This window comes from Arthrobacter sp. CAN_A214 (assembly GCF_015751955.1).
In the GTDB taxonomy this organism is placed as follows: Bacteria; Actinomycetota; Actinomycetes; order Actinomycetales; family Micrococcaceae; genus Arthrobacter_D.
Genome location: NZ_JADOUU010000002.1, coordinates 57,205 through 170,869, shown reverse-complemented (window position 1 = coordinate 170,869; position 113,665 = coordinate 57,205). Strand labels below are relative to the sequence as shown.

Annotated in this window: 106 protein-coding genes, 3 tRNA genes, 1 pseudogene and 1 riboswitch (2 of these 111 running past the window's edge); of the genes and pseudogenes, 45 read left to right on the top strand and 65 right to left on the bottom strand. The window is 66.0% G+C overall.

Annotated elements, in window-relative coordinates:
• A protein-coding gene (locus tag IWX65_RS02655) for a Nif3-like dinuclear metal center hexameric protein (protein WP_196880912.1) crosses the window boundary here: on the bottom strand, window positions 1–37 show its 5' end (the start). Its footprint begins 845 nt before the window's first position; only the first 37 of its 882 coding nucleotides appear in the window; its start codon is at window positions 35–37; the stop codon falls past the left edge of the window.
• A 65-nt stretch (window positions 38–102) separates the two neighbouring features.
• Here IWX65_RS02655 and msrA point away from each other — a divergent pair, with 65 nt between their 5' ends.
• From msrA to epsC, 3 genes are all read left to right on the top strand, one after another.
• Complete coding sequence (msrA, locus tag IWX65_RS02650) at window positions 103–627, top strand: peptide-methionine (S)-S-oxide reductase MsrA (RefSeq protein ID WP_196880911.1); 525 nt, start codon at window positions 103–105, stop codon at window positions 625–627.
• Window positions 628–709: 82 nt separating this feature from the next.
• Complete coding sequence (gene cysK, locus IWX65_RS02645; RefSeq protein WP_196880910.1) at window positions 710–1,645, top strand: cysteine synthase A; 936 nt, start codon at window positions 710–712, stop codon at window positions 1,643–1,645.
• A gap of 24 nt (window positions 1,646–1,669) precedes the next feature.
• On the top strand, window positions 1,670–2,257 hold the full coding sequence (epsC, locus tag IWX65_RS02640) for a serine O-acetyltransferase EpsC (RefSeq protein WP_196880909.1): 588 nt from the start codon (window positions 1,670–1,672) through the stop codon (window positions 2,255–2,257).
• A 59-nt stretch (window positions 2,258–2,316) separates the two neighbouring features.
• Here the strand turns inward: epsC and gndA are convergent, their stop codons facing one another.
• Window positions 2,317–3,756 (bottom strand): NADP-dependent phosphogluconate dehydrogenase, encoded by a 1,440-nt coding sequence (gene gndA, locus IWX65_RS02635; protein WP_196880908.1) that lies wholly within the window; start codon window positions 3,754–3,756, stop codon window positions 2,317–2,319.
• 200 nt (window positions 3,757–3,956) lie between these two features.
• Here gndA and IWX65_RS02630 point away from each other — a divergent pair, with 200 nt between their 5' ends.
• The 3 genes from IWX65_RS02630 to IWX65_RS02620 are packed head-to-tail and all read left to right on the top strand — an operon-like array spanning window position 3,957 to window position 7,104.
• Window positions 3,957–4,250: a hypothetical protein gene (locus IWX65_RS02630; RefSeq protein WP_196880907.1), complete on the top strand. Its 294-nt coding sequence runs from the start codon at window positions 3,957–3,959 to the stop codon at window positions 4,248–4,250.
• A 54-nt stretch (window positions 4,251–4,304) separates the two neighbouring features.
• Window positions 4,305–5,522, top strand: coding sequence for a 23S rRNA (adenine(2503)-C(2))-methyltransferase RlmN (gene rlmN, locus IWX65_RS02625; RefSeq protein WP_196822114.1), 1,218 nt, complete (start codon window positions 4,305–4,307; stop codon window positions 5,520–5,522).
• Between the two features lie 55 nt (window positions 5,523–5,577).
• Entirely contained in the window at window positions 5,578–7,104 is a 1,527-nt protein-coding gene (locus IWX65_RS02620) for a glycosyltransferase family 39 protein (RefSeq protein WP_196880906.1), read from the top strand.
• A 78-nt stretch (window positions 7,105–7,182) separates the two neighbouring features.
• Here the strand turns inward: IWX65_RS02620 and IWX65_RS02615 are convergent.
• A tRNA-Val gene (locus IWX65_RS02615) sits at window positions 7,183–7,255 on the bottom strand.
• A 216-nt stretch (window positions 7,256–7,471) separates the two neighbouring features.
• On the opposite strand from IWX65_RS02615, the gene IWX65_RS02610 reads away from it, so the two are divergent.
• A complete protein-coding gene (locus IWX65_RS02610; protein WP_196880905.1) occupies window positions 7,472–8,908 on the top strand; it encodes a glycosyltransferase family 39 protein in 1,437 nt (478 codons plus the stop codon).
• Window positions 8,909–8,912: 4 nt separating this feature from the next.
• Here IWX65_RS02610 and IWX65_RS02605 read toward each other — a convergent pair whose 3' ends face one another.
• From IWX65_RS02605 to IWX65_RS02590, 4 genes are all read right to left on the bottom strand, one after another.
• Window positions 8,913–9,359, bottom strand: a complete 447-nt coding sequence (locus IWX65_RS02605) for a hypothetical protein (protein ID WP_196880904.1) — start codon at window positions 9,357–9,359, stop codon at window positions 8,913–8,915.
• Between the two features lie 163 nt (window positions 9,360–9,522).
• Window positions 9,523–10,455 (bottom strand): NAD-dependent protein deacetylase, encoded by a 933-nt coding sequence (locus IWX65_RS02600; RefSeq protein ID WP_196880903.1) that lies wholly within the window; start codon window positions 10,453–10,455, stop codon window positions 9,523–9,525.
• Window positions 10,452–10,922 (bottom strand): redoxin domain-containing protein, encoded by a 471-nt coding sequence (locus IWX65_RS02595; protein WP_196880902.1) that lies wholly within the window; start codon window positions 10,920–10,922, stop codon window positions 10,452–10,454. Before IWX65_RS02595 ends, IWX65_RS02600 begins: the two co-directional genes overlap by 4 nt.
• A gap of 1 nt (window position 10,923) precedes the next feature.
• The gene (locus IWX65_RS02590; RefSeq protein ID WP_196880901.1) at window positions 10,924–11,343 is read right to left on the bottom strand and encodes a DUF3052 domain-containing protein; all 420 of its coding nucleotides are present in this window, start codon (window positions 11,341–11,343) and stop codon (window positions 10,924–10,926) included.
• Between the two features lie 376 nt (window positions 11,344–11,719).
• Between IWX65_RS02590 and aceE the strand changes: the two genes are divergently transcribed.
• The 6 genes from aceE (at window position 11,720) to IWX65_RS02560 (ending at window position 19,628) form a co-directional block, all read left to right on the top strand.
• Complete coding sequence (aceE, locus tag IWX65_RS02585) at window positions 11,720–14,455, top strand: pyruvate dehydrogenase (acetyl-transferring), homodimeric type (protein ID WP_196880900.1); 2,736 nt, start codon at window positions 11,720–11,722, stop codon at window positions 14,453–14,455.
• A 123-nt stretch (window positions 14,456–14,578) separates the two neighbouring features.
• Entirely contained in the window at window positions 14,579–15,841 is a 1,263-nt protein-coding gene (locus IWX65_RS02580) for a PucR family transcriptional regulator (RefSeq protein ID WP_196880899.1), read from the top strand.
• 78 nt (window positions 15,842–15,919) lie between these two features.
• Window positions 15,920–16,885, top strand: a complete 966-nt coding sequence (locus tag IWX65_RS02575) for an ACP S-malonyltransferase (protein ID WP_196880898.1) — start codon at window positions 15,920–15,922, stop codon at window positions 16,883–16,885.
• Window positions 16,882–17,943: a beta-ketoacyl-ACP synthase III gene (locus tag IWX65_RS02570; protein WP_196880897.1), complete on the top strand. Its 1,062-nt coding sequence runs from the start codon at window positions 16,882–16,884 to the stop codon at window positions 17,941–17,943. The genes IWX65_RS02575 and IWX65_RS02570 overlap by 4 nt, the downstream gene beginning before the upstream one ends.
• Window positions 17,944–18,021: 78 nt before the next feature.
• Window positions 18,022–18,267 (top strand): acyl carrier protein, encoded by a 246-nt coding sequence (locus IWX65_RS02565; RefSeq protein ID WP_026532858.1) that lies wholly within the window; start codon window positions 18,022–18,024, stop codon window positions 18,265–18,267.
• A 125-nt stretch (window positions 18,268–18,392) separates the two neighbouring features.
• A complete protein-coding gene (locus IWX65_RS02560) occupies window positions 18,393–19,628 on the top strand; it encodes a beta-ketoacyl-[acyl-carrier-protein] synthase family protein (protein WP_196880896.1) in 1,236 nt (411 codons plus the stop codon).
• Between the two features lie 201 nt (window positions 19,629–19,829).
• On the opposite strand, the gene IWX65_RS02555 is transcribed toward IWX65_RS02560, so the two are convergent.
• The 6 genes from IWX65_RS02555 to IWX65_RS02530 form a co-directional block, all read right to left on the bottom strand.
• Window positions 19,830–20,333 carry a DUF3145 domain-containing protein gene (locus tag IWX65_RS02555; RefSeq protein WP_196880895.1) on the bottom strand — a complete coding sequence of 168 codons (504 nt, stop codon included), beginning with the start codon at window positions 20,331–20,333 and terminating at the stop codon, window positions 19,830–19,832.
• Between the two features lie 209 nt (window positions 20,334–20,542).
• Window positions 20,543–21,448, bottom strand: a complete 906-nt coding sequence (locus tag IWX65_RS02550; protein ID WP_196881079.1) for a tyrosine recombinase XerC — start codon at window positions 21,446–21,448, stop codon at window positions 20,543–20,545.
• 163 nt (window positions 21,449–21,611) lie between these two features.
• The gene (locus tag IWX65_RS02545; RefSeq protein WP_196880894.1) at window positions 21,612–22,133 is read right to left on the bottom strand and encodes a methylated-DNA--[protein]-cysteine S-methyltransferase; all 522 of its coding nucleotides are present in this window, start codon (window positions 22,131–22,133) and stop codon (window positions 21,612–21,614) included.
• A 35-nt stretch (window positions 22,134–22,168) separates the two neighbouring features.
• Entirely contained in the window at window positions 22,169–23,359 is a 1,191-nt protein-coding gene (gene dprA / locus IWX65_RS02540; RefSeq protein WP_196880893.1) for a DNA-processing protein DprA, read from the bottom strand.
• A complete protein-coding gene (locus tag IWX65_RS02535; RefSeq protein ID WP_196880892.1) occupies window positions 23,356–24,897 on the bottom strand; it encodes a YifB family Mg chelatase-like AAA ATPase in 1,542 nt (513 codons plus the stop codon). The genes dprA and IWX65_RS02535 overlap by 4 nt, the downstream gene beginning before the upstream one ends.
• Entirely contained in the window at window positions 24,897–25,262 is a 366-nt protein-coding gene (locus tag IWX65_RS02530; protein ID WP_196880891.1) for a YraN family protein, read from the bottom strand. The genes IWX65_RS02535 and IWX65_RS02530 overlap by 1 nt, the downstream gene beginning before the upstream one ends.
• A 208-nt stretch (window positions 25,263–25,470) precedes the next feature.
• On the opposite strand from IWX65_RS02530, the gene IWX65_RS02525 reads away from it, so the two are divergent.
• Window positions 25,471–25,707 (top strand): hypothetical protein, encoded by a 237-nt coding sequence (locus tag IWX65_RS02525; RefSeq protein ID WP_196880890.1) that lies wholly within the window; start codon window positions 25,471–25,473, stop codon window positions 25,705–25,707.
• A 71-nt stretch (window positions 25,708–25,778) separates the two neighbouring features.
• On the opposite strand, the gene IWX65_RS02520 is transcribed toward IWX65_RS02525, so the two are convergent.
• From IWX65_RS02520 to ffh, 12 genes are all read right to left on the bottom strand, one after another.
• The gene (locus tag IWX65_RS02520; RefSeq protein WP_026532850.1) at window positions 25,779–26,105 is read right to left on the bottom strand and encodes a DUF2469 domain-containing protein; all 327 of its coding nucleotides are present in this window, start codon (window positions 26,103–26,105) and stop codon (window positions 25,779–25,781) included.
• Complete coding sequence (locus IWX65_RS02515) at window positions 26,086–26,856, bottom strand: ribonuclease HII (RefSeq protein ID WP_334683605.1); 771 nt, start codon at window positions 26,854–26,856, stop codon at window positions 26,086–26,088. The genes IWX65_RS02520 and IWX65_RS02515 overlap by 20 nt, the downstream gene beginning before the upstream one ends.
• The gene (lepB, locus tag IWX65_RS02510) at window positions 26,853–27,578 is read right to left on the bottom strand and encodes a signal peptidase I (RefSeq protein ID WP_334683604.1); all 726 of its coding nucleotides are present in this window, start codon (window positions 27,576–27,578) and stop codon (window positions 26,853–26,855) included. The genes IWX65_RS02515 and lepB (IWX65_RS02510) overlap by 4 nt, the downstream gene beginning before the upstream one ends.
• Window positions 27,579–27,835: 257 nt before the next feature.
• A complete protein-coding gene (gene lepB / locus IWX65_RS02505) occupies window positions 27,836–28,522 on the bottom strand; it encodes a signal peptidase I (protein WP_196880888.1) in 687 nt (228 codons plus the stop codon).
• A gap of 9 nt (window positions 28,523–28,531) precedes the next feature.
• Window positions 28,532–28,891, bottom strand: a complete 360-nt coding sequence (gene rplS, locus IWX65_RS02500) for a 50S ribosomal protein L19 (protein WP_026532848.1) — start codon at window positions 28,889–28,891, stop codon at window positions 28,532–28,534.
• A gap of 261 nt (window positions 28,892–29,152) precedes the next feature.
• On the bottom strand, window positions 29,153–29,944 hold the full coding sequence (trmD, locus tag IWX65_RS02495; protein ID WP_196880887.1) for a tRNA (guanosine(37)-N1)-methyltransferase TrmD: 792 nt from the start codon (window positions 29,942–29,944) through the stop codon (window positions 29,153–29,155).
• Window positions 29,944–30,594: a ribosome maturation factor RimM gene (gene rimM, locus IWX65_RS02490; protein ID WP_196880886.1), complete on the bottom strand. Its 651-nt coding sequence runs from the start codon at window positions 30,592–30,594 to the stop codon at window positions 29,944–29,946. The genes trmD and rimM overlap by 1 nt, the downstream gene beginning before the upstream one ends.
• Window positions 30,595–30,712: 118 nt before the next feature.
• Entirely contained in the window at window positions 30,713–30,958 is a 246-nt protein-coding gene (locus tag IWX65_RS02485; RefSeq protein WP_196880885.1) for an RNA-binding protein, read from the bottom strand.
• A 1-nt stretch (window position 30,959) separates the two neighbouring features.
• Window positions 30,960–31,364: a 30S ribosomal protein S16 gene (gene rpsP / locus IWX65_RS02480; protein WP_196822093.1), complete on the bottom strand. Its 405-nt coding sequence runs from the start codon at window positions 31,362–31,364 to the stop codon at window positions 30,960–30,962.
• Between the two features lie 145 nt (window positions 31,365–31,509).
• Window positions 31,510–32,418 (bottom strand): VOC family protein, encoded by a 909-nt coding sequence (locus IWX65_RS02475; RefSeq protein WP_196880884.1) that lies wholly within the window; start codon window positions 32,416–32,418, stop codon window positions 31,510–31,512.
• Between the two features lie 61 nt (window positions 32,419–32,479).
• Window positions 32,480–33,193 carry an alpha/beta fold hydrolase gene (locus IWX65_RS02470; RefSeq protein ID WP_196880883.1) on the bottom strand — a complete coding sequence of 238 codons (714 nt, stop codon included), beginning with the start codon at window positions 33,191–33,193 and terminating at the stop codon, window positions 32,480–32,482.
• A 25-nt stretch (window positions 33,194–33,218) separates the two neighbouring features.
• Complete coding sequence (gene ffh / locus IWX65_RS02465) at window positions 33,219–34,799, bottom strand: signal recognition particle protein (protein WP_196880882.1); 1,581 nt, start codon at window positions 34,797–34,799, stop codon at window positions 33,219–33,221.
• A 136-nt stretch (window positions 34,800–34,935) separates the two neighbouring features.
• On the opposite strand from ffh, the gene IWX65_RS02460 reads away from it, so the two are divergent.
• Entirely contained in the window at window positions 34,936–36,387 is a 1,452-nt protein-coding gene (locus tag IWX65_RS02460; RefSeq protein ID WP_334683603.1) for a glucose-6-phosphate dehydrogenase, read from the top strand.
• 56 nt (window positions 36,388–36,443) lie between these two features.
• Here IWX65_RS02460 and IWX65_RS02455 read toward each other — a convergent pair whose 3' ends face one another.
• The 3 genes from IWX65_RS02455 to ftsY all read right to left on the bottom strand — a co-directional run bounded on the left by IWX65_RS02455 (window position 36,444) and on the right by ftsY (window position 39,464).
• Complete coding sequence (locus tag IWX65_RS02455) at window positions 36,444–36,782, bottom strand: P-II family nitrogen regulator (RefSeq protein WP_196880880.1); 339 nt, start codon at window positions 36,780–36,782, stop codon at window positions 36,444–36,446.
• Entirely contained in the window at window positions 36,779–38,080 is a 1,302-nt protein-coding gene (locus tag IWX65_RS02450) for an ammonium transporter (RefSeq protein WP_196880879.1), read from the bottom strand. Before IWX65_RS02450 ends, IWX65_RS02455 begins: the two co-directional genes overlap by 4 nt.
• Window positions 38,081–38,252: 172 nt before the next feature.
• Complete coding sequence (ftsY, locus tag IWX65_RS02445; RefSeq protein WP_196881077.1) at window positions 38,253–39,464, bottom strand: signal recognition particle-docking protein FtsY; 1,212 nt, start codon at window positions 39,462–39,464, stop codon at window positions 38,253–38,255.
• Between the two features lie 64 nt (window positions 39,465–39,528).
• Between ftsY and IWX65_RS02440 the strand changes: the two genes are divergently transcribed.
• Window positions 39,529–40,782, top strand: coding sequence for an MFS transporter (locus IWX65_RS02440; RefSeq protein WP_196880878.1), 1,254 nt, complete (start codon window positions 39,529–39,531; stop codon window positions 40,780–40,782).
• Window positions 40,783–40,801: 19 nt separating this feature from the next.
• Here IWX65_RS02440 and smc read toward each other — a convergent pair whose 3' ends face one another.
• A complete protein-coding gene (smc, locus tag IWX65_RS02435) occupies window positions 40,802–44,461 on the bottom strand; it encodes a chromosome segregation protein SMC (RefSeq protein WP_196880877.1) in 3,660 nt (1,219 codons plus the stop codon).
• 223 nt (window positions 44,462–44,684) lie between these two features.
• On the opposite strand from smc, the gene IWX65_RS02430 reads away from it, so the two are divergent.
• Genes IWX65_RS02430 through IWX65_RS02420 form a run of 3 tightly spaced genes read left to right on the top strand, consistent with a single transcriptional unit; the run spans window position 44,685 to window position 49,311 of the window.
• On the top strand, window positions 44,685–45,710 hold the full coding sequence (locus IWX65_RS02430) for a 3-oxoacyl-ACP synthase III (protein WP_196822085.1): 1,026 nt from the start codon (window positions 44,685–44,687) through the stop codon (window positions 45,708–45,710).
• A complete protein-coding gene (locus tag IWX65_RS02425; protein ID WP_196880876.1) occupies window positions 45,704–48,346 on the top strand; it encodes an alpha/beta fold hydrolase in 2,643 nt (880 codons plus the stop codon). The genes IWX65_RS02430 and IWX65_RS02425 overlap by 7 nt, the downstream gene beginning before the upstream one ends.
• Complete coding sequence (locus tag IWX65_RS02420) at window positions 48,343–49,311, top strand: NAD-dependent epimerase/dehydratase family protein (protein ID WP_196880875.1); 969 nt, start codon at window positions 48,343–48,345, stop codon at window positions 49,309–49,311. Before IWX65_RS02425 ends, IWX65_RS02420 begins: the two co-directional genes overlap by 4 nt.
• Before the next feature lie 116 nt (window positions 49,312–49,427).
• Here the strand turns inward: IWX65_RS02420 and IWX65_RS02415 are convergent, their stop codons facing one another.
• From IWX65_RS02415 to coaD, 6 genes are all read right to left on the bottom strand, one after another.
• On the bottom strand, window positions 49,428–50,276 hold the full coding sequence (locus IWX65_RS02415; RefSeq protein ID WP_196880874.1) for a LysM peptidoglycan-binding domain-containing protein: 849 nt from the start codon (window positions 50,274–50,276) through the stop codon (window positions 49,428–49,430).
• Window positions 50,277–50,279: 3 nt separating this feature from the next.
• Window positions 50,280–50,489, bottom strand: a riboswitch (cyclic di-AMP (ydaO/yuaA leader).
• A gap of 163 nt (window positions 50,490–50,652) precedes the next feature.
• Window positions 50,653–51,624: a bifunctional DNA-formamidopyrimidine glycosylase/DNA-(apurinic or apyrimidinic site) lyase gene (mutM, locus tag IWX65_RS02410; RefSeq protein ID WP_196880873.1), complete on the bottom strand. Its 972-nt coding sequence runs from the start codon at window positions 51,622–51,624 to the stop codon at window positions 50,653–50,655.
• Between the two features lie 6 nt (window positions 51,625–51,630).
• Window positions 51,631–52,332, bottom strand: coding sequence for a ribonuclease III (gene rnc, locus IWX65_RS02405; protein ID WP_196880872.1), 702 nt, complete (start codon window positions 52,330–52,332; stop codon window positions 51,631–51,633).
• 73 nt (window positions 52,333–52,405) lie between these two features.
• Window positions 52,406–52,609: a 50S ribosomal protein L32 gene (gene rpmF / locus IWX65_RS02400; protein ID WP_026532986.1), complete on the bottom strand. Its 204-nt coding sequence runs from the start codon at window positions 52,607–52,609 to the stop codon at window positions 52,406–52,408.
• A 2-nt stretch (window positions 52,610–52,611) separates the two neighbouring features.
• On the bottom strand, window positions 52,612–53,136 hold the full coding sequence (locus tag IWX65_RS02395; RefSeq protein WP_442858965.1) for a YceD family protein: 525 nt from the start codon (window positions 53,134–53,136) through the stop codon (window positions 52,612–52,614).
• 585 nt (window positions 53,137–53,721) lie between these two features.
• On the bottom strand, window positions 53,722–54,204 hold the full coding sequence (gene coaD / locus IWX65_RS02390) for a pantetheine-phosphate adenylyltransferase (protein ID WP_196880871.1): 483 nt from the start codon (window positions 54,202–54,204) through the stop codon (window positions 53,722–53,724).
• Window positions 54,205–54,274: 70 nt separating this feature from the next.
• On the opposite strand from coaD, the gene IWX65_RS02385 reads away from it, so the two are divergent.
• The 5 genes from IWX65_RS02385 (at window position 54,275) to IWX65_RS02365 (ending at window position 58,411) form a co-directional block, all read left to right on the top strand.
• Window positions 54,275–55,513: an aminotransferase class I/II-fold pyridoxal phosphate-dependent enzyme gene (locus IWX65_RS02385; protein WP_196880870.1), complete on the top strand. Its 1,239-nt coding sequence runs from the start codon at window positions 54,275–54,277 to the stop codon at window positions 55,511–55,513.
• Window positions 55,510–56,313: a spermidine synthase gene (locus IWX65_RS02380; protein WP_196880869.1), complete on the top strand. Its 804-nt coding sequence runs from the start codon at window positions 55,510–55,512 to the stop codon at window positions 56,311–56,313. Before IWX65_RS02385 ends, IWX65_RS02380 begins: the two co-directional genes overlap by 4 nt.
• A gap of 124 nt (window positions 56,314–56,437) precedes the next feature.
• Window positions 56,438–56,695, top strand: coding sequence for a hypothetical protein (locus tag IWX65_RS02375; protein WP_196880868.1), 258 nt, complete (start codon window positions 56,438–56,440; stop codon window positions 56,693–56,695).
• Between the two features lie 211 nt (window positions 56,696–56,906).
• Entirely contained in the window at window positions 56,907–57,524 is a 618-nt protein-coding gene (locus IWX65_RS02370; protein WP_196880867.1) for a hypothetical protein, read from the top strand.
• Window positions 57,525–57,628: 104 nt separating this feature from the next.
• Window positions 57,629–58,411 (top strand): YcnI family copper-binding membrane protein, encoded by a 783-nt coding sequence (locus IWX65_RS02365; protein ID WP_196880866.1) that lies wholly within the window; start codon window positions 57,629–57,631, stop codon window positions 58,409–58,411.
• A 120-nt stretch (window positions 58,412–58,531) separates the two neighbouring features.
• On the opposite strand, the gene rsmD is transcribed toward IWX65_RS02365, so the two are convergent.
• From rsmD to IWX65_RS02335, 6 genes are all read right to left on the bottom strand, one after another.
• Window positions 58,532–59,104, bottom strand: a complete 573-nt coding sequence (rsmD, locus tag IWX65_RS02360) for a 16S rRNA (guanine(966)-N(2))-methyltransferase RsmD (RefSeq protein ID WP_196880865.1) — start codon at window positions 59,102–59,104, stop codon at window positions 58,532–58,534.
• A gap of 63 nt (window positions 59,105–59,167) precedes the next feature.
• Window positions 59,168–61,402: an ATP-dependent DNA helicase RecG gene (locus tag IWX65_RS02355; protein ID WP_334683602.1), complete on the bottom strand. Its 2,235-nt coding sequence runs from the start codon at window positions 61,400–61,402 to the stop codon at window positions 59,168–59,170.
• Window positions 61,395–62,378, bottom strand: coding sequence for a DAK2 domain-containing protein (locus IWX65_RS02350; RefSeq protein ID WP_196880864.1), 984 nt, complete (start codon window positions 62,376–62,378; stop codon window positions 61,395–61,397). Before IWX65_RS02350 ends, IWX65_RS02355 begins: the two co-directional genes overlap by 8 nt.
• 22 nt (window positions 62,379–62,400) lie before the next feature.
• Window positions 62,401–63,393 (bottom strand): thiamine-phosphate kinase, encoded by a 993-nt coding sequence (locus IWX65_RS02345; protein ID WP_196881075.1) that lies wholly within the window; start codon window positions 63,391–63,393, stop codon window positions 62,401–62,403.
• A 74-nt stretch (window positions 63,394–63,467) separates the two neighbouring features.
• On the bottom strand, window positions 63,468–64,361 hold the full coding sequence (locus tag IWX65_RS02340; RefSeq protein WP_196880863.1) for a hypothetical protein: 894 nt from the start codon (window positions 64,359–64,361) through the stop codon (window positions 63,468–63,470).
• A 439-nt stretch (window positions 64,362–64,800) separates the two neighbouring features.
• Window positions 64,801–65,517: a hypothetical protein gene (locus tag IWX65_RS02335; RefSeq protein WP_196880862.1), complete on the bottom strand. Its 717-nt coding sequence runs from the start codon at window positions 65,515–65,517 to the stop codon at window positions 64,801–64,803.
• 129 nt (window positions 65,518–65,646) lie between these two features.
• Between IWX65_RS02335 and IWX65_RS02330 the strand changes: the two genes are divergently transcribed.
• The 3 genes from IWX65_RS02330 to IWX65_RS17670 all read left to right on the top strand — a co-directional run bounded on the left by IWX65_RS02330 (window position 65,647) and on the right by IWX65_RS17670 (window position 68,622).
• A complete protein-coding gene (locus IWX65_RS02330) occupies window positions 65,647–66,135 on the top strand; it encodes a DUF3515 family protein (protein ID WP_196880861.1) in 489 nt (162 codons plus the stop codon).
• An 18-nt stretch (window positions 66,136–66,153) separates the two neighbouring features.
• The gene (locus tag IWX65_RS02325; protein ID WP_196880860.1) at window positions 66,154–67,002 is read left to right on the top strand and encodes an SMP-30/gluconolactonase/LRE family protein; all 849 of its coding nucleotides are present in this window, start codon (window positions 66,154–66,156) and stop codon (window positions 67,000–67,002) included.
• Between the two features lie 78 nt (window positions 67,003–67,080).
• Window positions 67,081–68,622, top strand: coding sequence for an HNH endonuclease signature motif containing protein (locus IWX65_RS17670; RefSeq protein ID WP_334683601.1), 1,542 nt, complete (start codon window positions 67,081–67,083; stop codon window positions 68,620–68,622).
• A gap of 70 nt (window positions 68,623–68,692) precedes the next feature.
• Here the strand turns inward: IWX65_RS17670 and IWX65_RS02315 are convergent, their stop codons facing one another.
• Window positions 68,693–69,322 carry a PKD domain-containing protein gene (locus IWX65_RS02315; RefSeq protein ID WP_196880859.1) on the bottom strand — a complete coding sequence of 210 codons (630 nt, stop codon included), beginning with the start codon at window positions 69,320–69,322 and terminating at the stop codon, window positions 68,693–68,695.
• A gap of 338 nt (window positions 69,323–69,660) precedes the next feature.
• On the bottom strand, window positions 69,661–70,368 hold the full coding sequence (locus tag IWX65_RS17665; protein ID WP_334683600.1) for a DUF6318 family protein: 708 nt from the start codon (window positions 70,366–70,368) through the stop codon (window positions 69,661–69,663).
• 186 nt (window positions 70,369–70,554) lie between these two features.
• On the opposite strand from IWX65_RS17665, the gene IWX65_RS02305 reads away from it, so the two are divergent.
• A complete protein-coding gene (locus IWX65_RS02305) occupies window positions 70,555–71,607 on the top strand; it encodes a glycosyltransferase family 2 protein (RefSeq protein ID WP_196880857.1) in 1,053 nt (350 codons plus the stop codon).
• Between the two features lie 136 nt (window positions 71,608–71,743).
• Entirely contained in the window at window positions 71,744–71,974 is a 231-nt protein-coding gene (locus IWX65_RS02300) for a DUF3072 domain-containing protein (protein WP_334683599.1), read from the top strand.
• Window positions 71,975–72,092: 118 nt separating this feature from the next.
• On the opposite strand, the gene ribA is transcribed toward IWX65_RS02300, so the two are convergent.
• Complete coding sequence (gene ribA, locus IWX65_RS02295; protein WP_196880855.1) at window positions 72,093–73,493, bottom strand: GTP cyclohydrolase II; 1,401 nt, start codon at window positions 73,491–73,493, stop codon at window positions 72,093–72,095.
• Between the two features lie 111 nt (window positions 73,494–73,604).
• Complete coding sequence (locus tag IWX65_RS02290; RefSeq protein ID WP_196880854.1) at window positions 73,605–74,507, bottom strand: LysR family transcriptional regulator; 903 nt, start codon at window positions 74,505–74,507, stop codon at window positions 73,605–73,607.
• A gap of 146 nt (window positions 74,508–74,653) precedes the next feature.
• On the opposite strand from IWX65_RS02290, the gene IWX65_RS02285 reads away from it, so the two are divergent.
• From IWX65_RS02285 to IWX65_RS02275, 3 genes are all read left to right on the top strand, one after another.
• On the top strand, window positions 74,654–78,169 hold the full coding sequence (locus tag IWX65_RS02285; protein ID WP_196880853.1) for a bifunctional proline dehydrogenase/L-glutamate gamma-semialdehyde dehydrogenase: 3,516 nt from the start codon (window positions 74,654–74,656) through the stop codon (window positions 78,167–78,169).
• A gap of 337 nt (window positions 78,170–78,506) precedes the next feature.
• Window positions 78,507–79,919: an 8-oxoguanine deaminase gene (locus tag IWX65_RS02280; RefSeq protein ID WP_196880852.1), complete on the top strand. Its 1,413-nt coding sequence runs from the start codon at window positions 78,507–78,509 to the stop codon at window positions 79,917–79,919.
• Between the two features lie 90 nt (window positions 79,920–80,009).
• Window positions 80,010–81,119, top strand: a complete 1,110-nt coding sequence (locus IWX65_RS02275) for a YeiH family protein (RefSeq protein ID WP_196880851.1) — start codon at window positions 80,010–80,012, stop codon at window positions 81,117–81,119.
• 144 nt (window positions 81,120–81,263) lie between these two features.
• Here IWX65_RS02275 and IWX65_RS02270 read toward each other — a convergent pair whose 3' ends face one another.
• From IWX65_RS02270 to leuC, 6 genes are all read right to left on the bottom strand, one after another.
• Complete coding sequence (locus IWX65_RS02270) at window positions 81,264–82,415, bottom strand: D-alanine--D-alanine ligase family protein (protein WP_196880850.1); 1,152 nt, start codon at window positions 82,413–82,415, stop codon at window positions 81,264–81,266.
• The gene (locus tag IWX65_RS02265) at window positions 82,412–83,497 is read right to left on the bottom strand and encodes an NAD(P)H-dependent glycerol-3-phosphate dehydrogenase (RefSeq protein ID WP_196880849.1); all 1,086 of its coding nucleotides are present in this window, start codon (window positions 83,495–83,497) and stop codon (window positions 82,412–82,414) included. Before IWX65_RS02265 ends, IWX65_RS02270 begins: the two co-directional genes overlap by 4 nt.
• 98 nt (window positions 83,498–83,595) lie before the next feature.
• Window positions 83,596–84,354, bottom strand: a complete 759-nt coding sequence (locus tag IWX65_RS02260) for a lysophospholipid acyltransferase family protein (protein WP_196880848.1) — start codon at window positions 84,352–84,354, stop codon at window positions 83,596–83,598.
• Window positions 84,355–84,369: 15 nt separating this feature from the next.
• Window positions 84,370–85,719 carry a UDP-N-acetylglucosamine 1-carboxyvinyltransferase gene (gene murA / locus IWX65_RS02255; RefSeq protein ID WP_196880847.1) on the bottom strand — a complete coding sequence of 450 codons (1,350 nt, stop codon included), beginning with the start codon at window positions 85,717–85,719 and terminating at the stop codon, window positions 84,370–84,372.
• A gap of 196 nt (window positions 85,720–85,915) precedes the next feature.
• A complete protein-coding gene (leuD, locus tag IWX65_RS02250) occupies window positions 85,916–86,521 on the bottom strand; it encodes a 3-isopropylmalate dehydratase small subunit (protein ID WP_196880846.1) in 606 nt (201 codons plus the stop codon).
• 9 nt (window positions 86,522–86,530) lie between these two features.
• Entirely contained in the window at window positions 86,531–88,000 is a 1,470-nt protein-coding gene (gene leuC, locus IWX65_RS02245) for a 3-isopropylmalate dehydratase large subunit (protein ID WP_196880845.1), read from the bottom strand.
• A 121-nt stretch (window positions 88,001–88,121) separates the two neighbouring features.
• Between leuC and IWX65_RS02240 the strand changes: the two genes are divergently transcribed.
• The 6 genes and pseudogenes from IWX65_RS02240 (at window position 88,122) to IWX65_RS17650 (ending at window position 91,329) form a co-directional block, all read left to right on the top strand.
• Window positions 88,122–88,853 carry an IclR family transcriptional regulator gene (locus IWX65_RS02240; protein ID WP_196880844.1) on the top strand — a complete coding sequence of 244 codons (732 nt, stop codon included), beginning with the start codon at window positions 88,122–88,124 and terminating at the stop codon, window positions 88,851–88,853.
• A gap of 1 nt (window position 88,854) precedes the next feature.
• Window positions 88,855–89,406, top strand: coding sequence for a DUF1697 domain-containing protein (locus tag IWX65_RS02235; protein ID WP_334683597.1), 552 nt, complete (start codon window positions 88,855–88,857; stop codon window positions 89,404–89,406).
• 184 nt (window positions 89,407–89,590) lie between these two features.
• The gene (locus tag IWX65_RS02230) at window positions 89,591–90,358 is read left to right on the top strand and encodes a GAF and ANTAR domain-containing protein (RefSeq protein WP_196880843.1); all 768 of its coding nucleotides are present in this window, start codon (window positions 89,591–89,593) and stop codon (window positions 90,356–90,358) included.
• A 194-nt stretch (window positions 90,359–90,552) separates the two neighbouring features.
• A complete protein-coding gene (locus IWX65_RS17660) occupies window positions 90,553–90,795 on the top strand; it encodes a hypothetical protein (RefSeq protein WP_334683596.1) in 243 nt (80 codons plus the stop codon).
• 24 nt (window positions 90,796–90,819) lie between these two features.
• Window positions 90,820–91,071: pseudogene (locus IWX65_RS17655) on the top strand (GAF domain-containing protein); the annotation flags it as partial.
• A 9-nt stretch (window positions 91,072–91,080) separates the two neighbouring features.
• Window positions 91,081–91,329 (top strand): ANTAR domain-containing protein, encoded by a 249-nt coding sequence (locus IWX65_RS17650; RefSeq protein WP_334683616.1) that lies wholly within the window; start codon window positions 91,081–91,083, stop codon window positions 91,327–91,329.
• A gap of 215 nt (window positions 91,330–91,544) precedes the next feature.
• Here IWX65_RS17650 and IWX65_RS02220 read toward each other — a convergent pair whose 3' ends face one another.
• Genes IWX65_RS02220 through IWX65_RS02210 form a run of 3 tightly spaced genes read right to left on the bottom strand, consistent with a single transcriptional unit; the run spans window position 91,545 to window position 94,728 of the window.
• Window positions 91,545–93,245, bottom strand: a complete 1,701-nt coding sequence (locus IWX65_RS02220) for an alpha-amylase family protein (RefSeq protein WP_196880842.1) — start codon at window positions 93,243–93,245, stop codon at window positions 91,545–91,547.
• Window positions 93,242–94,036 (bottom strand): erythromycin esterase family protein, encoded by a 795-nt coding sequence (locus IWX65_RS02215; protein WP_196880841.1) that lies wholly within the window; start codon window positions 94,034–94,036, stop codon window positions 93,242–93,244. The genes IWX65_RS02220 and IWX65_RS02215 overlap by 4 nt, the downstream gene beginning before the upstream one ends.
• Window positions 94,033–94,728: a phosphoribosyltransferase gene (locus IWX65_RS02210; RefSeq protein ID WP_196880840.1), complete on the bottom strand. Its 696-nt coding sequence runs from the start codon at window positions 94,726–94,728 to the stop codon at window positions 94,033–94,035. Before IWX65_RS02210 ends, IWX65_RS02215 begins: the two co-directional genes overlap by 4 nt.
• A gap of 196 nt (window positions 94,729–94,924) precedes the next feature.
• Here IWX65_RS02210 and IWX65_RS02205 point away from each other — a divergent pair, with 196 nt between their 5' ends.
• From IWX65_RS02205 to IWX65_RS02195, 3 genes are all read left to right on the top strand, one after another.
• Complete coding sequence (locus tag IWX65_RS02205) at window positions 94,925–95,071, top strand: hypothetical protein (protein WP_196880839.1); 147 nt, start codon at window positions 94,925–94,927, stop codon at window positions 95,069–95,071.
• Window positions 95,072–95,075: 4 nt separating this feature from the next.
• Window positions 95,076–95,690: a cation transporter gene (locus IWX65_RS02200; RefSeq protein WP_196880838.1), complete on the top strand. Its 615-nt coding sequence runs from the start codon at window positions 95,076–95,078 to the stop codon at window positions 95,688–95,690.
• Between the two features lie 73 nt (window positions 95,691–95,763).
• The gene (locus IWX65_RS02195; protein ID WP_196880837.1) at window positions 95,764–96,411 is read left to right on the top strand and encodes an MBL fold metallo-hydrolase; all 648 of its coding nucleotides are present in this window, start codon (window positions 95,764–95,766) and stop codon (window positions 96,409–96,411) included.
• Between the two features lie 50 nt (window positions 96,412–96,461).
• Here the strand turns inward: IWX65_RS02195 and IWX65_RS02190 are convergent, their stop codons facing one another.
• From IWX65_RS02190 to IWX65_RS02155, 8 genes are all read right to left on the bottom strand, one after another.
• Entirely contained in the window at window positions 96,462–98,081 is a 1,620-nt protein-coding gene (locus IWX65_RS02190; RefSeq protein ID WP_196880836.1) for a GTPase, read from the bottom strand.
• Complete coding sequence (locus IWX65_RS02185) at window positions 98,078–100,027, bottom strand: dynamin family protein (protein WP_196880835.1); 1,950 nt, start codon at window positions 100,025–100,027, stop codon at window positions 98,078–98,080. Before IWX65_RS02185 ends, IWX65_RS02190 begins: the two co-directional genes overlap by 4 nt.
• Window positions 100,028–100,148: 121 nt before the next feature.
• Window positions 100,149–100,224 (bottom strand) — tRNA-Glu (locus IWX65_RS02180).
• A 72-nt stretch (window positions 100,225–100,296) separates the two neighbouring features.
• Window positions 100,297–100,368 (bottom strand) — tRNA-Gln (locus IWX65_RS02175).
• A 69-nt stretch (window positions 100,369–100,437) separates the two neighbouring features.
• Entirely contained in the window at window positions 100,438–101,163 is a 726-nt protein-coding gene (locus IWX65_RS02170; RefSeq protein WP_196881072.1) for an HAD family hydrolase, read from the bottom strand.
• Window positions 101,164–101,181: 18 nt separating this feature from the next.
• Window positions 101,182–102,693: a glutamate--tRNA ligase gene (gene gltX / locus IWX65_RS02165; protein WP_196880834.1), complete on the bottom strand. Its 1,512-nt coding sequence runs from the start codon at window positions 102,691–102,693 to the stop codon at window positions 101,182–101,184.
• 56 nt (window positions 102,694–102,749) lie between these two features.
• Window positions 102,750–103,523: a fumarylacetoacetate hydrolase family protein gene (locus IWX65_RS02160; RefSeq protein WP_196880833.1), complete on the bottom strand. Its 774-nt coding sequence runs from the start codon at window positions 103,521–103,523 to the stop codon at window positions 102,750–102,752.
• Between the two features lie 328 nt (window positions 103,524–103,851).
• On the bottom strand, window positions 103,852–103,995 hold the full coding sequence (locus tag IWX65_RS02155; protein WP_196880832.1) for a hypothetical protein: 144 nt from the start codon (window positions 103,993–103,995) through the stop codon (window positions 103,852–103,854).
• A gap of 224 nt (window positions 103,996–104,219) precedes the next feature.
• On the opposite strand from IWX65_RS02155, the gene IWX65_RS02150 reads away from it, so the two are divergent.
• Window positions 104,220–105,263, top strand: coding sequence for a hypothetical protein (locus tag IWX65_RS02150; RefSeq protein WP_196880831.1), 1,044 nt, complete (start codon window positions 104,220–104,222; stop codon window positions 105,261–105,263).
• A gap of 157 nt (window positions 105,264–105,420) precedes the next feature.
• Here the strand turns inward: IWX65_RS02150 and IWX65_RS02145 are convergent, their stop codons facing one another.
• On the bottom strand, window positions 105,421–106,899 hold the full coding sequence (locus tag IWX65_RS02145; RefSeq protein WP_334683595.1) for a chitinase: 1,479 nt from the start codon (window positions 106,897–106,899) through the stop codon (window positions 105,421–105,423).
• Window positions 106,900–107,268: 369 nt separating this feature from the next.
• Between IWX65_RS02145 and IWX65_RS02140 the strand changes: the two genes are divergently transcribed.
• The 3 genes from IWX65_RS02140 to IWX65_RS02130 all read left to right on the top strand — a co-directional run bounded on the left by IWX65_RS02140 (window position 107,269) and on the right by IWX65_RS02130 (window position 111,681).
• Window positions 107,269–109,608, top strand: a complete 2,340-nt coding sequence (locus tag IWX65_RS02140; RefSeq protein ID WP_196880829.1) for a glycosyltransferase family 2 protein — start codon at window positions 107,269–107,271, stop codon at window positions 109,606–109,608.
• 110 nt (window positions 109,609–109,718) lie between these two features.
• Window positions 109,719–110,141: a DUF7793 family protein gene (locus tag IWX65_RS02135; RefSeq protein WP_196880828.1), complete on the top strand. Its 423-nt coding sequence runs from the start codon at window positions 109,719–109,721 to the stop codon at window positions 110,139–110,141.
• The gene (locus tag IWX65_RS02130; protein ID WP_196880827.1) at window positions 110,131–111,681 is read left to right on the top strand and encodes a putative bifunctional diguanylate cyclase/phosphodiesterase; all 1,551 of its coding nucleotides are present in this window, start codon (window positions 110,131–110,133) and stop codon (window positions 111,679–111,681) included. The genes IWX65_RS02135 and IWX65_RS02130 overlap by 11 nt, the downstream gene beginning before the upstream one ends.
• A 192-nt stretch (window positions 111,682–111,873) precedes the next feature.
• Here IWX65_RS02130 and IWX65_RS02125 read toward each other — a convergent pair whose 3' ends face one another.
• Window positions 111,874–112,980, bottom strand: a complete 1,107-nt coding sequence (locus IWX65_RS02125) for a branched-chain amino acid aminotransferase (protein ID WP_196880826.1) — start codon at window positions 112,978–112,980, stop codon at window positions 111,874–111,876.
• Between the two features lie 42 nt (window positions 112,981–113,022).
• Window positions 113,023–113,665, bottom strand: partial view of a 3-isopropylmalate dehydrogenase gene (locus IWX65_RS02120; RefSeq protein WP_196880825.1) — the 3' portion only. It continues 431 nt past the right edge of the window; only the last 643 of its 1,074 coding nucleotides appear in the window; its start codon lies off the right edge, out of view — the gene reads right to left on this strand; the stop codon is at window positions 113,023–113,025.

Here is a 113,665-nt window from a genome sequence, read left to right as displayed (position 1 = left end):
CGCCACCGCCGCCGGTGCTCTGCTGGTCAGTTTCCATGGCTCCAGTTCTACCACTCCAACCGGTCCGGGAATCTTCCGGCGTCCGCGCGCATTGTAAAGAGCATGAAGACTCTTGTACTTGGCGGTGGCTGTTTCTGGTGCCTCGACGCCCTCTACCAGCAGACCCGCGGCGTCACCGAGGTGATCTCCGGTTACACCGGTGGCCACACCCGGCACCCCGATTACGACTCGGTGTGTTCGGGCATGACGGGCCACGCGGAGGTCGTCGCAGTGACTTTCGACGAGTCGGTCATTCCCGAGGACGTCGTCCTCGATATGTTCTTCGTCTCGCACGACCCCACCACGCTCAATCGGCAGGGCTATGACGTCGGTACCCAGTACCGGTCCGTTCTGTACTACCAGGACGCTGAGCAGCAGGCCCTCTTCGAGGAGGCGGTGAAGCGCAACCAGGAGAACTGGTCCAACCCGATCGTCACCGAGATCAGCCGCCTGCCCGAGTTCCATGTGGCCGAGGAATACCACCAGGACTTCTACGGCAAGCAGCCGGAGCAGGGCTACTGCCAGGTGATCATCAATCCCAAGCTGGCCAAGGCACGGAAATATTACTCCGAGTGGCTCGCCGCGTAGTTCTCCGGGACTGCTGCAATTAGGATCAGTCCCGGCTCCGCCGGGGAGCTCCGCTGACCCACCCTCGACCAGGCAGGCTTTCATGGCAAAGATTTACGACGACGTCACCCAGTTGGTGGGGCGCACGCCCCTCGTGCGATTGAACCGACTGACCGAGGGCCTCGATGCCCAGGTTGCCGTCAAGCTCGAGTTCTACAATCCCGCGAACAGCGTCAAGGACAGGATCGGCGTCGCCATCATCGACGCCGCCGAGAAGGCCGGAGCGTTGAAGCCCGGTGGAACGATTGTGGAGGGAACCTCCGGGAACACCGGCATCGCACTGGCCATGGTGGGAGCGGCACGGGGTTATCGTGTCATCCTGACCATGCCCGAGACGATGTCCACCGAACGCCGCGTGATGCTGCGGGCCTACGGTGCCGAGATCGTGCTCACGCCCGGATCCGAGGGCATGCGGGGCGCGGTGGACCGGGCGAAGGACATTGTGGGGAGCACCGAGAACGCCATCTGGGCGCAGCAGTTCGCCAACGTGGCCAATCCCGAGATCCACCGGACGACCACCGCCGAGGAAGTCTGGGACGACACCGACGGTAAGGTCGACATCTTCGTGGCCGGCGTCGGTACCGGCGGCACGATCACCGGCGTCGGGCAAGTCCTGAAAAAGCGGAAGCCCGGTGTGCAGATTGTCGCCGTCGAACCTGCGGATTCGCCGATCCTCAACGGCGGCGCGCCCGGGCCCCACAAGATCCAGGGCCTCGGCGCCAACTTCGTTCCTGAGAACCTGGACCGGAACGCCTACGACGAGGTGCTTGATGCCACAGTGGAGGATTCGGTGCGGGTTGCCCGGGACCTCGGGACGCGTGAGGGGATCCTTGGGGGGATTTCATCGGGAGCGATCGTCTGGGCCGCTCTCGAGCTCGCGAAACGGCCCGAGAACGCGGGTAAACTCATCGTGGCCGTTGTTTGCGACTTCGGTGAGCGCTACATTTCGACCGTCCTTTTCGACGACATCCGCAACTAGTTCCACCCCATCAGAAAGTAGTCGGTGAGTTTTCTAGCGAGACTGCGCGAGGATCTTGAGACGGCGCGCACCCATGACCCAGCAGCACGAGGACCCTTCGAGAACACGGTGGTGTACTCGGGGCTCCATGCGATCTGGGCCCACCGGCTCACCTCCCGAATGTGGCGGAAACCGGGCCTGCGTTTCCCCGCCCGAGTTCTCGCGCAACTCGCCCGGACGCTGACCGGGATCGAGATCCATCCTGCCGCGACCATCGGCCGGCGTTTTTTCATCGATCACGGGATGGGCGTCGTGATCGGGGGAACCTCAGAGATCGGCGACGACGTCATGCTGTACCAGGGTGTGACGCTCGGCGGCCGCTCGCTCGAGAAGATCAAACGGCACCCCACGATCGGCGACCGGGTCACCATCGGTGCAGGTGCCAAGGTTCTCGGTCCCATCACCATCGGAGCCGGGAGCGCGGTGGGCGCCAACGCCGTCGTCGTGAAGGACACGCCCCCCGACTCCATCGTGACGGGCATCCCCGCAACCTTCCGGCACCGCGACTCGGCACGGGAGACCCAGCCCGCCGTGGATCCGGCGGAATACGTGGATCCGGCAATCTACATCTAGCTGCATCTGGGCGCGAGAACACGAAAAGCCCCGGACCTGGTCCGGGGCTTTTTCTGTGCCTAGTGGGTGTCGACTGCCTCGATCTCGGTCTTGTCCTCACCCCAGAGGGTGTGGAAGGTACCGTCGGTGTCGACGCGCTGGTAGGTGTGGGCACCGAAGAGGTCGCGCAGTCCCTGGGTCAGGGCCGCCGGCAGGCGTGGACGGCGCAGGCCGTCGTAGTAGGCCAGGGACGCGGAGAACACCGGCACGGGAATGCCGAGTCTGACGGCGGTCGCCACGACCCGGCGCCAGGCCGGCACGGCTCCGGCGATCGATTCCGCGAACGCGGGGGCCAGCAGCAGGTTCGCCGGGCGCGTATCGGCTTCAGCGTAGGCCTTCATGATGTCATCGAGCAGTTCGGCGCGGATGATGCACCCGGCACGCCACAGCGAGGCGATCTCATCGAGCTTGAGCTCCCACCCGTATTCCTTCGCCGCGGCCGTGAGCATATCGATGCCCTGGGCGTAGCTGACCAGCTTCGAGGCATAGAGGGCCAGACGCACATCCTCTACGAAGGAATCCGGCACCTCGACGGTCTCTTCATGGCCGGCCAGGATGCCCTGAGCCAGGATCCGCTGTTCCTTCTGGGAGGACAACCCGCGGGCGAACACGGACTCTGCGATGCCCGAGGTGGGGCTGCCCAGTTCCAGGGCCGAGACCACCGTCCAGCGCCCGGTGCCTTTCTGCCCGGCGGCATCCACCACCACGTCCACGAACGGCTTGCCGGTGCGCGCATCGGTGTGGGCCAGGACCTCGGCGGTGATCTCGATCAGGAAGGAGGAAAGGGTGCCGGTGTTCCAGTCGGTGAAGATCTTGGCCTGCTCGGCCGGTTCGATACCGGCCGCCGAGCGCAGCAGGTCATAGGCCTCCCCGATGACCTGCATGTCCGCGTACTCGATACCGTTGTGCACCATTTTCACGAAATGGCCGGCACCGTCGGTCCCGATCCAGGTGCAGCACGGCGTTCCGTCGTATTTCGCCGAGATCTTCTCCAGCATCGGGCCCAGTGACGCGTAGGACTCCTTGGAGCCGCCGGGCATGATCGAGGGCCCCAGCAGGGCACCTTCCTCACCTCCGGAAACCCCCACGCCGACGAAGTGCAGGTCTCTGGCCGTCAGGACTGCTTCCCGGCGGCGGGTGTCCTCGTAGTGGGAGTTCCCGGCATCGATGATGATGTCGCCGGCCTCCAGCAGCGGGGTGAGCTGATCGATCACCGAATCCACCGGGGCACCGGCCTTGACCATGATCAGCACCCGGCGGGGCTTCTCGAGGGAGTCCACCAACTCCTGCAGTGTTTCCGTGCGGATGAAATCCCCCTCCGTGCCGTGTTTGTCCAGCAGCGCGTCGGTCTTTTCCACCGACCGGTTGTGCAGGGCCACCGTGTACCCGTTCCGGGCCAGATTCCGTGCCAGATTCGCTCCCATGACCGCAAGACCCGTCACACCGATTTGTGCACTCAAGAAGTATCTCCATTCCTCATCAAGGCCGCCCAGGGGCGCCGTGGCTGGACCGGAACGCCGTGCGTGCCGTTCGGTTTGTTCCCTTCACACTATTACCGCGGGCACGCCGACGACCATACAGGCCCCTTCCGATGGGTAATATTTCGGCTCGTTCGCCCGGCTTCTCCGGAATGTCCGGGGCACGGCCTAACCTCCACTGCATGAGTACCGGTTGGCATGGCATTCCCCCCAGCGCAGACCGGTTCGTCGCGCCCGAGGGACTGCCGGAGCCCGCAGCCAGCCAGGTGACCGAACCACCGAAGGCCCTGCCGGTCTGGGCGGAGCTCGTCTATTCCGACGGCGCTGTTGCCACAGTGAAGGGCTTCGCGATGGCGTGGACCAGGTCGGCGGTGCTGCTGCAATGGGTCGAGTATTCACGCGCCAGGGAAACCTGGGTGCGAGCATCGGTGTGCCGAAGAAGGGTTCTGGAGAGCAGAAACACACCCGCTGCGTAGGCATGGGGGCATTATTCGTCGTCGGATGGCACCGGACATGAAAGAATGGTATGGATGTCTGACGTTATCCTCTCCCCCACGCCCGGTTCCAGCCGCCCACAGGTGCGCCCCGAAGTCGAAGGAGCGGAGCCGGTGGTCACAAGCGACGGCCGCCCCCTGCTCCAGTTCAAATCACCGCGGGTCAAGCAGCCGCCGGTGCACCTTGCCGACCTGACGCTCGCCGAGCGGCAGGAGCGGTTGAAGGAACTGGGCCACCCTGCGTTTCGGGCGAAGCAGCTGTCCACCCACTACTTCAGCCACTACACCACGGATCCCGACGCGATGAGCGACCTTCCGAAGGCCGGCCGCGAAGAGCTCGTAGCGGCGATGTTTCCTCCATTGCTGACCGAGATCAAGCGATTGAAGACCGACAACGGCGACACCATCAAATTCCTGTGGCGGCTTTTCGACGGTGCCCTCGTCGAGTCGGTCCTCATGCGGTACCCCGGCCGCATCACGTTGTGCGTCTCCTCACAGTGCGGCTGCGGGATGAACTGCCCATTCTGCGCCACGGGCCAGGCGGGCCTTACACGCAACATGTCCACGGCGGAGATCGTGGACCAGGTGGTCGCGGCCAACCGCGTGTTGGCCGAGGGTGACCTCGGCGGGATGCGGACCGACGGCGGCCACGATGCCGACCGCGTCACGAACATCGTGTTCATGGGCATGGGCGAGCCGCTTGCGAACTACAAGCGCGTCATGGCGGCCGTGCACCGGTTCGTCGACGACTCCCCGGAAGGCCTTGGCATGTCGGCCCGCCACATCACGGTCTCGACCGTGGGCCTGGTGCCCGCCATCAACAAGCTGGCCGCTGAAGAGGTTCCTGTGACCTTCGCGCTGTCGCTCCATGCGCCCGACGACGAACTCCGCGACGAACTGATTCCGGTCAACACCCAGTGGAAGGTCGATGAGGCCCTCGACGCCGCCTACAACTACTACCGCACCACCGGCCGACGCGTGAGCATCGAGTACGCACTCATCAAGGACATGAACGACCACGCGTGGCGCGCCGACCTCCTGGCGAAAAAACTCAACAAGCGGGGACGCGGCTGGGTGCACGTCAATCCGATTCCGCTGAACCCGACACCGGGGTCCATCTGGACTGCGTCGGAGAAGCACGTGGCAGCCGAGTTCATTCAACGGCTGAGGGACGCCGGCATTCCGACGACGCTGCGCGACACCCGCGGCAAGGAAATCGACGGCGCCTGCGGTCAACTCGCCGCCGAGGTGTAGGCGATCCCGGCATTCGTCGAGTGGTGCTCGTGATGCTCCCGGGTAATGTGGCGGGGTGACCCTCGAAACCGCTACTGCAGCACGGAAACGAAGCACCGGCGTCGAGGACGGGCGGGCCTCCATCCGGGCAATCGCCATCCTGCTCGGGATCCTTCAACTTCTGATAGGCGGGCTGTGGTCGGGGACGCCGTCCTACTGGGCAGATGAGGCCGCGACCCTGAGCGCCGCCGGACGAGCGTTTCCTGAGATGCTGAGACTGCTGTCAGGGACTGATGCGGTGCACGGTGCCTACTACGGGATACAGGGCGTTTGGTTGTCGCTGGTGGGCACTGGCGCTTTCCCTGCCCGCCTGACTTCGGTGGCGGCAGTAGCGATGACCGTGTCCGGGGTCGTGCTGCTGGGTGCTCGCCTTGCAGGTAGGCGGGCCGGCGCATACGCGGGTGTCGCCGCCCTCTTCCTGCCGGGTCTGGCATGGACCGGTCTCGAGCTCAGGTCGTACTCATTTTCCGCGATGCTTGCGGTGGCCACTCTCCTGATGCTCGAGGCGGCCCTTCGACGCGGCGGTACAGCCCGCTGGGTGGGGTACGCCATGGCGCTGACGATGTCGGTGTGGGTGTTCGTGTTTGCAGTACTCCTCGTCCTCCCCGCTGCAGCGCTGGCGCGATCCCGAAAGGCGGGTGCGGCGTGGTGGTGGTCCACAGGGGCCGCAGCCGTCGCATCCCTACCCATCGTGGCAGTGACTTCACAGCAGACCTCGCAAGTGACGTGGATCGGGAACGATCCCCGGCAACTGATGGAAAGCATGTTCGTCGGACAGTATTTCTTCGGTCAACGATCGAATGGGGCCTCCGAGAGCTGGTTCGCGCACGCTGCTGTAGCGCTGGCCCTCCTGACGCTCGCGGTGCTTTGCTGGTTCATCCACAGGGCGATACAGGACCGCCGTTCCGAGCAGGTACTGCTCGTCGCCGCCTGGGTCGCAGCCCCTACGCTGATCCTGGTGGGGGTGACACTGCTGGGCAAACCGCTGTACGTGGAACGGTACCTGACGTTCACAGCGCCGGGCTTGTGCCTGTGGGTCGGTTTGGCGTTGGCCGCCATGCCGAAGCGCGCAGGTCTCGCTGCGTTGACCGCTTTCTGCCTTCTCGCGACACCGGTACTCGTGCTGCAGAAGACTCAGGACGCGAAACGTGACAACTATGAGGCGATCGCACGTTTCGTCGACTTCGAGAAGGAACCGGGTGCGGCGGTCATCCACGCCACGATCCAATCCAAGGGCGTGGGTATCGCCTACCCGGATCAGTTCGCGGGCCTTGAGGATGTAGCCCAGGCAGAGGGACCCGTGGAAAGCGCGGAGTTCTGGGGCCGGAATATGCCACCGGACGTTCTCCCGGTGGACGAGCTGGCGGGCCGCCAGGTGTTCGTTCTGACACAGACCCTGTACCCGCACGATCACCCCTTGATGGCCGACCCGTACCGCTTGTTGAAGGCCGACCCGTACGCAGCGCAACTCCTGGATGCCGGGTGCCGACTGGACGGCGAACCGTTCGTGAACACCTACATCGTCTACGTGTTGGACTGCTAGGAGTAGCGCACGCCTCCCGGAACAGCAAAAACCCCGCCGTTCCGGACTGGAAATCTGGAAAGGCGGGGTTCTTCCGTGTGGGTCCTACCGGGATCGAAGCGATGACATCCACGGTGTAAACGTGGCGCTCTACCAGCTGAGCTAAAGACCCGCGGTGATGCCTGACGCTGCCGGTATACCCGACCAGCGGATCATCACGAGGATCGACTATACCTGACCCCTAACCTTTTTCGCCAATTCCTCCTGCCCTGTGCGGCCGTGCGGGGTTCCAGAAATACACTACTCAGGTAGTGTTACTGGTGTGACTTATGTTATAGCCGAGTCTAGGGCGACCCGCGAGGCGCCTGTTGTTGCGCAGAAGTCCCGGGTGCCCTCCATCGCGATCCTGCTCGGAGTCCTCCAGCTCATCATCGGCAGTGCCTCGTCGGCAAGGGCGACCTTCTGGGGCGACGAGGCTGCAACCCTGACCGCTACGAACCGGACACTTGGCGAACTCGCCGAGCTCGTCTGGCAGGTTGACGCCGTCCACAGTGCGTACTACGTCCTCCAGGGCGCCTACATGTCATTCGTCGGCACCTCGCCACTTCCTGCCCGGCTGACCTCCACCGTCGTCGTCGCGCTCTCTGTTGCAGGAATCGTGGTCCTTGGTTCACGGCTCGTCAGTGCAAGGGCGGGCACCTACGCAGGCGTCGTCGCGATCTTCCTGCCTGGCCTCGCCTGGACCAGTACCGAGTTGAGGTCGTTCTCCTTCACGGCGTTCCTTGCGGTGGCAACAATTCTCCTGCTGGAATCCGCCACACGGAACGGTGGTGCTGCTCGCTGGTTCGCCTACGCCGTCGCCCTGGCCGCATCCATCTGGATGTTCGTCTTCGCTGCCCTCCTCATCCTTCCGTGTGCCGTCCTGATCTGGTCGAGGAGGACCATGGGCCCCGGCCTTTGGGCAACGGCCGCAGCGGTAGCAGCATCGGCGCCGATCATCGCACTCACGGCGACCCAGACCGGGCAGGTTGCATGGATCAACCAGAGTCCTACCGAACTCACCGGCAGCGTCCTCGTCGGCCAGTACTTCTTCGGACAACGTTCCCATGAGGTGGATTCAAGCGGCCTGGTTGTCTTCGCCTGGGCGTTGGCCGCCCTGACGGCGTTCCTGCTTGCGGGGTTGGCCAACCGGTACCGGCGACGCGGATGGAAGCCCGAGATCGTCTTAGCTGCAGCATGGGTGATCCTCCCGACGGCGATCATCGTGGCGGTGACGGTCCTCGGTAAGCCCCTGTACCAGGAGCGGTACCTGACCTTCACCATCCCCGGTCTCTGCATCCTCATCGGCGCGGCACTCGCTGCCATGCCGATGAGGGCGGGCCTGGCTGCCGCCATCGCGTTCTGCCTCCTGGCGGCGCCCATCCTCGTCACCCAGAAGACCGAGGGTTTCAAACCTGACAACTACCTTGCGGTTGCCCGCTTCGTGGAATCGCAGAAGGGTCCTGCTTCCACAGCCGTCTACTCTGATATCCGAACCCGCGGAATCGCCCTGTCCTACCCTGAGCGCTTCGCAGGCGTGGAGGATGTGCTGCTCGACGAGACGGCGTCGGACAGTGCTACTTTCTGGGGCACGAATCACCCTCCGGAGAACCTGCGGCCCGATACCCTGTCCGGACGAACCGTGTTCGTCCTCACGTTGACCGAGTACCCGGAAAGCCCCGAATGGCGCGACGATCCCTACGCCGCCAGACTGCTGGGTGCCGGGTGCGACCCCGGCCTCAAGCTCGTTCTCGAGAGCGTCAACGCCTACGCTTTCGACTGCTGAGCGCTCATCCCCGGAACGACGCCATCATTGCCTGTATCTGCCGGTACTCTTTGGAGTCGGTGTAGTCGATCGCAGCCTGCATCGTGGCAACGTCGCGGGATGCAGTGAAGATGACGGACGGATGGTCGAACTCGAACGAGGCGTCGACGGCGGTTCCGGCGTAGGTGGTGAGGTCCGGAGCAGGCTCCTCGGTGACCGGAACAATCGGCGGCACGAGGGCCGGCGTCGTAGCCGGAGGTGACGGGACGCCTACCGGACCCGACGAGGTCGGCACCGGCGCTGTTGAAGCTGCGGCCGTCCGGGTCGGCTCCGGAGAGCGGGGTGTGACGGTCGCTCGGACCGAGGCCTCCGCTGTCGTTCGCTCGTCCGACACCTGCTGGACCGAACCCTGTCCACAGGCCGACACCCCCACCACGACGAACAGCGTAAGCAGTGCGCGCGTCTTTCCCACAGTTCTCCCCCAGTCCATCGATCTGCCCGGTTGCTCCATCGACACACCAGCCGCTTCACATGCTATGGCCACGCGGGGTAGTTCAACTGGACCGTGTCCGGTTTGCAACGCACCGTCCTCGGACACGGCCTGCCGGTATCCCGCATCAATGACGAGGCCCGCCTCAGAGGTCCGGCAGTTGCTCCTCGAGATAGGTCAGCCCTTCGGACACCCCGACGTCGATGAGCAGCGACGCGAACTCGTCGCCCCTCGTCCTACCCCGGTTGACGATGACCACGGGCTTCTGCGCCTTGAAGGCATGCCGAACGAAACGGAGGCCGCTCATCACGGTCAGCGATGAACCGGCCACGAGGAGCGCTTCGGCGTCGTCGACCATCCCGTAGGCCTCGGCAACCCGGTCCCTCGGCACGTTCTCCCCGAAATACACGAAGTCCGGCTTGAGCATCCCGCCGCAGGCGGGACATGGCGCCGGAACGAAATCGGCGGTGTCGTCGACGTCGGCGTCGGCGTCGGGGGCGATGTCCCCCGCATCCGACTCGCGCTCGAGATAGCCCGGATTCAGGGCCTCGAGGAGAACCGCGATGGCCTGGCGCGGGAAAGCGCTGGAACACTGGAGGCAGATGACGCGGTCGAAAGTGCCATGGAGGTCGATGACCTGCCGGCTTCCAGCGGACGAGTGGAGTCGGTCCACGTTCTGCGTGATCACCCCGGTGAGCAGTCCGCGGTGCTCCATGCGTGCGACGGCGGCGTGTCCGGCATTCGGGGCTGCGTGACGCAGATGGCGCCACCCGACGTGGTTGCGCGCCCAGTACCGGCGCCGGAGGCTCTCGTTCCCCACGAACTGCTGGTAGGTCATCGGGTTGCGGGGCACCGAGTCGGGCCCGCGATAGTCGGGAATCCCGGAATCGGTGCTCAGTCCCGCGCCGGTAAGCACGGCAATCCTCGAACCACCCAGGATTTCCACCGCCGCATCGAGCTGCGCGATCTCGGAGGCGCGGAGGGCGGCGAGCCCACTGGCAGGTTTCTTACTGACGAAGCCGGTGAGACCGAGGCGCGGATTGTGTTGCGGGTGCTGCGCCTCGGCGTCGCTGGTCACGCCGACGCCAAGGCTTGAAGGGACCGGGCGTAGTCGGCCATGCTCCGGCTTTCCCCCGGCGCGGATCGAACCACCGACGCAACGGTTCCGTCGGTGGAGATGAAGAACGTCAACCGCCCGGCATGCCCGGTCAGCTCGTCGAAGGCGCCGAATTCGCGGGCTGCGGCACCGTGGGGCCAGAAGTCGGACAACAGGTCGAACTGAAGTCCCAGGGAGTCCGCCCAGGCGCGCAACGCGTACCGATGATCGGCAGAGACGGCGAGCAGACGGACGCCGTTCGATGAAAAGAGCGAGGAGTTGGCCTGCAGCGCCGTCATTTCGTCAGAGCAGACACGCGAGAAGGCGAAAGGAAAGAAAATAAGGGCAGCCGCCTGCCCAGTCAGGCCCCCCGAGCTGACCGTTTCACCGTACTGGTTCGTCAGCGTGAAGCGAGGCGCCGGCTCACCTGGAAGAGGGAGCCCCGCCACGCTACTGTTTCCGGCGGCTGACGAGTCGTGTGGCCAGCCATTCACGGGACACACCCGCGGTCGACGTCGAGTGGAGGCCGGCCGTCGGAGCCGCCTCCTGCACGTCGGCCGGCGGTACGTAGCCGTCCCGTCCATGCTTGGGCGTCAGGAGCCACACCACCCCGCCCGGACCGAGCGAGGTCAGCGAGTCGACCAGAGCGTCGACAAGGTCACCATCGCCGCTCCGCCACCACATGATGACGCCGTCGACAACTTCCTGGTCGTCCTCAGTAAGGAGGTCCGATTCAAGGTCTGCCTCGAGGTGGTCGCGGAAATCGAAATCGACGTCCTCGTCGTAGCCGAGTTCCTGGACAAGATCCCCCGCCTTGAATCCCAACTTGCCCGCCACATTCACTGCAGTGGCGGCTTCGGCCTCACTCACTTGGTTCCTCCTGAGAACACCGGGGCGGTCAACTGACGCGCTCCCTGGGTAGTCGTGCATTATTACCAGCCAACACCTTTATACGCCACGCTTCAAGCCAGCACGACCAAACCGGCGCCTTCGGCGCCCGTAACCGGTAGTAATAGGAGTCAAGGCGACGCCCTCGGCGTAATCCCCGGCGCAATCCTCGCCGGCCTGCTTCTCGGCTACGCAGGATCGCCGCAGCGGAGATAGAGTGAATGGTTAGATGGCCGCGGCATAAGCACCGCACGGCCACGCATCAATTCTCGGAGATATCTCTCCGGAGCAAAAGTCATAAGCGTCGCAGACAGAATCTGTGTAAGTGGAGAGGTTTCGCGTGGCTGCAGAAGAAGGTATGGCGGATATTCTGAGTGGTTTGACCGCGGGCAAGCCCGATGGTGATCCTGAGGAGACGGCTGAGTGGATCGAATCCCTTGACGAGTTGATCCGGTCCCAGGGTACGGAGCGTGCGCAGTTCATCATGCGTTCCCTGCTGCAGCGGGCGGGTGCGCAGAGCGTCGGCGTGCCGATGGTGACCACTACGGATTACGTCAACACGATTCCGGCGGACCAAGAGCCCGAGTTTCCCGGAGATGAGGAGATCGAGCGGAAGTACCGTGCGTGGATGCGGTGGAACGCCGCGGTGATGGTGCACCGCGCCCAGCGTTCGGATATCGGGGTGGGCGGCCATATCTCCACGTATGCCGGTGCCGCGACCCTGTATGAGGTCGGCTACAACCACTTCTTCAAGGGCAAGGACCATCCGAGCGGTGGAGATCACGTTTTCTTCCAAGGCCACGCGTCGCCGGGAATGTATGCGCGGGCGTTCCTCGAGGGCCGGTTGAGCGAGGATGACCTCAACGGGTTCCGGCAGGAGAAGTCCAAGGAAGGCTCCGCACTCTCCTCGTATCCGCACCCACGGTTGATGCCGGGGTTCTGGGAGTTCCCCACCGTGTCGATGGGCATCGGCCCGATGAACGCGATCTACCAGGCGCAGTCGAACCGGTACCTCGCCAACCGCGGCCTGAAGGACACTTCCGGGCAGCAGGTGTGGGCATTCCTCGGTGATGGGGAGATGGACGAACCGGAATCGCGGGGTTTGTTGCAGCTCGCCGCGAACGAGGGCCTGGATAACCTGAACTTCGTGATCAACTGCAATCTGCAGCGCCTCGACGGACCGGTGCGCGGTAACGGCAAGATCATGCAGGAACTGGAGGCGTTCTTCCGCGGAGCGGGGTGGAACGTCATCAAGGTGGTCTGGGGCCGTGAGTGGGATGACCTGCTGGAGAAGGATCGCGAGGGCGCGCTGGTGGACATCATGAACCAGACTCCCGACGGCGACTACCAGACCTACAAGGCCGAGTCCGGCGGGTTCGTGCGGGATCACTTCTTCGGCAAGTCCCCGGAGACCAAGGCCATGGTGGAGGATCTCACCGACGCCGAGATCTGGAACCTCAAGCGCGGCGGGCATGACTATCGCAAGGTTTACGCGGCGTACAAGGCGGCCACCGAATTCAAGGGCAAACCCACGGTCATTCTGGCCAAGACGGTCAAGGGCTACGGACTGGGGCCGCACTTCGAGGGGCGCAACGCGACCCACCAGATGAAGAAACTGACCCTGGAGGATCTGAAGGCGTTCCGGGACCACCTGCGGATTCCGGTCACCGATGAGCAGATCGACGATGATCTGTACAACCCTCCGTACTACCACCCGGGCATGGACGCACCGGAAATCAAGTACCTGATGGAGCGCCGGCGCGAGTTGGGCGGGTTCGTGCCCGAACGGCGCACCAAGCACACCGAGGTGACCCTACCGGGCGACGCAGCCTACGAGGTTGCCAAGCGCGGCTCGGGTAAGCAGCAGGCCGCCACAACCATGGCGTTCGTCCGGGTCCTCAAGGAGCTGATGCGCGACAAGGGCTTCGGTACCCGGGTGGTGCCGATCGTCCCGGATGAGGCGCGGACGTTCGGCATGGACTCGTTCTTCCCGACCGCGAAAATCTACAATCCCAAGGGCCAGAACTACCTGTCCGTTGACCGGGACCTGGTCCTGGCGTACAAGGAATCCACCAGCGGGCAGATCCTGCACGCCGGAATCAACGAGGCCGGCTCGATGGCAGCGTTCACCGCCGCAGGCACCGCCTACGCCACGCACGGCGAGCCGCTGATCCCGATCTACGTGTTCTACTCGATGTTCGGATTCCAGCGCACCGGGGACTCGATCTGGGCCGCGGCGGATCAGATGACCCGCGGGTTCATCATCGGGGCCACCGCCGGGCGGACCACGCTCACCGGCGAGGGACTCCAGCATGCCGACGGGCACTCCCCGATCCTGGCCTCCACCAACCCGGCGGTCATCACCTACGATCCGGCTTTCGGCTACGAGATCGGGCATATCATGCGCGACGGCCTGAACCGGATGTATGGGGACATCGGGGACCAACCCGAGTCGTTCCGCAACGTCATGTACTACATCACCGTCTACAACGAGCCGTTCGTCCAGCCACCGGAACCGGAAGGGCTCGATATCGAGGGCCTGCTCAAGGGCATCTACCTGGCCGCTCCGGCGAAGATCGACGGGCCACGCACCCAACTGCTGGCCTCAGGTGTCGCCGTCCCGTGGGCGATCGATGCCCAACGGATCCTCGCCGAGGACTGGGGTGTCTCCGCCGACGTCTGGTCCGTCACCTCCTGGAACGAACTACGCCGCGACGGACTGGATGCGGAGGAGGAAGCGTTCCTGAACCCCGACGCCGAACCCCGCAAGCCCTTCATCACCCAGCAACTCGAGGGTGCAACCGGTCCTATCGTGGCAGTCAGTGACTTCATGAAAGCCGTCCCTGACCAGATCCGCCAGTTCCTGCCCAACGAGTTCGCGACCCTGGGCGCTGACGGCTTCGGTTTCTCCGATACCCGTGCCGCAGCCCGCCGCTACTTCAAGATCGACAGCCACTCCGTCGTGGTCCGCGCCCTGGAAATGCTCGCCCGACGCGGCGAAGTAGACGCCGACGCCCCCCGCGAGGCCATCGAGAAGTATTCACTGCACGACATCAACGCCGGTACCACCGGCAACACCGGAGGCGAAAGCTAGCACCCCCTCCACGCAACCGGATACGACGACGACGGGCAGGCCAACCAAGGCCCGCCCGTCGTCGTCGCTTTTGTAGTCATCCCACAAATGGAGGTTGGTCCTCGAAAAACGTATGCTCGGACCATGCCGTCGCCAGAAGTCCCCTCCAGCGTCCCGCGGAACGGTAGCCGGAACAACGGGCAGGTACCGCCCGATCCTGACACTGTGGAGAAGCTGCGGTCGAAGATCGGGTCGCTCTCGACGGCGACGCTCAAACAGCTCGACGCCGACCTGCCCTGGTACCGCGGGCTCCGACCCGACGAACGCTCGGCCCTGGGGCTCGTGGCGCAGAAGGGGATCGCATCATTCGTCAGCTGGTACCAGCGACCGGTCTCCCCTGCCTGGGTACTCAGTGACGTGTTCGGAACCGCGCCCACCGAGCTCACCCGTTCCATCAGTCTCCAGAAAGCGCTGCAGCTGATCCGGGTGGTGGTCCAGGTGGTCGAGGACCAGGTGCCCTTCCTTGCGCCGGCCGCCGATCAGGGGCCGCTGCGCGAAGCCGTCCTCCGCTACTCGCGCGAAGTGGCCTTCGCGGCGGCCGACGTCTACGCGCGCGCCGCCGAGACACGGGGTTCCTGGGACACCCGTCTCGAAGCGCTCGTCGTCGATGCGATCCTGCGCGGTGAGAGTTCGGACGCCCTGCGCTCCCGGATCGCCGCGGTCGGCTGGAAGTCGCAGGCGCGGATCACGGTCATGGTGGGCAGCTCTCCTCCGGAACCGAACGCAGCCTTCCTGGGGGAACTGCGTCGGGTGACGGGCAGGCTTGCCGAGGATACGCTCGTCGGCATCCAGGGAGAACGGCTCATCCTCGTGCTCGGCGGCGTGCGGGAACGCGATTCCTCCTACCGCCGGATCAGCGAGCTGTTCGGCGCAGGTCCTGTGGTGTACGGTCCGGAGGCGGAGTCACTGGTCGCTGCGAGCAGTTCAGCGCAGGCTGCATTCGCGGGACTGACCGCCGCTGCTGCCTGGCCCGGTGCGCCGCGCCCGGTCTCGGCCGAGGACCTCTGGCCCGAGCGTGTTTTCGCCGGCGACGACACCGCGCGGAAGTCACTCGTCCATTCCATCTACCGACCGTTGCAGAGCGCCTCGAACGGCTTGGAGGAAACCCTGTCCGCGTACCTCACGCTCGGACACTCCCTCGAAGCAACCTCGCGTGAACTCTTCGTCCATGCCAACACCGTCCGCTACCGGCTGCGACGGGTCTGCGATGTCACCGGTTGGGATCCGTTGCTCCCCCGTGAGGCCTACGTGCTCCACACCGCCCTGGTGGTGGGACGGCTCTACCAATCGGTCAAGCCCCCGGCGGAGCGGCTCTCCCAGCGGTCAGCGGACCTTCGTACCTTGTAGACTTCCTACAAAGCGGCTCGGACAGCTTCGTGCAGCCGAACACCCGGAAAAGTGACCGTCCTTTGGAAAGCTGGAAACGTGCTTGCAATCGCCTGCCCCGGCCAGGGGTCCCAGACGCCAGGATTCCTCAGCCCATGGCTCGAGTTGCCCGGAGTGGCCGACCACCTTGCTGCCCTGAGTGAGCAGGCCGGGGTCGACCTCATCCGGCATGGAACCGTGTCGGACGAGGACACCATCAAGGACACCGCGGTGGCGCAGCCGCTGATCGTCGCCGCAGGGCTCGTGGCGGGACGGGTACTCCTTGAGGAACGTCCCCTGACTGCCGGAACAGTGGTGGCCGGCCACTCGGTGGGCGAACTCACCGCATCAGCAATCGCCGGTGCCCTCAGCGAGGCCGACGCCGTCGCCTTCGTCCGGGTGCGTGCAAACGCCATGGCCTCCGCCGCCGCTGCCACGCCCACCGGGATGAGCGCGGTGCTGGGAGGCGATCCCGACGACGTCGCCCGGGTACTGGCCGGGGTGGGGCTCACTGCGGCGAATGCCAACGGAGGCGGGCAGGTAGTGGCAGCGGGGACCCTGGAGCAGTTGGCGGCGCTGGCCGCTGCACCTCCCGCCAAGGCGAGGGTCATCCCGCTCAAGGTCGCTGGTGCATTCCATACGGACCACATGTCCCCCGCCGTCATGGCGCTCGAGACACTCCGCCCGACACTCTTGCCGTCGGAACCGGTGGGCACGCTGCTTTCGAACTTCGACGGCCGCCCCGTGAGCACGGGTGAGGCGAACCTCGACAGCCTCATAGCGCAGGTTTCCCGGCCGGTCCGCTGGGACCTCTGCATGGAGTCGATGCAATCGATGGGTGTGACCGGCATGGTCGAACTGGCCCCAGCAGGAACGTTGACCGGGCTGGCCAAGCGCGGAATGCGCGGTACGGCGGCGTTGGCCGTAAAATCTCCTGAGGACCTCGAGGCGGCTCGCGCATTCATCGTCGAGCATTCCCGCACTCCTGACCTGGACCCAGCCCTTACCGCAGAAGGACTTTCGTGAGCACTCCCGTCATCAAGCAGGCAGCCCTCCGCGAGCACACGCGTATCCACGGGCTGGGCGTCTACCGTCCCAGTATCGTCGTCACCAACGACGATGTCTGCCAGTGGATCGATTCCTCCGATGAATGGATCCGCCAGCGCACCGGCATCGTGACGCGCCGTCGTGCACCCCGGGACGTCAGTGTGGTCGATATGGCCGAGGCGGCGGCGCGCGAGGCACTGGCCGACGCCGGTATCCAGGCCTCGCAGCTCGGTGCAGTCCTGGTCTCCACCGTCACCCACCCGCACGCGACGCCATCGGCCGCGGCGCAGTTGACCGACCGCCTCGGAGCCACCCCCGCACCCGCCTTCGACATCTCGGCGGCCTGCGCCGGATACTGCTACGGGATCGCGCAGGCGGATGCCCTGGTCCATGCGGGGACCGCCGAATATGTCCTCGTGGTGGGGGTCGAGAAACTGTCGGACTTCATCGACAACAGCGACCGCACGATCTCCTTCATCCTCGGTGACGGAGCAGGCGCTGTCGTCATCGGACCTTCCGACTCCCCGGGTGTCGGGCCCTCGGTGTGGGGTTCGGACGGCAGCAAGCACGGAGCGATCCGCATGAGCCATTCGCTTCTCGAGATCCGAGACTACTCACTCGCTGCCGCAGCAGGCGGGGAGGGCACGCCGGCGGAAGACGCCGAGGCACAGGCAGCTCTGTGGCCCACGATGCGCCAGGACGGCCAGACAGTCTTCCGCTGGGCGGTCTGGGAGATGGCGAAGGTTGCCCAGCAGGCACTCGACGCGGCAGGAATCACCTCGTCCGACCTCGTAGCTTTCGTGCCCCACCAGGCAAACATCCGTATCATCGATGAAATGGTGAAGCAGCTGAAATTGCCCGGACACGTGCAGGTGGCACGCGACATCGTCGACGCCGGAAACACGTCGGCTGCGTCCATCCCGCTGGCAATGCACCGTCTGCTGAAGGAACAGCCGGCCCTGAGCGGCGGGCTCGCCCTGCAGATCGGGTTCGGAGCCGGGCTCGTCTTCGGCGCGCAGGTAGTATTACTCCCCTAGTTTTCCAAACCCAAGCCGCGTTCACGCGGTTTGACCAACCATGCCGGGAATGCCGGCATCAACAGAAAAGGAGCCACCATGGCTAGCAACGAAGAGATCCTGGCCGGTCTGGCTGAAATCGTCAACGAGGAAACGGGACTTGCGCCCGAGTCCGTCGAAATGGACAAGTCCTTCACCGATGACCTCGACATCGACTCCATCTCGATGATGACCATCGTGGTCAACGCCGAGGAGAAGTTCGGCGTCCGTATCCCGGATGAGGAAGTCAAGAACCTCAAGACCGTGGGCGACGCCGTGAACTTCATCTCCGGCGCGCAGTCCTAGTTCCATTGGTTCTGCTCCCTCGGGAGTCCGGCGGCCGCCTTCGGCATTCTGTCCACGGGCGGCCGCCTTTTCACCACGTGCCCCGGGTCGCCCGGGCCGCAGCCTAGCTTTGAAAGAGTGACAGAATGCCACGCAAAGTAGTCATTACCGGCCTTGGAGCAACCACGCCGATCGGCGGGGACGTACCCACCATGTGGGCGAACTCCCTCAAGGGAGTCTCGGGCGCCCGCACCATCGAGGCCGACTGGGTGCAGAAGTACGAGCTTCCTGTCACGTTCGCCGCGCAGGCGACGACGCCGGCCAGCGAGGTCCTGTCCCGAGTCGAAGCCAAGCGGATGGACCCCTCAACCCAGTTCGCCGTCATCGCATCCCGCGAGGCGTGGCGCGATTCCGGCATCGAGGACGTGGATCATGACCGGCTCGCCGTGGCCTTCGCCACAGGGATCGGCGGCGTCTGGACGCTCCTCGACGCCTGGGACACCCTGCAGGCGAAGGGTCCCCGCCGTGTCCTCCCGATGACCGTTCCCATGCTCATGCCGAACGGCCCCGCGGCGGCGGTGAGCCTCGACCTCGGTGCACGTGCCGGTGCACACACTCCGGTCTCCGCGTGCGCGTCGGGGACCGAGGCACTGCACCTCGGCCTGGACCTCATCCGGTCAGGCAAGGCCGACGTCGTCATGTGCGGTGGCGCGGAGGCAGCCATCCACCCCATGCCCATCGCCGCTTTCGCGTCCATGCAGGCGCTGTCCCGGCGCAACGATGAGCCTGAACTGGCCTCACGCCCCTACGATATCGCCCGGAACGGCTTCGTCATGGGCGAGGGTGCCGGTGCCCTGGTCATCGAGGCCGAGGAACATGCCCTTGCCCGCGGTGCCCGTATCTACGGCGAACTGGCGGGCACCTCCGTCACTGCTGACGCCTATCACATCACCGCGCCCGATCCCGGCGGCCTCGGGGCCACGCGCGCGCTGAAGGCAGCACTGTTCGACGCACGTGTCCAGGCCTCCGACGTGGTGCACGTCAACGCCCACGCCACGTCCACCCCGGTGGGAGACAAGCCGGAGTACGTGGCACTGAGGGCCGCCCTCGGCTCACAGCTGGACAACGTTGCGGTATCTGCGACCAAATCCCAGACAGGGCACCTGCTCGGAGCATCCGGCGCGGTTGAAGCCGTCATGACGGTCCTTGCCGTCTACGAACGCACGGTGCCCGTGACGATCAACCTCGACAACCAGGACCCCGACATCCCCCTCGACGTGGTCACCTCGGAGCGGAAGCTGCCCTCCGGCGACATCGTGGCCATCAGCAACTCCTTCGGCTTCGGCGGTCACAACGCCGTCATCGCCGTGAAGAACGTCTAGGAGCAACACCCGACGCAACGCCCGGTCCGGCCCAATGCAGGATCGGGCCGAATCGGGGGTGCACCGACGTCGGATGATTCAGTGGACGCGGTTGCAGAACCCTGCGGAAAGGACGGGCGCGGCGGATACTGCCGCGGCGGATTCTGCGCATGCGGTCAGGCTTTCCACAGCGCTGGTCATCGACGCTTCGTGGCGGGCGGCTCAGCCGACCTGATGCAACCAGCGCACCGGCGCACCCTCGGCAGCATGCCGGAATGGTTCGAGTTCCTCGTCCCAGGATTCGCCCAGCGCGAGGGACAACTCGTGATAGACGGCAGCCGGGTTCCCCGCACCAGCTTCATAGGCGTAGCGGATGCGGTCCTCCGACACCATGATGTTGCCGTGGACGTCCGTGGTGGCGTGGAAGATCCCGAGCTCGGGGGTGTGGGACCAGCGCCCGCCGTCGGCGCCCGCACTCTGTTCCTCGGTGACTTCGTAGCGAAGATGGGCCCAGCCGCGCAGCGCGGACGCCAATTGCGCGCCCGATCCCTGCGGACCTACCCAGGAGAGTTCGGCACGGAACATTCCGGGCGCGGCAGGCTGAGGCGTCCACTCGAGGTCTGTGCGCTTGTCGAGGACCGAGCCGATCGCCCACTCGACATGAGGGCACAGCGCAGAAGGGGCCGAGTGCACGTACAAAACACCGCGCGCCATCACAACAGACATTCCATCCTCCATAGCTGTAGGTACGTCTTCCCCAACGACCTTCAAGGTGATGAAAACTGCTGATTTGCTGGTGCCTTCCTGCCACGACCCACGAGCGTTGCTGCAGGTTGTGAACTAGGGAACATTCTGCCGCACCAGGGCTGATTGCGCCACTGGTATTACTTGCTTTTTTTCCGTAGTCCAAGTAGGCCTACTTGATACGACGTGTTTCAGGCTCTGGGGTGGGCCTGCTCGTAACTGCGGCGAAGCCTGTCCACTGACACATGGGTGTACAGCTGAGTTGTGGCAAGGCTTGAGTGTCCGAGTATTTCCTGCACTGCCCGAAGGTCGGCGCCACCGTCCAGAAGATGCGTGGCAGCGCTGTGCCGGAGGGCGTGCGGCCCTGACGCTGCGGTATCGCCCAGCCCGGCGAGAATCTTCTGGACGCCGGCGCGGACGGTCCGCTGGTCGATTCTGCCCCCACGCCGTCCCAGGAACACCGCGGCTCCGCTGGCAGGCGTTCTGAATGTGGGCCTTCCACGGCGAAGCCAGTCGTCGAGCGCATGGGCTGCGGGCACGCCGAAGGGAACGGTTCTTTCCTTATTGCCTTTGCCCAGCACCCGTAGCGTTCGTCGTTCAGCGTCGAGGTCGTCGATGTCCAGGCCCACCAGCTCCCCCACCCGGACCCCGGTGCCATACAGGATCTCCACCATGGCTCTCAGCTGGAGGGCTCCGGCATCCCCTTCGGCGGCAGCTTCGGCCAGCGAGGCGAACAGCGTGTCCAACTGCCCGCCGCTCACCACCTGCGGCAGGGTCTTATCCCGTTTCGGAGCGCGTAAACGAAGGGAAGGATTTGCAACGACCATTTCTTCCCGAACGGCCCACTCCATGAAGGTGCGTGCCGTGGCCGCCCGCCGGGCGATGGTGGACCTGGCAAGGCCTGAAGCATCAAGCGCTCCGAGCCAGGCCCTGAAGTGCCGGAGCTCCAGCTTGTCGAGCCGGTGGATGCCCTGTCCCTGGACAAAAGCGAAGAGGAGTTCGAGGTCGGAGAGGTAGGCACGGACCGTATGGGTGGAACGGTTCCGCTCCGCTGTCAGGTAGAGACGGTAACGGTCCAACGCGCCGTCGAAGTCCATGGCATGGCGGACGGTGTAACGGGCGTCCCAGGGAACAGGTACCTCAGCTTCCTCTGCCATTCTGCTCCTTCGTGCCTTGGTCCTTATTCTCCTACTGTGCACTTCCGGGTGCGCAGGGCCAAGGCGGCACACCGGACGAGCCGGATCCGTCGTCGTTCGGATGCTATGACGGCGGCATGCCGGCTCCGCCTTCGAGGTCGAGCAGGAACTGCTTCACTTCCACACCCGCGGCGTACCCGGTCACGGCCCCGTTACCGGCCACCACCCGATGCCCGGGGATGAAGATCGAAAGCGGGTTCGCCCGGATCGCCGCACCGATCGCCCGGCCCATGGCCGGGTTGCCCAACTCGCTCGCGATGTCCCGGTAACTGCGCGTCTCCCCACAGGGAATCTCCATCACGGTTTTCCACACCCGCAACTGGAATGCAGTGCCGACGATTCCGAGGTGAACACTGAAAACTCCCCGGTCCCCGGCGAAGTATTGACCCAGCTGCACTTCCGCTTGTTTGGCTACTGATTGGCGGGGCGGCTCCCCTCCCCCGACAGCCAGGGCGGAAGGTGTGCCGAGCTTTGCCGGAGACGGATAGGGACTGTGGTCGGCATGGTAGACGCCCACGAGTTCCGCGTCCTCCTCGACGAGGATGAGGCCCCCGATGGGGCTGTTGATGGCGGAGCAATATCTCACGGTTTCGAACCTCCTTGGGTTGGATGAACGGTGCTTCAATGCTTCTTCGCCCGGCGCCAGCCGTCATTCGCTCGCGCGGCCAGCCCTTCGATCTCGAGACGGGACAATCCCGCCAGAACCTCACGAGCGCTCAATCCCGCGACGGACGCCAGTTTGTCCACTGTGGACGGTGCGCGGACGGGTAGCGCATCGAGGAGCAGGATGTCCTGCACGGGGAGCCCGTCATGATCCAGGACGGACACCGCCGGCTCCACTTCGGGTTCGGAGCCGATCGGCCCCGCTAGTTCCGCGATTTCCGCTACATCCGTGACGCAGATCGCGCTGCCATCCCGCAGCAGACGGTGGCAACCGGCCGAGTTGGCGGAATGTACCGACCCCGGTACGGCTCCGACCGGTCGGCCGAGGCCGGCTGCATGATGCGCCGTGTTGAGCGCTCCGGACCTCCAGCGCGCCTCCACGACCACCGTCACCGCGCTCAGGGCCGCAATGAGCCGGTTGCGCTGGAGGAACCTCCACCGGGTGGGCGAGGAGCCGGGAGGAACTTCGGAAACCAGGAACCCCTGCCCGGCTATTGCACGCAGCAGTTCCTCGTTCCCGGCGGGATAGTAACGGTCGACGCCGCATGCCATCACCGCTACCGTCGGGGTGCCCTCCCGGCCCCCGCCGACCGCGAGGGCGGCCCGGTGTGCCTGGGCGTCGATACCGTAAGCCCCTCCGGAGATGATGGTGAAGCCTCGTCCCACCAGTCCGGCTGCGAGGTCCGCAGTGACCGCGTTTCCATAGTTCGTGCTGTCCCTCGATCCGACGAGAGCCACCACCCGCCTCAGCGTCGGGAGTTCTCCGGGGCCGCGGACCCAGAGGCACAGCGGTGCAGCCAACTGTAGGTCACCGAGGGCCGCGGGCCAGTCCGGCGACTCCGGCACCACGAGCCTGCCGCCCAACCGGCCCATCGTTGCGAGGTCGCGTTCAGGGGCGAGGTCCGTCCGCCGCGGCGCCCACCGCTCAAGGGCCTCGGCCAGGACATCGTGCGGACCGGAGTCCATGTCGAGGCAGCCCGCCACCTCGTGTTGGAGCTGTGCACCGGCCTTGAGCGACCCAGTAGCGATCCGCAGCGCATCCACTGGTCCTGCGGCCACCGTGAGAGCCAGTCCCACCGCATCCGATGGCTCGAACAAGCGGGCCAAGGCCGCGCGGGACAGGAGTACATCCGCTGGGACGCCGCTCATGCCGCACGCTCCTGGAGTCGGAAGCCGAGAGCCAGAGCGACGTCGTCGGCCTCCGGTTGGTTGTGGCCCTGCAGGTCCGCGACGGTCCAGGCAACGCGAAGCGTACGGTCCCAGCCACGTGCGCTGATGAGGTTCCGGTCGAGCGCCCGGTCCAGGGCTCCGGTGACGGTACGGGGCAGTCGGAGTTCTTCCCGAAGGATTTTTCCCTGCACCTCGGAATTGGTGGAGTATCCCCAGGGGACGAGGCGGGCGGCCTGGGCCTGCCGTGCACGTGCGACCCGCCGCGCTACCGTGGCCGTGGTTTCAGCTGTCGCCCCGCCGACGTAGTCGTGCAGCGCCACCCGCTGCACGGTGAGTTGGAGGTCGACGCGGTCCAGGAGCGGCCCGGAGAGCCGGTTGAAGTAACGCCTCCGCTGCTGGGCCGTGCACATGCAGTCGATTCCCTTTCCGTTGGCGAGACCGCACGGGCACGGGTTGAGTGCGAGGACCAACTGGAAGCGGGCGGGGTAGGAGGCGGTACCGGCCGAACGGTGCAGGACAAGGGTTCCGCTTTCAAGCGGTTCGCGCAGGGCTTCGAGGACGCGTCTCTCGTATTCCGGCGCCTCATCGAGAAACAGGACGCCGCGGTGCGCCCGGGATGCGGCTCCGGGACGTGGTATGCCGCTGCCCCCGCCGATGATCGCCGCCGCGGTGGACGTGTGGTGGGGACTCTCGAATGGCGGCCTCCTCCGCAGCTCGGCGCAGGAGTGCTCGCTACCCAACGAATGGATCGCGGTCACCTCCATGGCGTGGTCATCGGTGAGGTCCGGGAGGATCCCGGGCAGCCGTTCCGCCAGCATCGTCTTGCCTGCCCCCGGTGGCCCGACCATCATCAGGTGATGGGCACCCGCCGCTGCCACCTCGACGGCGAAGCGCGCCTCCGCCTGACCGGCGATGTCGGCCATATCGCTGGAGGGACCACTCGACTGCTGGGTATTCGTCGGTTCCTGGCCGGCGGCGTCCGTCGCAAGTGGGAGCTGCACCTTCGAGGCGTCGGCACCGAAAGCCAGGGCCACCTCGGCAAGGGAGGCGAACCCGCAGACTTCAGCGTTCGGCACCAGGGCGGCTTCGGCGCGATTGCCTTCCGCCACGACCACGCGCATGTGGCCAGCCTGGACGGCGGCCATGACCGCCGGAAGGACCCCGCGGACCGGACGCAGCTGCCCGTCTAGGCCGAGCTCGGCGAGGAAGACGATCGCCTCACAATTGCGGACGTCCCCGGCGGCAGCAAGGGCAGCCATGACAATCGCGAGGTCGAACCCGGAGCCGCGTTTCGGGAGGGACGCCGGAATCAGGTTGACGGTGATCTTCCGCCGGCTGAGCGGGACGCCCGCATTACGCGCCGCAGCCCGAATGCGGTCTTTCGCCTCGTTCAGTGACGCATCCGGCAGCCCGAGCAGCACGAACGCGGGCAAGGTCTGACCGATGTCGGCTTCGACCTCGACGATGTGGCCGTTCAACCCCACCAGGGAGACCGAGTAGGTGCGTCCCAGAGCCATCAGACAACCGCCCGCAAATGCTCGATGCGCGGATTCCCGGTGCCGTCGTCGAGCACCGACACCGCATCTACCCGGAATCCGGAGAACCGACAGTTGTGAGCACGCGCCCACTTCGACGCCAGCAGGTACAACCGCTCCAGCTTGCCCGCCGTAATTGCCTCCAGCGGATGCCCGAAATCCTCCGACCTGCGGGTCTTCACCTCGACGATCACCAGCGTGGTCCCGTCCACCGCCACGAGGTCTATCTCGCCCGCACTGCACCGCCAGTTCCGGTCCACGATCCGCAACCCCGCCTGCTCCAGGAATTCCGCAGCGGTCGCCTCTCCGCGCCGCCCCAGCTGGTCCTTCGCCAACATGTCCACCACCTCCGTGCCCAGCCTGCGGGCATCAGGGATAACGACGACCGGAGGGCCGTGCTATGTGGGCAAGTCGGCCCTCGGGGCGCCCTGTGGAGGAGAAATCGGGGTCGCAGGGAACAGGGGCTGTCCCCTGTACCGGTTGAGGAACCGGGCAGCAACGGCGACAATAGGAGGGAAAGCCACCGCCGACTGCCCGACTACAGAAGGGGTTTCCATGGCTTCAAGTGACGATCTGATGCCCGGCGGAAGCGAGGCCGACCGTCTCGAACAGCTGACGCCGGCAATGCCGGATGATTCCACTGCCGGACCGGCGCTGAGTGAGGGTACAGGGGGATCCGAGGCCGACCGCCTGGAGCAGGCGGCCGAAGCAGCCGACGACGGCGAGGACGGATTCCCGCACGGCGCCGCGGACGCCGACGACGGGGACGTCCAGGACATGGACGACGACTGAATCAGGTCTTCCAGGGCTTTTTCTCTGGCGAACGGCGTCACCAGCCGGTAGCGCCAGCCCCTAGCTGGAAGCTAGTTCCCCAGCGCCCCATCCTTGGGCAGCGCGATGTCATCCGACTTGGAGAGCTCCTCGACGTTCACGTCCTTGAAAGTGATCACCCGGACGTTCTTCACGAAACGGGCCGAACGGTACACGTCCCAGACCCAGGCGTCCTGCAGCGTCAGATCGAAGTAGACCTCGCCGTCGGCCGACTTCGCCTGGAGGTCCACGTTGTTCGCAAGGTAGAACCGCCGTTCCGTCTCCACCACGTAGCTGAACAGCCCTACGACGTCGCGGTACTCCCGGTAGAGCTGGAGCTCCATGTCGGTTTCATAGTTCTCAAGATCTTCGGCGCTCATGATCCCATTCTGCCCCAATCTCGGGGCCGGTCATTCCGGGCTGCGCGGGAGTGCCCAGGCGCCAGGACCGCCGGTGGTAGTCACTGGATCCTTGAGCGTCGATGGCGGCCCGATGCAGTGCCGTTGCATAGCCCTTGTTCACGTCCCACCGGTAAGCCGGGTGGTCGGCGGCGAGCGACGTCATCAGTGCATCACGCTCAACCTTCGCAAGGACGCTTGCGGCCGCAACACTGAGACACTGCAGGTCGGCCTTGATCCTTGTATGCACGGGCGCATCGCAGCCGGAAAGCAGTGAGTCGCCGGGAACAGCCCTCGCATCGTCGAACAGGGAATCCTGCCGTCGGGAGGAGAGCCAGTCATGGTTCCCGTCCAGGATGACGACGTCGGGACGCACCGTCGCGACCACCTGTTCCCAGGCGCGGTTCCCCGCAGCCCGAAGCGCAGCCATCAGGCCGGCGTCGTCGATCTCCGCGGAACTCGCGTGGCCCACCCCGTAAGCGAGCGACCACCTCCGGATGCGCGGCACCAGCGCCTCACGCTCGGCGGGTGAGAGCAGCTTGCTGTCCCTCACCCCGCGCAGACCCTTTCCCGCCTCGAGGTCGACGACGACGATTCCCACCGAGACCGGGCCCGCCAGCGCTCCCCTGCCGACCTCGTCGCAACCCGCGATGTAGCGGTGACCGCCGGCGGAGAAGGACCGCTCGAGGATCAGGGTGGGCGCAGTGGAGCGCTTCCGGCGTGCTGCGGTCACCTGCCCTCCGGTGCACCCGCGGCCGCCGGTTCAGGAATCCCGTCGAAGACCTCGGGGTAGTTGCCCAGGAAGCCCAGGTGGTCGAGTGGCCAGGCGATCACCGCGGCCTTCCCCTCGATATCGTCGACGTCGATGAAACCCTGGCCGGGCCTGTCGATGTTCGCTCGGGAATCAGCCGAGGCATTGCGGTGATCCCCCATCACCCAGACCTTCCCTTCGGGCACTACGACATCGAAGGGCGTGTCCGACGGCGCCGCACCGGGAAACAGATAGGGCTCGACCAGCGATTCGCCGTTGACCGTGATGCGTCCCTCGGCGTCGCAGCAGATCACGCGGTCGCCTTCCATGCCGATGACCCGCTTGACGAGGTGCTGCTGCGAGTCGTCAGGCGCGAGTCCCACGAAAATCAGCGCATCCTTGACCCAGTTGTTGTCGACCTGCTGGCCGGGCGTGAGCCAGCCTTCGGTATCGCTGAACACCACGATGTCCCCGCGCTCGAGCGCGAACGGCTGGGGAACGAGTTGGTTCACGAAGATGCGGTCGTCGATCTGGAGGGTGGTCTCCATGGACCCGGAGGGAATGAAGAAGGCGCGGAACAGGAAGGTCTTGATCAGGAAGGACAGGACGAGCGCAATCACGACGATCGTCGCGATCTCCTTGAGCCAACCCGAGAAACTGCGGTCCTGCTCCTTCGGGGCGCTCCGGCGTCCGCGGCGTCCCACGGATAGGTCCGGCGCCTCCGGGTGCCGGGGATCCGCTCCGGAAGCGGATGTGTCCTGAGTGCCCGGGGCCCCATCGGGTCCGGGAGCATCCGTTCGCGAAGCATTCGAGGGCAGCGGACTGCCCGCGTGGTTACCGGGCTTCCGACGGAAGTTTCGTGGCATCTGCTGCATTCCTCAATGTCGTTCCGGTGCCGGTAGTACGGCCACCGCGTTTGTTCTCATTGACAACGTTGTTACAGGCTGTTCAGGACTCGGTGTCAATCCCGGGCGGACGGCCCGATCCGACCGGCGCGATCCAGCGGCCAGACGAGGTGCATCACCTCGCCGATCACGCGATCAGCGGATACCAATCCGCCACCCGGTGCCCCCAGCAGTGACCGCGAGTCCATCGAAACGGCCCGGTGATCGCCCAACAACCACAACCTACCCTCCGGGACCTCGACGTCGAACTCCGTTTCGCTGGGAGCGTCGGCCGGGAACAGATACGGCTCATCCAGCGCATCCCCGTTCACGGTAACCCGACCGTTGTCGGCGCAGCAGGCCACCCGGTCCCCCGGCACCCCGACCACCCGCTTCACATACACCGTCTCGCTGCCGTTCAGGCCAAGCCACTGCCCGACGGCGTTCACCACGCGCACGGGCACGCTGCGGTCGTCATGAATGGGGTCGAAGGATCCGCGACCGTTGAAAACGACGACGTCGCCCCGCTCGATCCCTTCCGCAGGGTTCCCGGTCTTGCTGACCACCACGCGGTCCCCCTCCTCGAGGAGGGGTTCCATGGAGCCCGATGGTATGTAGTAGACATCGACGAGCAGGGCCCGCACGACGCCGACCACCAGGACGGCGAAAAGCACGGCGAAGAACACAAAACGCCAGCCCGTAATCGCGGACCGGCGTTGAGTGAGCTTCCCAGCCGTAGGAGGGGAAGCGGATGTTTCGGGCACCCGTAAAGGTTACTTGACCGTCTTGGGGTCGCGCTTTTCCTTGATCTTGGCTGCCTTGCCGCGAAGTTCGCGCATGTAGTAGAGCTTCGCGCGGCGAACGTCGCCCTTCGAGACCAGTTCGATCTTCTCAAGGACCGGGGAGTGCACCGGGAAGGTGCGCTCCACGCCGACGCCGAAGCTGACCTTGCGGACCGTGAAGGTTTCGCGGATGCCGTCGCCCTGACGCCCAAGGACGAAGCCCTTGAAGATCTGGACACGGGTGTTCTTGCCTTCAATGATGTTCACGTGGACATTGACGGTGTCTCCGGCGCGGAACGCCGGGATGTCGGTGCGTGCCGAGGCCGCATCGACGGAGTCGAGAATATGCATGGAGCTTCTCCTGGTGAACGCCACAGGTCATTCACGTGGGTCACGGCGGTCAAGGCCGGCTCGCAGGGAGCGCGGCAATCATCGCCGAAAAAGGTGTACCGGCGGTTCGGATCTCCGGACGCCGGTGTGTAGAACTGTTGGCCGCACACCCCCTGTGGCAGGGTCCAGCCCAGCAGACACAAGCACCAAGTATTCCATACCTGCAGCACAGCGGCGAATCGCAGGTGATCACCGTGTTTCCACGGAAGGCCGAGGCGCCCTTCAGGAGCCGGCGGGGTCCCTGCGCACGAGAACGCCGTCGACGACGTCGAAGCCGGCCCCGCTGAGAGCCGCGAGGTCGGCTCCGGTCAGCGCCCCGGCCTCGACCGACGCGAGCAGGTCGGGGCGGCGGAGTGCGGTGCGCCGGTACTGCTCGGTGCGGCGGAACTGCGCGATTCTCGCGTGGTTCCCGCTGAGCAGAACCTCCGGGATGTCCCGGCCACGCCATGACGACGGCTTGGTGTACACGGGGTATTCGAGCAGTCCGTCAGCGTGGGATTCCTCCACCAGGGACTCCGGATTTCCCACGACACCCGGGATGAGCCGGCCTACGGCCTCGACCATGGCGAGTACGGCCACCTCGCCGCCGTTCAGCACGTAGTCCCCCAGGCTGACGGGACGCACCTCGAAGAATTCCTCTGCCCATCCGATCGCCCGCTCGTCGATACCCTCGTAACGGCCGCAGGCGAAAACGAGGTGGTCGAGCGTGGCGAATTCGGAGGCCGTGGCCTGGCGAAAGACCTCGCCGGCCGGGGACGGGACCACGAGGGTGGGCCGCACGGTCGATTCCGCCGCAATCGATTCAAGGGCAAGGGCCCACGGCTCGGGCTTCATCACCATTCCGGCCCCGCCGCCGTAGGGGGTGTCATCGACGGTCCGGTGCCGGTCCGTGGTGAACTCGCGGAGGTCGTGGACGCGAACGTCCAGGAGCCCGTCCTGACGCGCCTTGCCGATCAGCGAGAGTTCGAGGGCCGCCAAGTATCCCGGAAAGATGGTGACGACGTCGATCCGCACTAGGAGTCTGCCCGGCCCGCGGCGTCACTGTCAGTATCACTGTCAGCGTCCTTGTCACCGGCGCCCGGAAGGGCGCTCTGAAGCGTTCCGGGAAGCGTTCCGGAAACGTCGTCGCCGTCGTCGGGCGCCTGGTTGGAGCCAGGGGTGTTCAGGTCGAACAGCCCGGCGGGAGGAAGAATGGACACGTAGCCGCCCTCGGGGTTCACCTCGGGAACAATCTTCCCGACGAACGGCACCAGTGCTTCGTGCCCCCCGGTCAGCTCGACCACGAGGAGGTCCTGGACGGCCATGGTCCGCAGCGCCGTGACCTTGCCGACCGTCTCGCCGTCGACCCGGGCGTCGAGGCCCACGAGCTCGTGCTCGTACCAGGCGTCCTCCTCGTCGTCCTCGGTGGTGTCACTGTCGATGAACAGGCTGGCGCCCCGCAGCGTCTCCGCTTGGTTGCGGTCGGGGATCTGCTCGAACCCCACGATGAGGATGTCCTTGTTCCAGCGAGCCTTCGTCACGGTCAGCTCAGCGGTGGGCGCACCTTCGGCACGAAACACCACACCGGGTTCGAAGCGGTCCTCGGGAGCATCGGTGAAGAGCTGGACCGTGACCTCCCCCCGAATACCGTGCGGCTTGCCGATCCGGGCTACGAGTACTTCCATGGTGCTGCTCCTGCGGCGAGTGGCTGGCGAGTGGATGAGGATAGAGAAACGCGTTCGGCCCCACTCCAGAATCTGGTGCGGGGCCGAACGGAAAAACTAGAAGCGCCTGGCGCCCGGGCTAGGCCCGACGGCGGTCCGTGTCCACGACGTCGACGCGGACCGGCTCGCCGTTGGCGAGTGCCGAGACCACAGTGCGGAGAGCCCGTGCGGTCCGGCCCTGCCGGCCGATGACGCGGCCCAGGTCCTCCTGATGGACGCGCACCTCCAGGGTCTCGCCGCGGCGGTTGTTCTTCACCGCAACCCGGACGTCGTCCGGGTTGTCGACAATTCCGCGCACGAGGTGCTCCAGCGCTTCGGCAAGCAACTTACTCAGCCTCGGTTGCTTCCGCAGCGGCGTCGTCAGTCTTCTTGGACTTCTTGGTGATGGCCTCAGGAACGATGACCGAGCCCTTGTCGGGAGCAACGAATGCTTCCTTGGGTGCCTTGGTCCTCAGAGTGCCTTCCTGGCCCTCGATGTTCTTGTACTTCTGCCAGTCACCGGTGATCTTCAGCAACGCTGAGACCTGCTCGGTGGGCTGTGCGCCGACTCCGAGCCAGTACTGGGCGCGCTCGGAGTTGATCTCGATGAACGAGGGCTCCTCGGTGGGGTTGTACTTACCGATTTCCTCGAGGGCACGGCCATCACGCTTGGCGCGTGCGTCCATGACGACGACACGGTAGAAAGGTGCACGGATTTTTCCCATGCGCTTCAGGCGAATCTTTACGGCCACTTGTGTGGTCACTCCTTGATGATGAAGGGGGCGAACCCAGACCTTCTGCTCCCGTGGGGCGGGCCATGAGGAAGGGTTCAAAGGACACAATTCACGCGCAGAGAGAGGGGCTGCCCGGATCGAGTACGCCTCTATTGTGCCAGACCTAGGCCGGTTGCGCGATTCCACCGTCGGGCGAGCCCGCGCGGACCCGGATCCGGTTCTTCCAGGGGTCCTCGAAGCGCAGTTCCGCTCCGGTGGAGTGCCGGTCGATTCCCGCTGCTGCGAGCCGTGCCGCCAGCGCATCGACCTCTTGGGGTTCGGGCACGTGGATGAGGACTTCTCCGAGCCCGAGGGTGTCCTTGCGCGGACCGGCCCCCCTGCTGTTCCACACATTCATGGCCATGTGGTGGTGGTACCCGCCGGCCGAGACGAAGAGCGCCTGACCGTGCCATCCCGCAGTGCGCTCGAAACCGAGGATGCCGACGTAGAAGGCCTCCGCTGTCGGCACGTCGCCCACCTGAAGGTGCACGTGCCCTACGCCGGCGGCAGCCTGGGTCTGTCCGGTCACCGCGTCCTCGGTCAGGTAGTCCTCGAGGTAGGTCCGTGCCGGCAGTGCGACGTTGTCCATGACCACTGACTTCTGCGCCCCCGGCCCCGTCCACTGCCAGGTGTCCCGCGGCTTGTCGAAGTAGAGCTCGATCCCGTTGCCCTCCGGATCGGCGAAATAGAACGCTTCACTGACAAGGTGGTCCGCGCTGCCCACGAAAGTCCCGGCGGATGCCTGCGCCGCGCTCAGCACGGTGGCCGCGAGGTCGGCGCGGTTCTCGAAAAGCAGCGCCGCGTGGAAGAGCCCGGCCTCGCCCGGGGGCGGCAGCCGCAGGCCGGAGGCCGGCTGGAGACGGATCAGCGGCGTATTCTTCCGCCCGAGGTCAACCCCGTCTGCGGATTCCGCAAGCACCTCGAGCCCGAGGCCGGCCTGGTAGTACGCAGCCATCCTCGCGATGCTGTCGACTTTCAGTGTGACTGTTCCCATCCCCGTGGCGGATGGCAACAGATCGGTTTCCTGCTGCATGGCGAGCCCCTCGCGTAGTCGGTTTTCCCTGTCCACCGGGTCAACTACTTGAAGATTCAACTTATTCCCGTGGGGAGTTCCCGGACGGGGCGCCCCGGATGAAACGGCGGACGACGGCGTCGCCCTCCGCCGTGTCGTGCGGCCGGTGCCCGCCTGCGGTGATGCGGTGTTGTGCGCCCGTCGCGGCGAGGTACTCGGCAACCTCCTCGTACAGCGGCTCCCACCCGCCGGTGAGGACGAGTGTCGGCACTCCCGGCACGATGTGCAGCGGGGCTGTCCACGGCGGAGCCTGCAGGCGAAGACGCCGTGCGTTCCGCCGTGCGTCCGAGGTGGTCGGAGGCTCCGCCTCGGAAGAAGAAGTCAACCGGACGAACCGCTGCAGGAACTCTTCATCGGTGAGTGTGTCCTGCCGCGCGAACAGCGGGGCCACGAGATCGATGTGGGCTGCGGTAGCGGGCAGGTCCGCAGTGAGCGACAGGCATGCGGGCTCCACCAGCGTCAGCGAGCGGATCAGGTCGGGCCGTTCGACCGCCGTCAGCATCGCCGAGACAGCCCCCTGCGAATGCGCCACGAGGTGACCCCCACTGCCGAGCGCCTCGGTGATGATGCGCTGATCCTCGGCGTGGTCGGTGGGCAGCGGTTCAGCGTCGGCATCGAAGCCGTGCCTCCGGAGGAACAGACAGTCATGGTCGAGGGACAGTCCGTGCTGCCGGGGCCAGGCGGCAGCCCCGAACGAGCCGCCGCCGTGGACGAAGACGATGCGTTCCTGCGTCATGCCGCCGATTTTCCTGCCGTTTCCCCTACTTGCCGAGGAACTTGTCGAATCCCTTGGGCAGGTTGAGCGATGACGGATCGAAGTCGCTCTGCCCGCCGAAGGCGGCGCCCGTCGGGGCGGCGGAACGTGCGGCGATCCGCCGCGCCTCCGCCTCCTGGAGTTCCTGCGCGGCCTTTGCCGGGTTGCCCGAGCGGGGCTTCTTCTTTCCCTTGGCCGCAGCCTTCGTCTTCCGTGCGCCCTGGAATCCGTTGGGTCCGGCCATCCCCGGCATTCCGGGCATCCCGCCGCCCGCTGCCATCTTCCGCATCATCTTCTGGGCCTGGGTGAAACGCTCCAGCAGGCCGTTGACCTCGGAGACGTGCACGCCCGAGCCCTTCGCGATGCGGGCGCGCCTCGAGCCGTTGAGGATTTTCGGAGCCACGCGTTCGTGGGGGGTCATCGACCGCACGATCGCCTCGACGCGGTCGATCTCGCGCTCATCGAAGTTCTCGAGCTGCTCGCGCATGCCCGCGGCGCCGGGCATCATCATGAGCATCTTCTTCATGGATCCCATGTTGCGGATCTGCTGCATCTGGGCGAGGAAATCGTCGAGGGTGAAGTCTTCCTGGTCGGCGAACTTCTTCGCCATCCGGGCGGCCTCGTCCTGGTCCCACGACTTCTCGGCCTGCTCGATCAGGGTGAGGATGTCGCCCATGTCGAGGATGCGCGAGGCCATGCGGTCCGGGTGGAACAGTTCGAAATCGTTGAGGCCCTCACCCGTCGAGGCGAACATCACGGGCTTGCCGGTCACCGAGGCGACGGACAGCGCCGCGCCGCCACGGGCATCGCCGTCGAGCTTGGTCAGCACCACGCCCGTGAAGTTGACGCCCTCGTCGAAGGCCAGGGCCGTGTTGACGGCGTCCTGGCCGATCATGGCGTCGATCACGAACAGCACTTCGTCGGGGTTGATGGCCTCGCGGATGTCCGCGGCCTGCTGCATCAGCTCGGCGTCGACGCCGAGCCGGCCGGCGGTGTCGACGATGACGACGTCGTGGAGCCGCGCCCGTGCCTCGGCCACGCCCTGCCGGGCGACAGTGACGGGATCGCCCGTGGCTGATTCGAACTCGGAGCTGACACCGGGATGGGGTGCGAAGACCGGCACGCCGGCACGCTCGCCATTGACCTGGAGCTGCTTGACCGCGTTCGGCCGCTGGAGGTCACACGCGACGAGGAGCGGACTGTGTCCCTGCCCCTTGAGCCACTTCGAGAGCTTGCCGGCGAGCGTCGTCTTTCCCGCGCCCTGCAGTCCCGCGAGCATGATGACGGTCGGCGGGTTCTTGGCGAGGCGGATCCGGCGCGTCTCACCGCCGAGGATGCCGACGAGCTCCTCATTGACGATCTTGACGATCTGTTGGCCCGGGTTGAGGGCCTGTGACACCTCGAGCCCCAGTGCGCGTTCCTTGACCCGTGCGGTGAAGGCACGCACCACCGAAACAGCCACATCCGCATCGAGCAGGGCCCGGCGGATCTCGCGGACGGTGGCGTCGATGTCGGCTTCGGTCAGGCGGCCCTTGCCACGGAGGTTCTTGAAGGTTGCTGTCAGCCGGTCGGAGAGTGAATTGAACACGTGCCGGAAACCACTTTCATCGGAAGATTTGCGGACTCAACTCCCTAGGGTATCAACTCGCCTTCCCCAGGCACTCCAGCCTGCAGGACTGCCCGGGTTGAAAGACAGCGTCTCCGGAAAGTGGCAGTGTGGAGAAGTGGACACTTCTTCGCTTGCCGAATCCCTTGCCGAGCACACCACCATTCCGGCCGACGCCGACACCCGCGTTCAGACCCTGCTGATCCTTGGTGCTTCGGGGGACCTGACGGGCCGGCTCCTCCTGCCGGGACTTGCGCGCCTGATCCGCCTCGGCCGCGCGGACGGCCTGAAACTCGTCGGCGCCGGCTCCGACGACTGGTCGGATGAACAGTGGCAGGAAAGAATCGGCTCCTCCTTCGCTGCGGCCGGAGAGAGCACGGACGATGCCGGTCGGGCCGCCCTCGAGGACGTCCGGAAAGGCAGCACGTACCATTGCCTGGACGTGACGTGTCAAGGTGCCCTTGCAACCCTCGTCGCCAGTCTCGAGGGGCCGGTGGCCATCTACTTCGCCCTCCCTCCGGCGGTGAGCCAGAAGGCCTGCTCGGCGCTGTCCGCGGATGCGCTTCCGAAGAGCACGCGCCTGGTGATGGAGAAGCCCTTCGGCACCGACCAGGCCTCGGCCCACGCCCTCAACTCCAAGCTCGCCGCCCTGGTGCCGGAGCAGAACATCCACCGGGTGGACCACTTCCTCGGCAAGGCCACGGTCTTCAACATCCTCGGCCTTCGCTTCGCCAACCGCATCCTCGAACCGGTGTGGAACAGCCTGCACATCGAGAAGGTGGAAGTGATCTTCGACGAGGACCTCTCGCTGGAGAACCGTGCCCGGTATTACGACGGCGCCGGCGCCCTGCGCGACATGATCCAGAGCCATCTCCTCCATGTCATGGCGCTGCTCGCCCTCAATGCGCCGTCCACCCTCCATGAACGCGACCTGCGTGACCACATCGGTTCCGTCCTGAGGGCGAGCACTGTGGATCTCAGCAATCCGGCCAGCAGCCGGCGCGCCCGGTACACCGCGGGAGACATCGCGGGCCGGTCGGTGCCGGACTACACCGCGGAGCCGGGCGTGGACCCCTCGAAGGGAACGGAGACCCTCGCCGAGGTCGTGGTTTCGATCAACAACGAACGCTGGGCCGGTGTCCCCTTCATCCTTCGCTCGGGCAAGGCACTGGGTGCCAAGCGCAAGGAAGCCATCATCACCTTCAGACCGGTCAGCCATGTGCCCACCGGGTTCACCGGCCAGGATGCGCCGACCCGCCTGCGCATCGGATTCGGTCCGGATACCCTGCAGCTCGAGCTCGACGTCAACGGCCCGGGTGACATGTTCTCGCTCGACCGCGCAGTCCTGAGTGCCGACCTCAACGCCACCGACCTGCTGCCCTACGGTGAGGTGCTCGACGGCGTCCTGGCCGGGGATCCGACGCTGTCCGTCCGCGGTGACACCGCCGAGGACTGCTGGCGGATCGTGGAGCCGGTCCTCGCCGCCTGGGCCTCGAACGAGGTCCCCCTCGAGGAGTACGCGGCCGGCTCCCCAGGTCCCGCTACCTGGCGATCAGCGCCTACCAGCTGATTACTCGGGCGGCACGTCGGCTATCGGAACCCCGGTAACGGACGCGCCGCCTGCTGCTACAGCGCGGCGTCGCCACGCTCTCCGGTGCGGACGCGGACGGCGTCCTCGATCGCGGTGACCCACACCTTGCCGTCGCCTGCCCGGCCGGTATTCGCGGTGGACACGAGGACGTCCACGATGTCCACGACCCACGCATCGGCTACCAGGATTTCCACCCGGGCCTTCTGCAGCAGGTCCACCGTGTATTCAGCCCCGCGGTACACCTCGGTATGGCCCCGCTGGCGGCCGTAGCCGCTGGCCTGGCTCACGGTCAGTCCCTGGACCCCGTAGGTCTCAAGGGCGCCGCGTACACTGTCGAGCTTGTCCGGGCGGACGATTGCTGTAACGAGTTTCATGAATTCACGGCCTCCGGGACGTTCTTCTTGGTTTTAGCCTGCTCTGCAAAGGGGTGGAAGGAACCACCGACGCCCAGCCCGCCGAACTCATAGGCGGTTTCGGCGTGCTCGGAGAGATCGACGCCGGACACCTCGTCATCAGGGGTGATCCGGAAGCCGATGGTCTTGTGGATTCCCAGCCCGATGATCGCCGTCATGATCGCCGAGAGCGCGATCGCCACGACTGCCGCCACCGTCTGGGCGAGCAGCTGGCCCGCGCCTCCTCCGTAGAAGAGGCCGCCACCTGCGCCGTCGACGGGCAGGGCGATGAAGCCGAGGGCGAGGGTTCCGGTGATGCCGGCCACCAGGTGGACAGCGACGACGTCGAGCGAGTCGTCGAAGCCGAGGCGGTACTTGATGCCGACCGCGAGCGCACACACCACGCCGGACACGAGGCCGAGGCACACCGCGCCCACCGGGCTGACGTTGGCGCAGGCGGGGGTGATGGCCACCAGTCCTGCGACGATGCCCGAGGCCGCTCCGAGCGAGGTGGGGCGGCCGTCACGGAAGCGTTCGGTGAGGATCCAGCCGACCATGGCCGCCGCCGGGGCCGCCATGGTGTTGACCCAGATGAGTCCTGCCTCTTCCGCGGTGCCTGCTGCGCCGCCGTTGAAACCGAACCAGCCGAACCACAGGAGGGCGGCGCCCAGCATGACCAGGGGGATGTTGTGGGGGCGCTGCGCGGGGTCCTTGCCGAAACCCTGGCGCTTGCCGAGGATGAGGGCGAGGACCAGTGCGGCGACGCCTGCGCTGATGTGGACGACGGTGCCGCCCGCGAAGTCGATGGCCTCGCCCACGGCGCTGCCCACGGCGCCGTCGGCGCTGAGGAGTCCACCGCCCCAGACCATGAAGGCCAGCGGGCAGTAGACCAGGGTGACCCAGATGGGAACGAAGAGCGTCCAGGCACCGAACTTGGCCCGGTCCGCGATGGCCCCGCTGATGAGCGCGACGGTGATGATGGCGAAGGTCGCCCCGTAGCCGGCCCCGATCATGTCCTCGGTACCGATCAGGCCCGTAAGGCCGAAGGAAGCGAACGGATTGCCGAACAGCTGGGCGACCCCCTCGCCGCCGGTCATGGAGTAGCCCCAGAGAACCCAGACGATTCCGACGAGCCCTACAGCGACGAAACTCATCATCATCATGTTCAGTGCGGCTTTGGCGCGGGTCATGCCGCCATAGAAAAATGCCAGGCCCGGAGTCATAAGGAGCACCATGGCCGCCGAAATCATTACCCAGACGTGACCTGCTGTCAAATCCATCAGCACGATCCTCTCGAAGAAGGCGGGCGTTTCCCGCGCTTCCCAGAATGCCGGGCCGGTGTTTCGCTACCTACGGCAGTTCGTTACCGGGAGGTTACAGAACCCTCACCGGTGTAAAAGGATCGTGACAGTCGTGTTTCAGCCGTGTTTCGGGGCAGCCGGCCGGGTCTGCTCAGGTCAGGAGCGCGTCGACGAAGCTTTCGGCGTCGAACGGCGCCAAATCATCGGCGCCTTCTCCAATACCCACGAGCTTGACGGGGACGCCGAGGCTCCGCTGGATGGCGACGACGATGCCGCCCTTCGCTGTCCCGTCGAGCTTGGTCAGGACGATGCCCGTGATGTTGACGACCTCGGAGAAGACTTTCGCCTGGTTCAGTCCGTTCTGGCCGGTGGTGGCGTCGAGGACCAGGAGCACTTCGTCGACGGTGCCCTGCTTCTCGATGACGCGCTTGAGTTTGCCGAGCTGGTCCATCAGGCCCACCTTGTTCTGCAGGCGGCCCGCGGTGTCGATCAGGACGACGTCGACCTCCTGATCGATTCCGGCCTTCACCGCCTCGTACGCGACGGAGGCGGGATCGGCGCCGTCGACGTCGGACCTCACCGTGGCGACGCCCACACGCTCACCCCAGGTGGCGAGCTGCTCGGCTGCGGCGGCACGGAACGTGTCCGCCGCCCCAAGGAGGACGTCCTTATCCTCGGCCACCAGGACGCGCGCGAGCTTTCCCACCGTCGTTGTCTTGCCGACGCCGTTGACTCCGACCACCAGCACGATCGCGGGCCGGTCGGCGTGGCGCAGGGTGGCCAGGGAGCGGTCCATGGTGGGGTCCACCAGTTTGATGAGCTCCTCGCGGAGCATTGCCGTGACCTCGGCGGGATCCCGGCTGCCGGCGACCTTCACGCGCTCGCGCAGCGCGTCGACAAGTTCCATCGAGGGTTCGGTGCCGAGATCGGCCATCAGGAGGGTCTCCTCGACCTCGTCCCACACGTCCTCGTCGATCCTGTCCCTCGACAGCAGGGCCAGCAGTCCCTTGCCCAGCGCGTTGTTGGAGCGCACGAGCCGCGCCCGCAGCCGGGCGAGCCGGCCCTGGACCGTGTCCGGGGTGTCGAGCGGCACCGTGGCGGTGGATTGGTCGAGCCCGCTGAGGTCATCGGGCACGACGACGTCGGGCACGCTATCGGTCCCTGCGTCAGTCCCCGAGGGACGGTCGAGCAGGTCGGTGGACGTGGACCCGTGCGCCCGCAAGCCGGGGGTGTCGTCGTCGTCGCGCTGCGAGGTGTACAGCCCCGGAGGAGTGCGGCGCCCCTTGAGGAGGACTACTGCGAGGGAGCCAAGGACAGCGATGGCAAGGACGACGAAAATTACGATCTGGAGGGTCTCGTTCACCATTCCACCTTCTCACACCGCCCGATTAAGGAACCCCTGCCGGTAGTGAAAGACTTTGCTCACTATGATTCGAATCCCCCGCCTGCAAAAGCGCCGCCGCACGACGGATTCGAGCGCCGTCCAGTGCATTCCCCGGGAGATTCGGGTCCTGATCGCCGCCGCCTTCGTGATCGCCATCGGCTTCGGCCTCGTGGCGCCCGTGCTGCCCCAGTTCGCCCAGAGTTTCGACGTCGGCGTGACCGCTTCCTCGGTGATCGTGAGCGCCTTCGCCTTCACACGGCTGGTCTTCGCGCCGGCCGGCGGGCACCTGATCGAGCGGCTCGGGGAACGGCCGGTGTACATCCTGGGGTTGCTGATCGTCGCGCTGTCCACCGCGGCGTGCGCGTTCGCGGGAAACTACTGGCAGCTGCTGGTCTTCCGCGGCCTCGGCGGGATCGGATCCACGATGTTCACCGTTTCGGCGATGGGCCTGATCGTGCGCCTCGCACCGCCGGGGATCCGGGGACGGGTCTCGAGTGCCTATGCGTCGGCGTTCCTCCTCGGCAGTATCGGCGGCCCCCTGATGGGAGGCCTGCTCGCGGGGTACGGCCTTCGCGTGCCGTTCCTGGTCTACGCAGGTGCCCTGCTCGTGGCGTCCGCCGTCGTGTTCTTCCAGCTCAAGGACACTCCGCTGGGAGACCGGAAGAAGGCCGCCCCGCTGCCCGTGCTGTCAATGCGCGAGGCCTACGGCGATTCGGCGTACCGTGCCGCCCTGGTCTCGAGCTTCGCCAACGGCTGGTCCTCCTTCGGGGTGCGCATGGCGCTCGTCCCGCTGTTCGCGACGGCGGTCCTCGGCGCAGGCCCGGAAATCGCGGGCATCTCCCTGGCGTGCTTCGCAGCGGGCACCGCCCTTGCGCTGACCTTCTCAGGACGGCTGGCGGATTCCTGGGGACGGCGGCCTCTGGTGCTGCTGGGCCTCGCAGTGAACGGCGCTGCCATGGTGGCGCTCGGCTTCAGCGGCAGCGTGCCGGTGTTCCTCGCGGTCTGTGCCATCGGCGGCCTGGGTACCGGGCTCCTCAATCCGGCGCAGCAGGCGGCGGTCGCCGATGTCGTCGGGAACGGCCGCAGTGGTGGGAAGGTACTGGCGGGATTCCAGATGAGCTCGGACCTCGGTGCCATCCTGGGACCGGTGCTGGCCGGCCTGATCGTCGACTACTTCGTCTTCGGATCCTTCGGCATGGCGTTCTCGATCTCCGGCCTGCTCGCCGCGTGGGCCGGCCTCCTGTGGCTGAAGGCCCGGGAGACCCTTCCGGCTCAGGACGCCGGGGAAACCGCGTAGCCCGGGACCCGCTGTCGCTTCAGGCCTCGACGAGCCGCTGGCTGATCACGGTGGACACGCCGTCGCCTCTCATCGTGACCCCGTAGAGGGCGTCCGCCACCTCCATGGTGCGCTTCTGGTGCGTGATGATGATCAGTTGGCTCGATTCCCGGAGCTCCTCGAGGATGCTGATCAGTCGCCCGAGGTTGGTGTCGTCGAGCGCCGCCTCCACCTCGTCCATCACATAGAACGGCGACGGCCGTGCCTTGAAGATCGCGATGAGCAGGGCGATGGCGGTCAGCGAACGCTCACCGCCGGACAGCAGCGAGAGCCGCTTGATCTTCTTCCCGGCGGGCCTCGCCTCGACCTCGATGCCGGTGGTGAGCAGGTCCGAGGGGTCCGCCAACACCAGCCGTCCCTCACCACCCGGGAAGAGCCTGGCGAAGACGCGCTCGAACTGCACCGCTGTGTCCTCGAACGCGGTGGTGAAGACCTGCTCCACGCGTTCGTCGACCTCGCGGATGATGTCCAGCAGGTCCTTCCGCGTGGCCTTCAGGTCAGCCAGCTGCGAGCTGAGGAACTGGTGGCGCTCCTCGAGTGCTGCGAATTCCTCGAGGGCCAGCGGGTTGACCCTGCCCAGCGCCGACAGGTCGCGCTGTGCTTTCCGCAGGCGCTTCTCCTGTTCCTCCCGAACGAAGGGAATGCCCTGCGGCAGGACCTTGCCCTCCCCGTCCACCGGAGCACGCAGCTCGGCCCACTTGTCGGCGCTCGCCGTCAGTGAGGGCACGGGCAGGTGGGGGCCGTATTCGGCCAGGAGGTGCTCGGGGGTGAGGCCCAGTTCCTCGATGGAGCGGTTCTCGAGGGCTTCGATGCGCAGCCGCTGCTCAGCGCGGGCCAGTTCGTCCCGGTGCACCGAGTCGGTGAGGCGTGCAAGTTCGGCGGCGAAGTCGTCATTCGTGGTGCGGATGCCCGCCAGCTCGATGTCCCTCGTGGCCCGTACCTCTTCCGCGGCGTCGCGCTGCCTTGCTGCCTCATCCAGGGACACCGCAAGGAACTGGAGCACCCGGTGGGCAGCACGTGCCACGGCGAGCGCTTTGTCCGCCTGCACCTGCTGGAGCCGTGCGCGTTCGGCGGCCTGCCGCCTCGCCTGGTGCTCGGCGGCAGCAGCCCGTTCGAGGGACGCTGCCCGGTTGGCCAGCGCACTCAGCCGCTCCTCGGCACTGCGCAGCTGAAGGCGCGCTTCCATCTCGGCGGAGCGCGCCTGCACCGCGGCCGCGTTGAGCCGGTCCCGGTCCGAAGTGGACGGTTCGGCTTCCTCGGGAAGGTTCTGGACGGCGGCGAGCCTTCCGACGGCCTGCCCCAGTTTCTCCTCCTCGACCGCGAGGTTCGCCTCGGCAGCCGCTGCCAGCTGGGCAAGGCGGTTCGTTTCACCCACCGCGGACCGCAACGACGCACCGAGATGCCCGAGCCGCTCGGCGACCGCCGCATGGCGCGCGTCCGATTCGTGGAGACGCTGGAGGGCCGAATCAGCGCGTTCCTGTGCTGCCTGCCGCTCCCCCTCGGCGCCGGCACGTCGAAACCTTGTCTGCTCGAGGCGGGCAGTGGTGTCGGCGAGCCGCGCGGCGGTGTCGTCGACGGCGGCCCGCACCTCGAGGACGCCGGGCGCGCCGGGGTTACCGCCGCGGGCGTGATGGCGGGAGACGACGTCACCATTCCGGGTCACGACTGCCACCGGGACCGGACTGCCATCCCGGAACCTGTCCCGACTCTGATCCCGATTCCGATTCGGCCCTGCACCCTGCAGGACGGCCTGCGCTGCATCGAGGTCCTCCACCATGACGATTCCGTCCAGCAGGGCCGCCAGCGGAGCCGTCAGTTCCCCGCTGCACTCGAGAAGGGACATTGCGGGCCGGACGTTCTGCTCCTCGAGGAGAGCCGATGGTCGGTCCCCCGCTGGTGCGCCCTGTTCCCCGATGCCCTGTTCTCCGGAGCCCTGGATGACGAGCACCACCTGCCCGGCGTCGTCGTGCTTCATCCGCAGCAGCGCCGCCGTCGCCGCGGCACCGTCCCGCACCACGACGGCGTCGGCCACCGCGGCGAGCGCTGCAGATACTGCGCTCTCCCACCCCGGAGCGATGCGGAGGGACTCGGCGAGGGGACCGAGAACGCCGTCGAGCCCCGCATCGAGCAGCATCTGCGAGCCGTCGCGCCGCTTCAGGCCCTCCTTCAGCACCTCGAGCCGTGCGGCGAGGGCACCCCGCTCTCGATCCGCGGTCCGCTCTTCGCCGGCAATGGCCGTTATCGCCTCCTGAATGGCCTCAAGCGCTGCGGAGGCCTTCTCGTAGTCGGCGTCGAGCCCCTCCTCCCCCTGCTCCACGCCTGCCACCTGCGTCTCGAGTGCGGTGAATTCCTGGCCGGCGGCCTGCCTGCGCTCGCCGGCGGCTGCGATCGAGCTGTGGAGCCGGCCCAGCTCGGCGACTGCGGCTTCGACGCGCGATCTCGCCGCCCCCACCGAACCGGCCAGCCGTGCCGCGCCTTCCCTCCGGTCGGCTGCCGCACGTAGCAGCGAGGCAAGGCGCTTCTCCTCTGCTGTTGCCGAATCCTCGGCGGACCTGCGATGCCCGACGGCGGTATCCAGCGCGGTGCGAAACCCGTCGACCTGCCCGGCGAGCGTGCGCTCCTCGCTGCGCACACGTTCCGCCGAACGCCCGAGTTCAGAGGGGTCGCGGCCTGTGTCGGCACTGGTGTCGGGGCTGCCCAACAGTCGTCGTCGTTCCTCGGCCACTGTTTCCAGGGAACGAATCCGCTCGCGGGAGGAGGACAGTGCGTACCAGGCGTCCCGCAGCGCGTTGAGGGTGGGGGTGGCAGCCGCGGCGAGTTGCTCGAGTTCGGCCTGGCGTGCCCTGCCTGCCTGCAGACGTTGCTCGACTTCCGCCCGGCGCTCCCGGAGCGCCGTTTCGTCGGCTTCCTCCGTGGCGAGGGCTTCGGTGAGGCGGGAGAGGTCGTCGGCGAGGAGCCGGGCGCGCGCGTCGCGGACCTCGAACTGGACCTGCTGTGCACGCCGTGCCACCTCGGCCTGTTTGCCCAGCGGGGTCAACTGCTGGCGAAGCTCCCCGGTGAGGTCGGTGAGCCGGGTCAGGTTGGCCTGCATCGCGTCCAGCTTGCGCACCGTCTTTTCACGCCGCCTCCGGTGCTTGAGGATGCCGGCTGCCTCCTCGATGAAACCCCGGCGTTCCTCGGCCGTCGCGGAAAGCACGCGGTCGAGCTGTCCCTGTCCCACGATGACGTGCATCTCGCGGCCCATGCCGGTATCCGACAGAAGTTCCTGGATGTCAAGGAGCCTGCAGCTTTTCGAGTTGATCGCGTATTCCGAACCGCCGGCCCGGAACAGCGTCCGGGAGATGGTGACCTCGGAATACTCGATGGGCAGCGCGCCGTCGGCATTGTCGATGGTCAGCGATACCTGCGCACGGCCGAGCGGCGCCCTGCCCGAGGTCCCGGCGAAAATCACGTCCTCCATCTTTCCGCCGCGGAGGGTTTTCGCTCCCTGTTCACCCATCACCCAGGCGAGGGCGTCGACCACGTTGGACTTTCCCGAACCGTTCGGACCCACAACAGCGGTGACGCCCGGTTCGAAGTCGAAAGTCGTCGCGGAAGCGAAAGACTTGAAGCCTCGCACGGTTAGACTCTTTAAATGCACAGTGGTCAGGCTCTCCAGAGGGGTTGGGTCTTTCAAATCTACTGGGTTGGGCGGACCCGGGCGTGCATCCCCTACAGTTCTGTGGACAAACAAGTGTGACCAGCGCAGAAATTAAGAAGTAGGCTTAGCAAAAGGTTCGACAGAATCCCAGAGCTCCTTGGCCGGATCCCCCGCGGACTCCAGTGGCCGCCAATGGTGCTGAACAGTTGACGAGGCAGGAAATTTGACCGGTAACGCGACGTTCCGACATGACAACACGGCTTTGCTGGCCGTCACGAGCGTGGAGGCGCCGGTAGTCGTCACTTCCGCAGAGTTTGACGAACGGCTGGCGCCGAGCCTCAAACGGCTTCGGCTGTCCAAGCGCCTCCTGGAGAGAGTTGCCGGAGTTACCGAACGGCGCTGGTGGTCACCCGGATCGGATTTCGACGACGCCGCCATCGAGGCGGGAGCGAAGGCCATGGCCGAGGCGGGGATCGAGCCGAGCCAGGTGGGACTACTGATCAACACCTCGGTGACGCGCCGGAACCTCGAGCCCTCGGTTGCCGTCAAGATCCACCACACCCTGGGCCTGCCGTCGTCGGCCATGAACTTCGACCTTGCGAACGCCTGCCTCGGGTTCGTCAACGGCATCACCCTTGCCGCCAACATGATCGACTCGGGCCAGATCAAATACGCCCTGATCGTGGCCGGCGAGGATGCCCAGAGCACCCAGGAAGCTACCTTCAAGCGCCTCAACCGGCCGGATTCCACCCGCCAGGACTTCCTCAGCGAGTTCGCCACCCTGACACTTGGTTCAGGTGCGGCCGCCGCCGTGATCGGCCCGGCCGACGAGCATCCCGGCTCCCACCGCATCCTGGGTGGCGTCTCACGTGCGGGAACCCAGCACCATGAGCTGTGCGTCGGTGGCATCGACGGCATGTACACCGACACCAAGGGACTGCTCGACGGCGGGCTGGAGCTCGTGGTGACCGCCTGGCACGAGGCGCAGGCCGACGGCTGGAAGTGGGACGCCATGGACCGCTACGTCACCCACCAGGTGTCCAACTCCTACACCAACGCCATCATCAAGGCGGTCGACCTCGTCCGCGAGCGCGTCCCCATCACGTTCCCCCACTGGGGGAACGTCGGCCCCGCGTCCCTGCCGATGACCCTCGCGCAGGAGGCGCAGTCGCTCTCGCCGGGTGACCGCGTACTCTGCCTCGGCGTCGGATCCGGTCTCAACACCTCGATGATGGAGATTGCGTGGTAGCACTGCCCGGGGTCGACCCGGCGTGGTCGACCTATTCCGACGTGCCCTCCACCTCGGCGGCGGACAACCCGGGAACGGTCAACTCGTGGCACTACCTGGACAACGGGCCCCAGCTCTCCGAAGCCGGAACCGCCGTGCGGGGTACCCTGCTGTGTGTCCACGGCAATCCCACCTGGTCCTATCTGTGGCGCACCCTACTGGCCCGGGGTGTTTCCGAGGGCTGGCGGGTGGTCGCGGTCGACCAGCTCGACATGGGCTTCTCCCGCCGCACCCGGACGTTCCGCCGGCTCGCCGACCGGGTGACCGACCTCGAGGATTTCGCCGCAGCACTCTCCCTCGAGGGACCGCTTGTCACCGTAGGCCATGACTGGGGTGGCGTGGTGAGCCTCGGGTACGCGCACCGCAACCGGTCGCACCTCGCCGGCGTCGTCCTCACGAACACCGCCATCCATCAGGAGCCGAAGCAGCCCATCCCCTCCCTGCTGCGTCTGGCCCTCCTGCCCGGAATGCACCGCCTCGGAACGCAGACAACGTCGGCCTTCCTCGACGTCACGCATGCCCTTGCACGCCCGAAGCTCCCACGCGACGTCCATGCCGCCTTCCGCGCGCCCTACCGGACACGCGCCGACCGCGCAGGTATTGCCAACTTCGTTTCGGACATCCCCGCGGCGCCCTCCCACCCCAGCTACGCGACTCTGACCGGCATCGCCGAGGGCATCCGCACCCTCGACGTGCCGTCCCTGATGGTGTGGGGTCCTCGAGACCCCATTTTCACCGATACCTACCTCGAGGACCTCACCCGGCGGCTCCCCTCCGCCGACGTGCACCGGTTCGAGGACGCCGGCCACCTCCTCCAGGAGGACGCGGATGTTGCAGGAACGATCTTCAGCTGGCTCGACGAACGCTTCCCTCCCGCATCCCGGGAAGGTACGGCTTCGACCCCGCCCCTTGCGACCCCTTCCCATACCTTCCTGTGGCACCATTTGCAGGAGCGCTCGACGGGGGCTGAGCAGGGCTCGCTCGCCGTGGCGGAGATGGGCAGGAACGGCATCCGGCGTTCGCTGTCGTGGCGGGAACTGGCCGACGACGTCGCCGCCGTGGCGGCCGGCCTGGCCGGCCTCGGAGTGGGCTCCGAAAGCCGCGTCAGCCTGATGGTCCCCCCCGGCGTGGACCTGACCGTGCTGATCTACGCCTGCCTGCGGATCGGCGCCATCATCGTGGTCGCCGACGCGGGCCTCGGAACGAAGGGCCTGTCGCGCGCGGTGAAGGGCAGCGTGCCCGACGTCGTCATCGGCATCGAGCGCGCGCTCCTGGCGGCGAGACTCTTCGGCTGGCCCGGACGGCGGATCAGCGTTGGAACCCTCGCGGGCGGGAAGCGTGCCCTGCGGGTCGAGTCATCCCTTGAAACACTGCGTACCACTCCCCCGGGAACCTTCGAAAATCCTGACCCCGACGCCGATGCCGCCATCCTCTTCACCTCCGGTTCCACCGGACCGGCCAAGGGCGTGGTGTACACCCACCGGCAGCTCTCCGGCATGCGCGACACCGTCGGCGGGACCTTCGGGCTCGGTCCGGGAGGTGCCCTTGTTGCAGGTTTTGCGCCGTTCGCCCTGCTGGGACCGGCACTCGGGGGCGCCTCCGTCACCCCGGACATGGAGGTCACCGCGCCCAGGACCCTCACGGCACAGGCGCTGGCCGACGCCGCCCGGGCCATCGATGCCACTGCCGTCTTCGCAGCCCCGGCTGCCCTGCGCAACCTCGTCGCGACGAAGGACAACCTGACCCCTTCCGGCACAGAGGCCCTGGGCAAGGTCACCACCGTCCTTTCGGCCGGAGCGCCGGTTCCGGCACTCCTCCTCGAGCAGGTGCAGGAACTGCTGCCCGCCGCGTCCCTGCACACGCCGTACGGCATGACCGAGGCGCTGCCCGTCTCGAACATCGACCTCGAAGGGATCCGGGCCGCCGAGGCGGATGCCGCCGGCACGATGCCCGGCGCGGGAAACGGAGTGTGCGTGGGCCGTGCAGTCCAGGGAGCACGGCTTGCCGTGAGCGCGCTGTCCGACGACGGCGTCCCCGACGGCACTCCCACCACGGAGCCAGGCGTCACCGGTGAGATCCTGGTGGACGCACCCCACGTCAAGAGCCGGTACTATCGCCTGTGGCGTACCGAGGGAGCCTCCTCCCGCACCGCCCCCTGGCACCGCACCGGCGATGTCGGCCATTTCGACGGAGCAGGCCGGCTGTGGGTGGAAGGCCGGCTCGGCCATATCATCACGACTCCGGGCGCAGTGCTGACTCCGGTCGGCCTCGAGCAGGCCCTTGAAAAGCTCGAGGGTGTTCGCCTCGCCGCCGTCGTGGGAGTGGGGCCGACGGGCACGCAGGCGATCGTGGCCGTCGTCGAACCCGTTCCCGCGCCCGGCAGGAACCGCAGGCGAAGCCGGAAGCCAGTACTCGCCGATTCCGTGCTGACCGAACGCGCCCGGAACATGGCGCGGACGGCCGGTATCGAACTGGCGGCAGTCCTGACGGTGCCGGGACTGCCCGTGGACATCCGCCACAACGCGAAGATCGACCGCACCGAAGTGGCGAAGTGGGCCGGCGCGGTGCTTGCGGGCAGCGGTTCCCGAATCCCGTGAAAATACTCGTCACCGGAGCAAGCGGGATGCTCGGCGGCGCCGTTGCAGCCCTGCTGGTCACGGCCGGTGAGTCGGTGCGCACTCTGCAACGGCGCCCCTCTGGGCTATCCGGAGTCACTGACTTCGAGAGATCACTGACGGACCGGGCAGCACTGGGCCAGGCCGTCGACGGCATGGACGCCGTGATCCACCTCGCGGCGAAGGTCTCGTTCACGGGACCCCGCTCCGATTTCGAGGCCGTCAACGTCGAAGGCACGCGGAATCTGCTCGAGGCGGCCCGCCGGGCAGGTGTGCACGACGTCGTCTACGTGTCCTCGCCGTCGGTCGCCCATGCTGGGCAACCGATCGTGGGCCTGGGAGCGACGACGGCGGAGCCTGCCACAGCGCGCGGCGAGTATGCCCGGTCGAAGGCGCGTGCGGAACTGCTTGCGCTCGGGATGTCCGCTCCGGAGTTTCGGGTTGCAGCGGTGCGTCCGCATATCGTGTGGGGTCCCGGCGATACCCAGCTCGTGGAGCGGGTCATCGCCCGCGCTCGGGCGGGGCGCCTGCCGATCATCGCCGGGGGTACTGCGCTGATCGACACCACGTATGTGGACAACGCGGCGTCGGCAATCGTTGCCTGCCTGCGAAGGATCGACTCCATGCAGGGCCGCGCGGTGGTGGTCACCAACGGTGAGCCGCGTCCCGTCCGTGAGCTGATCGCTGGAATGTGCCGGGCCGGAGGCGTGGAACCACCTCGATGGAATGTCCCCGGTGCGCTCGCTCGGATTGCCGGTTCCGTCGTCGAACGGGTGTGGACCGCGGCAGGAGCAACCGACGAACCTCCCATGACCCGGTTCCTCGCCGAGCAGCTGTCCACCGCGCACTGGTTCGACCAGCGCGAGACCCGGGCACTGCTCCATTGGAAGCCTGCGGTCTCCATCGACCAGGGCCTGCAGAAGCTCGAGGAGTTCTACCGGCGCTGAGCGCAGCCGGTCGCAGAGGCCCACACGGGCAGCACATCAAACAGTAAGGACCGGCAGACGAATCTGCCGGTCCTTACTGATGTCCCATTGGGAGAGCCGAAGCCCGAGAGGTAATGCTAGCTCACGCGGATGTAGACGCCACCGGAGCCGAGCTCGGCGGGTGCGATCATGGTCTGGCCGCCGTTGAAGCCACCGTGTACTGCCTCGCCACCACCGATGTAGACAGCGATGTGAGGTACACCGGCGCCGCCGTTGGTGTAATAGATGAGATCGCCGGGAATTGCTGCGCCGGCACTGACCTGGGTGCCGAGGCTGAGGTAGCCGGCTGGCCAGTCGTGGAAATTGATCCCGGCAGCTGCGAGGGAGTTCGTCACGAGCATGGTGCAGTCCTGACCCCGGCCGAGCTGGGCCTTCGCTGCTGCAGCGATGGTGGCTGCTTTCGAGCTCGCAGGTGCCGTCGAAGCTGCGCCGATCGGGGTGATGCCGCCCGACTGGAGCGAGACGCCGGTGTTCGCAGCGACGAAGTTCATGGCAGGAGCCGCGGCGGGAACAGCAGCCGGTGCTGCCACGGGAGCGGGAGCAGTGAATGCTGCAGCCTGCACCTGGGGTGCTGCTACAACGGCTGCGCCACCCGAGAGGGCGATGCTCTGGCCCGGGTAGATGATCGATGAGCCGTTGAGGCCGTTGGCCGCGAAGACTGCGCTGAGACTGACACCGTGAGCCGAAGCGATGCTTCCGAGGGTGTCACCCGACTGGACGGTGTAGGAGCCTGCTGCTGCAGCCTGGGCTGCTGGGGCAACTGCACTGGCCGAAGCGGGAAGTGCTGCGCCGAGCAGGATGCCTGAAGCTGCAACTACTACAGCTGCGGGACGACCCGCTGCTGATACCGCACGTGTTGCGGATTTGAAGTGGTTGGTGCGCTCGGGGGTTGCCCTGTGGCGCGCGGCATGACGATTCTTGGACATGGATGTGCCTCTCCCAATGCCTACGAAGTTAGCTGTCGGGTTCGGGTGGGACACCCGGACACAGGTCTCGGAACGCATCCCGTGTGGATGTGTTCCGTCTGCGTCTTTACCCCTAGGGCTTTCCAGAGAAAGCCCGCTATCGGTTCCCCCGCCCCTGTCGGATGTGTACGAACGGTTCCTTCGGTCACCGACAGGGTTAGGCAGTCTGACCAAGGGCGCCAGTCCCTTTGGACCGGCGCGCTCTAAAGATTACCCAATGAACACGGTATTGTCACATTTGGATCACAGCGGTGTTTGAGGGCTTGCGGAAACCCGCAGCGTACCTATGGATTACCTCAGTTTCAGCGCAACTTGTCCCGCAGATCTACCCGTTGACTTACTGGTGGGAGCGCGGTTTCGGCTGGCAACGGGGGCAGCTGAAGGAAGAACGGTTCATGAAGATGTCCCGCCTGATCAGGGACTCCCTACCTGTTCGTGCACACCGTCGGCAGGGCCGGCCTGTCCGCCCGTACGCCTCGAGGGAGCGTTCGAAGTACCCGGAGGCTCCATTGACGTTGACGTAGAGGGAATCGAAGCTCGTGCCTCCGGCGTCGAGCGCGCGGGTCATGACGTCCCGGCAGGCGCCCACGAGCCGGAGGGCCTCGGATCTGCGGAGAGTATCGGTGGCGCGCGCATAGTGCAGCTTCGCTGCCCACAGGGCTTCGTCGGCGTAGATGTTGCCGATCCCGGAGATCAGCCCCTGGTCCAGCAGTGCTCTCTTGATCCCCGACCGGCGGACGCGGACGCGCGAGAAGAAGTCCTCGAAGGAGAAGGCGGGGTCCAGAGGATCCCGGGCAATGTGGGAGGCTTCCCGAGGAATCAGGGGAAGTCCGCTGCTCCCCAGGCCACCGGCCTTGCCGTCAGCTGTGGCCTGCAGGGACGTGACGAACATTCCGCCGAAGATGCGCTGGTCGATGAAGCGCAATTCGCGCGGGAGGCTTTTGCCGTCGTCGTCCGTGGCGTTGGACAGGCTGAGCCTGACCTTGAGGTGTTTTTCGTCAGGCGCGCCGGAGTCCTCGATAAGCAGCTGGCCGCTCATGCCGAGGTGCGCCATGAGTGCCACCGGTGATTCGCCGTCCACCGGCTCGGCGTCCGGCGAAAGCCCGCCCAGGGGCATCCAGAGGAATTTCCCGCGGCGGACCACATCGGTGACCCGGTAGCCGGCAAGGTTGCTCCGAAAGTCCTCCGGCCCCAGCGCGTGGCGCCTCAGCGACCGCGGATCGAGAACCTCGACGTCGTCGATGGTCCGCCCCGTCACCCAGCGGACGAGGCCGCGCCGGACCACCTCGACTTCGGGCAGCTCAGGCAATCCGGCCTACTTGCTGTCGGCGAGGCTTGCGGATCCGAGGAGCATGCTGAGGGAGGCCTCCGCCGCAGCCTGCTCGGCTTCCTTCTTCGAATTGCCGGTCCCCGCACCGTAGGGCGTGCCGCCGATCACCAGCAGCGCCTCGAAGGAACGCGCGTGATCGGGCCCGGTGCCCGTCACCCGGTAGTCGATGACGCCGAGCCGTCTGGCGGCCGCGAGTTCCTGGATCCGCGTCTTCCAGTCGGTGCCTTCACCGAGCACGTCCGAGTCCTGCAGCAGTGGCGCGATGAGCCGCATCACCATGGCCCGTGCAGTTTCGATGCCCTGGCTGAGGTACACCGCGCCGATCACCGCTTCCATGGTGTCCGCGAGTATGGACGGCTTGTCGCGCCCGTTCGTCAGTTTTTCGCCCTGGCCGAGAAGGATGTACCGGCCGAGATCCAGGCCGCGCGCCACACCCGCGAGGGCGCGCGTACTGACGACCGCGGACCTCCGCTTGGCGAGGTCTCCCTCGGACAGATCAGGGTTCTCCCGGTACAGGGCATCCGTAACGGCCAGACCGAGCACCGAGTCCCCCAGGAACTCGAGCCGCTCATTGGTGGGAATGCCGCCCTTCTCATACGCATAGGAGCGATGGGTCAGGGCAAGACGAAGCGTCCCGGCATCGATGTCGACGCCGAGACGCTGGGTCAGTTCTTCTGTATCAGCCACGTTCACTTACGCTTCCGCATAAGGCGCGATCAGCAGCCAGGGCCGAAGGGCCTTCCGCCGCCGCGATCCGTTATTAGACGTCGGCTACCTTGCGGCCCTTGTACTCAAGGAACAGCGGGGTACCGGCGGAGTCAGAAACGACCTTGGCCTGGTGGGAAAGGCTGTAGGTTACGCGGCCGTTCTCCACGGTCTTCACCAGTTTGGGGGCGGTTGCCTTCCACTGGGACCTGCGTGCACGTGTATTCGCGCGGGACATTTTCCGCTTTGGAACAGCCACGACTAACTCTCTTCTCTCTCGTCCGACTCTTTACGTGATGCCGCATCATTCTCAGCGGCGGTGCCGGCCAGCCCCGAAAGGGCGGACCAGCGAGGATCCAAAATCTCGTGATGGTGATCGGGATTGTCATTCAGCTGCACACCGCATTCGGCACACAGACCCTGGCAGTCCTCCCGGCACACCGGCTGGAACGGCAGCGAGGTAACCACTGCGTCCCTCAGCACCGGCTCCAGGTTGATCGCGTCATTCTCGACCCGGTGCTGTTCCTCTTCCTCTTCCGCCGACAGCGACTCGGAGTCGCTGTAGTAGAAGAGCTCCTGGATGTCCACATCGCTGTCGAAGCGGAGGGGTTCCAGGCACCGGCCGCACTCGCCGGTAACTTCGACGTCTGCGGTTCCCGACACGAGGATTCCCTCGTGGACTGCTTCAAGGCGTAAGTTCAGGTCCATCGCGGAACCTTCCTGTACACCGATCAGCGCCACTGAAAAATCCTTCGGCGCGGGAACATGTTCTTCGATTGTCCGCATACTGCCCGGGCTGCGCCCGAGCTCTCTGACACTGAATGTCAAAGGCGAACTGAGATCGCTTTTAATGGTGACTCCTGTAGAACATATGACCGACGTATCATCTTAGCCTGAGTTGTCGGCCCAACCCAAAACGCACGGGCGGTGCCGCAGTTCTCAGCCGGCGTGGAAGGTCCCCGCGTAGGCTCGGCCGTGTGACACGTCCAGACCCGCCGAGCGCGACGAGCGGTCGGCTCGGGCGCTCAGTCCGGCCGGCACTGGGAATCCTCCTGACTGCCAGTACCCTCCCAAATCTGTTCCACCCCCGAACCCCTGACGACGCGCGGCGAAGCCAGGTCGGTCGCGCGGCTCGCCCAGGACAACGGCTGGAAAAGAGTCCTTGTCGTTCCGTCCCGCTACCATGCCGTGCAATCGCTCACCAATCTTGAGCAGTGCTCGGACTCCGCATTTCTTCTGGTGCCGACCGCACCGGACCTGGGTCCCGTGGAATGGTTCTTCCGGTTCGTCGAGGAATCCGTGGGTCTGGCGGCGGCCCATCTGCGGCCTGCCTGTGCCTCCCCTATCTGAACGTAGCCAGTACGTGTCCGCTCAGGCGGCGCCGTCGTCTGCTGTCAGCCGCCTCGACACCGCTTCCGGAACGAACTGCCCGATGTCCCCACCGAGGGACTGCACTTCCTTCAGAAGGGTGGAGGACAAGTGCAGGTAGTTGCTCTCGCCCGGGATGAAGACGGTCTCGACGCCGGTCAGCTGTCGGTTCATGATGGCCATCGGCAGCTCGTACTCGAAATCGCGGCCGGTTCGGAGTCCCTTGACGACCACCCCGGCACTCTGCTCCCTGCAGAAATCAGCGAGGAGCCCGCTGCCCATCGGAACCACCGAGATGTTTGGCCGGGAGGTGAAGGTTTCGCGCGCGATGGCCAGACGCTCGTCGAGGGCGAACCGGTACTTCTTCGAATAGTTCGTCGAAACCGCCACCACCACCTCATCGAAGAGGCCGGCTGCCCGGGTGATCACCTCCACGTGGCCATTGTGCAGGGGGTCGAAGGATCCGGGGCAGACGGCACGTCGCATCCTCCTAACCTACCCACCTCACAGAACGGTCCTCCACTCCGATGCGCCGATTGCGGTAATACTTTAAGTCATGACGCTCCTCCCGCGCAGCCCCGGCACCTCCCGCTCCGCAGCCCCGGAACCGTGGGAACGCACCGCCCGCGGCGCCAACCTGCTCGCCGAGGGAGGCGATCTGGGAGTCACCATCTTCGAGGAGATCACCGGGCTGGCACTGCAGCACGGCGCGATCAACCTCGGGCAGGGCTTCCCTGACGAGGACGGCCCCGCCGAGATCCTCGACGCCGCCCGGGCTGCGATCAGCAACGGCGAGAACCAGTACGCGCCCGGCAAGGGACAGCCGGTGCTCCGAACAGCGATCGCCCGGCACCAGGAGAGGTTCTACGGCCTCACCCCCGACGCCGAGACCGACATCATCGTCAGCACCGGGGCCACTGAGACCATCGCCTCGGCGATTCTCGCCTTCGCCGGGCCGGGCGACGAAGTGCTCACCTTCGAGCCTTTCTACGATTCCTACGGAGCCGTGATCGGCCTGTCAGGGGCCACGCACACCACGGCTCCGCTGATCGCTCCGGAATGGCAACCGGACCTCGCGTCCCTCGAGGATTCCTTCAGCGAGCGCACCCGGGTGGTGGTCCTCAACAATCCGCACAACCCCATGGGCATTGTGTTCAGCCGGGAAGCGCTTGAGAAGGTAGTGGAGCTAGCCACCAGGTACGACGCCTTGATCGTCACCGACGAGGTCTACGAACACCTCACCTTCGGTGTTCCCCATCTCCCCATCGCCACCCTTCCCGGCGCGCTGGAGCGCACCCTGACCATCTCGTCAGCGGGTAAGACTTTCTCCCTCACCGGCTGGAAGATCGGCTGGCTCAGCGGCCCCGCTGACCTCGTGGCCCGCGTGCGCACGGTGAAATCCTTCCTCACCTACAGCTCGGGCTCCCCTTTCCAGGGAGCCGTCGCCCTGGGCCTCGGGCTCCCCGACGAATTCTTCACCTCCGTCGCAGAGACGCTCCGCCGCAAACGGGACCTCCTGACGGAGGGCCTGCTGAGCGCGGGCCTTACCGTCAACCAGCCGCAGGGCGGTTACTTCGTCACGGCCGACACCTCGGCCATCGGTATCACCGACGCCGTCGCCTTCGCACGACGGCTCCCAGAGCTGGCGGGCGTGGCGGCCATCCCGGTGCCGGTGTTCTGCCACCCCGACGGCGCGGTACGGACGCGCTCCCTGCTGCGGTTCGCTTTCTGCAAGAAGTTCGATGTCCTGGAGGAGGCGGCCTCCCGCCTTTCCGCCCTGCAGGGAAAGCTGTGAGTCCTGCCTCCGTACCCACCCGATGGCTTGCGGCTGCCGGAACCGTAGCCGAGATCGACGAGGACGCCTTTATTGAAGGCGCGCTGATCCTCAGCATCGGAGGCGCACAGCAGTCACACGTGAACCTGCGTGCGCCGGACCAGGTGTTCTACGAGTACCTTCGCCGGATCGCCAATGTGCTGGACCTCCTGCGCCCACCGGGCGAACCCCTGAAGGTGCTCCACCTCGGCGCCGGCGCCCTGACACTGGTCCGTTATGTCGAGGCAACCCGTCCCGGCTCCGAACAGACGGCAGTGGAATTCGAACGCGAACTCCTTGACTTCGTCCTCCAGTACATGCCGCTGACCCCTGGAACGCAGTGCGAACTCATCCTCGACGACGCCCGTGCGGCAGTCGGCACAATGGCGCCTGAAAGCTTCGACGCCGTCGTGCTTGACATCTTCGCCGGCGCCGATGCTCCGGCCCACCTGGCCAATTCGGCCTTCTATGGCGAACTGCTGAGGGCGGTCGGGCCGGACGGCGTGGTGCTGGTCAATGTGGGCGATGACCCTCCCCTGGCCTTCGCGCGGCACCAGAGCAGGGAGCTCTCGAGCGTTGCGGCCGACGGCGCCGCGCTCGCGGATCGCGGAATGTTCTCGGGGAAGCACCCCGGCAACGTCGTCCTCGCCGCGACGAACAGGGATTGGCCTGCCGTTTGGACGGACCGGCTCCTCGCTGCGGGTCCGCACCCGGCCGCGGTGCTGACCGGTATGGACCTGGAAATCTTCCAAAGAGACGCCTGGGAGCTGGGGCCGAGATAGTGGCAGGAACCACTTCTGAATGGTTTGATTGGACAAGCGGCCATCGCCGCTGCCATCGGAATTCTGGTGCCTGCACGAGCAGGTGAAGCGGTTCCGGTGACGGGTCGAAGTAGAGGGGTTACCTATGAATAGATCGAGCTGCCTGACGCCGGATGACGAGTTTCCGGAAGACCTCACCGTCCTCGACAGCACTGAAGTGGAAGTTCTCAACAGCAAGGTCCACCGGGAACTGGACGTCGAATACGTCGAGTACGGACTCCCTGATCCTGAAACGGAGGCACGTCTGGCCGAACTGACGGAAGAGCTCGACCGCCGGGATGACCAAACAGCCGGAGCGCAGACTCCGGTCCTGATCGCGGACAACCGGGCAGCAAGCCTCTAACCGGGAACAAGCCCCCTGCAGGGACGGTCAGGACATCAGGGTCAAGGAGCGGCTCCGATGTCAGCCCCAGAATCATCAGCCCATCGGGCAATCCGATCCGCGGCACACCGCGAATAACCAGCGGTCACTCCCGAGGATCATCTCCTGGCAGTAACCTGATAGGGATCCACTCACCGGGTCCGGCATCCATCAGCCACCCTCAGGAGGTTCCGTGTCCACTCCGGGACTTCCCCATTTTCTCCGCAGCACCACCGTGTCGTCGATCATCCTGTGTCTGGGAATCGGGTCCCACGTCCTTGCCGGGGGCACCCTTCCCGCACTGCCGATCCTGCTGCTGATGGGCGCACTGCTTCTTCTTCCGGTTGCCGCGCTCACCACACGACGCCGCCCCAGCGCCTCGCTTGCCGCCCTGATGGGTGGGGGGCAGCTCGCCCTCCATGAAGGGTTGAGCGCATTCTCCTCCGCCGCAGTCTGCTCCAGCGGACCCGTGCACACGGGCCACTACGGAGCAGCACCCATCAGCTGCCGGACGTCGGCGGCCGCTCCGATCCATGCCGACGAGCCCACCGTGCTGCTGATGCTCCTTGTCCACCTCCTCGCCACCGCAGTGCTGGTCCTGATGCTGGCCCGCGGCGAAGCGGCACTGGGGCTGTTGTGCGCCTGGCTCCGGCCGCTGTCGCAGCGCCTGGCTCCCGCCGTCGTCGTTCCCGTTCCGCGCATCAGCACGGTGTCGCGCTCCGTGTTCATCCCCCTGCCCCGGCACTATGCGGCCGTACCCGCGCTCCGTGGGCCGCCGCTGCGTTCCTTTCCGCGCGCACTGCCGATCTGAGGACACCGGTCCGGGATGGGGTGTGCAGCGGGCGTTCCCTGCACCCACCCATCATTCGCGCGCTCAGCCTCCTGGAGCTGTGCCGCACCCGGAAAGGCAATCCCATGAATTCGAATACCCCAGCCCGACGCGTCCTCTCGACCTGCGCTGTCGGCATCACCACCGTCGGCCTGCTGGCCCTCGGCGTCGGCGCGGCCTCGGCACACGTCTCGGTGGCTCCGGCCTCCACCACCGAGGACAGCTACTCGCAGCTCACGTTCAGCGTCCCCAACGAGTCGGAGACGGCAGGCACCAACAAGCTCGAGGTCCAGCTCCCCACCGAAACGCCGTTCACGTCGGTGCGCGTCAAGCCGATCGAGGGTTGGACCGCCGAGGTGGTCTCGGGTGATCTGCCCGAGCCCGTCACCACGCCCGACGGCGCCACCGTCACCGTCGCGCCGCTGTCGGTGGTGTGGACCGCCGAAGCGGGAGCCGAGATCTCGCAGCAGGAGTACCAGACGTTCGCCATCTCCGTAGGGCGCCTGCCCGAGTCGGGAACCGTCGTCACCCTTCCCACAGTGCAGTCCTACACGGACGGCTCCGTCCGCGCGTGGGACGAGCCGGCGGTGGAGGGTGGGGAGGAACCGGAAAGCCCCGCCCCGGCCTTCACCACGACGACGGCGGCAGAGGGAGAGGGCGACCATGGGGGCACGGCGGCGGCACCCGCCGCAGCGGCAGGCACCGAAGAGGAAGCAGCCGACGGAGACAGCACCGAAACCGTCAGCTCCGAACCGGCAGCATCCACCGTGCCGGGCGCATCGAACGCCGCAGGCTGGGCCGGCCTGGTAGCCGGACTCCTCGGACTTGCGGCGGGCGTCACTGCGCTCGTTCGGACCCGCCGGGCATAGCGGACCCGCCGGGATTAGCCTGCGGCCGCGCCTGACGGACCCGCCGGGCCTCACGAACCCGGCGCTCCGTCGTCGGGGCTGGAACGCCGACCCGATTCCTGCGTTCGGCAGGCCTGGTGGTCAGTGGGCTGACGGCTCCGCGAACCACAGCCGCGTCTCGCCGTACTTCTTGTCGCCGAACCGCTCCAGCCCCTCGGGCCAGTGCGGTTCGGCGGAACGCGAGGAGCGCTCCAGAACCACGACGGCGCCCGGCGAAAGGCGCGGGACGAGGGCCGCGAGGATCTCGATCAGCGGCGTCTCTTCGAAGTCGTAGGGCGGATCAAGGAAGACGAGGTCCCATTTCAGGTCGTCCGCCGCACGGGTGAGGTAGGTCTCCACCTTGGCACGGTGCACCCGCGCGGCGGTCCACCCGAGAACTTTGTTCACCACGTCGGCGTTTTTCTGAACCACAGCGGCGGCCTTGTCCGCCGACTCCACGAGGTCCACGGTGGCCGCTCCCCGACTGGCGCTCTCGACGCCGAGCGAGCCTGAGCCGGCGAAAAGGTCGAGAACGTGCGCGCCGTGCACCACGTTGTAGGCATCGAGCCTCGAGAACAACGCTTCCTTGACGCGGTCGGTGGTAGGGCGAGTTCCTGATCCCGGAACGCTCGTCAGGGTAGTGCCGCCGGCAGCCCCGGCAATGATGCGCGTCATCCTCCCACTGTATCGGGGAGGAGCCTGCCGTATCGCGGAGGAGCCTGCCGTATCGCGGAGGGGTCAGCCGCGTTCCAGGAAGGCTTCCTTCTCAGGATTGAGGTACAGCTCGATGGCGCTGACCAGCCCGGGGTACCCGCCCAATTCCGGATCTCCCGCCACGATCTCCTGTGCGTCGCTGCGCGCCTTCTCGATGATCTTGCCGTGCTGGGTGATCCTCAGGAAGCGCAGCGCCGAACGGCCGCCGGACTGCGACGCGCCGAGGATGTTGCCCTCGCGGCGCAGCTCGAGGTCCTTCTGCGAAAGCTCGAAGCCGTCGGTGGTGGAAGCGACGGCGGCCAGCCGCTCCCTGCTCGGGTGGTCGGCCTCGAGGCTGGTGACGAGCAGACAGGTGCCGGCATGACCGCCGCGGCCCACCCTCCCGCGCAGCTGGTGCAGCTGGGAGATGCCGAAGCGGTCAGCGTCCATGATGACCATCAAAGTGGCGTTCGGGACGTCCACGCCCACCTCGATCACCGTGGTGGCGACGAGGAGCTGGAGGTCGCCGTCGTTGAAGCGGCCCATGACCGCTGCCTTCTCCGCCGGGTCCATGCGCCCGTGCAGCATCCCGGCGGTCACGGACTCGAGCTGCGGCACCTCCGCAAGGGAGCCGTAGAGCTCGACGACGCTGTTGAGTTCCTGCTTCGACGGCGCCGCCTGGACGTCCGGCTGGTACAGCTCCAGCGCCGAGCCGTCCTCGCTTCCGGTCCCCGCGTCGTCGCCAATCTTCGGACACACCACGTACACCTGCCGGCCGGTGTCGATCTCCTCCCGCGCCCGCGACCACACGCGCTGGATCCAGGCGGGATGCTCGGCCAGCCCCACTTCGTGCGTGCTGATGGGGGATCTGCCGGCGGGTAGTTCGGTCAGGGTCGAGATTTCGAGGTCCCCGAACACCGTCATGGCGACGGTGCGGGGAATCGGCGTCGCGGTCATGACCAGCACGTGGGGTGAGGCGGCGGCTTTCGAGCGGAGCAGGTCGCGCTGCTCGACCCCGAAGCGGTGCTGCTCGTCCACCACGATCAGGCCCAGATCGAAGAATCGGACGTTCTCGGACAGCAGCGCGTGGGTGCCGATGACGATGCCGGCGTCGCCCGAGGCGGCCTCCAGCAACGCTTTCTTGCGCTGGGCGGTGTTCATGGACCCGGTGAGGAGCACCACGCGCGTGCCGTCGAGCGCGCCTCCCAGCATCCCGCCTTCAGCGAGGGGGCCGAGGGTGCGGGTGAGTGACTGGTGGTGCTGCAGAGCCAGCACCTCGGTGGGTGCCAGCAGGGCTGCCTGTCCCCCGGCGTCGATCACCTGCAGCATTGCGCGCAGTGCCACCAGGGTTTTACCGGAGCCCACTTCGCCCTGCAGCAGCCGGTTCATGGGATGGTCCCCGGCGAGGTCCGCGGCCAGGACGTCGCCGACCTCCCGCTGTCCGTTCGTCAGCGTAAACGGCAGCCGGGCATCGAACTGGTCCAGCAGGCCGCCGTCGTGCGGTGGCCGTGCCGTCGCTTCCTCGCGTGCGGTCAGGGCCCGACGTCGGGCGAGCGCGGCCTGGAGCACGAAGGCCTCCTGGTAGCGGAACCGGTGCTGCGCGCGGTAGGCGTCCTCCACGACGGCCGGCCGGTGCACGAGTTCGTAGGCCTGTGCGAGGCTCATCAGCTTGTCCCGGCGGGTTACGGCCTCGGGCACCGGGTCGATCAGGTGTGCGGGGTCGAGGGTGTCGAGGATGATGCCCACGGCAAGAGCTATCCGCTCGCTGCTGACCTTGTCCACCGCCGGGTACACGGGAATCGGCTTGTTCACGTAGTCGGGGTTGTCATCGTCGTCGTCGAGGAGCACGTACTTCGGATTGGTGAGCGTGAGCTTCCCCCGGTACATCGTGACCTTGCCGGAGAACATGGCGCGCACTCCGGGAAGAAGCTCCCGTTCCGCGCCGTACCCATTGAAGTAGGTGAGATTCATCTGCCCGATTCCACCGGCGGCGTCATCCGTGATGATCACCTCGAGGAGCATGCCCTTGCGGGTGCGCATGCGGCGCGCGTTGGCCGACTGCACCCGGGCGATCAGGGTGACCTCCTCGTCCACGGGGACATCGGCGATGGGGGTCAGCTCGCCGCGCTTCAGGTAGTTGCGCGGAAAGTGGTTGAGCAGTTGGCCCACCGTATGGAGGTTCAGGTGCTTCGCCAGGAGCTTGGCGGGAGGTCCCAGGTGCCGCTCGAGCGACACGTCGAGCTCCGACGTCGAAACACCGGCCACTGCGCTGTCAACCACGCTGGTCGCCGGAGCGTTCAGGCGCGGGTGCCCCCGCCCCGACGGATTCCGACAGCGGGAAACGCGGGGCGAGCTGGGTCACCGAAATGTTTACCGGTTCTCCCGCCTCGTGGATGAGTTTCAGCGCGGGCTCCGGGTTCGGAACATGGACGTGGACCCGCCAGCGGTAGCCTTCCGGGACCTCGGTGACGGCGCTCATGATCACCGAATCGCCCAGCTCGTCGAGGTGCAGGCGCAGGGTCGCGGCGTCGAGGGGGCTCAGGACGATGGTGCACATGATTTCGACGCCGTCGGCGTCACCGCCGTTATGGAGGTGGGGGGCCTGGATGTCGTAACCGTGCAGCCCGTCGATCAGCTCATCCTGGAGCTCCTCCCCCAGCGATGAGGCGCGCAGGGCGTCCATGATGAGCAGGAACCCCACCCCGCCGGCGTCCACGATCTTCGCCTCCGTGAGGGCGCCCAGTTGGCTCTCGGTCTGGATAACGGCTTGGAGCGCGTGCTCCACGGCGGCATGGAGTGTTTCCGCGAGGGCGTGGTTGCTGTCATCGCTCTCCGGGGCACCCGCGGTTTCCCCCGCTCCCCTGGCGGCTGCCTCGAGGACCGAGAGCATGGTGCCGGGTACCGGATCGCTGAGGGCCGACCAGCTGCGGATCTGGGCCCGGTGCAGCGCCGAGGCCAGCAGCCTGGCGGTGAGGCGGTTGGCGCCGTGCAGGGGCTCGGCGAGTGCCGAGAGGAAGACAGCGAAGAGCGTCCCCGAGTTGCCCCGGGCATCCTCCATGGCGGCGCGGCCGGCGACGGCGAGGAGCTCGCCGAGGTCGGTGCTTTCCACTTCCTGCGCCGCGCGGGAGGCAGCACACATGGTCAGGTAGAGGTTGGTTCCGGTATCGCCGTCGGCCACGGGGAAGATGTTGATGGCGTTGAGGCGGTCGCTATGGTTGCCGAGGGACTCTTCGGCTTTGCTCAACCACCGCTTCATCGCCGCCGCGTTCGCGGTGATCTTAATGTGCAAAGTGATCCCATCCAATGGACGCCGGAGCCTGCAACCCAAGTGTCACGTGAGGCGTCCCTGCCACTACCGAGCCTATCGCAGTAAACCCGTTCGGGAGGGTACCAGTTGGGTCAAACGTGGCCAGCAGCCCGTGGTCCTCGCCGCCGCCCAGCACCCAGTCCAGCGGGTCCGCGTCGAGCTGACGGGCGGCTTGTTCCAGCGGGGCGGCGAATCCCCGCAAGGCGTCGGGATCGAGATCGATCTGCACGCCACTGGCTTCGGCAATCCGCCCCGCATCGCGTACCAGGCCGTCGGAGACGTCGAGCATCGCGCTCGCACCGGCTTCCGCGGCCGCCGGTCCTGCCGCGAGCGGCGGTTCGGGTCGGCACTGGATCCCGATGAGCGCCAGCTCTTCGTCGCCCAGCGACTCAAGGTCCTCAACCGCTTCCAGCAGGGCCAGCCCCGCGGCGGCGCGGCCAACGGTACCGGCGAGTGCGACGACGTCGCCCGGTTTCGCTCCCGAGCGCAGCACCGGGGCTCTGCCCTCCAGGCTTCCGGTGACGGCCGCGGTGACGACGAGTTCGGTGCCGCCGCCAAGATCACCGCCGACGACGCCGCAGCCCTCCGCGCCGAGGTAACGACACGCGGCCGCCAGTCCGTCGGCAAGGGATTCGACCCAGTCAACGGGCGTCTCGGGCGGCAGTGTCAGGCTCACGACCATCGCCGTCGCCTCGCCGCCCATCGCATTGATGTCACTGAGGTTCTGCGCCGCGGACTTCCAGCCGACGTCGTACCCGGTAGTAACGAATCCGTTCGGCCGTGTCAGCCGGAAGTCCTTGTCCTGGACGAGGGTGTCGATCGAAATGACGGTCCGTCCGTCGGGGGCGGCGACGACGGCGGCGTCGTCACCAGGCCCCACGAGGGTGTTCGCAGCTGACGGAAGGCGCGGGAAGATGCGCTTGAGCAGCGCGGATTCGCTGAGTTCTCCGACGGTGAGGGGCATTCCTCCACCGTAGGGCGTGAGGGTGACATTCCGCACGGCGCCGTTCCCGTGTTGCACCGCGCTGAGAGCCGGCCCTAATGCTGCCGGCTGCCCGGTGTCCGGCGTCGTGCCATCGAGACTCCGATCACGCCAGCCGCGCTGGCCAGCAGGACACCCGCAGCCAGGAGGATGAGCTGCGTTCCCCGCTGGAGACCGGAGGTCTGCTCCAACTGCCCTTGTGCCTGAATTCGTCCGGCCTGGGCTTCGGGCGCGGCCTCCCGCGTTGCCTGCGGCACCACCTGGTCGGCCAACCCCGGCTGGCTCGCGAACAGGGGCTGATCGTAGAGGGTACCGAGAAGTGATTTGGGTTGAACAGGTTCGGGAAGCGGCGTGTGGGGCTCGGGGATGGGAGCCGGCGCAGGAAGGACGTTTTGCGGTACCACTGCTGGTGCCGGTTGCGGTGCCCTGACCACCGGCACGGGCGGCGGGGCGGGAATGTTTAGGACGGGCGCAGGCGGTGGAGGCGGGGGCGACGCCGGCTGTTCGGTGGTGGGCTCGGCTTCGGCAGGCACGGGAGGGGCCGCCTCCGTCACCTCAGGGGTGGGCACAGTCGGCTCGATGGGCGCTGGTGCTTGGGTGGGGGGCACTGTTTCCGGCGCGGGCTCTGTCGACGGGGGCAGGGGCACTTCTGTCGGACCCGGTCCTTGCTGCTCGTCCCGCTCCCTCTGTCCCTTCAGCAATTCGGCTTCAGCCTCCTGCAGCGCCTTCTGCCGCTCCACTTCAGCCTCCTGCCGCGCTTCCTCTCCGGCTCGTTGCTCCTCGGTCTGAACCCCGTCCGACTGGTCGCTGCCCGGCTCTTCCACAGCGCCACCGTCCTCGTGGTTCGCATAGGCCGGCGCAGCAACAGCGCCCACGCTGATCGACGCAGCGAGTGCTATTGCAGCGATGCGTTTAATTCGGGGGGCATCAAGGGAATTCTGCGGCGACATCGTCTCATCCTTCGGTTAAAGCCAGGAGCTGGTGCGGTGCGGTGGCGCGGCTCCGCAGAGCTGTCCGCTGGCACGGACAACTGGGGACAAGACTAAGCCTATTGATTGCCAGGGGGAAGGAAAAACCTTGACAGGAACTTGTGTTTGTGGCGCATTTGCCCCTCACGCCTACTCCGCGGGTTGCCAACTTCACCGATACCGTGAAAGCACGCCCGATACGAGGGCCGGTACCGCTGAAGTAAGGCAATGGGCTGCTGCCGTGCCAGATCGACGACGCCGAATTGCGCGGGGTGCCGGGAAAGTGACCGAGAGTGGATGTGGACCGAACCTTCGGTAAATGACAAGGACCTGAGGCCGCAAGTTCAGTCCTACGGGCTGCCCTGTCGCGTCCGCTAGTTTCACTGGCCGTCGTTCTAGCTTCCCGGCCCGTCGTCGTACCTTAGTGCTTTCCGGACCGTCGTCGTCGTGCTGCCACAGCGGCCACGGCCGCCGCACCGATCAGGAGGACCGCACCGATCACCCAGACCAGCGGCGACACTGAGGTGGACCGCTCGGCCTCCAGGGCTTCGGGGGTGGTGGATGCTGACTTCGACGCCGATTCCGACGGCGTTCCTGCTGCTGTTCCGGCCGATGCCGGGGTGGCGTCAGTCAGGCTTGGCGCCGGAGTTGCCACTGCTGTCGGCGTCGACGGCCGTTCGGTGGCTGGAGCTGTGGCGGTTGCAGCTGGTGCTGGTGCTGGTGCTGGTGCTTCCGGTTCCGCAGACGCCTCCACGGTCGGCTCGACAGGCAGAGCGGAGCTGTTCGCCAGATCGATCACTTCGCCGGTCGCCGCATCGTACTTGAAGCCCGTGTAGATGAGGCTGACCGGCAGCAGGAGGTATCCAGTGCTTGCCTCGATGAGGTGGCCGGTCGGCGGATGGATGAGGTACCCCGTGCTGCTGTCGATGTCGAAGCCGGTCGCCGGGTCGACCTCCGGGGAAGGGTCGGGAGTTGGCGCCGGCGGAGCGGGAACACCGAAGGTCGTCTGTGTGTGCGGCTCATCCCCGTGCTCATCCCCGTGCTCAGCGGCGGCGGCGGAAGTTGCTCCCGCCACGGCCAGCAGGATTCCCGCAAGGACTACCGACGTCGTACGCCTGGATACTGACTCTCGCTGCATGTTCGCTCTCTTATGGACTATCAGTTGTGGCGCGCAGAAAGCACGTCCCCTCGGAAGTTTACTTCTGCCCCTTTCGTAACAGTGCCAGCTGCGGAACGTGTCGCCCGGCCTACCTACTAGGCTGGGTCCATGCCCACCCATGCCCCAGCCCAGCGCCTGTGGGTGCCTTTCGCGGCGCTGCTCCTGGCGACCACAGCCTGCGCGCCCGTGGTCAACGTCGAACCCGCCGTCGACGCCGCCAACGCCGCCTGCGCGGAAGTAATGGTTGCACTGCCTCCCCAGGTCGCGGAAAACGAACAGCGCGAGACGAACAGCCAAGCGACGTCCGCGTGGGGTGATCCGTCGAAGGTGGTCCTGCGCTGTGGCGTGGAAGTTCCCGGTCCCACCACTGATCCCTGTGTCTCGGTCAACGACGTCGACTGGGTGCTGCAGGAGGGCGACACCGCCTGGACCGCCACAACGTACGGTCGCGATCCTGCGGTGGAAGTTCTCTTCAACCCGGACGAGGTGGCCTCGAGCACCGTGCTGGTGGAGCTGGGTGGACCGGTGTCGGCGATCGAGCAGGACCGCGAGTGCATCAGCCTCTCCGATCAGCTGGACCTTCCCGCAAATGGCTGACGACCAAAGGATCGCAAAATGAAGGCAGAACAGCTCACGGACGTGTGCACTTATCACGGCGAAGGCCCATACTGGGACGCCCGGATCGGCTCACTGCTCTTCGTCGACATGCTGGAGGGCGACGTTCTGGTGCGGAGCGGTGACGGGACGTTGGCGCGCCACTCCGTTGATCCCGGCGTCGCCGCTGCGGTGCGCGGGCGGTCGTCCGGGGGCTATGTCATCGGTGTGGAGAAAGGTTTCGCGTTCGCCGACGCGTCGTTTTCCACTGTCGAGGCTGGGCCCGTCGCCTTCACCGACCCCTCGGTGCGCATGAACGACGGCGGGTGCGATCCCCGTGGACGCTTCCTCTGCGGATCCATGGGGTCATTCGGTACGGGCGCCCTGTACTCGCTGGCTCCCGACCATTCCGTGTCCACAGTGCTGACCAGTGTCTCGACCTCCAACGGGCTGCACTGGAACGCGACCGGCGATACTGCTTTCTACACCGACACCCCCACGCAACGGATCGACGCACTGGATTACGACGTCGAAACGGGCCGGTTCAGCGGCCGTCGCACCTTTGCGCTGGTTGACCCGTCGCTCGGGGCCCCCGATGGTATGGCGATCGATTCCGAGGGCGGCATCTGGACGGCGTTGTACGGTGGATCAGCTGTCGTCCGGTACGACCCGGAAGGACGGCTGAGCGAGCGCATCGACGTGCCGGCCAGCCAGGTGACGGCCTGCGCTTTCGGCGGCGACGACCTGCGCACCCTCTTCATTACGACGTCCCGGCAGGAGCTCGACGACGGGGCTGAGCCGTTGGCGGGGGCACTTTTCTCGGTGACTGCGGGGATTGTGGGGGCGGCGCTGCCCCTGTTTGCCGGGTAAGGCACTTCTCTTCTTCTGGCTTTCGTCCTGGGTTCGCGTACCACTAAGAATGTCAGTGGTGGGTGGGATGCTGAGCTTATGGAAGCAGGAGGGCTCGGCGACGACGGCGGTTCGTTCTTCGAACCGGCTGATTCGCTGTTCGAGCCGGCGACGAATCCGTTGCTCGATCCCCTGCTCGGCCCGCCCGCCCAAGACCTTAACCTGGATGAGGCAATAGATGCCTTGCAGCGGATGCAGGTTCTGAAGTGCCAGGCCGACGCCCGCACCGCGCACCTGATCGAGCGGATCCGTAACCTCACCACTGACCGTCTGCATGCCCGCACCCCTGGTGACACGACCAGCCATGACACCACGGTTCCCGGATTCCGTCCGATTTCCGATAGCCTCGCCGATCACCTTGCCGCCACCGAAATCTCTTGTGCGCTGCGCTTGCCAGAACGAACGTCCCGGCTCCTGGTCGATCAGGCCCACCTGCTGACCCGTCATTACACCCCCACCCTGGCCTCCCTCAGCCGGGGTGCCATCACCTGGCGGCATGCGGTGACCATTGTGGAGCAGTGCGTAGGACTCCCCCCGCACGTAGCAAAGACCCTCGAACACGCCCTTCTGCCCACCGCAGCGGACACCACCGTCGCCAAAACCGCGCACCGTGCCAGGATCCTACGCGCGACCCTGCACCCTGACCACCACGCCGAACGGGCCACCGTCGCGGTGGCCCACCGTCGGCTGGATGTCACCCCGGACCATGACGGCATGGCGTGGCTCAGCATCTACCTCCCCGCGGAACATGCCACGGGCATCGACAACAGGCTCACCACCCTCGCTCGTGCCCTTCAGACACCTGATGAAAAACGGAACCTCACCCAGCTCCGGGTGGATGTCCTCACCGACCTGCTCACCCACACCTGCTCTGCAGGCCCGCCCCGACGGCAAGCCGCCGCATCAGGCTTGGGCGGCTCCAATAGTGCCGTCATCCCAGGGGCTTCATACGGTGCAGAAGACTCGTGTAGTACAGGTAATTCACGTCCTGCCGGCAGCGCGGACCGTGCAAGCGGTTCTGGCGGCTCGGACTCACCAGCTGGTGGGTCTGAAGAGTATGCCGATGTTTCCGAGGGCTGGGGTAGTTCCCTGGGGTACCGGGGTATTACTGCGCACGTGAACGTCACCGTGCCCGTCTTGACCCTGCTTGGCGTTGATGACACGCCGGCGGACCTGGAGGGCTACGGGCCGATTCCGGCACACATCGCCCGGCGCCTGGCAGCGCACGCCCCGTCCTTCACCCGGATCCTCACCCACCCCGAAACAGGGGCGATCCTCAGCCTGGGACGCACCAGCTACGTGGTCCCAGTCGCCCTTCGGAACTGGTTGCGCATACGGGACAAAACCTGCCGGCACCCCGGCTGCAACCGAAAGGCAATCAACTCCGAGATCGACCACACCACTCCCTGGGCGCACGGCGGCGAGACCAGCCACACCAACCTCGGACACCTCTGCCGGTATCACCACGCCCTGAAAACCAAAGGCCACTGGCGCTACACCCAGCCCAAGCCGGGAACGATCACCGCCACCTCGCCCGGCGGCAGAACGTATACCACCCACCCCGTGGCCGTTCCCGCCTAATTCGCCACACCCAGCCCGCGGAAGCTTGGAAGGTCCTCGTGATTGCTGGTGAGTCCCGGAGGGCGCGGCGTCACCTGTCAGCCGGCGGCTGACAGCCGATCCCGGCCGGATTCTCAAAGCAGTTCTGGGACACGTTGTGCCCCTCGGTACGCCAGATACTCATGACATGTGGGGCGGAAGCAACTCTGGCCTGGCCGGCTACGGGTTGGAAGGGCCCTCCGTTCACCGAGTAGTCGCCGGCGAAGTACGTCGTGAGGGTGACTGTGTAGTCCCCGGTGTCGAGGTACTGGTGGCTTGTCCGGGTCTGGGTATCGAAGCCGTTGCCTGCGACAGGCCCTCCGGAATCCGTTGTAACAACACTGGAACCGTCGCCGTAGTTCCATTCATAGGACACGGGCCATGCGCGGAGGTTGATTTGCGCGTCCCGGAACTCGAAGGCGAATTCCTGCTCCTGTGCCTGCGCGTACACATTGGAATGGGCATTCTTCAATCCGAAATTCTGCGGCTGGGAGATAACAACGGACTGGATTATCGGCTGGCTCTGGTATTCGTCGATGCTGATGATGATAGGAGCCTCGGCGGGCTCTCCCTCAACCGGTGGTTCCGGCTCCTGTCCCGGATAGATGCACGAAGATCGGCCGGTGGGAGTTTGTGTCGGTGGAGCAACGTTATTGTTGACCTGGATCCAGTTGACGAGCACCCCGTCTTCCTCTGCCGTGCACCTGGCGTTGAGCCGGACGCACGTCGCTGAATCAAGACTTTCACCGACATCGCTTGTGCATGCTCGTTCATAAATGAGCGAGAAACCGTCATCGAGGGCAGGGAGCGCAGCGGGTTGTGCAGGCGGAATCTGGCCACTAGCAGTACCTTGTGGCTTAGACCGTCCTTGGACCGTCTTTGAAGACCCGGTCGCTACGACTGTGTTGCCTGAGGCGTGCGCTGATGGTGGTTGCCCCTTTTCCGCAGCAGCAGCGGGCACCGGCTGCATCGCAAATGCTGAAAATAGGAGCAGAATCCCGAACCTGCCTGTTACGGAGATCATGATGAACCTTCGGGCTTGCCGTAGTCCACCAGAACCCATTGGTCATTCTCATGAGAAGCGAAAACAACGTCAGTGGTTGGAGTCGGGGCGGGATCCCTCCTCAATTCTGATCCATCCGACTCAAAGTACGTGATTGCAGATTGCTTGTTATGAACAAAAGCTTGGACAGATCCCGCGGTATTGACTTCGAAGTCACTGACATAGTTGATTACTTCAAAGTCACCACCAGCTATCCAGCGATTATCGGAGTATATGTCGTCAACAACCCCCCTAACGTTGTTGCAGCTGAGACACCCGGGATCCGTGACTGCGTCGAAGGCGGTCCAGTCGTTAGTTGCATATCCGTAGTCGAAAAGTTCGAACCAGTACCGCGTGAACGCCTCCAGACCCTCCTTCGTATTCTCATCGGCCAACGGCGGCTTTATGGGCACCGGCAAGTTTGCAGCTGGCCCGTCCGACGAGGCCGGAGTTGGCTCGGGCACAGCAGAGGCAGTGGAGGTTGAAGGGGATGGCGTGCGCGTTCCGGGCTGTGTTGTCGTCGGACTTGTTACAGGACCCGCCCCGGGATCGGTACCCTGACACCCGGTGAGGAGCAGCGCGCCGGCCACCGCGAAGGCTGTGACCGGTAATCGGATTCCTGCAAAAATATTCGCTCCAAGCACTGATGTCCCCCATAGGTGGTGCGGCGAATGCCTGCGATGCATTACTTACACTAGGTGCAGAACACGGAAAGGGGCAGTGTTATCCACAAGGCAAACGCAGGCTTCGAAGGACTTATGTGCCGCCCGAGAACCGCGGTACGCGTGTGACCCAGATCGACCGCAATTCACTAAATTCACGCAAGCAGGAGGTACACCGGAGTGGTGCTATCAGCGTAGTACATCCTCCCCGTGAAATGGGCGGACAACGGGCCCATAGATGAACTCGCGGCCTATCTGGAGTCGTTGCCGGAGTGGTTGGACATCACCGTGGTCGACGGTTCTGAACAGCAGATTTTCGAGCAGCATCGGCGCCACCTACCGCACCGGGCGCGCCATCTCCGACCCGCCCCGGCATTCAGCACCAGCAATGGCACTGACACCGGCACGAGCACCAGCAATGGCGCCAGCTTTGGTAACGGCAACAGCAATGGCGCCAGCTTTGATAACGGCGCCAGCTTCGGTAACGGCAACAGCAATGGCACTAACACCGGCAACGGCAAGACCTTCGGCGTCCTCACGGGCATCGCGCTAGCTCGGCATGAACGCATCGTCCTCGCCGACGACGACGTCCGCTACCGATCCGACGAACTAGAACGCATTGTCACGCTGCTCGATGACGCAGACCTCGTCCGTCCCCAGAACTACTTCTCGAAGCTGCCCTGGCACGCCCGCTGGGACACCTCGAGAACCCTGCTCAATCGCGCCTTCGGCTCCGACTACCCGGGCACCCTCGCCCTTCGGAGATCAGTGCTTGGTAGCACCAACGGCTACAGCCCCGACGCCCTCTTCGAGAACCTCGAGCTCATCCGCACCATCCAGGTACTGAGGGGAAGGGAGATTCGGGCCGACAATCTTTTCGTCGCCAGGATCCCACCGAGCACAAGGCACTTCCTCGGCCAGCGGGTGCGGCAGGCCTACGACAGCTTCGCCCAACCGGGCCGCCTTGCCGTCGAGCTCTCGATCCTCCCGTTCATTCTTGCCTCTGTGTTGAAGCCGGAACGGTTGCTCGCAGGAGCTCTCGCCGTCGTTGTGATGGCCGAGGCAGGTAGGCGCAGGAACGACGGCGGCGCTGTCTTCCCTCCCGGCTCTGCCCTGTGGGCGCCCCTGTGGGTGCTTGAACGCGGCATCTGCAGCTGGGCAGCGGTTGCCAGCCGCTACCGCGGAGGCGTGCGCTACTCCGGGGGAAGGCTGAAGCTGGCTGGCCATTCGAGGAGGTGGCTGCGGAAGAACCTGGAGCATTAGCGACGAACGCCGGGAACCTGCAGCTGTCGAACTGCAGGGAGGCTTGCAGCACTCGAGCCGGCTCGAAACAGAAACCACCAAAACAGAAAGTAAGTAGACTGATGGTCCAACCGCACGACGACCGATGGGAACCGACATGGCAGACACACTAGGCAGTTCGACTCCTGAGCCCAACAGCGGCATCAACCGCGATCCCGAGGACTGGGTGACCGGTGACGAGCCCATGACCGCGGCTCAGCGGAGCTACCTCGATACCCTGGCGCGCGAAGCAGGGGAGGAAATTCCGGCTGATATCAACAAAGCTGAGGCCTCGGAGCACATCGACCGCCTTCAGAAGAAAAGTTCGCGGGTCTCCGACTCCGAGTAGAGCCTGCGGGCGGCGCTCGAACTGAGTTGAACGACGGCGGTCGAACTGAATCAAACAGGGGCGGCTCGGAGTGGGGGCAAGCGCGGCGACGGGCGTGTTGAACCTATCCCCGAGGAAGTTAGCCCGACGCCCCGAAATTGAACTCGGTGCACACATCCTGGCCGAGCAAGAAACGGCGGACCGGCGCTGTCCGCGCATCGGCGAGCGCTTCGGACCCTGTGAAGCGGATGCCCGGCACGCCGTCGCCCACCAGCACCGGGGCCGTCGTCAGGTACAACCGGTCCAGGCAACCGCCGGAGAGGAAGCGTGAGACGGTTTTGCCCCCGCCCTCGAGGAGGATCTTCGCGAAACCCATGTCCCGCAAAGCACCAAGGACAGCTGCCGGTTCGAACCCTCCGTCGCCCACGCGAAGGACACTTACGGAACGGGCAAGATCGTCCGGAACCACAGCGTCCACGCCGACCATCCACACTGTTGGAGCTGCGCCGTCGGTCAACACCCGAGCCGTCACGGGCGTCGAGCCGCCCGGGTCGAGGACCACGCGCGCCGGGTTCGGCCCGCGGACGGATTGCACCGTGAGTGAGCAGTCGTCGGCGAGGACGGTGCCCACCCCCACGACGACGGCGTCCACCAGCGCCCGCAGCCGGTCGAGGTGTCCGTGGTCCTCCACCGCTCCGGGGAAGCTGTCATCGCCGGACCTTGAGGCGATGAAGCCGTCGAGGCTCTGGCGCAGGTGGGCCAGCACCAAAGGTCCCTGCGTCGCCGCGATGAAACCGTAGCGATGCACGAGGTCCTCGTCGTCCACACCGCCGGCCACGGGGTGCGCGAAGCCTGAGAGCAACTGCTGCCAGACGTCGTCGGCCGCCGGCCTGTCGTGGCGCATGCGGGCACGCTTGGTGGCAAGGTACGCGGCGTTCTCCGCACGCTCGGGAACGGCGAGGCCGCGCCGCTCCACAACAGTGATGCCCAGCTCTTCGAGCGCCTCCTGCTTGGCGGGATTGGCGGACAGGAGACGGATCCTTGAGACACCAAGATCCTGAAGAATGTCAGCAGCCTGGTTGTAGTTGCGTGAATCGACCGGCAGCCCCAGCGAGGTATTCGCATCCACTGTGTCGACCCCGGCGTCCTGCAGCGCATAAGCCTTCAGTTTGGCGAGCAGACCGATACCGCGGCCCTCATGGCCCCGCACGTACACCAGTACGCCATAACCCTCTTCACTGATGGCATGCAGCGCGGCGTCGAGCTGCTCGCCGCAATCGCACCGGTAGGAGCCGAGCGCATCGCCCGTGAGGCACTCGGAGTGGACGCGCACCAGGGGCGCACTGGAGCGGGCATCGCCGGAAAAAGCCTGATGGGACGCCGGTTCCTCATCGATGCCCCGCATGAGCGCAACATGCTCGATATTTTCGGCGTCGCGGTAGCCCACCAGCCGGAACAGTCCGTACTTGGTGGGCAGCAGGGTCTCGGCCACACGCTCCACCGTGGCGGGGACTGAGACCGGATCTAACTGAGTGGGCATCTGTCTACCTTAATCGGGGATCACCACGGACGCCGAAAAGCATGACACCGCAGCTACTTGTGCAACGCCGGGACCTGCCGCTTTATTGCTCGGTCCCAATGGGCGGGGACGTCAGACGGCGACGACGGCGGCGGCCCGGGCGAGCACCTCGCGGCAGGTTCGCAGCGCCGGCCGCTCCGCGCTGGCCTTCCTCGCCGAGGTGAAGATGGACCGTCGTGGATTCTCGGGAAGGTCGAACAGCTGCACCGTAGTCTCCCGGCCGGTCCACATGAGGTCCGGCATGAGGCCTACCGCGTTGCCGGACTCGATCAGGCGGATCTGCGCCTGGAGGTCGGCCGTCTCGTAGCGCACATCAGGCTCGAACCCTGCGAGCCGGCAGGCCTGCTCAGCCCAGTGCCGCGAGGCAGCACCACGCGGCTCCATCACCCAGGCCGAGCCTGCGGCGTCGACCACGCTCCGGATTTCTCCGCCGTCCAGCCCAGCAGGCGGAACGGCAAGCCGGATGGCATCGGTGGTGAGCGGAAGGTGGTCCAGTTCGGCGTGCCGAGGTGCAGCATGCCCCGGATATTGTTCGGCAATCACCAGGTCGAAGTCGCGTGCGAACATCTCGTACAGCGCCGTCTCCGGCTCACGCTGCACCATCTCCACCCGCACGTCGGGGAACTCGCGCGTCATCATGGTCAGGGCATCCGGCATGAGGGCCAGCGCCGCTGATTGGAAGACAGCGATCCTCACCGTCCCGGCCACGGTGGTTTGGGAGGCTGCGAGATCCGCCTCCGCCCGGTCGAGGGTCTCGAGCAGGGTTGCGGTGTGGGCCACCAACACCTCGGCCTGCGGCGTCAGCATCACCCGTCGGCCGCTTTTGCGCAGCAGTTCCACCCCCACTTCCTTCTCGAGTAGGGCCAGTTGCTGGGAGACCGAGGAGGGGCTGTAGCTCAGGGCCGTAGCCACCTCGGCAAGGGTTCCGCGGATCTTCAATTCCCGCAGCAGTCGCAGCTTCCGGACATCAAGCATGCAGTTGTCCAATTCGTTAGCAGAAGTGAAGATGAATGGTGAATAAAGGCCACTTTTGCTAATCCTACGCCGAGTCCATACTGGAGGAAAGCGTCGAGAATCAAGGAAACAAGGGATGTTTCCGGTTAAGAGAACGGACCCGCACTATGACCACCCAGCTCCCCAGCCGGCAGGAAACCATCCTTCCCCCCGCCGGCCCCCTCGACTCCGGAGCTGCGGGCACCCCCGCAGACCGGCGCGACATCCCGGACCGCCTCGCAGGAGAGACCGTCGCCCTGGTGCGCCGCTGGCTCACCGAGGCCTCCCAGGTGCCCGTGGACGCCTCGGCTGAACAGCTCGCCGGCGTCCTCAAGGACCCTCACGGCCTCGAGTTCACGGTGGGATTCGTTGACGGCGTCATCCGCCCGGAGGACCTGTCCGTCGCAGCCCGCAATCTGGCAGCCATCGCACCGAAGGTTCCCTCCTTCCTCCCCTGGTACATGCGCTCCGCCGTGAAGGTGGGAGCCGCCGTCGCGCCCGCGCTGCCGCAGGTGGTCATCCCGATCGCCCGGATGGTACTGCGCGAAATGGTGGGGCACCTCATCATCGACGCATCGGACAGGAAGCTCGGCCGGTCGATCGGCAGGATCCGCCGGGATGATGTCCGGCTCAACGTCAACCTGCTCGGCGAGGCAGTGCTGGGGGAGAACGAGGCCGAACGGCGCCTCGACGGCACGATGAAGCTACTGGCACGTCCCGACGTCGACTACGTGTCGATCAAGGTGTCCTCCACCGTGTCGCCGCACTCGGCCTGGGCTTTCGAGGAGGCCGTGCTGCACGTGGTGGAGAAACTCACTCCCCTGTACGAGCGCGCAGCCGCCGCTCCAGAACCGAAGTTCATCAATCTCGACATGGAGGAGTACAAGGACCTCGACCTGACCATCGCGGTCTTCACCGCCATCCTCGACAAGCCCGCTTTCAGGGACCTCGAGGCCGGCATCGTGCTGCAGGCCTACCTGCCCGATTCGCTCGCCGCCATGATCCGGCTCCAGGAGTGGGCAGCGCAGCGGCGTGCCGGGGGCGGTGCCGCAATCAAGGTCCGAGTGGTCAAAGGCGCCAACCTGCCGATGGAGCAGGTGGAGGCGTTCCTCCACGACTGGCCGCTCGCAACGTGGGGCTCGAAGCAGGAATCGGACACCCACTACAAGCGCGTGCTGAACTATGCCCTGCAGCCGGACCGCATCGCCAACGTCCGCGTCGGCGTCGCCGGGCACAACCTCTTCGACCTAGCCTTCGCCTGGCTGCTGGCCGGGGAGCGCGGCGTGCGCCACGGCATCGAGTTCGAGATGCTGCTCGGCATGGCGCAGGGGCAGGCGGAAGCAGTCAAGAAGGACGTCGGCTCACTGCTGCTCTACACCCCGGTGGTGCACCCGAAAGAGTTCGACGTCGCCATCGCCTACCTGATCCGTCGGCTCGAGGAGGGCGCCAGCCAGGAGAACTTCATGTCGGCGGTCTTCGAACTGTCGGAGAATGAGGCGCTCTTCGCCCGTGAGGAGCAGCGCTTCCTGCGGTCGCTCGACGCATTGGACAACACCGTCCCGGGGCCGAACCGGACACAGGACCGGAGCCAGACGGAACTACCTGCACCTGCGGACAGCTTCGCGAACACACCGGACACCGACCCCTCCCTCCCCGCGAACCGCGCCTGGGGTCGCGCCGTGCTGGAGCGCGTGGAAACCTCGGAGCTGGGCAAGGCGCTCGTCGAGTCGACCACCGTCACCGACCCGGCAGCGCTGGACGCCGTGATCGGAACGGCCGTGGGTGAAGCCGAGGCCTGGGGCGGCCTCACGGGCGCCGAGCGTGCCGCCGTCCTGCACCGCGCAGGGGACGCCCTCGCGGCCCGCAGGGCCGACCTGATGGAGGTCATGGCGTCGGAGACAGGAAAGACACTCGATCAGTCGGACCCTGAGATTTCCGAGGCCATCGACTTCGCCCACTTCTATGCGGAGCTTGCGCGCGGGCTCGACGACGTCGACGGCGCCATCTTCGTCCCGTCGAAGCTAACCGTGGTCACACCTCCGTGGAACTTCCCCGTGGCCATTCCCGCGGGATCCACACTCGCCGCACTGGCTGCCGGGTCCGCGGTGATCATCAAGCCGGCCACCCAGGCCCAGCGCAGCGGATCGGTGATGGTCGAGGCGCTGTGGGAAGCGGGTGTTCCCCGCGGCGTCCTGCACCTGGTCCAGCTCGACGAGAAATCGCTCGGCACCCAGCTCATCTCGGACGCCCGCGTGGACCGCGTCATCCTGACCGGCGGTTACGAGACCGCGGAGCTTTTCCGGTCCTTCCGCGAGGACCTGCCCCTGCTGGCCGAAACGTCGGGAAAGAACTCGGTCATCGTGACGCCGAGCGCGGACTTCGACCTTGCGGCCAAGGATGTTGCCTACTCGGCCTTCGGCCACGCCGGCCAGAAGTGTTCAGCCGCCTCGCTCGTGATCCTGGTGGGAAGCGTGCGCGAATCGCGCCGGTTCCGGAACCAGCTCGTGGACGCCGTCACCTCATTGAAAGTGGGCTACCCCTCTGATCCGGCCACACAAATGGGCCCGATCATCGAACCGGCGGGCGGCAAGCTCCTTGACGGCCTCACGACCCTCGGCGAAGGCGAGATGTGGCTGGTGGAGCCGCGCCGCCTTGATGAATCGGGCCGCCTGTGGAGCCCGGGCGTCCGCACCGGCGTCAAGCGCGGTTCGACGTACCACCTCACCGAGTACTTCGGCCCGATCCTCGGCGTGATGACCGCCGAAACCCTCGAGGAGGCCATCGCCATCCAGAACGAGGTGGATTATGGCCTCACCGCGGGGCTCCACTCGCTCAACCCTTCCGAGATCGAGGCCTGGATCGACAGCGTCCAGGCCGGAAACCTCTATGTGAACCGGAGCATCACGGGGGCGATCGTGCAGCGCCAGCCATTCGGTGGATGGAAGAAGTCAGCCGTGGGCGCGGGCACCAAGGCCGGCGGTCCCAACTACCTGATGGGGCTGGGCGGCTGGGAAAGCCGTGCGTCCACCGTATCGGCCGAACCGGTTCCGGCTGCGCAGCCGCTCCTCGAGGCGGCAGCGTCGGCAGCGGAAGAGTCAGGGCTTGACGACGGCGACCTTGCATTCCTGCAGCGCTCCGCTGCATCCGATGCCACAGCCTGGGCGTCCGAGTTCGGCACCGCGAAGGATGTATCGGCCCTGTCCGCGGAACGCAACGTGCTGCGCTACCTGCCCCTGCCGGTCACGGTGAGGCTCTCCGAGGGTGAGCCCGTGGCCGCGCTGCTCCGGGTGCTCCTGGCCGCGGCCGCTGCAGGCTCTGAGGTACGGATCTCGAGCGCCGTCGAACTGACCAGTGCCGTCGGCACCGCTGCGCGCCTTCTGGCGGTCGCTGTCACCGTGGAGGACGACGATTCCTGGCTCGCCTCCGCGGCGCAGCACGACGCCGGCCGCATCCGCCTGATCGGCGGGGACGCCAGCGCCCTGGCGGTGGCCACCGGGGGTCGGCCGGACATCGCGGTCTATTCCCACCCGGTTACCGAGGCCGGACGCGTCGAACTGCTGCCCTTCCTGCACGAGCAGTCGGTCAGCATCACCGCGCACCGCTTCGGTACTCCCAGCGCATGGGCCGACGGGCTGATCTACTAGGGGTTACCGGAACCGCTATCTGCATGTTGAGCGGTCACCTCACCTGAAAACGACAGGCGCACCGGGCTTATCCGGTGCGCCTGTCGTTGATGCGGGTGGGTGTCCTCCTCGGGTGGGCCCGCAGTTTTCGGGTGCGCCTGTCGTTCTCCGGGTGCGCCCGTCGTTCTCCGGGCTGCATGTCCTTCGTCCCGGCAGTCGGGCCGACGTTGACGGGTTGGGCCCCAGCCCCTACCCTTATTCCGTACCGCCCCGGCCACCGGCCGCGGTACGCCTGGATCAGCAGACAGGGCCTAACTGAGCTGAACAACCATTAGGTCGCTACCAGGCAAGGATTCCCATGACCCACTCCCCCTCCGGCGCGCAACTTCCCGCCACGCACGCTCCAGCAGGCCACCTTCCAGTCGGATCCCGACTGTGGATCCGGAACCCCCAGGCGGCCTTCACCGCCAACTCCCTCGATGCCTCGGGTGGTGTCGTCGTCAGTGGGGGAAAAATCGCGGAGGTGCTTGCGGCGGGTCAGCAGCCGTCGTCGCCCTGCGACGAGACGTTCGATGCCGGCAGCCACGTACTGCTGCCGGGCCTGATCAACACCCACCACCACTTCTACCAGACGCTCACTCGCGCCTGGGGTCCGGTGGCGAACGCCCCGCTGTTCCCCTGGCTTCGAACCCTCTACCCGGTGTGGGCACGGCTCACGCCGAGGGACCTCGAACTGGCAGCAACTGCCGCGCTGGCCGAACTGCTGCTCTCGGGCTGCACCACTGCGGCCGATCACCACTACCTGTTTCCGGACGGAATGGAACACGCAATCGACATCGAGGTCGAAGCGGTCCGCCGGCTCGGCATGCGCGCCACCCTGACCCGTGGATCCATGACGCTGGGACAGGACGACGGCGGCCTGCCGCCGCAGTCAACGGTGCAGGCACCGGAGGTGATCCTGGCCGACAGCGAGCGGCTGATCGGTCAGTACCACGAGCGCGGTGACGGGGCCGTCATCCAGATAGCTCTCGCCCCGTGCTCGCCGTTCTCCGTGACGAAGGAGATCATGGTCGAAAGCGCGCTGCTGGCCGAACGGCTCGACGTGCGGCTCCACACGCACCTCGCTGAAACACTCGACGAGGAGGACTTCTGCCGGAAGATCTTCGGCCTGCGGACTGTGGACTACCTGGAAAGCGTGGGCTGGCTGGGCAGCAGGACCTGGCTGGGCCATGGCATCCACTTCACCGACGACGAGATCGCCAGGCTGGGAGCTGCAGGCACAGGCGTCGCACACTGCCCGACATCGAACATGCGGCTCGCATCCGGCACGGCCCGGGTCCTGGAGCTGGAAGCTGCGGGCGTGCCCGTGGGGCTGGGCGTGGACGGTTCGGCGTCCAACGATGCCTCGAACATGATCCTTGAGACGCGCCAGGCGCTGTACCTGCAACGGCTGCGCTACGGCGCGCAGGTTCCGGTGGAGCGAGCGCTGAATTGGGCGACGAAGGGCTCGGCCGCAGTGCTGGGCCGGCCAGACCTGGGCCAGTTGGCTCCGGGCATGCAGGCAGACCTCGCACTGTTCAAACTCGATGACCTGCGGTTCTCGGGAAGTCACGACCCCATCGCGGCACTTCTTCTCTGTGCCGCAGACAGGGCCGACCGCGTGATGATCGGCGGGACCTGGCGCGTGGTGGACGGGCAGATCCCGGGTCTCGACATTGCCGGTCTCATCGCGGAACACTCCGCTGCAGCGCGGAAGCTCATCGCCGGCTAGGTGTTGGCGCCGGGACGCGCCAAGGATCCCGTGAAAGAATCACGGGAAGCGTGTGCGCTCATCCCCATCGATCCCGGAAGGCAGCCCTCCATGCCCCCAGTACTGTCCAGCCGCGTAGCCGATCTGCGGACGCGCACCGGACCGCTGGTGCCGGGGCTGGCTGTCGTGGCGGCAGGGGTCGCCGTCGCCGTCTGGCTGGGATCAGTCCAGACCGTCATCGGTTCCCTGGTGATCGCCCTGGTACTCGGAGTGCTGCTGGGCAATACGGGCCTGTACCGGCCGGCCCTCCGACCGGGGGTGAAGGCGGGGACGAAGAAGCTGCTGCGCGCCGGTGTCGTCCTGCTGGGCCTCCAGCTCGCCCTGCCGGACATCCTGGCGCTGGGCTTCCAGGTCCTCGTCCTGATCGTGGTGTGCGTGGCGCTGAGCTTCGCCTTCACCCTCTCCGTCGGGAGGCGGCTGGGGCTCACGCGGGCGGGTGCTACGTTGATGGCCGCGGGATTCTCCATCTGTGGAGCCTCGGCCGTCGCCGGCCTGCAGGGCATCGTGAACGCGGACGACGACGAAACCGCCAGCGCCGTCGCGATGGTCACGCTGTACGGGTCGCTGATGATTCTTGCCCTGCCCCTCCTCAACGGACTGCTCGGGCTGAGCGAGGAGAGCTTCGGCATGTGGTCCGGCCTCGCCGTCCACGAAGTGGCGCAGGTGGTGGCCGTCGCCGGAACCGCCGGTGCGACGGCACTCGCCGTCGCCACCGTGGTGAAGCTGGGGCGCGTCCTGATGCTCGCACCGGTGGCAGCGGTGACATCTCTTGGCGAACGACAGCGGGCTGCCATTGCGGACAGCCGACGAACGACAGCTGAAGGCACCGGGACCAATGCCTCCAGCGCGGAGAGCACAGTCAACGGGCGCACGACCGTCACCACCTCCGGTGCTACCCGCACTCCGATGGTGCCGTTCTTCGTGCTCGGATTTCTCGCGATGGTTGCCCTGCGGTCAACCGGGCTGGTGCCCGAACCCGCCCTGCAGGCAGCGTCCGTTGCCGCGACACTTCTTCTGGCGGCCGGTATGTTCGGGCTCGGGGCCGGCATCGATATCCGCCAGCTCGTTCGGACCGGTCGCCGCGCCGTGGTGGTCGGCGCCCTGTCCACGGGATTCCTGGGGGCCATCTCGCTCGCGGGCGTGCTCCTGATCCAGGCCTGAGTAACTCGACTCCTGAAGCGACAGGTGACTGCATTGGCGGAGCCCGACGCTACCGGAGCCAGCCCCGATCAATGCTTGGGGTACCGGAGCCAGACCCGGCGGGGGCCCGACGCTAACGGCATCCGATGCTAACGGAGCCCGACGCTACCGGAGCCCTGTGTTTCGGCTCAGCGCGAGGCCGATCAGTTCATCGATGAGGTCTGTGTACCCGAGGCCGGATTTCGCCCACATCTGCGGGTACATGCTGATCGGTGTGAACCCGGGCAGAGTGTTGATCTCGTTGATCAGGAGCTCCCCGGACGGAGTGTAGAAGAAGTCCACCCGGGACAGCCCCTCGGCGCCCACGGCGTCGAACGCCTGGCCCGCCAGGGTACGCACCCGAGCCGTGACGTCGTCGGGCAGGTCCGCCGGGCAGCTGAGCTCGGCAGCGCCGCCGTCCACGTACTTCGCCTCGAAGTCGTACCATTCGTGGTCTCCGGGCTGCACTGCCACCTCGCCGGGCAGCGAGGTGCGGGGGTCAGCGGTGCCGCGCCCTTGGAGCACCGCCACCTCGATCTCGCGGCCCACGATGCCGGCCTCGACAATCACCTTGGGGTCGAAGGTCCGGGCGAGCTCCACCGCTGCCGCAAGCTCCTCGACCCGCTCCACCCTGCTGATCCCCATCGAGGACCCGGCCCGGGCAGGCTTGACGAAGACGGGGAATCCAAGTGCTGCCGCGCGTTCAAGGCACGCGGCAGCGTTCCCTCTCCATTGCCGGTCAGTGAACACCTCGTACGGTCCGACGTCGAGTCCGGCCCCAGCGAAGACCACCTTCATGAAGTGCTTGTCCATGCCCACGGCCGATGCCAGCACTCCGGCGCCCACATAGCGGATATCCGCCATCTCTAGCATGCCCTGCAGCGTACCGTCCTCACCGAACGGGCCGTGCAGCAGCGGAAGCACCACGTCCACCCCACCGAGGCTGCGCGGCACCGAATTCGGCGCAGTCACCAGGAGTTCCTGTCCCGCGGCGGCATCCGGGCCGGAAGCTGTGCCCATCACTACTGATTCCGGGGACGCAGGAACCTCGGGAAGGGTGTCGGAGCGGAGCGACCAGAGCGCGGGGTCGGCCGCAACCAGCGACCACTGGCCGTTCCTGGCGATACCCACGGGAACGACGTCGTACTTCTGCCGGTCGATCGCCTGGAGGACACCGGCGGCAGTCACGCAGCTGACGGCGTGTTCGCTCGATCGGCCACCGAAGAGGACGAGGACGCGAGGCTTCCGCGGCGGAGCGGCAACGGCAGGGGTATTCACAGGGAGTGTTCGCCTTCCGGCTTGAGGTCACGGGCCAACAGGCGGGGCCCCAGGTCGTCGACGGAGATCGCACCCTGGAGAACCGCCACCACGTTGTTGGTGATGGGCATGTCGACGCCGAGGTGGGTGGCAAGGTCCAGGACGGCCTGGGCGGATTTGATGCCCTCCGCCGTCTGGTTCATCCGCACGGTCACCTGCTCGAGGGTGAGGCCCTGTCCCAGCAGGTGCCCTGCGGTGTGGTTGCGGGATAACGCCGAGGAACACGTGGCAATCAGGTCGCCCATGCCGGCCAGTCCCGCAAGCGTCTCCGCCCTGCCGCCGAGGGAAACCGCGAGGCGCGTGGTCTCGGCGAGGCCGCGTGTGATGACCGACGCCTTCGTGTTGTCGCCCATCCGTCGCCCCTCGCAGATCCCGACGGCGAGCGCGATGACATTCTTGACGATGCCGCCGATCTCCACACCCACCACGTCGGTGGAGGTGTACGGGCGGAAGTAGGTTGCGGTGCACGCCGCGGCAATCCAGGAGGCGACCTCGTGGTCCGGGCATGCCACGACCGAGGCCGTGGGCTCGCGCCGTGCAATCTCAAGGGCGAGGTTGGGCCCGGACACCACGGCGATGCGGTCCTCCGGCAAACCGAGTTCCTGCGCAATCACCTCGCTCATCCGAGCGTCGGTCCCGACTTCAAGACCCTTCATCAGGGAAACGACGACGGCACCCTCGGGCAGGAGCGGCTTCCAGCCGGCCAGCTGCGCCCGAAGCGACTGCGCCGGCACCGCGAGGATCACGAGCTCCGCGTCCTCGAGCACCAGGGCGACATCGGCTGAGGACGTCAGGTTCGCTGGAAGTGCTGTATCGCCGAGATACCTGCTGTTCCGGTGCGAGCTGTTGATCTCGTCGGCGACCTCGGGACGGCGGGCCCACAGGCGGACGCGGCAGTCGCTTGAGGCGTCGGCGACGACCTTCGCGAAGGTGGTCCCCCAGCTTCCGGCCCCCAGGACGGCGACGCGCACCGGCTGGCCCGAACGCACTGGCTGATTCGACTGCACGGGTTGGTTCAGATGCACAGGTTGGTTCAGATGCATTGGCGAACTCGACCGCACTGGCTGATCAGACAGCTCCGGCCGGCCTGATCGCCCGGGCTGGTGGTCGGCCTCAGCTCGGCTACCCGGAGTATCGTTCGTCACGCAGCACCCTCACCGTTGGCAGGTAAGTCCCTACCCGTTGGTTTCTGCTGCCGCGCGGTGGCATCCCACCGCTGCGCCGGCGGCTCCTCCTGGCGCAATTCGGCCAGCAGCGCAGTGATGGCGTCGAGGATCCGGTCGGTGGCGGCGTCGAGAGTGGCACGCGTGATGGGCTTGTCGTCGAACTCGCTGAGATCCACCGGCTCTCCGACCAGCACCCGGGAGGTCTTCCGCGGGAACAGGTAGAAGCGCTTCGCATAGGGCGGGAAGACTTCGTGCGCACCCCAGTGGGCCATGGGCACCACCGGCGCCTTCGTCTGCAGGGCAAGCCGCGCTGCTCCGGTATGTCCCTTCATGGGCCACAGGGCGGGATCACGCGTCAGCGTCCCCTCGGGATAGATGATGATGCCACCTCCGCTCGCAATGGCTGCGCGGGCGGCCTCGAGCGACTTGTTGGCGCCCGCCGTCGTCCGCTCTACCGGCACCTGCCCGATGACGCGCAGCAGGGAACCCATGACCGGCACCTTGAAGAGCGATGCCTTGGCGAGGAAGTGCGGCATGACGCGCTGGTTGAAGAGGAAATGCGCAACGACCAGCGGGTCGATCTCCGTGACGTGGTTCGGACAGACAATGAAGCCGGATTCCCGGGGCAACTTTTCGGTTCCCCGCCACTCCTTGCGCATCATCAGGTTGAGCAGTGGCCGAACAGTGACGCCAAGAACGCTGAAAGTAAGCCGCGAAGCAGCTGAATCGGTCATGACTGCCAACGTACCCTAGGACATTGCCGCGGCCACAGCCGGGACATCCTCCGTCAGGTCGAAGTCGGCTCCGAGACCCTCCAGCTTGTCCTGGAAGCGCTCGTAGCCCCGGTTGATCAGTTCGATCCCGGTGACCCGGGACGTTCCTTTCGCCGCGAGTGCAGCGATGAGGTGGCTGAAGCCGCCGCGGAGGTCGGGGATGTCGATGTCGGCGCCATGCAGCTGCACCGGTCCCGAGATAACCGCGGAGTGGAGGAAGTTGCGCTGTCCGAACCGGCAGGGGACGCTGCCGAGGCACTCGCGGTGCACCTGGATGTTCGCACCCATGCGGATGAGCGCTTCAGTGAAGCCGAAGCGGTTTTCGTACACGGTTTCGTGGACAATCGATACGCCCGCCGCCTGGGTGAGTGCGACGACGAGGGGCTGCTGCCAGTCCGTCATGAACCCGGGGTGCACATCGGTCTCGAGGACGAGCGGTTTCAGCGGGCCGCCCGGGTGGTAGAAGCGGATGCCGTCGTCGTCGACGTCGAAGGCTCCACCGATCTTCCGGTACGTGTTGAGGAACGCGGTGAGGTCGAGCTGGCGCGCGCCCTCCACGTAGATGTCACCCTTGGTAACCAGGGCCGCCGACGCCCATGACGCCGTCTCGTTGCGGTCGGAGATGGCCTTGTGGTTGTAGCCGCTCAGTTCGCGAACGCCCTCGATGCGGATCACGCGGTCCGTCTGAACCGTGATGATGGCCCCCATCTTCTGGAGTACCGCGATGAGGTCCATGATTTCCGGCTCGACGGCGGCACCCGAGAGCTCGGTGATGCCCTCCGCGCGGATTGCCGTCAGGAGGACCTGCTCGGTGGCTCCGACGCTGGGATAGGGCAGGTGGACCTTGGCGCCATGGAGGCCCTTGGGGGCGGAGATCGAGATTCCGCCGGGTCGCTTGTCCACCACTGCACCGAAGTTGCGCAGCACCTCGAGGTGGTAGTCGATGGGCCGGTCGCCGATCTTGCAGCCGCCAAGATCCGGGATGAAGGCTTCCCCAATGCTGTGCATCAGGGGGCCACACAGCAGGATGGGAATGCGGGAATCCCCGGCATGGGCGTCGATGTCCTTCGACTGCGCCATCTTGGCGTCGCGTGGATCCATGGTGAGGTCTCCCGTGACCGGATCCTTCGTCACCTCCACGCCGTGGAGTTTCAGCAGGCTCGTGACGACCTCGACGTCCTTGATCTCCGGCACGTTGCGCAGCACCGACGGCGTGTTGCCGAGCAGTGAGGCGACCATCGCTTTCGGCACCAGGTTCTTGGCACCCCGAACGGAGACCTTTCCTGTCAGTGGCACTCCACCGCGGATTGTCAGAACGCTACCCATCAATACCTATTCCTCATGCTTTAGAAGTCCCCAGAGCGCACGGATGCTCATCCAAGCATAGGAGCATACAGGCAACAACAGAAATACGGGGGCACCTGTCCCTGCCCTCGCATACCTTCAAGAACCGCCATGTGCGGCTTGGAATTCCCGATGCAATGAGGATCACACGTTTGAATGCACGGTCTCCGCGGAGACGTCAGCTCTGTAGGAGTGCGGGCAGGGTGGTCGGCTTGTGGGAGGGCCGCTTCGCCTCGAATGCGGTGACATCTTCCTCGTGGCGGAGCGTCAGGCCGATGTCGTCGAGGCCTTCGAGCAGCCGCCAGCGCGTGTAGTCATCGATCTGGAAGGGAGCCGTGACGCTTCCGCATACCGCGGTCCGTGCCTGGAGGTCGACGGTCACCTCGGCACCCGGTTCGTTGTCCAGGACCTTCCAGATCAGCTCGATGTCATCCTGTGCGAGCTGGGCGGCAACGAGTCCCTGCTTTCCTGAATTTCCCCGGAAGATGTCCGCGAAACGGGAGGACAGCACGGCCTTGAAGCCGAAGTCCTTCAGCGCCCAGACGGCGTGCTCACGGGAGGAACCGGTGCCGAAATCGGGGCCGGCTACCAGCACGGAGCCGCGGGTGTACGGTTCGCGGTTCAGGATGAAGTTCTCGTCCTTGCGCCAGGCCGCGAAGAGCGCATCCTCGAAGCCGGTGCGGGTGATCCGCTTGAGGTAAACGGCCGGGATGATCTGGTCGGTGTCCACATTGCTCTGGCGCAACGGGACGCCGATTCCGGTGTGGGTAGTGATCTTTTCCATGTCGATCCCCTATACGGCGGCGGTTGCGGTGGTGGAGGGCCGGAGTGCCCCGAGCGGGGGTACCGGGTCAAGGTCCGACGGCGAACTCAGGGTGCCGCGGACCGCCGTGGCGGCAGCCACCACGGGAGAGACGAGGTGCGTGCGCCCGCCCTTGCCCTGGCGTCCCTCGAAGTTGCGGTTGGACGTCGAGGCACACCGCTCCCCCGGCGCCAGCTGGTCGGGATTCATGCCGAGGCACATGGAGCAACCGGCAAAACGCCATTCCGCCCCGAAGTCCTTGAACACCTGATCGAGGCCCTCGGCTTCGGCCTCGAGGCGCACGCGTGCGGAGCCGGGGACCACCATCATCCGGATCGCGGGGTCCTTTTCCCGGCCTCGGATGATGTCGGCGGCGATCCTCAGGTCCTCGATGCGGCTGTTGGTGCACGAGCCGAGGAACACCGTGTCGACGCGGATGTCCTTCATGGGAGTACGGGGCACCAACGCCATGTACTCGAGGGCGCGCTCGCAGGCGGCGCGGTCGTTCTCGTCGGCGAAATCCTCCGGGGCAGGAACCGACTGCGAGAGCGACACGCCCTGGCCGGGGTTGGTACCCCAGGTCACGAAGGGCTCGAGGTCGTCGGCATCGAGGAACACCTCGGCTTCGAACACGGCGTCGTCGTCGGTCCGCAGTTTCCGCCAGTCGGCGACTGCAGCATCCCAGTCAGCACCCTGCGGCGCGTGCGGGCGGCCCTTGAGGTAATCGAACGTGATGTCGTCGGGCGCCACCATGCCGGCCCGGGCGCCGGCCTCGATCGACATGTTGCAGATCGTCATGCGGGCTTCCATCGACAGCGAGCGGATGGCGGAACCGCGGAATTCGAGCACGTACCCCTGGCCGCCGCCCGTCCCGATCTTCGCGATGATCGCAAGGATGATGTCCTTGGAGGTGACGCCCGGCTTCAGGGTGCCCTCAACTGTGATGCCCATGGTCCGAAAGGGCTTGAGGGACAGCGTCTGGGTGGCCATCACATGCTCCACCTCGGAGGTACCGATGCCTATGGCGAGCGCTCCGAAGGCGCCGTGGGTGGACGTGTGCGAGTCGCCGCACACCAAGGTGAGTCCGGGCTGCGTGAGGCCGAGCTGCGGGCCGATGATGTGCACGATGCCCTGCTCTGCGTCTCCCAGCGAATGCAGCCTCACGCCGAACTCGCGGCAGTTGTTACGCAGGGTCTCGATCTGCGTGCGGCTGGTGAGGTCCGCGATGGGCTTATCGATGTCCAGCGTGGGAGTGTTGTGGTCCTCCGTCGCAATGGTGAGGTCCGGCCGGCGCAGGGGGCGGCCGGCAAGCCGCAGTCCCTCGAACGCCTGGGGGGACGTGACCTCGTGCACGAGGTGCAGGTCGATGTAGAGGAGGTCGGGCTGCGCTTCGGAACCGACTACTTCGCCCTTCCGGACGACGTGCGAGTCCCAGACCTTCTCAGCAAGTGTTTTTCCCATGTGCTTTCCTCCGCCGCTCTCCCTGGTCCACCAAGGCTTCTCCGTAACTGAACCAGCGCTGCCGCAGGTCCCGCCAGTCCGAGGACTTGCGTCTCAGATAATGAGACGGCAATATCATCTTATGGACAATTCTAGCGGTGTCGGGGTCATTGATAAAGCGGCAATGGTGCTCGACGCGCTGGAGGCCGGCCCTACTACGCTGGCCCAACTCGTCTCCTCGACGGGTCTGGCCCGCCCCACGGTGCACCGGCTGGCCCTGGCCCTGGTCCATCACCGGCTGGTGGGACGGGATATGCAGGGCCGCTTCGTCCTGGGGAGCCGCCTCGTGGAACTCGCCTCCGCCGCCGGGGAGGATCGGCTCATCGCCTCCGCCGGCCCGGTGCTGCTCAATCTTCGGGATGCTACCGGAGAGAGTGCCCAACTGTTTCGACGGCAGGGCGACTGGCGGGTCTGCGTCGCTTCCGCCGAACGGCCCGTAGGGCTCCGGGACACCATTCCCGTCGGTACCCAGCTGTCCATGAGAGCCGGTTCAGCCGCCCAGTGTCTGCTCGCCTGGGAGGATCACGACCGCCTGCTCATGGGACTCCAGAACGCCCGTTTCACCCCGACGGTCCTTGCCGGAGTACGACGCCGGGGTTGGGCCCAGAGCCTGGGTGAACGCGAAGCCGGTGTCGCCTCGGTGTCGGCGCCGGTCCGCGGTCCGTCCGGCCGGGTCATCGCCGCGGTATCGATTTCCGGTCCCATGGAGCGCCTCACGCGCCAGCCCGGCCGCATCCACGCAGAAGTGGTGGCGAACGCGGCGCGGCAGCTCACCATGGCCGTCAGCAAGGGTGCTGAAAGCACGGCACCGTAGCGTGAACACGCCCGACGGCGACGCCTGCGACTACGCCGTCTTCCTGCGAGGCGTCAATGTTGCAGGAGCCCCAATGAGGATGGCGGATGTGAGGCGTGAGCTCGCCGTGCTTCCGGTCACCAATGTGAGAACGCTGCTGGCTTCGGGGAATGTGGTGCTGCAGAGCACCCTGCGTGCCGCGGCGCTGAAGTTCCAGGTGGAGGAATGCCTCGCTGCCGCGTTCGGCTATGACGCCTGGGTGGTGGTGGTTGACCGTGAGCGCCTCGGGCAACTCATCGACGCGTGGCCGTATTCCGCCGACGATGCAGGAATGCAGTCGTATGCCACCCTGTTCTCCGACGCGGAAGCGCTGCTGGCCTGGGTGGCCGAGGCAGAAGCGGCCGGTGCCGACGCCGTCGTCCTCGGTGCTGACGCGGTGGCCTGGCAGGCACCCGTGGGCGGAACCCTCGACAGCGCGGCGGGCAGGCTGGCGCTGGGACACAAGTACAAACCGGTCTGCACCACGCGCAACCTGCGTACGCTGCAGAAGGTCCGGGCGTCATTCGAGTCCTGACCAGGGCGTAGGCTACCTCGGCTACCGGCTACCGGCTACCGGCTACCGGCTACCAGCTACCAGCTACCAGCTACCGTAGGAATGTTCTCGCAGCTGGCTCGTGCCGGTGTGCGACGCCACGACCTCGCCGCTTCCGGTGAGGCTCGCGCCAAGATCGTTTCGTCCGTAGACAGGGGTGATTGTTGTGGTTGATCAGTATGCAAGCGGGCAGGGTGAACCGTCGGTCCAGGATCATGGCCTCTTCTCGCCCCGGGACGCCCTTGCTCTGCAACTGGGCGAACTGGCGCGGGACCTGCAGAAGGAAACTGATCCTGACGGGATCCTGCAGAAAATCGTCGGTGCCGCGATCAACCTGATTCCCGGGGTGGAGGAAGGATCGATCAGCGCCGTCAAGGGACGCAGGCAAGTCCTGTCCAGGGCACCATCCAGCCAGACTGCCGCCCGGCTTGATGTCCTTCAGAACGAGGCCAACGAAGGCCCGTGCCTGGATGCGATCTACGAACAGCAAACCGTCCGGGTACCGGATATGCGCAACGAGCCCCGGTGGCCGAACTTCTCCACCCTGGCGGCCGACACAGGAGCCGGCAGCATGCTGTGCTTTCAGCTCTACGTCGAGGGCGACAACCTGGGGGCCCTGAACCTGTATTCCACGCGCGTCAACGCGTTCACTGATGAATCCGAACATGTGGGCCTGCTCGTTGCAGCGCACGCCGCCATCGGTTATGCCGAAGCCGTCAAAACAGAACAGCTCGAAGCGGCGCTGCAGTCAAGGGACCTCATCGGCCAGGCGAAAGGAATTCTGATGGAACGCCACAAGATCACCGCCGATCAGGCCTCCAGCATCCTGAATCACGCAAGCTCCCGGTCCAACGTCAAACTGCACGACATCGCGGAACGGCTCGTCGCCACCGGCGAAGTCCCCACCCTCACCAAAGCGTCCTCCTCGGAATAGGTCCACCCGCCGGGTTCCCCTCAGGGAACCCCGCGAATCAGGCGTGGCAGGGAGGGACGGCCGACACTTCGGCAGAAGGCGCGTACGGTAGGTGGGTGCCATCTAGCAGAGGGCGGCGCGGATGTCTTCCGCTGCCGTATCACCGATCCTGACGGTACGGCAGTGTGAGGCACACCAACCGACGGGCCTCCCCCATGACTTCCGGCACCACCCCAACACCCAACGCCGTCTCTGTCCCTGCCTCTGCCTCTGCCTCCGAGTCGACGGCCGGCACCCTGCAGGACCTGGTCCTGGACAGCGGCGACGTCGAAAAATTCCTCGACGGCCTCGCCGGACTGGCCGTCGCACGACTGTCCTCACCCGGCAATGATGTCCTGTGCGGCGTCACCCTGCTGCGGCCCCGAAAAGCCGAAACAGTCGCCAGCAGCAGCGAATAGGCCAAGAAACTTGACGAGCTACAATACTCCTTCGGTGATGGACCCTGCCTGACCGCGGCCCGCACCCGCCAAATCACCCACGTGCCGGACACCCATGAAGACCAGCGCTGGCCGGAGTATCAGGACGCTATCGCCGAGCACGGGATCCGCTCCATCCTCGGGGTCCCGATTCCGTTGAATGGTGACGCGAACTGCGCCCTGAACCTCTACGCCACCACACCCCGCGCTTTCCCCGACGATGCGGTGCTCACCGCTGAAACCTTCGCCCGCGAAGCCTCCGCGTCCCTGCGCCTGGCGGTCCGTATCGCCCAACTGACCGAAACGAGCGACAACCTCCGATCAGCCATGACCTCCCGCACCACGATCGACCTCGCCGCCGGAATCATCATGGGCCAGAACCGGTGCAGCCACGACGCCGCAATGACCATCCTTAAAGCCGCCTCCAGCGCCCGCAACACCAAACTGCGCGACGTCGCCACCCAGGTCCTGGCCTCCGTGGGCCAACAGCCCCCCGAAACCCACTTCGACAACTGACCTCGCCGGTCCTACCGGCCTCGTCACCCGTCTTCGCCGGCCCCGGCGGCCTACACAGCATCACCCATTTCGGGACGGGTGCCGGCCCTTTCACCGCCGGACACCCGGCTGCTAATACGTGGGCAGTCCCCCCGCTCGGTTGACCGTCTGGCTCGTTCACTAAGTGGCATGTCGTTCCCTGCCTGGCGAACCAGAGCGGCGGCTAAATGCCAGCGTCAGGGCAGCCGGCGGTCGTCGGGGTGTGGGATCCGCAGCCAGCGGTAGTCATAACCCTGAAGCTCGAGGTCGAGTACACCCTGATCCGAGACACGGGGTTCGCTACCGCCGAGCAGGTCAAGGAGGACCAGGTTGCGGAGGTCGGTGGGCTGCTCATCGGGGGCGTGATCGACCGGTGTGAGATCGAGGCTCACCGAAACCGATTCCGACCCCAGATTATGCACCAGTATGATGGTCGCTGCTTCCCAGGTGCAGCGGTGGGCCAACACCGAGGGAACCGGCTGCACCAGGATGTCGAACCGACCCCAGCCGAGCTCCGGGCACTCACGGTAGCGGCGGATCAGCTTGGCCATGAAATTCAGGAGCGATTCCGGGTCGCGCCGGGACCGGGCGGCGTTCACGCATTCCACCCCGTATTCGCCGGTGATTACCGGCGACACCAGCTCGGCCTCATCGGCTGTGGAGAAGCCGCCGTTCCGCCCGTCGGTCCACTGCATGGGCGTCCGGACCGCCATACGCCCGTCGGCGTCCAGGTTCTCACCCATTCCGATCTCTTCGCCGTAGAACAGCACCGGCGTCCCGGGCAGCGAAAACAGCAGCGAATAGACCATCCGCACGCGCTGCGCATCGCCGTCGAGCATCGGCGGCAGCCGCCGCTTGAGTCCCCTGCCGAAGACCTGCATCCGTTCCTCCGGGCCGAAGGCCGCGAAAACCTCCTGCCGTTCTTCGGCTGAGAGCTTGTCCAGCGTCAGTTCGTCATGGTTCCGGACGAACATCGCCCACTGATTGTCCGGGTTGATCGCCGGTCTGCTGTCCAACGCTTTCGCCAGGGGTGATGCATCCTGCCTGGCGAGCGACAGGTACATCGCCTGCATGACGATGAAGTCGAACATCATGGTCAGCTCGTCAGCGTTTTCCCCACCGAGGAACTTGTACTGCTCCTCGTACTGCAGGTTCACCTCGCCGAGGAGGATCGCCTGCCCGTTACGGCGGTTGAGGAACCGCCGCACGTCCTTGAGGAACTCGTGCGGATCCGGCAACTCGTCGGCCTGGGTTCCGGTTGTTTCGAGGAAATAAGGGACGGCGTCCACCCGGAAGCCATCGACGCCCATCTGCAGCCAGAAGCCCATCGCCTTCGCGATTTCATCCCGGACCTTCGGGTTGGCGACGTTGAGGTCGGGTTGATGCTTGTAGAACCGGTGCTGGTACCACTCACCGGTGGTTTCCTCCAGGGTCCAGATTGCGTCCTCCTGATCCGGGAAGGCGACTTCCTTCGAGGTATCGGGCGGCGTGTCCGAGCGCCAGACGTAGAAGTCGCGGTAGGGACTGTCCGTGGACTTGCGGGCCGATTCGAACCACGGGTGGGAATCGGAGGTGTGGTTGACCACGAGGTCGGCGATGATCCGGATACCCCTGTCCTTGGCCGTCCGTAGGAATTCCACCACGTCACCGTGGGTTCCGAGCCGCTCGTCCACGCCGTAGAAATCGGTGATGTCGTAGCCGTCGTCCCGGTCCGGCGTCGGGTAGAAGGGCATCAGCCAGATGCAGGTGACACCGAGCTCGGCCAGGTAGTCCACCCGCTGGGCGAGGCCCGCGAAGTCGCCCACTCCATCGCCGTCGGAGTCGAAGAAGGTCTCCACGTCGAGGCAGTACACCACAGCGTTCTTCCACCACAGATCAGAGGTGTCGGTGATTCTCACGAAGCTCTCCCTTTATGCAGCGGTTCCAGGGTCTCGGCCATGTGGCGGTCGCGGATGTTCCACGACTCCGGCCCGCCCTGGACCATCGCCCGGTAGTAGGCCTCGGCGCCCGCGGCTGAGCGGGCGTTTCGTTCGGCGTTGAACTGGGCATCACGCCCGCTGCCGCCCGCGGGTTCGGCAGAGCTCATCTTCCCCAGAAGATCCACCACTTCCTTCTCGCCGCCGGACGGTACCCATTGGGTTGAGCGGGCATAGGACTGCGCATCCTCTGCGAAGGGTTCGAAACAGCGGAATGCCTCGAGCGCCGTTTCCACGGATTCAGGTTGGTGTGCTTCGAGGTACTCGAGGGTGGAGCGCAGCGAGTCCCACAGGCTGTAGACGTCGAGTCCGTAGAAACCCGCTCGCCGGCCCGGTTCGAGACCCCGGTTGTACGAGCGCAGCCACCGGGTGAAGTCGACGACGTCGGTGTTGGCCCACATCCAGGTGGGCCAACGCTCGAAGCCATCGAGGACCTCGGCCGGGTCCTCCGGCGCCCCTGATGCAGCAGTCACCGAACGGTGAACATCCCAGCAGTCCGGCCAGTCGCCTTCGACGGCAACGAAGGAAAATCCGTGTTCCTCGATCAACCGCCGGGTCAGTGCGGCCCGCCAGGCATAGAACTCGTGGGTGCCGTGGGATGCCTCGCCGATGAGCACGTACCGGGCGTCGCCGATCCGTTCGAGCAGCGGTTCGAGATCGGCCGCACTCCTCAGCGGCAAGGCGGCGTTCCGGACGCCGGTCGGATCCTTCATGCTGTCCCTCCCTTTCCGGGCTTGGCACTGCTGAACGCGAGCGCACCGGTGAGGAGCGAGCGGACCTCCTCATCGCCAGTCTGCCCGAAGTGCTCATATGCGGCGCCCACCGCACGGAAGTTCTCCGGCTGCCAGGGGCAGACGACGTCGTCGGTCACGCTCTTCAGCTGCGCCACGGCAGCCGGAGCTCCGACGGGCGCCGCGGCGATGATCCGCTGGGGGGCCAGGTCACGCAGGGCGGCTACCGCCGCGCGCATCGTGGCACCTGTTGCGAGCCCGTCGTCGACCACGATCACCGTGTGTCCCCGAACCACCAGGGGTGGGCGAAGGCCGCGGTACTCCCGTTCGCGCCGGGCCAGTTCACTGGTTTCCCGGGACAGCGTTTCGTCGAACAAGCGGTGCCCATCCTTCAGTCGATCGAGTTCCATCATGAGGTCCTGGTTCTGCACCAGCTTCGTGGTTCCGGCAGCCGAAGCCAGTGCAGCCATGGCGGTTTCCGGGTGGCCCGGAAACCCGAGCTTGCGCACCACCACCACATCCAGCGGAGCTTCAAGCGCGTGCGCCACCTCCGCCGCTACCGGAACACCGCCACGGGGAAGACCGAGGACAAGGGGGAATACGGACTTCCACGCGTCGAGGAAACCTGCCAGTTCCCTTCCTGCGTCCCGCCGGTCGAAAAATCGGTATCCCATGCCTGCCACCCCGGAGTGGAAATGTAAGCCTGCTGCCTATCATCGTCCGAAGCAGCCCGAAAAGTAACCCCCCGGGCGTCCCTATGGGCCTCGGCCAGTGATTCCTTCCCGCCGCCGGCCGCAGGTCGTTCCAGAGACTGTCGGCCCGTCCTCGGAGGTCCTACCCTAGGATCATGAACCGGCCAGAATCCCCCGTGTGTACGAAGCCATCGACCACGGATCTCTGGCCACGAGCATCGTGGTGCCGGAAGTGCTGAAGCTCATCCGGGCAGCGCGAGTCCTGCACTTTCACCTCACCGACTGGACGCTGAGAACAACAGGGCGCTCAGGGCGTCGGCGTTGAGAGGATGACCGCCTCCCTCGAACGGCAGCTCCGCACCGCCGTCCTGTTGGTGGCCGCATTCAACCTCGCCTACTTCTTCGTCGAGGTCTCGGTTGCCCTGTCGATCGGCTCTGTCGCCCTGTTCGCCGACAGCGTCGACTTCCTCGAGGACACGGCCATCAACCTGCTGATCTTCGTAGCCTTGGGGTGGTCTCTTCGTCGGCAGGCCCTGGCAGGAAAGGCGATGGCTCTTGTGATCCTGGTTCCCGCACTGGCCGCGGCATGGCAGGCGTTCATCAAATTCGGCGATCCGGAACCGCCGGATCCAGCTGCGTTGATCATCACGGCCGGGGGCGCCGTCGTCGTGAATCTCACGTGTTCCTTCCTGCTGGCGCGCTTCCGCCACTCCAACAGCTCGATGGCCAGGGCAGCGTTCCTCTCCGCCCGTAACGACGTCCTCGTCAATGTCGCGATCATTGCCATGGGCGTGCTGACGGCCTGGACGGTCTCGGGGTGGCCGGATCTCCTCCTCGGGCTCGTCATCATCGTCCTGAACGTCAGTGCCGCCAAGGAGGTGTGGGATACCGCTGGAGAAGAGCAACTCGCGGCCAAGGTCCTCTCCGGGAAGGACATCGGCTAAATTCGGAGCAAGGACGTTCGCGATGAGGAATCGACCCTCGTCGAAACCAACCACTTTCCGAAGGACACCCGCCATGCGCCTGATTGCCAACAATTGCTACCAGCTCGAGCACTCGAAGGGCGCCAACGGCTACGTCGTCTCCGGACGCGCCGGAGCTGCCGTCATCGACCCCGGAATTTCGTCGGGCTACGACGCCGTCCTGAAGGAGTTGCGCGATTCCGAAGCCCGCGTAGGCCGTGTCACCGACATCGCGCTCACCCACTACGACTTCGACCACGTCCAGGCCGTCGCCCGCCTGCAGCAGGAACTCGGTGCACGGGTATGGCTGGGCGGAGCCGACGCCGCGATCCTCCGGGGGGACCAGGCGCCGCCGACCGCCGTGCGGCGCCTGATGCAGCGGCTCACTTCGATTCCCTATCCGGGCCAGCTGGAGGAACTCGACGGTACGGGCAGCATCTTCGAGGGGCTCGACTACTTCCCCACGCCCGGCCACACCCCGGGGCACTTCGCCTTCCAGTGGAACACCGTCCTTTTCACCGGAGATTCCGTCACCGTCCGCAAGGACGGCACGCTGCGCCAGTTCATTCTCCGGCCGGTCATCAGTGACAGGGCTGTCGCTGGGACGACCGAGCAGCTTCTCCGCGAGCGGATCACCAGCCAGGGCATCGAGTGGGTCTGCGCCGGACACAACCGTCCGACGCGTACCAATCAGGCGGCGTAGAAATCGCTAAGCGACGGTTCAACGCCTCGACCCGGAGCGGTCCTGCCCTCCTAGGATTGGCGCGTGGATGCCGCAACTGCCGCCCGGAAGGCGTTGTACCGGGAGATCTCGACGGCGACGGGTTCCACCACCGTGTCCGCAGCCACCTGCGTGACTGACGCGCTGAGCCGACGTCGTGCCCTTCGTCCCCGCAGCATTGCCCCGAACCGGGCGAGGACGGCGGAAAGAACCGCGAGCAGGATGCCTGCTCCGGCGCCGGCGACAATCAACAGTGTGGGTACCGGGAAACCTTCCACGCGGGGCGTCTGGGGCAACTGCAGCTGAAGGAAGCCGCCGAGGGCAAGAAGGCCGAGCCAGGCGGCGCCGGCAACCAGCGCGGCGAAAGCGACCCACTGCAGCACCCCCGCGACCGGCCACCACCAGGATCGCCGGCCGGTAGCGAGGTCGGTGCCCGCAACAGCCTGGTCGAGGCCGTCCATCAGGCCCGGCACCGAACTTCTCGCGGCATTACGGATGGAGCTGCGCCAGGGCTCGACGGCGGATCCCGCGGCAGTGTCGGCATAGGTGCGGAGTGCGCGGTCCACCTTGGCGCGCTGGGCCGGTTCTCCGGTGGGCAGCGAGGTACGGCGCAGCATCGGGTCAAGGTCTGTGCGGCGAAGGTTCAAGCGTCGCAGCGGATCGGGACGCAGGGCACTCAGCCACCGGGTCACCGGCCAGCCGGTGGCGGCGTGGGCATCGCGCCGGTGGGAAGCGACGACGGCGTCGACCACTGCCCCCACCCCTGCCGCATCGGCCAGGCCCTCGGCGAGACCGGCTTGTGCTGACGCTCCGGGAAGGGCCAGGTCACCCGGGCCCGTGAACTCCACGAGTTCGGCCGCCGCAGCCGCGACGTCGGCGGCGAGGCGCTCGTTGAACACACCTTTCCGGGTAACAATGGTCCGGACGGCAGCAGTGAGGGCACCGAGACCTGCTCCGGTTCGCGCCGAGACCGGGAAAACGGATACCCTACCGAGTCCTTCCGCGGCGAGAATGCCGGACAACGACGCCGTCACCTCGGCCAGGCCGGATTGATCGAGACGGTCCGACTGGTTGAGCGCCACCAGGGTAACGGCCTCATGGGAGGCCAGGGGCGCGAGGAAGCCCTGGTGCAGCGCTGCATCGGCGTACTTCTGGGGATCGACCACCCACAGGAGCACGTCCACCTGACCTGCCATGCGCTCCACGACCAGGCGGTGCGCGCTCGCCGTCGAATCGAAATCGGGCAGATCGAGCAGGATCAATCCCGCTTCGCCAGACAGGGCGGAGTCCGCCGGCATGTCGTGGCGCTCCTCCACCGAAAGCCAGTCCAGCAACTCCGCGCTCCCGGCCGGACCCCAGACAAGGGCCAGCGGCGACGACGTGGTGGGGCGCCGTGCCGCCACACGGGCGAGGCTGGTTCCGCTGAGCGCGTTGATCAGGGAGGACTTCCCGCTCCCGGTCGGGCCGAACACTCCGACGACGGTGTGATCGGCTGACAGCGAGCGCCGGCTTCCTGCGCGGTCGAGGACGCCCTGGAGTTTCTCGAGCCGGGCATCGTCGAGGCGTGCTGCAGCCAGCTTCCGGGCTGAGTCGAGGGCTTCGAGCTGTAGCTGGAGGGTGCTGCGATGCTCGGCATTCCGGGAACGGTTCATTGGGGGTCGACCGCTTCCGTACCGGCGGCACGTCCTTCGCCGTCGTCGACTTCGGGTCCCTTGGCCAGTTGCAGTGTTCCCAGCGTACTGGCGTAGCCGCGCAGCACGTCGGGTGGGGTCTGCCCGGCAAGCGGCTGGAGCAGCGCTTCGAATTTCGCCTGCTCGGTGCGCAGAAGTCTCTCACACCGCCGTCGCAGGTTGTCCCTGGCGGTGCGCGCAAGCCGCCGGACCGCGTCGTCGCCGAAAACCGCCTCAAGAAGCTTCTGGCCCACCACCGCCGATCCTCCGGCGATTCCGACCTCGCCCCCGGTGAGTCCGCCGGTCGAGGCGAAGACCACGACCATGAGGGCAACGGCCACTCCGTTGACGCCGAAGGAAAGCATGCGCGCTGTGAACCTCTTGCTGCTGCCCTCGGACCGCACCAGTTCGAGCAGGTCCTGCTGCCATTCCCTCACCTCTGCGGCGGCGCGGGCCGAGAATTCGCTGCTGTTGTGCGGCGCATGTCCGGCGAGGAGCGTCCGGCCGGCGTCGTCGGCCCGCCATCGTGCCTCGATGGCCTCCGTTGCCTTCGCCGCCTCCTCGACGATGACCGAGTGAAGCCCGCTTTCGATGGCTGCGGTGACCGTCTCCGCCGGGGCGGGTCTACCGGTGAAGAACGATCCCGCCCTGTCCCGCAGGCGTCCGATCCTCGTCTCGACCCCGCGCATGAATTCGCCGGTGCCGACGAAGTCCTGCCAGCGCGCGAGCACTTCGCCGCGCAGCAGTGTTCCGTCCTCGGTCGACTTGAGGATCGCGGAGAGCGCGGTGTCGAAGGCTGCCGTGGCGGCGTTCTGCAGGTCCGCTCCCGCTGCCTGCTCGGCACCGGCAGCATCGGCCACGTCGCCGATACGGGCTCCGAGAGCCCGGACAGCTCCGGTGAGGGTACGCCGTCCGATATCCCTGCGGCCCTCGGCGTCGGCGGCCAGGGCCTGGAACCATCGCCGCACGGGCTCGACGGGTCCGGGAGGCAGCATGCCCGCGGAATCGAGCGGTACCTCCGGTATCACGAAGATGGGCGCGTGCCCCAGTTCCTTCGCGGCAAGCAGCGCCAGCAGGTCCACCCGGACTTCTTCCTCCACGCCGTCCGGAACACGGTCCAGGACGACAGCGAGCAGAATGTCCCGCTGCGCCGCTTCGGCAAGAAGCTTCCACGGCACGGCGTCCGCGTAGCGATTCGCAGTGGTGACGAACAGCCACAGGTCTGCAGCGGCGAGCAACTGGCCTGCGAGCCGCCGGTTCTCGTCATCGATCGAATCCACATCCGGGGCATCGAGGATCGCCAGCCCGGGTGGAATCGACGCATCCGCCTGCAGCAGGAGGGTTGCCGTGGATCCCGGAAGAGCGCCCTGCCCGGGCGGGCGCCCCGGTTTTTCACCCGGCAGGTAGGGAGGTTTCCCGCGGGGTGGGCGCCCAGCCGACTGGGCGGGTCGAGGCGCGGGTTGTGCTCGGGCGGGTTGCACCTGCGGGGCCTGCTGCCCGGAATGTCCCTGGCCGGCTGCCTGGACGCGGGTCAGGGAAGGCAGCACCCGTTGGGTGGAGAACCAGCCGGCATCGAGCGGGTGGTGCAGCAGGATCGGCTGGCGCGTAGTGGGGCGGACGGCGCCCGAACGGGTCACGGGCCTGCCCACGAGCGCGTTGACGAGCGTCGACTTCCCCGCTCCGGTCGATCCCCCGACCACGGCGAGCAGCGGAGCGTCGACGTCGGCGAGGCGCGGCAGGATGTAGTCGTCCAGCTGTGCAACGGCGGCGGCGACGGCGGCCCGCGCCTCGGAGGATCCGCCGAGCGCCAGTGGGAAGCTGGTGTGCGCAAGTGCATTCCGTACCTCTTCGAGGAATGCCGGGAGCTCAGGCAACCCAGGCGGTCCGGGCAGCCCGGAAAGTTCGGCGGGAGGAAAGGCGGCGCTCATTTTTCCATTGTGCCAGCAGAGGCGGCGCCTCCCGTGACTGCAGCTGATGGCTGCCCGGAACAACGAAAGGCGCCCCGGACGACTGTCCGGAGCGCCTTCTTCGTGTCCTGCATCAGGACGTTGGTGACCCCAGCGGGATTCGAACCCGCGTTACCGCCGTGAGAGGGCAGCGTACTAGGCCGCTATACGATGGGGCCAGTACTGTTTCCTGCTATTTGTACTACTGTTTTTTCCTGTTTTTCTTCGGTGATGCTGTGCAGTTTCCTGCGCTGGGGTACCAGGACTCGAACCTAGAATGTTGGTACCAGAAACCAGTGTGTTGCCAATTACACCATACCCCAATAGCGCTTTTCGAAGCCCTCAGCCTGCAGGATCCCGACCGCGTAACCGCTGCGCGCCGAGAAACAACTTTACCGGACAGGTGGCAGGAACTGCAAAACGGCACTCAGGGTGCTGATCCGGCGCTGCGGGGCATTTTCCATTTCGAGGCCGGCCCGGTCGAGCCACACACCGACCAGCCCTGCGGCGTCAGCCCCGTGCGCGTCGACAACCGGGTTGTCCCCGACATAGAGGGTGCGGGCGGGCGGAGTACCCAGCAGCCGGACGCCCTCCAGAAAGATCGCCGGGTCCGGTTTGGCCACGTCCAGCGCGTCGATGCCGACCAGGATTCCTATACGGGAAAGTTCCGCACGGTCCAGCTTCGCCCGCTGGTAGTCATGAACGTTATTGCTGATCACGCCGTACGGGATACCCCGCTCGTCGAGCGCATCCAGCAGGGGGACGACGTCGTCGTAGGCCTTGAAGTGGCGCGGCAGGGTGGACTCGTACGCCCGGTTCCAACCTGCCGCGGCCTCGGCATCGAAGGGCACCGAGGTGAACTTTGCACGCGCGTGGGCCGCGCGCCGAATACGCTGCTCGGTGAAGGTAGCCCTCCCCTGCAGGAAGCTGTCGTAGTGACGTTCCGGGTCACGCGCATACAGCCGCTTGTATTCGATCCAGTCGTCATCGCTGAGGTGGCTCAACCCTTCATCGGCGATCTCATGGAGCGTGGCTCCCATCGCGCCTTCGAGGTCCACGAGGGTGTCATCGATGTCGAAGAGGACACCCACCGGATGGTCGTTCTTGATCGGCTCCATAGGTTCCACCGCCGTTTCCTACTCGCCGGACGCGGCGCGGAAGGCCCGGATGCGCGCGAGGGAGGATTCGCGGCCGAGGATCACCATCGACTCGAAGAGCGGCGGCGAGATCCGCCGTCCCGAGATCGCTGTACGGACGGGGCCGAAGGCGAGCCTCGGCTTGAGGCCGAGCCTGTCGACGAGCGCCTCGCGGAGTGCGCTCTGGATGGACTCGGCATCCCAGGCGGCGAGGCTTTCGAGCGCTTCCGAAGCGCGGTCGAGCACCTCGCCGAGATTGGCGGGCAGACCTTTCCGGGCGTCATCGGCGACGTCGATGGCGTCGTCGTGCTTGAAGAGGAAGCCGAGCATCTCAGGCGCCTCACCGAGCAGGGTGATGCGCTCCTGGATCAGGGGTGCGGCCTCCGCGATGATCGCGGCTTCGCGGGGGTCCAGGGGATCCCCCACGAGCCCGGCGGCCACGAGGTAGGGAACGAGGCGAGTACGGAAGTCCGCCGGATCGAGGAGCCGCACATGGGTGCCGTTGATGGCTTCGGCCTTCTTCAGGTCGAAGCGGGCCGGGTTCCCGAGGACGTCGGCGATGTCGAACTTCTCCACCAGCTCGTCCACCGTGAAGATGTCCTCGTCGGCGGACAGGCTCCAGCCAAGGAGGGAGAGGTAATTGAGCAGGCCTTCCCGAACGAACCCGCGCTCACGGTGGAGGAAGAGATTCGACTCGGGATCCCGCTTCGAGAGCTTTTTGTTCCCTTGCCCCAGAACATAGGGGAGGTGCCCGAAGAGCGGCATGTAACGGGCCACACCGATGTCGATCAGCGCGCGGTAGAGAGCCACCTGCCGTGGGGTGGAGGACAGCAGATCCTCCCCCCGCAAAACGTGGGTGATGCCCATGAGGGCGTCGTCCACGGGGTTGACCAGCGTGTAGAGGGGTGCGCCGTTGGCGCGGACCACGGCGAAATCGGGCACACTTCCGGCACGGAAGGTGATCTCGCCGCGCACCAAGTCGCTGAAGGTGATGTCCTCGTCCGGCATGCGCAGCCGCAGGACAGGCTCGCGTCCCGCACTGCGCAGCGCAGAGCGTTGCTCGGAAGTGAGGTCCCGGTCGAAGTTGTCGTAGCCGAGCTTCACGTCACGGCCGGCAGCATGATGGCGCTCCTCGACCTCTTCGGGACTGGAGAACGACTCGTACAGGTGGCCCGCCTCGACCAGTCGGGCGATGACATCGGAGTACAGGTCGCCGCGCTGCGACTGGCGGTACGGCGCGTGGGGTCCGCCGACCTCTACTCCCTCGTCCCAGTCGATGCCGAGCCATCTCATCGCTTCGAGCAGCTGCCCGTAGCTTTCCTCGCTGTCCCGCAGTGCGTCAGTGTCCTCGATCCGGAAGATCAGCTTCCCGCCCGTATGCCGCGCGTAGGCCCAGTTGAAAAGGGCGGTGCGGATCAGGCCCACATGGGGGGTTCCCGTCGGCGACGGGCAAAAACGCACGCGGACGGGAGTGGAGGCGGTGACAGTGGGGAGCTCAGCTGCAGTAGTCATGATGACGCAAGTCTAGTAGCCGGCCGCCGGGCGGATTGCCGGGACGGACGCTCCGTTCAGCGCCGGACAGGGTTGGAAAGCCTGCCGATTCCCTCGATGTCGACGTCGAACCGCTGGCCGTCGGTGATCAGGCCGACACCCGCCGGCGTCCCTGTGAGGATGATGTCGCCCGGCAGCAGCGTGAAAGCCTGGGATACGTAGGTCACGAGCTCACGCGCCCCCCAGATCATGTCGCTCGTCGAGCCGTCCTGGCGTAGCTCGCCGTCGAGGCTCCCCCGGATGCTGAGGTTCTCGGGATCGAGGTCGGTCACGATCCACGGCCCGAGGGGGCAGGACGTGTCGAAGCCTTTGGCGCGCGCCCACTGATTGTCGGTTTTCTGCACGTCCCGCGCCGTGAGGTCATTGGCGCAGGTATACCCGAAGACGACGTCGTCAACGCGCTCGAGCGGAACGTCCTTGCAGATGCGCCCGATGACCACTGCCAGTTCAGCCTCGTACGAGATCTGGTCGGAAAAGGACGGAAGCATCACCGGGTCACCCGGGCCGACGACCGAGGTATTCGGCTTGAGGAACATCAGCGGAGCGGCCGGGGTCGCCGAACCCATCTCGCTGGCATGATCGGCGTAATTGAGCCCGATTCCCACCACCTTGCTGCGCGGAATCACTGGTGCGAGGAGCCTCACGTCCTCCAGCGCATGGCGGGCCCCTGTCAGCTGGACACCGGCGTAGAACGGATCACCGTTGATCACCGCCACTTCTTCGCTTCCGCTGGGTCCCTCGACTACGCCGAACATGGGATCGTCATCGACTACAAAACGCGCAATTCGCATGGGCCAAGGCTACAGGTCACAGCACCCGGGCATGGGTTCACCGCCGTAGCGGCTCGCAGCTGCGGCGGTAGGCCACGGTAGCGGCTGCCACGGCCACTGCTACGGAGCTCACCGCTGCGGTGGATTACTGCTACGGAACTCACCGCTGCGGTGGCAGGCGGAATCGGTGCCTCCCGGATTCAGCGCCGCGCCGCGGCCGCAACGCAGGGCGCACAAAAGCCACGGACCTTCCTCCCCAGAAGGTGTAGGTCCGCGGCCTAGGTGGTGCTGGCTGTACTGCTGGCTGTACTCGGGTTAGACGGCGGCATTGCGGCCACAGCCTGAAGACCTAGGAGGGCCAGCGGTTGATGTCGGTGCTTGAAACGGTGGGCGAGGTGGTCTTGGTCGAGGACTTTTCGCCAGCAAATGCCGCGGATCCTCCACCGGCTACGAGCAGGGCAGTCAACATTACTGTTGCGGCAATTTTCTTCATGGTATTGATCCTTGGGCTTGACGGGAGACCTTAGTTTTTCTTTCTCGCGGGTGCGATTAATATGACAGTATACGAAAACCTCGCATTCACACCAGTAACAACAGCACCTTTTTCAACTTTTCAGTACATATGCTTCGAATTGCCCTAGACTTGGGCCCGGCAAGCAGGGAATCAGCCCCAATAGCACCTGTAGTCACAAGGTACACCGCGATAGGGAGGTGGTAATGGCTCTATATAGTGAACCCGGCGAGCAGGTTCTCCTTGAACTTCGGGCTCGCGATTCCTGGAACCAGCGGGATTACGACACTGCCCACCGACTTGCCGATGACGCAATCGCCCTGGCGCTGGACCTGGACGACGTCAACGCATGGTGGAACATGATGTTCCTCAAGGCCGAATGTCTACGCAACCTGGGTCTCGTGTCGGAATCGGCGCGAGTCGCCCATGAGCTTGAGAACCATGTCCTCACAGTGGAATCAGCAGCACTGACGGCTCGGGTTTCCACGATTCTGTCACTCGCGCTGCAAGGCAGTGGTGATTTGTCTGGGGCTCTCACAGCTGCGCGACATGCCGCCGCTGCCGTGCGAAAAACTCCCGACCAGCAGGAATCCCACATCCAAGCGCAATATACTCTCATTGCCGCACTTGCCGACAGTGACCAACTTGACGAAGCATGGGTTGAATGCCTTACCCTCGCAGCCCTTCTACAAGGAAATCCAAGTTCACAAATCTCTGGCAAGAGCTACTGGGCCATCGGCAATGTCGCCTTCCTTCTGGACCAGCCCGAGGAAGGGACCAAGTACCACCGCCTTGCTGCTGAAAACCTCTCCCCAACGAACGATCTTGAACTGTGGGCCAAATTCAACCGGGCGTCCGCCGAGATCCGCCTCGCCGCCGGCGTCGTCCAACCTGAAACACTGGAATGCATCGACCGCGCCGAACTGGCCGTTTCGATCGTGGGGGGCAGCGAGCGCGACAGGATCGAGCTGGCGCTGACCAGGGCGCACTGGCTCGTGCTCACCGGCCAGTTCGATGCTGCGGCGGAGCGCCTCAAGTTCGTCATCAGCAAGGACAAGCTGCTCGCCACCCACACTGCTGCGGAAGCACACCTGCTCCTCGGGAGGGCGCTGAAGGCGAAGAGGGATGATCCCGAAGCAGCTGTGCAGAACCTCGAGACGAGCGAACACCTGTTCAGTCAAGCCGGCGCCCCAAGCAGGGCAGGATCTGCACGGGAACTGATCGAGGACATCGAGCCCACCCGCTCCTGATTTCCCGCGGTCCGGCGGGAGATACGGTACTCCCTGCCGGCAATCCAGCTGCCATCCAACACGCAGCCGATTGTGAAAGATTGTCGTAGGCCCTGGTCGGGCTGGGCGTTTCCCCCAATACTCCCACCCCGACCAGGGTCCTTTCTTTTCCGGCGTGCTACTTCTGCCCCAGCAACTCCTGGACTTCCGCGCTGCTGAGCTTGTTCCATGGAGAGGCATCGGACCCTTGCTGGGCGGCCTCAGGGCTGTCGCTCCTGGACCACCATTTGGCCTCGAACACATCGCCGCCCAGGAGCACCCGCTCACCCTTCAGGTAGGTCTTCTCCGCTTCCCAGGCGGGGTAGGTTCCCGCTGGAGCCGTTACCTTAGGCAGGGGCTTCTCCCCAGGCAGTACCGGTCCCAGCAGGGTCCACGGAGTCTCGGCGGCCTGGAGCACGGGGTTGTCCGGAAGATCGCCCTGGGTCCAGTACTTGGCAACGTAGACATTGCGGTGCCAGACCACGCGATCGTCCTCGGTGTAGGTGCCGGTCTCGCTCCAGATGGGATAGGGACTCGTAGCCGCGTTGTCCTCGACGGGGCCGGCAGGAGCTTCAGAGGGCGCCGGCGCATCACTCAGCGTGGCGGCACGGCCATCGAACCCTTCCCCTAGAACCTGCGCGAACTGCAGTCCGTCCTGGTCGATGCCGCTGCATCCGTCCGAGACCATGGTGAGATCAGGGTAGTTGTCACTGCAGGTGGCATCCCTGTTGAGGGACCACATCGACATGCGGCCCACGCCCGTGGTGATGGCGAACTTATTGAACGCGTCCGCTGCATCGAGGTCGAAGACCTCCCCCTTGACATCGTTCTGGCCCACCATGGGCGTCAGGCCGATCTTGCGCCATGCAGCCTGCGGACCGAGTTCGATGCCTGCCCGCTGGTAAAGAATCGACAACTGGCTGTGCGTCGCCTTCGCCGCACTGATCGAAGCGTCGAGCATACTGACGCCTTCCTCCCTGCCCTGGCCGTAATCCATGGTCATCGCATTGACCCCGGCGAGGTCGACGTCGGCGCTGAGGAACTGCGCGACGGCGTCGGTCCCCGCCTCGGTGAGGCCGGACGGGGCCACTGGAAGTGTCAGCCAGACCTTGAGGGGTTTCTTCTCAGCGGCCCGCTCCTTCGAAAGTGCTGCGATCGCCTCAACCCTCCGCTTCCCTGCTGCGGTATCCAGCAGGTTCTCCCCCTCGATGTCCAGGTCGATCATCGAGACCTCATAGCGGTCGATAACGCGCTCGTAGGCGTCCTTCAGCTTGGCCGGGTCCGAGCAGGACGTCGCCAGCTCATCGTTCAGCAACCCGCCGAAGGAAATGGACACCTCTCCCCCGTTCTGGGCCAGCCGGGCGGTCCTGCGGTTGAGGTCGAGCGCCGACTCGGCCTCATCCAGGCTGTAGGCGGCACCCCAGGAAGGCTCACAGCCGTCGTCGGGGTCCGCGACGATGAACGAGAGCAGCACGTTCTTTCCCTCGTCGGTCACCGGCTTCTCGAAGGGATAGAAGGGCGTGGCGGTAGCATCCACGTAACCGGCGAAGAAAGCTCCCCCGGCATCGGCGGCCCGGGCATCCTCGAAGCGGTTGAGCCCCAGGAAAGAACCGGCCACCAGTGCGGATACTGCGCTGAAAAGGACCAGAAGCCGTAGTACGGAAAGCTTTCGGCCTGGAAAACGTTTGGACACAATGCCCCCAGTTGATGCCCGGAATGGGCGGAAAAAGTAGTGAGACCGGCAGATGAACAGTGCCCGGCAGGGAGCACTTCAGAAATGAGACCGCAAGCAGCCGAATTAAACAATGACGCTTGATGGATCAATGATACTGTTACTCCGATCACAGATCGGCCATCTCAGCCGATTGTTTCGAAACCGTCCCTTCCGGTCTCACATCGGGACGATTTTCAGGTTTCGGATCCGTGGTTTCCGGTCAATTGCTGACAAGGCAGCGGTATTGCCGCTGCCGAACTGCTGGGGATGAATATGTCGAATCGAATAGCCCTGCCCTCCACCTCTACGCAGGGCACGCCAGGGGAATCAAGCGGACGACGACGACAGTGGGGTGCCGAGAAACGATCGGAACCACTTTCGATCGTGCATCCTATTCCATCCAGCCGGAAAATCGCTCTTGGACGGCTCGGAATAGTGGTGACGATCGGGGCCTGGCTGACCTACGTGGTGACCACGATCCTGCGGCAGTTCGCGGAAAATCCCAACGCAGGGTTCCGGTTCGAATTCGAGGCCGTCTCCTACCTTGTTGTCGTCACATTCCTCACCTTTTCCGCCCTGATGTATCTCGTTGCCCGGCAGGGTGCGCTGTACCGGTTCCGCGACCACCGGAGAATTCCGCGCGGTGAGCTCGATCGGCATTTCGCAAACCACCAGGACGGCATCACTGTCCTGGTTCCCTCCTATGCCGAGGAACCCCAGGTGGTTCGGGCCACCCTGTGGTCGGCCGCGCTCCAGGAATTTCCCGAGCTGAGGGTGGTGCTGCTGCTGGATGATCCGCCGGAGCCCAGCGATCCCGCCATTCGCATGCGCCTCGACGCCACACGCGCGCTCACCGTCGAGATCGAGGCAAGCCTGCTCGAGCCCGCCGGTGCGGCAATCTCGGCCCTGCAGGGTTTCGAGGAGCGCATGGGCAGCAACGGCAGCAACGGACCGGACATGCTCGCCGAACTGCAGCAGCTCATCCACGCCTACGAGGAAGCTTCGGGTTGGCTCGAGGCCATGGCCGGGTCGGAGCGCGTGGAGGACCACGTCGACGAGTTCTTCGTCGATCTGGTGATCATGGGCCTTGCCCGCGAACTCCGGCTGACCGTCCTCGCACTCACCGCAGCCCTGGCGCAGCGCGACGCACCGAACGTGCTCCGCATGCGGGAGCTCTACGTCCGGCTCGTCCGGATCTTCAACACCCGCCTCGAAACGTTCGAGCGGAAGCGCTTCGCCTCCCTCTCCCACGAGGCGAACAAGGCCATGAACCTCAACGCCTACATTTCCCTGATGGGCAGCCGCTGGCACCGTGAGGCCGCCGGCGACGGCGTGGTGCTGCGCGCCGTCGAGCCGGGGCAGGACCACCCTGACGACGTCGTGGTACCCGATTCCACCTACCTGCTGACCCTCGACGCCGACTCCCTGCTCCTTCGGGACTACTGCCTGCGCCTGGTGTACCTGCTGGAGTCGCCGGGCAATGAGCGGGTGGCGGTCACACAGACGCCCTACTCGTCCTTCCGCGGGGCACCCACGCGTATTGAACGCGTGGCCGGCGCATCGACCGACATCCAGCACATCCTGCACCAGGGCATGTCCTATTTCGGAGCCACCTTCTGGGTGGGCGCGAACGCCGTGATTCGGAAGGAAGCCATCGAGGACATCGTCGAGGTGGAGAATGTCGGCGGGTTCGAGATCAAGACGTACATCCAGGACCGCACGGTCATCGAGGACACTGAATCGAGCGTCGACCTCGGCACCCATGGCTGGACGCTGGTCAACTATCCGGAGCGCCTCAGCTACAGCGCAACGCCACCCGACTTCGGTTCACTCGTTGTCCAACGCCGTCGCTGGGCCAACGGCGGGCTACTGATTCTCCCGAAACTCTGGAACCAGCTCCGACGACGACGTCACCAGCGCGAACAAATCCTCTTCCGGGAAGTGCTCCTGCGCGTCAACTACATGGCCTCGATCGCGTGGGCCAGCTTCGGCCTCCTGTTCCTCCTGGCCTATCCCTACGACAGTCGGCTCCTCAGCCCTGTCGTCTTCCTCGCGGCCGCGCCCTACTTCATTGCCATGGGCAGCGACCTGCGGGACTGCGGACACCGGTTCTCCGACATCTTCCGGATCTACGGCTTCAACCTGGTCCTGTTGCCGGTGAACCTGGCCGGCGTCCTGAAGTCCATTCAGCAGGCCTTCACCGGAGAGAAGATTCCGTTCGTCCGGACGCCCAAGGTGAAGGACCGCACTGCAGCCCCGGCTCTCTACGTGATCGTTCCCTATGCGATCGTCCTGTTCTCCCTGCTCACCCTCGCCCGGGACGCCGTTGAACAGAACTGGGGGAACGCCGTTTTCGCAGCCCTCAATGCGGTGCTCGCAGCGGGTGCCATTCGGGCCTACATCGGCATCAAGAATTCCGTTGTCGACGTCGGGCTCGGTGTCATGAACTGGCTCTACGTGGCACCTCGCAAGAAGAAGACAGTTGTATCGCCCGTCATCGACAAGACCCCCGAGGAAGCCGACTGGGAGTCGATCCTGTACCACGGCGACCGGCGCCTCAACCGGGACCTCCGCGGAGCCAAGGACCGCCGCCGCAGGATAATGGTCCGGTGATCCCCCTCGGCGGCTCGGCCCTTCCGCGCGAGGAGCTTTCCCGGCCCGGTCCCACGAGCAGGACATCCTCGAATGACAGGACGCGTACGCGTATGCGGAACGAACCATCCGTGGAGGCCCGCACGGCCGGTGGCAGCGATGCGCCTGCCGGGAAGCGTCCGGATCCGGGGGCGGCCGCTGACGCCGATGGCATCATCGTTCTGTCACTGCCCGCCGGGGAGCACATCACCCAGGCCGTAGCCGAGCGAAAGGCCAGGGAGGCGCGGAAACTGGCCGGCGGCGTGGCGCGGCCGCTGCTCATCGACATCAGCGGCGTGCTGTCGATCGACCGTGCAGCGCGGTCCGTGATGGGAAATGCCAGCATCTCCACCGCGATCGCCCTGCTGGGATCCAGCCCGGTGGACCGGGTGATCGGCAACTTCCTGCTGGGCGGCCGGCAGCCGTCGTGCCCTGTCGAATTCTTCTCCTCGGAAGGCGAGGCGCTTGCGTGGCTCTCGGGATTTCGAAGGTACCCTGAGTCGAATGAGCGCTGACAACAAGGACCCGCGGCTGGCCGTTCTCGTGGACAGCATTGTGCGGCTCTCGCGAGGGGAACTCAGCAGCCGTATTGAACCCTCGTCGGCGCGTGACGAGGTGGACGCCGTCATTACCGGGGTCAACCTCCTCGCCGAGGAACTCGAGCAGGTGTACGACCAGTTCGAGAGAAGGGTGGAGAGCCGCACCGCGATGCTTCGGCAGGCGCACCTCGACCTGATGAAGATGGCGATGTCGGATGCCCTGACCGGACTCGCGAACCGCGTTGCACTGATGGACGGGATCGAGACCGCCCTCGCGGGAGCACAGGCAGGCGCGCTGCCACCCGCGCTGATCCTCCTGGACCTTGATTCCTTCAAGACCGTCAATGACCGCTTCGGGCACGACGCCGGTGACCGTGTACTGCAAGAGGTGGCCGCGCGCCTCAATGGCGTGGTCCGCGAGAGCGACATGGTGGCGCGCCTCGGGGGCGACGAGTTCGCCATCCTCCTGCCCGAGGTCACCATGGACGTCGCGATGCAGGTGGCGCGCCGTGCACTGCAGGTGCTCGGGGAGCAGATCCAGCTCGATCATCTGTACATCCACTCCCGGGCCAGCATCGGCGTGCGTCTCGGTGATCCGGGGCAGAACGCTGACGCGCTCCTGCTGGACGCGGACACCGCCATGTATGCCGCCAAGCGCGAGGGCCGGAGCATCATCAAGGTCTTCGAGCCGCTGATGCTGTACACGCGCCAGCTGCGGAGCCAGATGGCCACCGAACTGCGTGGTGCCATCACCTCCAACGAACTGGTTCTCCACTATCAGCCGGTGGTCGAGCTTGCGACGAACCGCGTCCTCGGCGTCGAGGTACTGGTCCGCTGGCAACATCCCGTCCGCGGATTGATCCCCCCGGATACCTTCATCCCGCTTGCAGAGGAGATCGGGGCGATCCACGATCTCGACCGCTGGGTGATGCTGACGTCCCTGCGGCAGCTTGCGGAGTGGAGGCGGACGCTGCCCCTCGATGACGACTTCCAGCTGAGGGTGAACCTCTCCGCCGTCGAGCTGAAGCAGCTCGACCTGGTGGACCATGTCCGCTCACTCCTGCGCGACCTCGGGGTTCCGGCGCAGTGCCTGGTCATCGAGATCACCGAGACTGCCATCGTCACACGCGGTGAAGTGGAGATGTATTCGCTGCTTAGCCTGCAGAAGCTGGGCGTCGGCATCGAGATCGACGACTTCGGGACCGGGTACTCCTCCATCAGCTACCTGCGTGAGCTTCCGGTCAGCATGGTGAAGGTGGACCGCTCGCTGCTGGTCGACCTGGACCACCGGCCCGGGCAACTCGAATTCGTCGCAGCAATCCTCCAGCTCATCCGCGCAGCCGGCCTCGAAGCGGTCTTCGAGGGTATCGAGACGAAGGAACAGGCCGACCAGCTGCGTGAGCTGGGGTGCGCCAGCGGCCAGGGTTACTACTTCAGCAGGCCCCTTCCGGCTCCGGCAGCTACCGAACTGCTGACGGCCAGCAAGTTCCTCAAGGTGACCGTCGACGCCCCCTAGGATTTGGTCGCTGAGTCCTTCATACGGAACTGGCGCAGATTCGGCGGGTGCCGCCGTCGTCCTCCCGCCGTTCCTGCATCACTTTGCTTGGGTGTACGACGGAGAGTTTTGGGTGTACGACGGATAGTGGAGGCATTGACGACAGAAGGCGCCGGCGATGACCCGCCGACGCCTTCCTTCTGGGGCCAGCTGCTAGACGAGCCGGGTCAGCCAGCCGTGCGTGTCCTCACTGGCGCCCGTCTGGATGCCGAGAAGCTGGCTGCGGATCGACATGGTGACCTCCCCGGCGGCCGAGTCTGGCGCACCGATCACCTCGTCGCCGTCCCGCAGGGAACCGATCGGGGTGATGACGGCGGCCGTGCCGCAGGCGAACACTTCGGTGATGTCGCCCGACTTCACGCCGTCGCGCCATTCGTCAAGGGTGATCTTGCGTTCGGTCACGTTCATGCCGCGGTCACGGCCGAGCTGGATCACCGAGGAACGCGTTACTCCCTCGAGGATGGTTCCGGACAGGGCGGGCGTCACCAGTGAACCGTCCCTGAAAACGAAGAAGACGTTCATTCCGCCTAGTTCCTCGATGGCGTTGTCATTGAACTGGTCGAGGAACAACACCTGCTTGCAGTCGTGCGCCTCGGCCTCGAGCTGGGCTGCGAGCGAGGAGGCATAGTTTCCGCCGGCCTTGGCGGCACCGGTCCCGCCACGCCCTGCACGCGCGTAGTTCCGGGACACCCAGATGGCTACGGGCCTGACTTCGCCGCCGAAGTAGTTCCCGGCAGGTGAGGCGATCACCCGGAAGGTCACTTCGCGGGCCGGCCGCACTCCGAGGAACGCCTCGGTGGCGATCATGAAGGGCCGCAGGTAGAGGCTCTCGCCGTCGCCCGAGGGAATCCAGGCCTGGTCCGCGTTCACGAGCTGCCGCAGGGACTCGAGGAACAGTTCCTCGGGAAGCTGCGGCAGGGCCAGCCGGACAGCAGACCGGTTGAGCCTTGCGGCATTCGCCTCGGCTCGGAAGGTCCACACCGACCCGTCGGCGTGGCGGTAGGCCTTCATGCCCTCGAAGATCTCCTGGCCGTAGTGGAGAACTGCGGCTGCCGGGTCGAGCGCAATGGGTCCGTAAGGCTCCAGCCGCGGGCTGTGCCAGCCGCCTTCGCCCGCCTCGTTGACTGCGAAGTCAACTACCGTGGTGTGGTCGGTGAAGTAATTTCCGAAGCCCGGGTTGGCAAGGATGGCACTGCGCTGTTCAGGCGTTGCGGCGCTTGTGGAAAGATTCTGGGCAAACTCCAGCTCCGTGGCTGTCATGATTCCTCCGGGCAAACTTTCGGTTAGTGATCACTCACCAGCTTAGGACACAGCGGCGGCAATAGCATCGCCTACCGCGGCTGTGCTCCGGATGCGTCCGTCGCGACCGGCGATGTCCTTCTCGACCGCCTCTTCCACCCGCGCAGCGGCGTCCTCGTGTCCGAGGTGCCGCAGCAGCAGGGCAGCCGAAAGGATAGCGGCAGTGGGGTCTGCTTTCTGCTGCCCGGCAATGTCCGGCGCGGACCCGTGAACGGGCTCGAACATGGACGGCGCTGTGCGGTCCATGTTGAGGTTGCCGGAAGCAGCCAGCCCGATGCCCCCGGTCACCGCCGCCGCCAGGTCCGTGATGATGTCGCCGAAGAGATTGTCAGTCACGATGACGTCGAAGCGGGCCGGGTCGCTCACGAGGAAGATCATGGCGGCATCGACGTGGAGGTAGTCATGGGTGACGCCGGGAAACTCCTCCGCAACCGCTTCGACAGTCCGCTTCCACAGATGGCCCGCGTAGACGAGGACGTTGTGCTTGTGCACCAGAGTGAGCTTTTTGCGGGGCCGCCCGCTGGCCCTCCGGAATGCATCCCGGACCACGCGCTCCACACCGTGCGCGGTGTTGAGGGAAACCTCGGTGGCGATCTCGTGGCTGGTGCCGCCGCGCAGCGTTCCACCGTTGCCGACGTAGGGCCCC

Bases quoted from the DNA above. Each gene is read 5' to 3' on its own strand.
- msrA (WP_196880911.1), top strand. From the start codon at position 103: ATGAAGACTCTTGTACTTGGCGGTGGCTGTTTCTGGTGCCTCGACGCC.
- cysK (WP_196880910.1), top strand. From the start codon at position 710: ATGGCAAAGATTTACGACGACGTCACCCAGTTGGTGGGGCGCACGCCC.
- IWX65_RS02630 (WP_196880907.1), top strand. From the start codon at position 3,957: ATGAGTACCGGTTGGCATGGCATTCCCCCCAGCGCAGACCGGTTCGTC.
- rlmN (WP_196822114.1), top strand. From the start codon at position 4,305: ATGTCTGACGTTATCCTCTCCCCCACGCCCGGTTCCAGCCGCCCACAG.
- aceE (WP_196880900.1), top strand. From the start codon at position 11,720: ATGGCGGATATTCTGAGTGGTTTGACCGCGGGCAAGCCCGATGGTGAT.
- IWX65_RS02580 (WP_196880899.1), top strand. From the start codon at position 14,579: ATGCCGTCGCCAGAAGTCCCCTCCAGCGTCCCGCGGAACGGTAGCCGG.
- IWX65_RS02565 (WP_026532858.1), top strand. From the start codon at position 18,022: ATGGCTAGCAACGAAGAGATCCTGGCCGGTCTGGCTGAAATCGTCAAC.
- IWX65_RS02560 (WP_196880896.1), top strand. From the start codon at position 18,393: ATGCCACGCAAAGTAGTCATTACCGGCCTTGGAGCAACCACGCCGATC.
- IWX65_RS02555 (WP_196880895.1), bottom strand. From the start codon at position 20,333: ATGTCTGTTGTGATGGCGCGCGGTGTTTTGTACGTGCACTCGGCCCCT.
- IWX65_RS02550 (WP_196881079.1), bottom strand. From the start codon at position 21,448: ATGGACTTCGACGGCGCGTTGGACCGTTACCGTCTCTACCTGACAGCG.
- dprA (WP_196880893.1), bottom strand. From the start codon at position 23,359: ATGAGCGGCGTCCCAGCGGATGTACTCCTGTCCCGCGCGGCCTTGGCC.
- IWX65_RS02535 (WP_196880892.1), bottom strand. From the start codon at position 24,897: ATGGCTCTGGGACGCACCTACTCGGTCTCCCTGGTGGGGTTGAACGGC.
- IWX65_RS02525 (WP_196880890.1), top strand. From the start codon at position 25,471: ATGGCTTCAAGTGACGATCTGATGCCCGGCGGAAGCGAGGCCGACCGT.
- IWX65_RS02520 (WP_026532850.1), bottom strand. From the start codon at position 26,105: ATGAGCGCCGAAGATCTTGAGAACTATGAAACCGACATGGAGCTCCAG.
- rplS (WP_026532848.1), bottom strand. From the start codon at position 28,891: ATGCATATTCTCGACTCCGTCGATGCGGCCTCGGCACGCACCGACATC.
- rimM (WP_196880886.1), bottom strand. From the start codon at position 30,594: ATGGAAGTACTCGTAGCCCGGATCGGCAAGCCGCACGGTATTCGGGGG.
- IWX65_RS02475 (WP_196880884.1), bottom strand. From the start codon at position 32,418: ATGCAGCAGGAAACCGATCTGTTGCCATCCGCCACGGGGATGGGAACA.
- IWX65_RS02470 (WP_196880883.1), bottom strand. From the start codon at position 33,193: ATGACGCAGGAACGCATCGTCTTCGTCCACGGCGGCGGCTCGTTCGGG.
- IWX65_RS02455 (WP_196880880.1), bottom strand. From the start codon at position 36,782: ATGAAACTCGTTACAGCAATCGTCCGCCCGGACAAGCTCGACAGTGTA.
- IWX65_RS02450 (WP_196880879.1), bottom strand. From the start codon at position 38,080: ATGGATTTGACAGCAGGTCACGTCTGGGTAATGATTTCGGCGGCCATG.
- IWX65_RS02440 (WP_196880878.1), top strand. From the start codon at position 39,529: ATGATTCGAATCCCCCGCCTGCAAAAGCGCCGCCGCACGACGGATTCG.
- IWX65_RS02415 (WP_196880874.1), bottom strand. From the start codon at position 50,276: ATGTCCAAGAATCGTCATGCCGCGCGCCACAGGGCAACCCCCGAGCGC.
- IWX65_RS02395 (WP_442858965.1), bottom strand. From the start codon at position 53,136: ATGCGGACAATCGAAGAACATGTTCCCGCGCCGAAGGATTTTTCAGTG.
- coaD (WP_196880871.1), bottom strand. From the start codon at position 54,204: ATGCGACGTGCCGTCTGCCCCGGATCCTTCGACCCCCTGCACAATGGC.
- IWX65_RS02385 (WP_196880870.1), top strand. From the start codon at position 54,275: ATGACGCTCCTCCCGCGCAGCCCCGGCACCTCCCGCTCCGCAGCCCCG.
- IWX65_RS02375 (WP_196880868.1), top strand. From the start codon at position 56,438: ATGAATAGATCGAGCTGCCTGACGCCGGATGACGAGTTTCCGGAAGAC.
- IWX65_RS02365 (WP_196880866.1), top strand. From the start codon at position 57,629: ATGAATTCGAATACCCCAGCCCGACGCGTCCTCTCGACCTGCGCTGTC.
- rsmD (WP_196880865.1), bottom strand. From the start codon at position 59,104: ATGACGCGCATCATTGCCGGGGCTGCCGGCGGCACTACCCTGACGAGC.
- IWX65_RS02350 (WP_196880864.1), bottom strand. From the start codon at position 62,378: ATGAAGCGGTGGTTGAGCAAAGCCGAAGAGTCCCTCGGCAACCATAGC.
- IWX65_RS02345 (WP_196881075.1), bottom strand. From the start codon at position 63,393: ATGCCCCTCACCGTCGGAGAACTCAGCGAATCCGCGCTGCTCAAGCGC.
- IWX65_RS02340 (WP_196880863.1), bottom strand. From the start codon at position 64,361: ATGTCGCCGCAGAATTCCCTTGATGCCCCCCGAATTAAACGCATCGCT.
- IWX65_RS02335 (WP_196880862.1), bottom strand. From the start codon at position 65,517: ATGCAGCGAGAGTCAGTATCCAGGCGTACGACGTCGGTAGTCCTTGCG.
- IWX65_RS02330 (WP_196880861.1), top strand. From the start codon at position 65,647: ATGCCCACCCATGCCCCAGCCCAGCGCCTGTGGGTGCCTTTCGCGGCG.
- IWX65_RS02325 (WP_196880860.1), top strand. From the start codon at position 66,154: ATGAAGGCAGAACAGCTCACGGACGTGTGCACTTATCACGGCGAAGGC.
- IWX65_RS17670 (WP_334683601.1), top strand. From the start codon at position 67,081: ATGGAAGCAGGAGGGCTCGGCGACGACGGCGGTTCGTTCTTCGAACCG.
- IWX65_RS17665 (WP_334683600.1), bottom strand. From the start codon at position 70,368: ATGCATCGCAGGCATTCGCCGCACCACCTATGGGGGACATCAGTGCTT.
- IWX65_RS02300 (WP_334683599.1), top strand. From the start codon at position 71,744: ATGGCAGACACACTAGGCAGTTCGACTCCTGAGCCCAACAGCGGCATC.
- ribA (WP_196880855.1), bottom strand. From the start codon at position 73,493: ATGCCCACTCAGTTAGATCCGGTCTCAGTCCCCGCCACGGTGGAGCGT.
- IWX65_RS02290 (WP_196880854.1), bottom strand. From the start codon at position 74,507: ATGCTTGATGTCCGGAAGCTGCGACTGCTGCGGGAATTGAAGATCCGC.
- IWX65_RS02285 (WP_196880853.1), top strand. From the start codon at position 74,654: ATGACCACCCAGCTCCCCAGCCGGCAGGAAACCATCCTTCCCCCCGCC.
- IWX65_RS02280 (WP_196880852.1), top strand. From the start codon at position 78,507: ATGACCCACTCCCCCTCCGGCGCGCAACTTCCCGCCACGCACGCTCCA.
- IWX65_RS02275 (WP_196880851.1), top strand. From the start codon at position 80,010: ATGCCCCCAGTACTGTCCAGCCGCGTAGCCGATCTGCGGACGCGCACC.
- IWX65_RS02265 (WP_196880849.1), bottom strand. From the start codon at position 83,497: ATGCATCTGAACCAACCTGTGCATCTGAACCAACCCGTGCAGTCGAAT.
- IWX65_RS02260 (WP_196880848.1), bottom strand. From the start codon at position 84,354: ATGACCGATTCAGCTGCTTCGCGGCTTACTTTCAGCGTTCTTGGCGTC.
- murA (WP_196880847.1), bottom strand. From the start codon at position 85,719: ATGGGTAGCGTTCTGACAATCCGCGGTGGAGTGCCACTGACAGGAAAG.
- leuD (WP_196880846.1), bottom strand. From the start codon at position 86,521: ATGGAAAAGATCACTACCCACACCGGAATCGGCGTCCCGTTGCGCCAG.
- leuC (WP_196880845.1), bottom strand. From the start codon at position 88,000: ATGGGAAAAACACTTGCTGAGAAGGTCTGGGACTCGCACGTCGTCCGG.
- IWX65_RS02240 (WP_196880844.1), top strand. From the start codon at position 88,122: ATGGACAATTCTAGCGGTGTCGGGGTCATTGATAAAGCGGCAATGGTG.
- IWX65_RS17660 (WP_334683596.1), top strand. From the start codon at position 90,553: ATGACTTCCGGCACCACCCCAACACCCAACGCCGTCTCTGTCCCTGCC.
- IWX65_RS02215 (WP_196880841.1), bottom strand. From the start codon at position 94,036: ATGAAGGATCCGACCGGCGTCCGGAACGCCGCCTTGCCGCTGAGGAGT.
- IWX65_RS02210 (WP_196880840.1), bottom strand. From the start codon at position 94,728: ATGGGATACCGATTTTTCGACCGGCGGGACGCAGGAAGGGAACTGGCA.
- IWX65_RS02200 (WP_196880838.1), top strand. From the start codon at position 95,076: ATGACCGCCTCCCTCGAACGGCAGCTCCGCACCGCCGTCCTGTTGGTG.
- IWX65_RS02195 (WP_196880837.1), top strand. From the start codon at position 95,764: ATGCGCCTGATTGCCAACAATTGCTACCAGCTCGAGCACTCGAAGGGC.
- IWX65_RS02190 (WP_196880836.1), bottom strand. From the start codon at position 98,081: ATGAACCGTTCCCGGAATGCCGAGCATCGCAGCACCCTCCAGCTACAG.
- IWX65_RS02185 (WP_196880835.1), bottom strand. From the start codon at position 100,027: ATGAGCGCCGCCTTTCCTCCCGCCGAACTTTCCGGGCTGCCCGGACCG.
- IWX65_RS02170 (WP_196881072.1), bottom strand. From the start codon at position 101,163: ATGGAGCCGATCAAGAACGACCATCCGGTGGGTGTCCTCTTCGACATC.
- gltX (WP_196880834.1), bottom strand. From the start codon at position 102,693: ATGACTACTGCAGCTGAGCTCCCCACTGTCACCGCCTCCACTCCCGTC.
- IWX65_RS02160 (WP_196880833.1), bottom strand. From the start codon at position 103,523: ATGCGAATTGCGCGTTTTGTAGTCGATGACGATCCCATGTTCGGCGTA.
- IWX65_RS02155 (WP_196880832.1), bottom strand. From the start codon at position 103,995: ATGAAGAAAATTGCCGCAACAGTAATGTTGACTGCCCTGCTCGTAGCC.
- IWX65_RS02150 (WP_196880831.1), top strand. From the start codon at position 104,220: ATGGCTCTATATAGTGAACCCGGCGAGCAGGTTCTCCTTGAACTTCGG.
- IWX65_RS02140 (WP_196880829.1), top strand. From the start codon at position 107,269: ATGTCGAATCGAATAGCCCTGCCCTCCACCTCTACGCAGGGCACGCCA.
- IWX65_RS02130 (WP_196880827.1), top strand. From the start codon at position 110,131: ATGAGCGCTGACAACAAGGACCCGCGGCTGGCCGTTCTCGTGGACAGC.
- IWX65_RS02125 (WP_196880826.1), bottom strand. From the start codon at position 112,980: ATGACAGCCACGGAGCTGGAGTTTGCCCAGAATCTTTCCACAAGCGCC.